This is a genomic window from uncultured Polaribacter sp. (assembly GCF_947495205.1).
In the GTDB taxonomy this organism is placed as follows: Bacteria; Bacteroidota; Bacteroidia; order Flavobacteriales; family Flavobacteriaceae; genus Polaribacter.
In genome coordinates, this window is sequence record NZ_CANLXV010000013.1 from 1 (window position 1) to 98801 (window position 98801).

Genomic DNA, 98801 nt, shown 5'->3' on the forward strand with positions numbered 1-98801 from the left:
TTTTGCCTAAAAAACCTTCTATAAAATACCAAACAGTTAATACTAATCAACTTGCGTTTTATTAATCGAACTCAGGTTACAAAATTAAAAAAAGTCAGAAGAATTAATCTCTCCTGACTTTTTTAAATTGGATAATTTTTTATTTATCTAATAACCAATTTAGAGTGATATACTTTATTATCACTAGTAATTGCTTTAACCATGTATAGTCCTGAAACAAACTGTTTGTTATTTGTAATTTTAAGATTTCCGTTTACACTTGAACCTTGATAAACGGTTTTTCCTAAGGTATTGTAAATAATAACCTCTGCTTGTTCAATATTGTTTAATGAAATTGTAAATACGTCTTTAGCTGGGTTAGGGTATACTTTTATTGATGAAGTATTAAATTCTGTATCAGAAATACTTAGTGCATTATCAACTAAAATAAGTTGCCAATTACTTCTATCGTCATTTGCTGTAGCAATAGCATGAGTTACTGTTCCGTCTTCATTATAATACAAAAATCTTCCAGAAGTTCTAGACTCAAATCTATACGTATCATCTGTTTCGTTGTAATAGATTGTCCAAGTTTTATCTGTATCTGCAGCTGGTGCAGCTTTATTGGTACTTACTATGAAGTAAGGTTTATTTCCACCATCAAAGCCTGAACCTGGAGCTCTAAGTATTCCAAAAGTTTCACTATCTATATTGTAATATTCCCCACTTTGTACAAAAGACCAATGGGTATTTGTTGCTTCTACTGAGTCACTCATTGTTACAGGAGTAGCAGCTGCTCCTGAATCTGTTAAAAACGTTCCTGTAGCAACATTTTTTATACTAAATACTTTGTCTTTTAAACCTAAATCATCTGATTGATTTGCATCATCTACTATTTCTTTTTTCTCATATGTAGTATTTGCCCATCTAATTTGTGCTCTTCCACCATGAACTCGATAAGCACCATATCTAATACCAGATTCTAAAGCTCTTTCTGGTTCTGGAATATTCCAATTAAAAACTTTTCCGCCAATAATAGCATCAGCATAATGAATCTTTTTTGTTGGATCATTTGGATCTGCTCTAAAACCTACCTCTAATTCAATATCTGTAGCTTCATTTTTTTTGATATTTGTTAAAAAAATAATTTGTCTTCCAGCTCCTGCACCTCCTCTAAAACTAATTTGCTCTCTAACAATGTTAAAAGATACCTGTACTCTATCTCCATTAGCATTTGTTCCAAAAACAGGTTCTGCTCTATACAAACAAATTGCTGGATCTGCAGAACCTCCACCTCCTGAATGTTTTCCTTTAGCTTGCATAATGTAACTACCATGCCTACCATTAGAAGGGCTGTAGGCAGCTTCTAATATTCTAACTGTACCTTTAAACCTGGCATAACTACCTACACCTCTAGTTTTAGATCTAGATAAGGAGCGTTCTATTCTAGGTTGTAAAGTATTTGTATCTTGGTTGTTAGAACCTGCTGTTATGTTGTAGATTCCCCAAACAGTATCGTCTATAGTTACCTCTTTGTAGTTTGCATAACAACTTCTATCGTCTATTGTACCAACATTAACTGCATTTGGTAAATCTGCTGATGTTCTTGTAGCATTTGCTCCTTCTGGGTTACATGTTGTATAAGACCCTGTATCTTCATCTATTGCAGTATCTTGTGCAGTAATAACTAGTGAAAAGAAGGTAAAAACAAGAGATAATAAAAATTTAAATGTTGTTTTATTCATAATTGAATTTTAATTTTAATAATCCTATTTTGTTTAAATGTTAAATTTTAAAGCTTGGTTATTTTATAATTAATTTAGAGTAATATGCTTTATTTTTATCTGAAAGTACTTTAACTAGATAAACACCCTTTTTAAATTGGTTACTTTTTACTTCTAAAAGATTAGTTGTTGTTGTGTTTTTATAAACACGTTTCCCTAAAACGTTATAGATTTCTATGTTTTTTGTATTTTCGATATTCTGAAATGACATAACAAATTTCTCTTTAGCTGGGTTTGGGCGAATGTTCATTTTTGGTACAGTAAGTTCTAATTCTAAAGTGCTTAATGTTTGGCTTGTAGATATGGCTTTCCACTTACTTCTTTCATCTGTTTCTTCTGCAGCAATATTAGTTACATTACCTTCTGCATTATAGTATAAGTACCTTTGATTATCTTTCGATTCGAATCTAAATGTATCTTCTGATTCATTATAATGAATTTTCCAAATTTTATCTGAATCATTTGCAGGTGATTCTTTAGCTGTACTTACTACAAAGAAAGGTTTATTTCCACCATCAAAACCAGAACCTGGAGCTCTTAGTATTCCAAAAGTTTCACTATCAATATTAAAGTATTCGCCTGTTTTAACAAACATCCAATGCGTATTTGTTTCTTCTCCAGAATCACTCATAGATACAGGAACTGCGCTTCCACCTGAATCTTTTAAAAACTTTCCTGTAGCAACATTTTGTAATCTGTAAGCACCAAATGTTAAATCTGATTTATCTATTGCTATAACTTCTACCGTGTTTTCTGAAGATGTAATACTTTCTCCATTTGTTTTATAAGCAACAGCTTTTATTGTAAAAGTACCTGTTGTAGTTGGTGTCCAATCTAATAAAAAGGGTTTTGTTGTATCCTCTTCCAACAAAGTATCATCAACCATAAAGGCTACTTTTGTAATTTCTCCTTCGTCTGCAGTTGCGTTTGCAAATAATTGAATGTTTTCTCCTTCTCTAAAGCTTTGATTGTTTGTTGGTGTAACTAAATTTACGGCAAAAGGTTGTGGCCCAGTAACTATATTTAAATCTATAATTTGTAAATAAATTGGCTGCGTATCATCTTTATCCGCAGGATTATTTTCTAATAAATAATAATACAATTTACCATCTGATATATACACTTGGCCTTTTCTAAAACGCTTGCCAGATGTTGCTTCATAAACTCTTGTAAAAAGATTTGTACCTCCAGGAGCTTGTTCTACAAAAGGTCTTCCAGAAGAATTTAAACCAATAATATATACATTACCTCCTGCTGAATATAAAGTTTCTGCACCAGAAAAATCTGTTGAAGTTATAAATTCTGTAGCACCTGCTGGCTTATAGGTATGCACTTGTTTTGTAACATTATTTTCATTGTCTTTAACTCTACCAATAAAATGTACATCTTCGTTATCTGTAACTGTCCAATCAAAACCTTGTACCATATACACTTGATTCAACGCAGTTGTTTCAACCAAATCTCCAGGTTCAGAAATTTTAATTAAATCTGATTTTGCCATTGGTCTTGTAAAGCCAGTTCCTTCGTGATCTTTCCATTGTGTTAATCCACTTGGATCATCAGAATACGCGTAGTAGAAACCGTTTTGGTATTGATATTTATCATTTCTAACATTAGCTCTTTGTTGAAAACCAATTCTTATTTTTCCATTTAAATATTTAATATCTCCATATAAACCCCAATTATATGGACTACCATGGCTAGATGCGCCTGTTCTATTAAAATCTGTGTAACCTTCCCAGTCATTACCATCATATTTAGCAAATAAAAACTTACCATTTTCTGAAAAACCAAACCTATTTTTCATGAACAAATCGCCTTCATCATTTGTAAAAAAAGCTGGATACGTAAGTAGTTTCGTAGTATTATCGTCTGTAATTCCTGGAAACCTTAAATGTTTATAATTATTATTAGGAGACTGTACAAATAAATCAATAGTAAACTGATCATCTGGAACTGTTGCTGCATTTGGTGTAGTGTAAGAATACCTTAAATAATCATTTGCAAATGCTGCAATTCTACCATTTCTGTGCATATCATACACCATATGTATGGTTCCGTTTTTTGGAGAAATACCAACAGCAATGGTATTATGAGTTTCACCAATCCACCATCTTCCATTATAACCTGTGTGCTGATGAGGAAATTCAATTGTTTTTTGCACTCCAGTTTTTTGGTTATATCGCGTCAACATTACATGACGATCTTCTTTTCCACCTCTATACCAAGTAAGAAAAACATAATCTCCAAAAACTTTTATACAATCTCCATGAGGCGTTAATGCCGCTCCATAAACATAATCAAACCCTGTTGCTGAGTTTGTAGTGGTATTTAAAGCAACTCTATCACCATCAAAGTACATCACTTTATCTGTAATAAATATTTCTTTTTCTAAAGTTACTTGAGCAACTGCTTTAAAGGTAATTAACAACATTAAAGCAAAAAATATAGTTTTAAAGGTAATTTTGTTCATAAATAAGTTCCTTATTATTAAAGTCCTCAAAATTACACTTTTGCGCATAAAATTGCATCCTGAGCTATCCTGACAAAATTACCCTAAATATATATTAAATTAACACTTTACAGATTAATTTTCAATTTTACAGGACCTATTAAACCGGCGTTTTCCAACTCAGTTTCATTCTTTTTTGGACCTGCTGTAGTCCAGGTTTTCTTAGCATTTTTAGGTCTTTTATTATCAAAAATTAATTGATTTCTCCAAGTGTTGGTTACTTTTATTTCTAATTTATTTTCTCCAACTTGAGTTTCATTACTAATATCAAACACAAAAGGTGGTGCCCATTTTACACCTACTTTTTTTCCATTACACCAAACCTCTGCAATATTTGCAACTTCACCCAAATCTAAAACTGTTTTTTTACCTATTTCTTTAACTTCAATAGTTTTGGTGTATGTTGTTGTTCCTGAATAATGTTTAACGGCATCATTTTCTAATGCTGTTAACGATTTTAATTGGTTTATTTTCATAGATTCTGGAGTATCCCATCCTTTATCAAAAGATAAATTCCAATTATTTTGAAGTGATTTTTCCTTAACATCAACAGTTATTTTGGTGTGTGGTACATTCTTATGAAAAACATAATCTCCAGAGATTGAAGCTGTAAAATCGTCGCCCTTCCAAGATAATTTAGGATAATCTTTTGTTTTATAAATTTGATACCACCCTGTCTTTGTATCTAAAACTGTATTATCTTTTAATGTGATTTTTGACACTATTGATTTTTTATCACTTTTAGAAAACACTATAATTTTACTTCCGCTTGCGGGTAAAGTAACGGCGACATTAGTTCTGTTATTTTCAGATTTCCAAACCTTGGCAGTCTGTTGGTTTCCTGTAAAAGCATCCCAAATCTGAGGCGATAAATTATCAATTCTAAAACTTAGAGAAACAGCTATAGGATTTTCTTCTTTTGAGGCTACAAAATAAATATGTGCCTCTTTGGTTTCTCTATGAATCCAATTGATATTTACATTTTCTGATGTAATTACATCTTTTGCTATTTTTTCGGCTGCTAAAACTTCTTTAAGTGTTTTACCCCAATATACTTTTCCTTTTCCTGTATTTTTCACTCCACTTTTAGTGTTGTCCCATAATTCATCAGCAATTAATTGCAATTCTTTTAAATCGTTTTCATCATCCATTAAACTTGGTGAGTCTTTAGGCTTATCACCCAAAATAACTGCGCCATTAACAACCAATTCTTTTATTTTTTTTAGCGTTGAAAGCAATATTTTCTCTGAATTTCTTAAAGTAATTACTTTATAATTTCCACCGTTTTCAACGTGAATTTGCCCATTTTTTACACTTAATTTTTCTTGTAAAATTTCTTCGTTTAAATAATCAAATCTATATCCTTTAGGAAACGCATCTAAATCAAACGGCGGTCTCTCAAACTCATCTCCATAATACCTCAAAACGTCTGCTACAAATTCTCCTTGTTGCAATATGTATTGATTTCTAGATAAATACGCTATCCAATCTGGCATGTATTTCCACCAAGTTTGTTTACGTACAAAAGGAAAACCAATACTACCACCAAAACTAGATCCTGGAAAAACATCTGTTTGTGGTGTATGCGAAAACGTGTGAAACACCAAATGATTTACGCCTTTTGCAAAATTATAATCAATTAAATATTTTACAGAAAACGGATGCTCGTTCCATTTTACGCCAACTTGCGTACAAGCTTCTGCGGCTAATTTAGGTTTGTTGTACAAATGCGCAGCAGAAGCAGCATTATAAATTGGTTTTGCATATTCATTCTGTGCAGACGGTGCTTTGGGATACCAAAACTCTGTCATTGGTATATCACTTACTCCATAATAACGCATAGGATCTATTGGTAAAACCTCACCACCTGCACCTTCTGTATACACTTCTGCACCCATTTTGTTTGCCACTGTTGCAAAATGTTTGAAAAAATTATCTATAAAAACATCGTCCATTGTTTGGCGTAAATCTCGCAAAAATTTGGTTGTTGTTTCCTTACTTTCTACAATATAACCTATTGTTGCTGGCAAGTATTTTTTCATACTATAGCCTCTTCTATTTTCAAATTCGTTAAATAAATCTTCAGAATTTATTGTCCAAGTTGGTACATGACTTTCCCAACTATCAATAAGTAAACCTTGCAATTTTCCATCTGCAATTGGCCCACCAGATTTTATCAAATCACCAATCATTCCGTTTTTTAAGTGATTTTCTATGGCAATTTTATCTAACTTACTAGATTCCCAACCCGTTGCTTCTGGTACTGCAGGTTTGTTGGTTAATCGCATATTGATATGCCCAAACCTTACAATTGTCCAATTTCCTTTTGGAGCATTCCAAGTGAGTGTTCCATCTTTAGATAATTGGCTTGTTAAGTTGATGATTTGTTTTGCGTTAATAATTGTATTTGGAGCGTAATTATATTGTACATCTTCTTTTAAACGCCTTAAAACCTTTCCTGCCTTAGCCTCATGATTGTGTAACTTTGGTTTGGCACTTAATCTTATAGATTCTGGTGCAATTGTGTGTGCTCCTAAAAAAGTAAATTTAAAAACAGTTGCTGTAGTTTCTGGTAGCACTAAAGTTAAATATTTACGCCTGTCATTCCAATTTGCGTCTGGTATTTTTATGGTTGTAATCTCTTTAAATTTATTCTCAATTTTGGCTTCAACTTTAATAGAAGCATTAATTTGAGGATAATTTGTACCCATAATAAAATGACGAATTTGAGGTAAAACGATAGAACGTAAAGTTACAGGTGTATCAAAGCTTGTTTTTACCCACGTGTGTTGATTTTTTACTTTTGCAATTCCTGATTTTCTATACTCCTTTAGTGGTTTGTCTAAACGTGTTGTTTTTCTGGTAACAATTAATTTTGAAGCTGGATTAAAAATAGCCGTCCAAGGAATTTTGTTATTGTTTGTTTCTATTTTTGATGGATTAAAGGGCTCTAAATCATCACCTTTTAAGGTAGGAAACGCCAAAACTTGAATATCTTTATAATCGTAGTCTGGTGTATGGTATAAAGAATCAATTTTTAAATTTTTAACCAATTCTTTTCCTCCAGAAATATGGTATGTAGTTTCTACAACTTCTCTTTGTGCTTCTGCTGCAGGCACCCAAGGACCACCCGTCATAGACCAACCTGGGCAATTTTGCATGGTAAATTTTAAACCTAGTCGTTTGCATTCATCTGCAGTAAAACGAATCATATCTTCCCATTCTGGAGATAAAATTTTAATAGGTTTTACGTTTGGAAACGCACGACCTGCTTTGTTAAACAAATGAATTCCTTGCAAACCAGCATCTTTTATGGCTTGCAAATCTAGTTTTAAACCTTCTTTACTTATATTATTACCATTTAAATGAAACCAAGTTTCTGGATGGTATTCTTTTGATGGAGCTATAAAGTTTTTGGATAATTCCTTTAAATCTAGACTATAAGTTTTATAGGCAGTATTTGTATCTTTAGTTTGACAAGAAAAAACAATTAATGTTAAAAAAAACAGGATAATTTTACACTTCATTTGGCATATTTTTAGAAATTAAATTAAGTTGTTTTCTTACAGACGAGCATCCTGTCGTATCAGGTAAAAAAATACAATAAAAATTAAATAAATGCGTTTAACAACTAATACATCCTCTTGCATTCTGCATAAAAATTTTAAGATTGATTGCGAATTAATAAATTGACTTATTAACTAAAGTTAAAAAGATTGATTGAATACGCGTGATCTCATAAAAAACTCTTAAAGTCAGCATTCATCAGGATAGTTTAGTAAAACAAATCATTTAATTTTAAAAATATTTTAAGAATTATGAAGAAAACAAAATTAAATTTTAAACTAGGAACAATTAAAGCTTTAGTTGTTTTTACCACCATTTTTGCTTGTACAAGTGAAGAAGATGGCGGACCAGAAGGTATATCTCTTGAAGACTTTGAAATCATAGAACAAGAACCAGTAGTTATAGCTGCTGATGAAGATACAGGATCTTATACCATTTGTAACGATGATGGCGCAAATGCGACCAGAACAGACGGCGATATAGCAAATCCTGTTAATGTAGGAACAATTGATGATAGAAGTTGTTATGCTAATTACAAAGAAAGCACCATTGATGGCGTTACTTGGGGCATATACAATATTACTGATGGTTCTAATAACCAAGATGCAGCAAACACATTGCAACCTAGAATTGAACGTGCATTACCTGTTGCTAAAAGCACTAATCCAGGTACTTATGTTAGATTTAAAGGAGATTTTAGAATCCTTGAAACTGCAGATGGAGGAACTTTTAGTAGAAATGGTTCTTACATAGCGCAAGCTAAAGGTCAACATACTGGTGGAGGTGGTTCTGCAGATCCTGCTATTTGTTTATATAGAGCACACCCTATTTACGGAACAGGTATTAATGCAGACAAACAAATTGCGTTTGATATTTATGCAGAACGTATTTTAGTGCGTGGTGGATCTGGAAGTGGTAGAGAAGTTGTGCTACTTAAACGTGTAAATAAGAACGAGATAACTTCTTTTGAACTAGAGGTAGGTTTTAAAGCAGATCCAAGTGATTCTTCTAAAAAAATACATTATTGTAATGCTATAATTGGAGGTGAAGCCTTTAATTGGAATATTCCTGAGCCTGAAAGAGGAACGCAATCTAAAATTAGATATGGTGCATATCGTGTTCCAGGTGGTAGAGCACAAATTAGATGGGCAAATACCTCCCATGTAAAAGTAGAGAAATAAAGACTCTAATTTTATAAGAAATTAACTTCAACTTTTTTAGGAAAGTTTATGATATTAAAAAGCTAGTAAATCTTATTTACTGGCTTTTTTTTATATAAATAATGTTTACAGATTAATATTATGCTGAATATTAGATGCTGATAAACTTTTTGAAAAACATACTTTATTAGCCATAAAAAAATTAAGCAATTAAGAACATTTAAGAGCGAAATTGATGCTTTATAATATCGTAGCAACAAAACAACACAACGTTTTTTAAAGGCAATACTATGAAAGGAAAATCGACGAGTTAATGTAGTGCTTCTGCGCAAACACCACCTAATCGATAAATAATAAACTACCCTTATTCTTTTATCTAAACAAAAGAGTTATGAACCGCAGAGAAAATAAAATTAAAAAAGATTTATTGGATAATATTCTTTGTTGTAAAGAGTAGATATCTCTAATGAATTACAAAAGCAACTATGTATAAAGGATTTTCAATCAATTAACAAAAAAAAGCCATAACTAAAATAATCAATCAAAAGTTGATGATATTTTAGGCACAGCTTTATGCAACTATTTTTAAAAATTCTTAATTTACATTTAATGTTTATTTTTTTTCTATAAAACTTTCTTGGTAATTTCTCCAATTACGTTAAATCAATCCAGTTTATAGGCTACTGAAATAAATTGTTTATCTATATAATTAAATACAGTTTAATTAATTGGTACTAAAGCTCCATATACTTCCTATTGTAACGCCTTCTTTACTATCTTTTACTACAATTTTAAAGTAATATGTTGTTCCTGCTGATAGACCTGAAGCCTGAAACGTAGTATTAGATTGATTTTCTGACACCTTTGTAGTTGGGTTTTCATTAGTATCTAAATAAACATCAAAGGTTAATGGATCTTCATCTGCATCACTAGCAGACCAACTTAAGGTGGTGCTTGTTCCAGAAATTGTACTATTTAAAACTGGTAAAACCAATTCAGGAATAAATGGTAAATGATTAGACTCACCTTCTCCTTCAGTTAAAAACTGACTTGTAATAGAAAAATCACTTTCCGCATTTTTACTATCTATTGCTTTTACTCTCCAGAAAAAAGACAATCCTTTATCTAAAGTAATTATTGTAGAAGTAACGTTTGTAACAGATTTATTTTCTATAATAGAAGAAAAGTTTGCATCTGACGCTATTTCTAGTCTATATCTTAAAGTTTCTCCTTCTGGGTCTGTAGATGCATTCCATTGAAAATTTATTGCATTGTCTATACAAAGCGTGTTGTTAAGCGGAAATATTTTTGATGGAACTGTGGGCGCTTTATTTTCTGTTTCTGGCTCAGGACCAGGTCCTTCCTCTTTACTACAAGATAAACTTAACAAAAGCGTAAATACTAAATATAAATAGATATGTTTCTTCATTTTAATTTTTTATAAGTTTTAAAAATACAGGTTTCTCAATGTTCATTTTAACAATATACACACCACTTGGCCTATTACTAATATCTACGCTTAGTTTACCGTTGATAACTGTATATGCTCTTTTTTCAATTAATTGTGATCTTATATTGTAAATTTCTACATCAACATTTTTTAAACTACTTGACACAAATATTTCGAAATTTCCTTTAGAAGGATTTGGGTATGCCGTAATATTTTCTAGTAAATCAATAGTTTTTGATAATACTCCTTGACAAGCGCTTTTAGTTTTAATTTCTATTTGATCTCCATCTGCAACATTTATAGAAAAATCTTTAAGTTGTGTTTCAAAAAGAACCACTCCATTTTTAATAACAGTAAATGGTGCAACACCCTCTGTAATAGAAATTTTTGCAGAGTTTTCTTTACCTACTGAAATTTTACCAGCTAAATTTGCGCCTGCTGCAATGGTAAATTCATATAGTTGTGGAGCATCTTGTCCTTGTGTTGTAATAGACAAGCTATAAGTTCCAGGTGATAAATTTTCAATAGTAGTGTTATTTTCAAAATTATATTCTTCACCATTAAGCATTGCTGTATAATTACCGCTAGTTGCTGCAGTAATATTAATAATACCATTACTTTTATCTACACAAGTTTCTCCTATTGATTCTACTGTAAAAATATTTGCTGGAACTGGTCCATTATATGCAAAGTCTAAAGTTGTCTCTTGAAAAGCTTTTCCATCAGCATCTCCATTTAAGGTTTCATCTAAAAAGGTTAACTGTGCCCCTTCTCCAATATACAAAGAAACATCTGTAGTTGTTGCTTTAGGTTGAGATCTTACTACTGCAAAGCGCCCAGTAAATGTAATATCATAAGCCTCTAAAGTTAACGTTTCTTGGTTGGTATCATTAGCAATAATAACATCTCTTATATCTTGGTTATTTACATTTGACAAAACCTCTAAACCTACAACTTTACCTGCATTGTATATTAATTTTGATGACACTATTGTACTTTGAGCATTGCCAGATGGTTCATAAAGTGTTACAAAAGGCTCATTCCATGCTTCTCCGTATTTTCTTGCTATAAATAGTTGGGTGTCTTTGTTAGCATACCCATTACTTACTTCTTTTGTTGGCGGAGCTAAAGCAGCTGTATATTCTCTACTAATACCACCAGGAACACTAACGTGTAAATAATCATCGGTAGCTTGTAAATCAAATCTTGCAGTAATATCGCTACTTACTGCAGTAGATGTTTTTGCATCAGAATACCATCTCCAACCTGGTTGTTTTCTATCATCTCCAACATCATTTTGAAAACGCTGTGGAGTATCTGTTAAATCTAATAGATTATTATTTGCTTTGATTTGCATTACATCTCCTAAACCATGAAATATATAATCATGAAAATTATTTGAAGTATTAGAAAAAGATCGAAAAACATCTACATAATAACCTGTTGTTGGGCTTGTACGTATAATACCGTTTGTTCTTTGTTGATCTACATTATTAATATTATCATCTAAAAACTGAGTAGCAAAACTAAAATTTTCTGCAATTGATGGTGCTTTTACTTTAGGCTCACTTGCTTCTAAAATAAGAGGGTCTGTAATATTTTGCCATGTACTATTACCATTTATTTTAGGACCTCTACCAGAAGAACCGTTAACAATTATAGTATTGTGTGCAGCATAAGAAACTGCATATTGTTCATGAATATCTGAACCAAAAGCATCTGCACCATAATCTGGCCCAATTACATAACCTGCTCCATAAATTTCCAAATCTATTCCTCCTGCATGGGTATGTACATAGGTTCCTCCATGAGTATAATACATTAAACCATTTTGCTCATCATCTACTCCAGAAAGGTTGCGTTGCATTACTACTCCTGCGTGTGTTGCTTGTACAGTTCTGTATTTTGGTTCTCCAGCATTACTTACAGAAGCATCTATATTAACACCCCATAATAGTTGTAAAGGGTTGTTCCACTCTAAACGTTGATTTTCTATTACTGGGTTGTAACCACCTTCTTCGCTATAAATTTTCTGGAGCGTTGTAGCTGCTCTCTCTTTTAACGCTGCATATTCTTTTCTGTCTGCAATTTCTAAAATACTTCTAAATATATGCGCATGGTCTGTAAAAGTTCTACCAATATCTCCATAAGCCATTGTTAAACCACTAGGATATAAAAAGTTTTCGTAAATAAAAATGCTTTCTATTATGTCTTGATTATCTTCTACTATGTTAAGTTCTGGTTTATACCTGTCTACTATATTCATAATTTGAATAAACAAAGCATGGGTAAATTTACCATAACCGGCAGATTCTGGCCACAAACGTTCTACTTCTGTAAATTCTCCTAACATCCAATTGATACCTGGTTGATTACTATTGGCAGCACCATTCATTAATAAATTAAAATACGCCTCTCTTTTCGCATCATCTTGCATACACATTACACTGTATAAAGCACCAGGCAATTCTAAAACAGGATGATTAGAACCATTACCTCCAACTTTTATTACATTCTCTGTCATTACTTCCAATGCTTTTTGGGCATCTTCAAAATTAAAAGAAACTTGACCATTAGATGCTAAATCATAAACTGTTGTACCTTCTTTAGAAAGAAAAGGTTCTACAAAATCATAGATCATAGCAACTCTTGTAAATAATTCTCTACATTGAATTAAGTGATTAAAGTTTGGCGAATAAAACTCAATAGTAAGTGGATTTTTATCTTTAAGTAATTTTACATATTGATGTAAAATATCTGAGGCAATTTGCGCATATTTTTCATCATCTGTTAAATAGTAGAGCATTGCAGATTCTGCACCAATGTTAAGCTTATTTCTATGTATAGTTCTGTTTCCTGGTATTGCAGGTATTCCAGAAATTTCTGAAGAAGGATTGTTCCTATGATTATTTGCAATAGTACTGTTACCATTTTGCAGTTGAGAAAACAAACTACTAGCCCAACTATGGTTAGCAATATTATCTAAAATATCTTGCTTGTCTGAAGGGGATACCCAAATATGTGGATGGGTTAAAGATTGTGTTCCTGCACCTCCCGTTTCTCCTGAAGTATTTAGCAAATCTTTAAATTCTATATTATCAAAAGAAAAAGTTCCTAAACCAGAACGAGATGTTGCCTGAATTTTGAAACCTGTAATATCTGCTTTAGGTGATTCTATATTTCTTAATGAAAAATTATCAATAGCTTTTGTTGTACCCACCCAAACTTGCATTCTTCCCGTTGGAATGGTTGTTGAATTTCCATCTGGAGCATCAAAATTTTGACTGCTGCCAGAGTTATTTATAATGAATGTAATGGTTTGTTTTCCTGTAAAAAAACCAGAACTTGGCGCGCCATTAATATTATCTACTGTGGTTACTCTAAATTCGTTAGAGCCGTCTTTACCAAGTATTCCAAAACGACTGGCAAATGAAGAGTTAGTACCAAATGAAGCATTTGAAAAAGAATTTCCAATAAAAACACTAAATAAAGGGTTTTGTGTACCTGATTGATAATTTTCCAACTCAAAATCAAACTGAAACTGCACCAAAGTTGGATTTTCAGAAAAATTGAAATTTCTGTACGCAAACATTGTAGCTGTATTGGTTCTTTCAAATTGTAAAGCCCCATTAGTTATGGTAGTAGTTAAACCAGTTTGCCCTTGAGTTAAACCGTTGAACTCTCCAATACTTGGAACAGTACTTACATAATCTGAAACAGCTGTAGAACCTTCAAAATCTTGAATAAATACTTGCGCTTGAAATAAGCTTGGAAGTGTTATTAGTAATATAATAATAATTTTTTTCATCGATCTTATTTTATGGACTTTAAAGATAAACCCTAAAGCGTGTGAGCACGTCATGCACTGTCCTGCTATAAACTGTTAAAATATAAGTTTAATTTTAGTCGATAAAAATAAAAAACCTTTCAATAAAATTTATTGAAAGGTTGTTAAATGGTATAATTATAGTTTGCTTATGTAAGTTTTAAAGCCGCTTTTTACAAATCACTTTCTTGTTATGATGTTTTCACAGCAATTGCAAACATTCTCTTTAAAATTTATGTTAATATACTGATTATCAATATTATTCTTAAATCTCTTACTAAATATTAATTTAAAAAATAGAATACCCCAACACAATAGATAAGGATTCAACATCTGTAAACCAAGTTGCTTCACTAACATTAGTCAAAGTGTTTCGTGTTGGTAAATACCTCAATTCTAAACTGAAACGTTCTTTATATTTACAGCCAATACCTAATGCCGTATTAAAGGTATTATCTACTTCTGTTGAAAACGGAATACGATTTTGTATATCTAATTTAGTACCAAAGTTTATGTCATAAATAATTAGAGCATTCACAAAAAACTTTAAGTCTTTTTTATTGAGATACATATAATGTCTTAAACCAAAATTGACTTCAAGTGACCTTTGGCTAATACTTGCAGTTTCTATATCTGCACTAAACTGATGATAGGTGGGTTCTAAAAGCAACGCCCATTTGTTATTATTAAACCCTAAAATAAATTCTGCTTCTAAACCTAGTCTAAATGACGTCAAATTTTTACCGAAATCAAATTGTCTGCTACCATTTGGATTATTCAAAACAAGTGATGACATTCTTACACCTGGTCTTATGTTTAAATTAAATGAATCTTCATTTTTTTTCTTTTTTTGATAATTAATAAATTCTGAATTGCTGCACTTATTATATTTAATAAAAAATTTAATTAAGTCTGATTTTTTATAATCTATTTTCTTAAAACTATTCATTGAAACACCATCGCACTTTAAAGCAATCCATAATTGTCTTCTAAATTCATTGTTATTCGCCACAGCACTTCCACCATCTGTTAAATAGCTTTTATATACCAGTTGCTTAACTTCAGCAGCTTTTTTATTAAAAAAATATCTTACAAAACCTTTTTCTTCATAATAATAAAGGGTTGCATTACCTTCTATTAATACTTTTAAAAATAAACTTTCGTTGTTAAAAATTGGGTTTACATTAAAATCCAATTCATCTACTTTTTTGCTAGATCTATCTATATCTACCTTACGTCTTACATATTTAAATGTGTTTACAACTCCAAATTCTTTAACAGAATTAATGGTTAACGTTTTCTTTTCTGAATTTTGTTCGATTTTATATTTAAATTCGGTGGGATTATTTAACCAATCTTCATTTTTTATAAAACAATTAATCTTTTCATTGGAGTTGTTTATAAAATATCCTTTAACAAATGATGTTTGAGCAAAGACATTTATGGTAAAAATAAATGCGAAAAATACTGTGAATTGTTTTGTCATTTTTTTAAAATTGAGGGTTAGTTCGTATTCTTTGACAATAGCAAACGTTCTAAGAAAGCAAAATACCTAGTTTTAATTGTAAAACTAGGTATTATAATTATAAATTACATTAATGCTTTATTTTACTATTAGCGTAGCTTTATGTAAATCTTTTTCTTGTGATGATGCTCCTACTGAGATTGTAAAAGTTCCTGGTTCCACTACTTTTTTCATTTCTTGATTTAAAATGTTTAATTCATCAAAACCTAAAGTAAATGTTACTGTTTTTGTTTCTCCTGGTTCAAGTGAAATACGCTCAAATCCTTTTAGCATTTTGTTGTAACGCCCAACAGAAGCATAATCATCTCTTACATACATTTGCACAATTTCATCACCAGCTCTATCTCCTGTATTAGTTACATCAACAGAAACTGTTGTACTTCCATCAAGAGAAATTGAAGCATTTTCAAATTTTGGTTTACTGTATTTAAATGTGGTATAACTTAATCCATATCCAAAAGGAAACAATGGAGATTTGTCCGCGTCTTTAAATTGTCCTTTTCCAGAACCAATAAAATCTGGGCGCTGCAAATAGGTTACTGGCACTTGCCCAACAGATCTTGGAAAAGAAACGGTTAATTTACCTCCAGGATTTACATCTCCAAAAATAGCATCTGCAATAGCATCTCCAGAACGCATTCCTAAATACCAAGTTTCTAAAATTGATGGAATATTTTCTGCAACATAATTAATAGACAAAGGTCTACCATTTATTAAAACGGCAACCACCGGTTTGCCTGTTTTATGAATTGCTTTTACCAATTCTTTTTGTACACCATATAAGTCTAAATCTGCTCTATCTACTCCTTCTCCACCAGTTCTTCTAGAACCTCCAATTACTAAAACAACGGCATCAGATTTTTTTGCTGCTGCAATTGCTTTTGGAAACCCTGCTTTAGAGTTGCTTAATAAATCGCAACCTTTTGCGTAATTAATTTTTACTTTATCTCCTACTTTTGCTTTTATACCGTCTAAAGCAGAAACATAATATGGAGGCAAACCAGAATAACCACCCAATAAAGAGTAAGTTCCTTTTTTAGGTTTGTTTTCGTGTGCGTTTGGCCCAATAACCGCTAAAGATTTTATTTTAGATAGGTCTAAAGGCAAAACATTATTCTCATTTTTTAATAGAATAATGGCTTTTTTAGCCATTTCATAAGAAAAATCTTGGTGTTCTTTTTTACCAACATTTACTGTTTTGGTATCAATTTCTTTTGGTTTTGTATCAAATAAACCTAGTTTATATTTTGCTGTTAAAATACGAGACGTTGCTTTATCAATATACTTCTCTAAATCAGGATTCTTTGTTATGGTATCTTTTAGCACTTTACTATTATATGCTGCTAGCTTTTCAATTTTCCCAATCACTAAATCCATATCAACACCTGCTTTTAATCCTAAAAGAGCTGATTTTGTTCTATTTTCAGCAATAAAATGCATGGTTCCTAACCTTGCAATATCATTATTATCAGAAACAATTAAACCATCAAAACCTAATTCATCTCTTAAAATATCTTTAAGCAACCAAGTATTCATATGGTTTGGAACCCCATTATAATCTTGGTGTCCTGGCATAAGAGAACCTATTTTTGCTTCTTTTATAGCTGCTTCAAAAGGTGGTAAATAAATTTCTCTTAATCTACGTTCAGACATATCACTAAAACCTCCATTAATTCCACGTCTATTTTCTGGATAACCAATAAAATGCTTCGCGGTTGCCATTACATGATTTTCATCAAATTGCTCATCACCCATTCCTTGTAAACCTTGTATAAATGCAACACCCATTCTAGATACCAAATAAGGGTCTTCTCCATAAGATTCTTCTACTCTACCATATCTTGGATCTCCAGAAATTACATCTAAATTAGGTGAATATGTATGTGTAACTCCCAAAGCTCTTGCTTCTATAGCTGTTTGTGAAGCCATTTTTTTAACCAATTCTGGCTGCCAAGTAGAGGCTGCTGCAATAGCTTGTGGGTAAACCGTTGTATTTCCATAGTAATCTAAAACAAGCCAAACACCATGTAATGCTTCTGCATACTTCATATAAGGGATACCTAACCTCTCATTTGCAGGAGCATCTTGAGTCATTTCTGCTATTTTTTCATCCAAAGTCATTTTACCAATTAAATCTTGGACTTTGCTGGCAATCTCTTTATCTTTTTTAGATATGTTATCTTTTTGCTGCTTACAACTAATCGAAATTGATAGTGTTAAAAAAGATAGGAATAGTAATTTTTTCATGAGTTTTATTTCTATTTTAAAAAAGTGTAAAAATATTTTTTTAGTTTCTAAAAAGCATCCTGTACCCTCTGTTTTTAAAAAATTTTTGATGTAAAACTCAGGATAGCACAGGGCACTCTAATGAAAAAAAACTTGTATTTTTATAAAACAAAAATTGTTGTTTTTAATAAAATCTAGTACAGAAAAAAATATTACTACTTTTATAATCTCTAGCTTTAGCTTAAATACTCAATATAAAAAAACCAATAAATCTTTAATAAGTAGCACTGTTTTTATCAAAAAAAACGGACTGACACCAGTAGAAATTAAATATTATTACAAATAAACTGCAACAAATATTAGGCAATTTTACAGAACTTCTAAAAACGAAAAAACAAATTCTAGGGGAGCTGAAGATGGTAAATATATTTACAGCGTGAGTAAAAACACTTATTCAGAATTGCTGCCAAACAAAAGAATTACGCATTCAGATAAATTTGTTCGTTGTGATAATTTTTACAATAAAGCAGTTGAGGCAACAGTTTTAAGCTACCTAATAAAATTTAGTACTGTTGATAGATGTTATGCTTGGGGTAGTGTTTTTTGTACTGATTCTGAAAACTATAGCTTACCTATTGGTTTAAATAAGGAATAACCAAAAGGCAAAAGAGGAATATATTATTATACAGGAAAAAGAATTCAACATACATTGTCATCTTAAACATAAAGAAAAAAATTATTAATTACCAAACCATACAAATGAAATTTAAAAAAAACATATTCACGATATTCCTATTTTTATGCTCAATTGTTTTTGTTGCACAAGAAAGTCCTTTAAAAGTTTTGGCTTTTACTAAAACAGGAGCTTTTAGGCATAAATCTATCCCAAAAGGAAAAGACTTTTTAGCTAAAATGGCTTTAACCAATAACTGGAAATTAGATTTTTCTGAAGATGCCGAAGATTTTACCATCAAAAATCTTGCTAATTATGATGTACTAGTATTTTTAAATACTACAGGAGATTTATTTTCTGATGCTCAAAAAAATGCTTTAAAAAACTATTTTGCTAAAGGAAAAGGTTTTGTAGGCATTCATGCAGCTTCTGATACAGAAAAAAAATGGGATTGGTTTACAGAGATGATTGGCGCTACCTTTAAAAATCACCCAAAAGTACAATCTGCAACAGTACATGTTAATAAAGAAACCAATCATCCAGCTGTGGCAGGTTTTAAAGAAACAGAAATCTTTAAAGATGAATGGTATAATTTTAAAAAACCAGTTGGAAAACATGTATCTGTTTTAGCTACTGTTGATGAAAAATCGTACAAAGGAAAACAAATGAATACCGATAATCATCCTATAAGTTGGAGTCATATTTATGATGGTGGACGCGTTTTTTATACTGTTTTAGGACACACTATTGCCATTTATGATGATGCTCGTTTTTACAAACATATTGAAGGTGGAATTCTTTGGGCAGCTCAACTAAAAAAGGAAAAAGTTGTTTCAAAAAAATGGACAAACCTATTTTCTAATGATCCATCTAAATATTGGGATACATTTATTGGTGCTCCTCACAAAACTGTAAAAGGATTAGAAAATGTTGATCCAAAAAGCAATGGAAAAAATTCAAAACCACTAGGTTTAAACAACGATCCTAAAAAAGTATTTGCTTTTAAAACTATAGGTGATGAAACTGTATTGCACATTTCTGGAGAAATTTATGGTGCTTTAACCACTAAGAAAGAATACGCAAATTACCATTTGAAACTTCAATTTAAATGGGGAGAACAAGTTTGGGAACCAAGATTAGACAGAAAACGTGATAACGGAATTTTATACCATTGTATTGGGCCTTACACCAAGTTTTGGAATGTTTGGATGCAGTCTCAAGAATTTCAAGTTCAAGAAACTGATATGGGCGATTATTACAGTTTAGCTGGAACTCAAATTGAGATTCCGTCTGTGAAAAAAAAGGGTGAAAAAGAGTTTGACTACGCTAAAAAAGCTGAATTGAATACATTTTCTAGTATTGATCGAAAAATTGCTTCGCATGCTAACAAAGGTTTTGATAATGAAAAACCACATGGAGAATGGAACACTTTAGAATTAATTTCTTTTGAAGGTACTAGTTTGCACATTGTTAATGGTAAAGTTGTTATGGCTTTATTCAACTCTAAATACAAAAATTTAGAGGGTAAAATTCTTCCACTTACAAAAGGTAGAATACAACTACAATCTGAGGCTGCAGAAGCTTTTTATAAAGATGTTAAAATAAAATCGATTCATAAAATCCCTAGAAAATATAAAAAACATATTTCTAAGTATTTAAAAAAATAAGGTTTTATCAATCAAAAAAAAACACCGTTTTAAACAAAAAAAATCGAGAACTTAGTTCTCGATTTTTTTGTTTTTCATTGTAATGAAAATATTATTTTAATTTTAACACCTCACTACCTGCTAGCAAAAATGCACCTGTTCCAAAATTTTGATAACTATCTTTAGAAGCTGGTTCTGGAAAAGCACCAATATTTTGTACCCATCCTACTCTACCATCTTCATGCTGGCAAGCGGCTAAGCCTTTCCAAGCTTTTTTTACTGCTGATGTATATTTTTTATCTAACAACCCGTTGTTAATACCCCATGCTAATGCAAATGTATGAAAACCACTACCACTTACCTCTCCATGATCATAAGATTCTGGGCTTAATAAACTGGTTCTCCACAAACCATCTTCAGATTGAATTGCTAATAATTTTGCAGCCATTTCTTTGTATAAATTTACATAGAAATTTCTGTGCTTGTAATCTTTTGGCATGTCATCTAACAATAAAGCTAAACCACCAATCACCCAGCCATTTCCTCTAGACCAAAAAATCTTTTTACCATTTGGTTCTTTATTATCTTTATCTGTTCCTTGCCAAACATAACGCATATCTCTAGCAAATAAATTTTCTTCTTTGTCATATAATCTATTATACGTTTGCGTATAAAATTTATGCATTGTGTCTAAATATTTAGACTGTTTTGTTTTTTTAGCATACAAATTAACTACAGGAGGCGCCATAAACAAAGCATCACACCACCACCATAAAATAGTTTCTCCTTTTATGTCTTTAGATTTTCCACTTGTCCATTTATTTGGTTCATATAAATGTGCATCTATAAACTTTTTTGTTGGTTCTAAATCTACAAAGTTTCTTCTTTTATCTGTTAATGCAATATATAAGTAACTGTAAGAAATTGCAACATCATCTGCATGATATAAACGCTTATAAGTCTGCCAATTATTCCTAACCGCTTGGTTTTTTAAAGCAGCCATATACATCATGTCTTTTGTTGTTTTATGCGCTCTGGCAACACCTGTGTAATATGCACCATTTGTCCAATCTGTTGGATGAATTGCAAAAATAGGATGTGTTTCTTGCCACTCTAAAGCTTTAATCATTGATTTTTGAATTGCTTCTTTATCTAAATCAATTGATTTTTGAGCAACTGTATTTTGTGATACTGAACAACTAAAAAGTGTTAGTACAACAGCTAATAATGTTAAGATTGATTTGTTCATTTTAAATCTATTTTTTTAATTTAAATTTTGCTTCTACGTATTCTTTAGATGATGTTCCAATTTTTACGGTATAATCACCAGCTTCTAATACTTTTTTCATTGAAATACCTGTAAACTCTAACATTTTAGGCGTAATTGTAAAAGAAATTGTTTTGCTTTCTCCGGCAGCAAACTCAATTTTTTGGAAACCTTTTAACTCTTTATCTGGTCTTGTTACAGAACCAATTTCATCTTTAAGATACATTTGTATTACTTCCTTTGCTTTAACTTTACCTTTATTAGTAACGGTTACACTCGCTGTAATTTCTGAATTTGGTGTAATTTCTGCACTTGATAATGTAATGTCTGAATATTCAAAATCACCATAACTTAATCCATGTCCAAAAGGATAAATTGGGCCTTTTTCTAAGAACAAGTATTCTTTTTTATAGTTGATTTCTTTCATACTATAATGATAAGGTAATTGCCCAATTGATCTTGGAATAGTAACAGGAGATTTTCCTGAAGGTGAAACATCGCCAAAAATAATTTTTGCTGTAGAATGATCTCCAAACTCACTTAAATCCCAAGTATCTAAAACAGCATCGGCATGTTTTGCTATTGCATTAATAGATAATGTTCTTCTGTGTTTTAAAACCACAATTACCTTTTTACCTAAAGCTGTAATTTTTTCTACCAACTCATCTTGAGGTCCAACAGGATCTATTGTAGCTCTATCTCCTAAAGTACTGTTACTAAAATAGGCTTCTTTAGCGGTAAATTTATCACCACCTAAAAACAATACTACCACATCTGCTTTTTTTGCAGTATTTACCAATTTTGCTATTGCTTTAGGATCTCTGTCTAATAATTCTGGTGCTCCACCTCTTTCGTTTGTTAAATTAAAACCTTTTTCAGCAATAAATTTAATACTACTATTTCCTAGTGCAGACTCAAACATAGCTTGAGTATTTTCTTTTAGTAAAGGACCTAACAAAGCCACTTTTGTAGCTTTATTTTTGTTTAAAGGCAATGCATTTTCTTTATTTTTTAATAAAATAATAGACTCTAAGTCTGATTCTTTAGCTAATTCTAAAGAGCTTGCTGCCCGAACACCTTTTTTAGTTTCTTCTAAATCTATATAAGGATTATCGAACAAACCTAAAATAAATTTTGTTCTTAACACACGTCTCACAGACCTGTCTATTAGTTTTTCTAATTCAGGATTTTTTTCTACCATTTTCGGCAAGTAAGAATACGAATCTTCTGCATATAAATCGATATCTATACCAGCCTCTAAGCCCATTTGAGCTGCCGCTTCTGGCGTTTCTGCAACACCCATAAAGTAATATAAACGGGCAATATCATTAGAATCTGAAACCACATAACCTTCAAAACCCCAATCGTCTCTTAAAACTCCTGTTAACAATTCTGGGTTTCCATGACTTGCAACTCCGTTTAAATCTCCATGAGAAGCCATAATTCCTAATGTTTTTGCTTCTTTTACAGCTGCTTCAAAAGGCGGATAAATTTCATCTATTAAAGTTCTTTCAGAAATTTCTATCGCAGCAAAATTAGAACCTCCTAAAACTTGGCCATAACCTGCAAAATGTTTGGCAACAGCACCAATATGTGTTCCTGCGCCTAAACCTTCGTAATTTCCTTGTACACCAATAATGGCATTTTTAACCATTTGAGTTGTTAAATAAGTATCTTCTCCAAAGGCTTCACTCATTCTACCAAAACGTGGATCTCTAACAATATCTGCTTCTGGTGAATGGCACATGTGCATACCTCTTAAACGTGCTTCTCTACCTACAATATCCCATTGTCTTTGTACTAATTCAGGATTAAATGATGCTGCAGATGTCATTGGACGTCCAAATAATGTACAACCTTCTGCATCTACTCCATTGTAAGATTCTGTAACAAAAAGTGCAGGAATGCCCCATCTGTTATTTTCTATGATGTATTTCTGCAATTCATTATTCATTTTTGCAGCAGCAACAGGATCTATGTGTTCTCCAGGATTTTTAATTCCTGCAATACCTAATTTTAATTTTTTAATTACTCTTTTTGATAATTTTAAATTTCCATTTTCATCTGGTTTTGTACCAATATTTGCATGAAAAATTCGCATTTGTGCAACTTTTTCTTCTAAAGACATTTTTGGTAAAAGCGCTTCTACTCTTTCATCTATAGACAAAGATGCATCTTTGTAATCTTTTTCTGTTGATGATGATTCGCCACAAGCTTGCAAAAGAGTTGCGCCTAAAAATAAGACTAGTAATTTTTTCATTGGTTTTTTATTATTTTGAAAATGAAAATGAATGGATTTTTAATTGATTGTTGTTTAGTTGTTCTATCAAAAAATAAAGGTTTTCTTTACCTTTTAACGGTTTCAAATTTATGTTAATTTCTTCCTTTCTTTCTGAATTTCTTGTTAATTCAAACGTTTTTTTGCCTAATACTTTTCCCTTTAAACTATCTCTAACTACTTTAAAAGAAAATTTTCCAGAATTTTTACCCGTCACATTAAGTGTAAGCCTAGATTTATTTGCTAAATTTTTGACATTGGTATAAACAGCATAACTTTTGTTGGCTTTAGTTTGAATACCAAAACCATTTTCAGTTTCAATTTTAGAAATTCCTTCTACTTTAAAATAATCTTCAGCTTCTATTTTTTTGTTTCCATTATAATTCGCAACACCTACACCATCTACTCTTATAGTAGCCATTTCTCCATTTTCTTTATAATGTACGTAACTTATAAAAGTATCTCTAAAGTATCTATTTCCTGTTTGACTAATATCACAATAGGTATAGTACCATTGGTTATTCCATTCAAAAAAAGAACCATGCCTGCCTTGTAAAAAACCATTTGGCCATGTAGGTGCATCGTAACCTTTAGCAAAACTTTCTTGTTTTATTACAGAATCTTTATAATCATAAGGTCCATACAAATTGTCTGCCATGGCATAAAAACAGCCCCAAGACAAATAATATTTATCTTTGTATTTATGAACAAAAGGTTTATCGTCTGTAGGTTTTTCTAAATTTTTTCCATCTTGATTATAAGGCCCTCTAGGATTATTTATGTTGATTTTTCTTGGCTTTTCTGCCAAACTAATCATGTCATAATTTAATTTTGCTATATAATAATCCCAAACACCAAAGATGATGTAATGCTCGCCATCTTCTTCAAAAATAGCCATATCATATTCATCTGTTGGTGTTAATTCTGAAGTTAACAGTGGTTTTCCTAAAGGATCTTTCCAAGGACCAACAGGAGTATTTCCAACAACTACGCCAGTTTGCTGATTTCCTTCAGAGAAATACCAATAATATTTGCCGTTTCTAAAAGCTACATCAGTTGCCCAACTTCTAGTAAAGTTTTTATCACCTATATAAGTGTCTTCTGGTTTTAGAACGCTTCTTTTTGTCCAATTGATTAGATCTGGAGAAGACCAAACCCACCAATCTTCCATAATAAATTTTTTATTATTTGCAGATTTATCATGCGAAGCGTAAACGTAAGCAGTATCTTTAAAAATATGAATATGAGGATCGTTTAAACCTTTATTAGGTACAATAGGATTTTGCGCTTTAACGGTTGCTGAAAGAAATAAAAATATGACTATCAATACTTTACAAACGTTAAATCCTTTCATATTTATAAAATTCTTTTTTTACTAATTTAATGAATAAAAATAGAGGCTAAGAATAGAAAAAGTATCCTGTACTATAATGGTTTAAAATAGATGGTTTATTTTTTAATAAGACAATAATTAACCTTGGTATTATGTTAGGTTTGTTCCATTTAAAATTTTAGAAATACTTTTTTGACGAAAAGATAAATTGAAACAAAAATATTTTGCGCTATTTATTTTTTATTAACGCTAAAAAATTCTTTTGCATCTCTTAAACTTAGTTTATCTGAGTTATAAAAAACCAAATAATCTACACTAAAATATTTTGATTTTCCTACTAAAGAAAGTGTATAAGTTTCTCCTTTTTTAAATTGGTAAATTAAATTGTAAGAAATATTTTTTCCTTTTCTAGCACTTTGTACCCAATACCATCTTCTTTCTGATGTTTTTTCACTAATTTCTAAAGAAAATTTTATGTAATTTTCCAAATCGTTTTTAGAAAGATTTGTTGCCGAATTAAAATTACCCGCCATTTTAACATAAGCATCATTGCAACAATCTGCGCTATCTTCTTCCAAAGGTTTGTTGCTCATCAATAACAATCTAAAGTTTCCTTCTTTTGGCGCTGTAAACGTATATTCTAAAGGCGAATTTGGTTTGCCTGAATCAATTTGATTTCCATTAAATTCTAAGTAAGAAAAACCAGAAGCTTTTGCTACATAATTGGAATCTCCATATTTAATTAAATTCCAATCTTGTAACTTAGAATGGGTATTTTCTGCTTCAATAAATATATAATCATTGGCAGTTAGTTTAATTTCTGGAGTTGGATTATTGTCTTCTATTGGTTGGTTTGTAAAAAGTGCTTTTACTTCTTTCCAACCTGCTTTGTCGTTACCTCCATTTGGTCCTCCTGTAATTAACCAAAACGTCATGCCTGCATCAGAAATATCAAAATGTTTTTCTGTGTTAGATTTCCAACGTTCTAGTTTATCAACTTGATACGTATCATCTATATTGTATAACCATTGCCAATTTGGGTTTTTACTTTCTTTAAGCCATTGCCAATTTTTTATATGCGATTGAAAATCATCTTCTCCATTGGATTTATTTTGATCTATAATATCATGATAAACCACCGTTGGAAAGTCTTTTTTCATAGCAGCCCAAGTCATTTTTGTTGCTCCATGACTGTGTTCTTCATTCCATTTGCTATGAGAAATGGCATGTATATATTTTCTTTTTTCTTTTGGGGTTGCTTTTATTAAATTGTAAGCTGTGTGCATTGGTCCTGCACAAATAAACCAAAGCGGATTCTTTTTACTACTTTTTTTAGCTTCTTTTACAAAATTTAAAATCGCAGCTTTTTGCGCTGTTTGATTGTTAAAAACTTTGGTAACATCTAACCCAAAACGTTTGGCGCCACCTTTTGCAGCATCGTCCATTATTTTCTCCCAACTTGCTCTAGATTTTCCTATGTGATTGTTATAATCATAATGCACAAAGCGTTTTTCTAAGCCTGCATAATGAATAAATGCTAGTGAGAAAGCCGTTGCTCCCCAATCATCAGAATCATGCAAATTACCATCAGAAGTAAAAGCAATGCGCCCTTTTGGCATTCTTATTTTAACAGTATTTTGAGCAAAGTATTCAGAAGAAAACAGCAACAATAATAAAAATAGCAACATTTTAGACATTTTATTATCAGCTATATTTTTAGTGGTGGAATACATTTTAAATTCTTAAGTTTAATTACTAAACTAACTTTTACAGTAAAAAAAAGCATCCTGTACTATAATGTTAATATAATACAGGATACCTTTATTTTTGTACTTCAAAAAAAGTAAAAAAAATATACTTTACTTTTTAATTTTCTTTCCTATAACAAAATACATTCTTGTATTTTCTGGCACATCACCATCACTATTACCTGCCATAATTATGCTTTCTCCTTTTTTGGCAATTCTTTTAAAGAGCGACATTTTTACACCGCCTAGATTTACATCATCTCCAGTATCTTTATAATCTTTGGTTAAAAACACAGGTCTTTCTACTCTATCATCATGCCCAACATAAATAATCATATTTGCTCCTGCTATAAATTGCAGTTGGTCTCTTGCCCAGTATTTACCATCAGAATTTGGTACTCTTACATATTCTGAACCTACCAAATATTTAGGAATTACAGTATAATTATGTTCCATATCTGTATAGGCTTTTTTACCCCAATGTACATTTTTTCTTAGCGCAGCTTTACCGTTTCCAGTATAACTAAACTTGGTAAATAAATCACTTTTATTTACTCTTGCAGGGTTGTAAGGCTCAGTTTTTGGAGTGTGAATTGGCAATGGCTCTTCATTATCAAAATTAACCTCATATACTTGTGGCATATCTTTTAACAAACCATTTTTAATAGCTACAGCTTGCGACGTAATTGTTATTGTAGCCGGTTTTAAACCTTTGGTTGTTGCTGTAATTGTAACATCTCCTGCTTGTAACATGGCACGAATTGCAACTCGATTGATACCTGCTTCTGCATCTAAAAATAAGTTGTTAGTGGTATTTGGTTTCCCTCCATTGTAACCACCTCTCCAAATTCCAGGACCTGTAATTGTAAAATCTACTTTATTTCTGCCTAGAGGATGTCTATTTCCTTCTTTATCAACAATTTCAAAATCTATTAAAGCAATATCAGAACCATCTGCCATCCAACCTTTTGGACCAACTTTAGAAGTTAATTTAATAGCTACAGGTTCTCCCACTGTTTTTTTAGTTTGAGAAACCAACAATTTATCATTTAAATAACCTTCTACTTTTAATTCTCCTTCTTCAAAATTAACTTTTGGAAATTTAAACAAATAACCATTGTCTGCTTTTTCATCTGTACCAATTAATTTATTATTAATGTAAAGTTTTACTTTGGTACAATTAGATACAACGTACATTGTTTTTTGAGTACCTTTTTCATAATTCCAATGCCCAATTGCATGAATTTGCGCTTCTGGTCTCCACATTGCTTTTGTAGCATAAAAAGCCTCTTTTTTTAATCTTACAGCATCAACCTCTCCACTTGCTCTAGTAACTTCTGTAGGATTTCTACCTCCATGAGTTCCATCTGAGAACACCCAATTGGCACCTCCACTATGGTAGGATTTTTTTCCCATCTTATCCCACCAATCTTCTACTTGACGCACCGCAAAAATTTCTGAACCAATTTTATACACATTTCTTGAAATGTTTGGATGTGTCCAAAAATTATCATCTGGTGTGTGTTTATCCCAAACACGTCTTGCACCTTCGTCTCTTAAATATTCACTTTCTATTAAAGGTAAATGTGCATATTCTCTTTGCCAACCTTCTGTACCAATTTCTATTGAAATGTATGCTTCAGAATCATTCTTTACATCTGCTCTTCTGTTACCCATTAACCTTTTTCCTTGCGGATCAAAAGTATTTATAATCTTTAAAATTTCTTCGTAATGTGCAGATGTTTCTGCCCAATTACCACCTTCCCAAATAAATATTGATGGGTGATTTCTATAATAAACAATCATATCTCTAAAGGCAGCAATTCTAATATCCCATGTTTCACCTTCATCTTGAGACTCTCCACTAACACCTGGCATTAAGGTTACAAAACCATATTTATCGCCCATTGCAATTTCTGCGGGTGAACCTGCACAATGGCCCCAACGTATAAAGTTACCTCCTGCTTCATCCATTAATTGGTAAGTATAATCTTTTAACCAATCTGGTTGTGCTGCTCCTAAACCTGCCCAACCTGCAGTTGGTTTTTGGCCCCAACCGTGTAATTTGGCATGCTCTCCATTGTTATGAAAACCTGAATCTTTATTAAATTCAAAAGTTCTAATTCCTAATGGCGTTGTATAACTGTCTAACTCTTTCTGCCCTTCTTTTAAAGTAGTAACTACTTTGTACATATAGGGTTTACGTGTATACCATAAATTGGGTTTAGATACCTTGTTTTTTGTAGAAAAGGTAATTGTTTCTCCAGCTTTTAAAATGGCTGTCTCTTTTTCGCAGCTAACTTCCTTACCATTCGCATCAATTATTTTGGCTTCAAAAGTTATTTTTTTGTTTTCTTTTGATTGATTTACTGTTTCTGCAGATATGTGAACGTCTGCTCTCTTTTTTGATATATTTTCTGCATGCACGTATGTACCTACTGTCTTTAAATTGTCATACAAAGGCAAGGTAATATGTACAGGATTCATAATGTGTAAAAATACATTTCTGTAAATTCCACCATGATTTGGATGCCAGTGTTCATGGTGCCAAACTAATGGGAAATTTTCTCTAAAATGTTCTCCTCTATCATTATTTACTTTTACGGCAATAATATTTTCTTCACCATTAAACTTTAAATGTTTAGAAATATCATATCCAAAAGGAATAAAACCTGTTTTATTTGTTCCTAAATACGCTCCATTAATGTACACATCTGCAATTTGACGAACTGATTCAAACTCTATGTAAATCTTTTTACCTGAATCTGATTTTGGCAATTTAAAATGTTTTCTGTACCAAACTGTTCCTCTAAATTGATTTTTCTCACCAATATGTTTTCCAATACTTAAATCGTCAAAAGTGTCTGTATCATTAAACGTATGAGGTGTACTTACTGTAGACCATTTCGAATCATCATAAGCTACCAATTGCGCATTTGTTGGGTTTGCTTTGGTAAATTTCCAATCTGGATTAAAGTTGTATTTTACTCTACTTTCTTGCGCATTTACTTGAAATACAGTACACAAAAAAAACAGGGTTAGTAGTGCTTTTTTTATCATTTTTAATATTACTTTATAACTTGTTATTTTTATATTTATTGGGTATACAAAAGTAAACTAAGCAAGCTTATGTTTATTTTATAATTTACAAACATAAGATTATTAATTGCAATAGATATCCTGTAGTCTCAGGTTTTATAATTAATAAAAAACACCAACTTGAATATTCTAATTGATGTTTTTTTAAAGGTGTATCAAATTATGTACTTACTCTATAATAATTTTTTGATTTAATTTTCCGTTTTCGGTTTCTAGTTGAATTAGATAAACACCTTTTGACAAAACAGGTAAAGCAATGTTTTGAAAACTGTTGATGACTTTAAAGTCAGCTGCAGTTATTTGTTTTCCCAAAATATTGTATAATGTAAAACGTACTTGCCCTTGTTGTAAACCTGTAATTTTTAGATTAGAATTAGTTGTTTTGTAAACATTAACACTATTTAAAAAATTAGCATTTACACTTAAAACAGCTTTATTTTTTGTGTGTAAGAAAAAACGACCCTCTGTAGATTGCTCTTTTATTGTTGTAGTATATGTAGCATTAGCCTTATCTAATCTATTAAAAGTATTATTTGCTCTATCTTCTAAAAACACTTTAAAACCTGTTGGCAAGTTTAAACTATTTGCAGCAAAAGTAATTTCTGAATTTGCATTAGCAGTAACACCTACAGGAATTACCATATTATCATAATCTTGATTTGGCAGTGATTGAATTGCTAGTTTTTTTTCAAAATTGCCAGCTACTAAACCTGTGTAAATTTCTAAGTTTGAAGTAGAGCCGCTAAATAAAGAACTATCATAACCATTATCAAAAGAAGTGGTTACACCGTTTATATATTTAATAGAAGATATTCTTTTTAAAGCATTACTTTCTATTGATAAATCGATTTGAAACCTATTATTAGATTTATAAAATTGCCCGGATTTTGTATGGGTTTGCATAGCTTCTGTAAAAAGAAAAGATTCCGTTTGTAAACCTCCAGATTTTGCTTTTACAAAGAACCCTTGTACTGGATGTATTCTATAATTTAAGGAACCTAAGTTATAAGTTTCCCAACCTGCGCCACCAGATTTTGCATTGTTCCAAACCCATATTGTTTGCTCTTCTAATACATTTTTATTAATTGCCAATAAATTATTAGTTGCATTTGCTGCTGTATTTACATGCAAATAATTTAAATATGGATTCCCTAGCAAGTTGTAACCGTCTCCTGCATCAGAAATATCTTCAGTAATATCTGTTGCATTTAGTTTTGGTCTTAAAACAATATCTGGTTCATTAGAATTTGCCTTATTATCAACCTTTATAGCGTAACCTGATTTCGCAAAAGAAACATTGTTGGCATATGCAACATTAGCTGACAAATATTCATATTTTAAACCTTTAGAATTGTTACCATTATAAGAAGCTATGGAATAAATGTTTTTTGTAGTATTTATTACAATATTACTGTTTGTAGGTTTTGCTATTTCATTTTGCCTAGAAGTATTTCCTGAACTTGATATTAAATGCCAATCGTTATTAGAAGGTAATCTCTTTTTAATATAAATACGTTTATTTTCTGTTTCTGAACCTGTAAAAATAAGTGTTCCTAAATCTTTTGTTGTCGGATTGTTTGAATAGCTAAAAAACAAACCGTCTTGAGATCTATTAAGCACAATGTCTCCAGAAACTGTTAAATTACTACCTTCTTGAATATTTAATCTCTTAGCACCACCACCACTATTAAGCGTAATGGATTTTGCAGAAGCAGACATATTGGGTGCAATAGTAACTCCATGATCTATAATTACATTATCTAAATTTGTAGGAATGGTATTACCAACCCAAGTTGTAGTAGTATTCCAATTACCAGATTTAGCAGAAGTAATTGTTTGGGCTATTGGGGTAAAAGGAACGTCCTCTCTTTCCTCTCTGCTATACGTGGTATTTGCCCATCTAATTTGTGCTCTACCACCTTTAACTCTATAGGCACCATATCTAATACCAGATTGTGTGCCTTTTTCTGGCTCTGGTATATTCCAATTAAAAACTGTACCTCCAATTATAGCATCTGCATAATGTATTTTCTTTGTAACGTCATTAGGATCTTGTCTAAAACCTACTTTAAGCTCTATACTTGTAGCTATATTTTTACCAATATTTTTTAAAAAAATTATAGATCTACCGCTAGCACCAGAACCTCCTCTAAAATTAATTTGTTCTCTATATATATTGAATGATATTTGATTGGTACCACTAGCATCATAAACAGGTTTTGCTAAATACAAGCATATTGCTGGATCTGGAGACCCTCCACCACCAGTATGCTTTCCTTTGGCTTGCATAATATAAGTTCCATCATCATTAATATTATTGGTTTTACCTACTTCTAAAATTCGAACAGTACCTTTAAATTCTGCATAACTTCCAACACCTGTTTTTTGAGATCTAGCTAAAGAACGCTCTATTCTTGGTTGTAAGGTATTTGCTGCGTCTTGGTTATTAGAACCATCTGTAATGTTATAAATACCCCAAGTTGTTCCGTTAATTGTGGTTTCTTTATAATTGGCATAACAACTTCTATCATCAATAGTACCAACGTTAGCTCGAGGTGATAAATCGTTTGAGGTTCTTGTTGCATTAGCACCATCTGAATTACAAGTTGTGTAGCCACCTGTATCTTCATCTTGCGCGGTAATTTGGGCACATATAAGCGAAGTAAAAAATAAAAAACTTAAGCTTAAAATCGATTTAATTTTCATAGTAATTAAAGTTGAATCTTTTTGTATTTCCTTTTTTTATCTAAAAAAACATCAACTTAAAATAAGTTGATGTTTTTTTGTATTGAAATCTTTTTAAAAGCTTAGAAACCTGATCCTAGTGATTCTGGACTTTGCGCTTGTGCTTTTTGCGGGTTTAAAATCATATAGGTACCTAATGCTGTTAATGCAGCATATTTACCGTAATTTCCAATTTTTTTTATAGCTTCTTTACGCGTAATATCCTTTTCTACTTTTTGCGTTTCTTTTATATTTTTATTCATAATATGTTCTGTTTTGTAAGGTTATTATTATTCTAAAACTATTTTCTTATTAAGATTACCAGTTTCTGTTTCTAACTGAACAACATATAATCCTTTTGCTAGTCTAGGTAATTTAATTTCATTAATGTTTTCACCAATAAAATTAGATCGCATTACCTCTTTCCCTAACACATTATATAGTTTTACACTAACCGCTCCTTTTTGTAAACCTACAATTCTTAAGGTAGAAGCGTTAGAAGTATAAATACCTACACTACTTAATAATTCTGAATCTAAACTTAATACCGCTTTATTAGAAACATGTAAAAAGAAACGACCGTCTGTAGTTTGTGATTTAACAGTTGTTGTGTATTTAGAATCAGTTTCATCTAATCTATTAAAAGTATTATTAGATCTATCTTCCAAAAAGACTTTGTAACCAGCTGCTACATTTAATGCGTTTGCTGTAAAAGTAATTTCTGCATCAGTAGTGGCAGTTACTCCTACAGGAATCACCATATTTTCTAACCCATCATTTGGTAATGCTTGTCTTAAAAAAGAAACCCCTTTATTATCTGATACTAATTGAGTGTAAATATTTAAACTAGATGCCTCTACTCCTGAAAATGTTCCCACATCAAAACTTGGATCTAAGCCTGTTGTTTTATTCTCTAAAAAGTTAATTGCTGTTGTTGCAATTTTTTCTCCTTCTGCTACAAATAATTCAATTGATGCCGTTGGATTTTTAAAAAATGTTACATTATTTCTATCGCTTAGCATGGCTTTAGTAATTGTAAAGTTGTCTGCTGTAGAGTTTGCGGCATTTACAAAAAATCCTTGTGCAGGATGAATATAATCTGTACCCGATAATGCTTCATAACCTGCACCACCAACTTTATCATTATTCCAAACGTATACTGCTTGATGACTCATTGTTAAATTAGCGGAATTTGCAGAAACCAAATCACTTGCTAAAATGTAAGCAGTATATGGATTACCTACTAAATTCCATCTATTTTCAGTTGCAGCTCCCATATTACCAACACTAATAGTACCTATAAAATCATCTGTTTTTAAAGTACCTGGAAACCTTACCTGACCTGTGGTTGGAGACTTTCTTTTGACAGCATAACCTTGACCTGTTGTAAAAGTTTTTGCAGTGTTATCTGTACTTTGCAAATAAGACCAATCTCCATCTGCATCTACAGTATTATCATAAGTACCAATACCCACATTAGTAGCAACTACTTGACCTGCATCATCTATATTATAAGTAGTAATCCAATCTGTTCCACTAGCAGAAATATACTCCAATCCCTCTGTTGGACTAGAAAGTAAATGCCAGTTTGTATCATTAATATTAAATCTAGGACTTACTTCTCCAAAAGATTTACCTGAAACAATTAAAGAACTACCAGAAGAAATGGTTAAAACTGCGTCTGGCTCTACTACTAAATTATTAGCAACACCACCTGTTAAGGTTCCTGGTAATTCAGGATCGTTTGGCTGATCATCTGGAATATATACATTATCTGTTACTGTTGGTACAGTACCTTTACTCCAATTACCAGCATCTGTCCATCTCTTAACATTTGTACCTCCTGTACCTAACCAATAATTTGTATTAGGATTTGCAGTTTGTAATTCGAAGAAAAACTCACCACGATTATCTCCATTTATACCTGCATTTTGATTAAAATTAGTACCACCACTATCTGTAATTAATGTACCTACATAAACAGTGCCTGCGGCTGTTAGCGCAGTAGAAATTAAACGATACGTATTATTTGCTTTTTTTTGAATTATAAATCCTCTTTCATTCTCATCTGAATTAGCTGCTGCTGTACCTCTTAATCTAGCTCTAGTACCACCAGTGGCTGTAGTATTACTAAATTCAATAAAATTAGTAGTATTAACTGTAGATTGAAAGTAATATTCAGCATACTGGTCACCATTAAATTCAAATGAATCACCAGATCTAATGACACGCCATTCTTGACTTAAAACATTTTGGGTTGTTCCAGGGACGGTTGTTGCGCCTAAAGGCGTTAAACGCATAACTTTTCCATTATCATTATTTTCATTTCCACTTACAACGTTGGAAAGATAGAGACTAGAACCACTTCGTTCATTTCTAATTCTATACGTTCCCTCTCCTAAAAACTGTTGAGCTGTAGCTTGTAAAACGGTTAAGCTAAAAAATAAAAAGGCGTACCTTTTCAAAGTAATTTTTTTCATAATTGTTCTGAGTTTTAACTAAAAATCATTAGAGGCTTGGGTTGATTATCAGTTTTGTTTAATTGAAAATTTAGACAATTTTAACCGTTATTTACAAAATCAGTATCCTGTACTGTTATGGCTTAATGGATAATAATATAAACTTTTTAGTTAATTTTGAATAGTTTTTCAAATTCATATATTCAAAATTAACCTTAAAATATACTAAATATACTTTAAAAGTTTAAGTGAGAAAAAACTCTTTTTACCAATAAACTCGGGCGTTTAAAAGTTTGTTTAATTATTTTAAACTAATAAAACTAATTTATCTTTTATAGAAGCTAGGATAAATAAATCCTCTTTTTTTTCAGTTGGAAGGTTCCCAAAAAAATTAGCACTTTTTTAATTATTTTAGTTTTAAACTGACTTGTGCATTCATCAATTTTGCTTTTGAAGTCTTTTTTAAAGGATGTAGAATAGCTCTGTTCACTAATTTTATTTGGTACTAAGTTTACTTACGAAATACTTATTTTTGTATTGTTCGTTTCTTTAGCAACTCCATCGGCACCAAAAAAAGCTGGTGTTAATTTTTTTTTTTGAACTTTTTGTAAAAGTTACCTCTAACCAACAATTGAGAAGTGGATTCTTCTTACTAATTTCATTAGCACCCTTCTCTTAAAAATTTGAAACAACACTATAACAATTTCTAAGTTTGCTTTAAATTTTTTACTTCTTTTTGTGATGTTTAGGCATAAAAAAACACCATGAATAAAATAAGACGTATTTGTCTTAAATTTTTATTCATGGTGTACTATTTTAAGTATACGTATTCTATTCTATAAAGATTCGTTTTATAAAAGTATTGTTATTTTCTGAATTTAAACGTAAGATATATATCCCTTTAGCCTTGTTCGAAAAATCTATACTATTTTTATCTACAACACCTTGCTGTAATACTCTACCTTGTAAACTTATTAATTGATAATTTACACTTTTTTCAGCTGTATTAATAGTAATAATTCCGTTGCTTGGGTTTGGATATACGTTAATTGCGTTTTTATTAAAACTAGCTGTACTTAACACGGCATTTGAAAAAATTTCTATTCTATCTGGCTCACTAGATAGAGACCTTTTTTGTGTAAGTCTAATTCTATTTTCTCCCTGATTTAAAGTTACATTTTCAATTCTATTTTCGCCATAAATATTCCAATCTCCTGTTTTAGCAATAGGAAAATTATTAAACAATTGGCCATTAATTAGCACATCCATCGCAGAGTCTTCTCTATTTCTAACGGCTACAAATAAGACAATATCATAATCTCCAGCTTCTGTAATATTAAATTGATATTCTAAAAACTGGTTACTCGCAAAAGCATCTATATATTTTCCATTTGAAGCTACATCATTTGTACCAATATTAATATCATTTGAACCTGTTGTAAACTCTTCTGCTTCTATAAGTAATAAAGGTGTTTCTTCTTCTGGTTTTATTTCTTGTCCTAAATTAAATTCTTGAAAATATAAAGGACGTGTGTCTCCACTACCAGGCACATTATTACGTGTATCTTCCATAAGATATACGTACAATTTATTATTTTCTACAAAAGCATCAAAATGCCCATATCTTCTAGACTCTTCTCCTGTATATATAATTGACCAATTATTTTGCCCCTCTAAAGTAGTTTTAATAGTTACACTACCATTTATAAGTTCTACCATAAACACATGGTTTTTATAACTATAAACCTCTCCTCTAACCTCAGGATTTGGAATTAAACCACCTACATTCATAGAAAAATTAGCATCTGTAGCATTCTTATAATAATGTACGTTTCTATTATCTACTCTTTGCACAAAATGAATTGCTCCATTTTCTGTAACTGTAAAAGCTGGATCGGATGATGATCTTGGAAGTGTAGCTGTACCAAAATCATTTCCTGGTTGCGCAATTTGAACAGGGTCTTGTGATTGATTTATATTATTTTTAATTGGTAGAGAAATAGGATTATCATTAACATCAAACCATTGTGTAGATTGATTTCTTGGAATACCATTTGTATAGGCATAATACAAACCGCTGTTTAATGAAAAACCGTTACTTGTAGTTGCATCATTGTTTGTTGAATAACGTATAGAAAATCCTGCATAAAATTTACCGTTTATAAAACGCTCTCCACCATAAAGACTATTTCTATTAGGAAGTGGCAAACTACCATCTTGAAACAACCAGTTATTAGACCAAGATGTACCATTATAATGCGCCATTAAAATATCTCCATTTCCAGAACCGCCTCTTCTATATCTTGCTATTAAACTACCATCTTTTGCCCTATGAATCATTGGATACGTCATGCGCTCATAATTCTGACCAGATTTAAGTTCGGTTTGTTTCGGTTTAAAAATATCTAATTTAAAATCTTCGTCTGGCACAAAAGCCTTTTCTTTTTCAGATACAGAGTAATTAAAAAATACCGTTGGTAAAGAACTTCTTCTATAGGCATGTAAATCGTAGATAATATGAATGGTATTGTCTATAGTACTAATGCCAATTGCTGCAGTATTATGAGAATCTCCTCTAATTCCTGTTCCTTTAAACAGTTCTCCTCCTTGACCTACATGTTGATGTGGAAATTCTATAGTTACCCAAGGTGAATTTTCTACATTTAAATTCTTTCTGGATAACATTAAGTTTCGGTTGTTCAAACCACCTTTATACCAGGTAACAAAAGCATAACCGTTAACTACGTCTACACAATCTCCATGTGGAGAAATTCTTTGGCTAAATCTATAATTTACATTTCTTTCTCCTGCAAAAAACAAAGCCCCTTCATTTTGATTTGTAACACTAGTAGCACTATTTAATGTTGCTGTTAATATTTGCTGCGCTGTAACTGTGTTTATAAAACTTACAACAAAAATGTAAAATATTATTTTTTTCATGATGATAAGAATAATTTGTTCGAATAAAATCTCTGATTTATGTTAATATATAAAACAAAAAAAAGGTAGTGATTACTACCTCTTTTTTGTCGATTATAATTTCATATGATTACAAAATTTAAAAAGAATTTATTTTTAATTGAATGGTATGTTTACCTGGTGTTAATCTTACAATTTTAAATGCAGATGGTACACTTTTTCCATTATGGATAAATTCTTTTCCTTCTGAACCATTTAAAGAAAATTCTGCAACCATATTTCCTGGAATTTCAATTTCATAAGTCTGTAATCTTTTTCCGTTATAGGTATATTTTGCTTTAATAGTTCCTCTTACTGTAGGTACTTCTATTTCGCTATTTTTTAAATTACTCATTTGAGGTTTAATCGTAGCAATACCAAAACCTGGTGTTTTAGGTTTTATACCCCATAAACCTCTAGGAATTACGTTTGCTGGCACTGCACCCCATGCATGATTCCAATCTAGGTTGTTTTTATATTTATTATCCCAAGCCTCTAAAGTAATCGTTGACCCAATTTTAATCATGTTGTACCAACTTCTGTCTGAAGTATCTGTTAATAAATCTAAAGCATAATCCTCTTCGCCTGCATTATACAAACCGTCCATTAAAAATTGGGCTCCATAAACGCTACAAGCCAAACCTCTAGACTTAACGTAATTTACTACAGATTCATAATGTTCTTCTGGAACTAAACCAAAAGCTAAAGGCATCATATTTGCGTGTAGAGAAGCGTGATCTGTACCAATACCATCAACATAAACACCTCTTTCTTTATCAAACATTTGTTCGTTTACGGCTTTTTTAGCTTTTACAGCTCTGTATTCAAAATCTAAAGCCTCTTGGGTTTTTCCTAAGATTTTTGCAAACTCTGCCATAATTTTCATGTTTTCATAGAAAAATGAATTGATTACGGTACTGTAAGGTTTAAATACAAAACCATCACGTTCGCCTTTTGTTTTACTTCTGTTAAAGTTTTTACCTGGCCAATCTACGATGTCTGTTAATGGCTTTTTGTATCCATCAGGAAAGCCTAATTTTCTCATAAATTCTTTATCTACCTTGGTTGAAGTAATTAATCCATCTTCGTTAGATAATTCAAATAAAGATTTGTGTTTTAACGGCTCGTAATAACGCTCTACTAATTCTGTATTACCAGTATACATGTAATCCGCATAAATTAATAATGGTACATGTTGTTGCCATTCTGTTGGCCATGTAGGGTTTTTCATAAAATACTCAATAGTTCTTCTTGCCATAGCAAATTCTCTATCTGTTGTATAATGACTTAACTGATTTAAATATGCGTCTGCTTCGTAAGGAATACGTTCTCTGTCTCCATCTACATACAAACCATTAAAGGTAGTGGCTTTGATTGAGTATTTACATAAATCCCAAACTTGGTCTAAAATGTTGTTATTACTTTTAAAGCTACTCGCTTCCTCATCCCAATAGGTATGAAAAGCCAATTGTGTAAAGTCCTCTGCTTTCAACTCTCCTTCAAAACCTTCTATTTCTGCATATCTGTAAGGAACTAATGGAGGAAAACCATCTGGTAAAGCAATCGCTTTGTTAGGTCTGGTATTTCGTTCGTCTGTTTGAACTTTAATCTGATACTGGGTTTTACCAGGTTTTACATCAACCTTAATTTCTTGATATCTTATGTTACTTACTTTTGGTGGTGTTCTGTTTACACTACCATCTTTGTTTACCATTTCTCCAACTCTTACAGTTACTGTGTGAGGAGTTGTTGCTTTGTAGTTGAAGTTTAGTGTTGCAAAAGCTGCTTTGCCAAAATCCATCACATATAAATCGCCTAACTTTTGGAATTTCTTTGGTTGAACATATGTGGTTACAAATTTATTTTCTGTTGAAATGATATAGCTATCACTTTTACCTGTTGTAAATTTTTGTGGTTCAGCATAATCTACCAATCTGTTAGCTTCGTCCCAAATTCTAACTTTCCAGAAATACGTTTTACCTACTTCTAACTCTTTTCCTCCATATTCCACATCTGTAGATTTTGAAGACGCTACTCTTTTGCTATCCCAAACATCACCATTATTTGCATCTATACTTGCTTTGTTTGATGCTACTAAAATTTGATATGCACCTTGGTATTTTGCACCTAAAGGAACTGTCCACCCAAACTCTGGTTTTAAGTCAAAAACTTTAACTTCTGTGCTTGGTTCTCTAATTAACTCAACTGTTAAATCTGTTGGAGCAGCTCTAAAATGGTTTCCGTTCTTTTTGATTAATTCTTCTGTTTTAGCTCTTAAGTTTGCTAGAACTTTTCTGTATTTTCTTTTACCAACTAAATTTTTAATTTCTTGTGGATCTTTTTCTAAATTGTAAAGCTCTTCTATAGTTTTGTCATTTACATATCTAAAATATTTCCATTTTTTTGTACGTACACCTTCACTTGGCGGAATGTTATCAAAATCCCAAATGTGTTCGATTAAAATGGTATCTCTTTCGATAGATTGTTTCTCTTTTCTAACAATTGGCATTAAACTTTTACCTTGCCAAGATTCTGGTGCTTTTACACCTGCTAAATCTGCAATGGTTTGCGTAACATCAATATTTAACACCATATCATCTATATCTTGATGCGTGTTTTCTCTTGGATCAAAAACAATTAAAGGTACTCTAACTGAGTTATCGTACATTAACCATTTTCCTGCAAATTGACGTTCACCTAAGAAATACCCATTATCTCCCATTACAATGATAACCGTATTTTTATCTTGTCCTTTTTCTTTTAGTTTTGCACGTATTTTTTTGATTTCTAAGTCAATTCCAGAAATCATTCTATAATATCCTTTTAAACTGTGTTGGTATTTTTCTGGAGTATCATATCTCCATGTCCAACGTAATCTGTTAAACCCATCTCTTACAATTTTTGGCTGTGCTAAAAAATATTTATCATCTGCCAATTCTGGCTCAGGCATTGTAGTACCTTCTAACATAGCATCTAAAGGTTCTTGCCAAAAATATTGTTTTGGAGCACCATCGTGTGCGTGTGGTGCACTAAAACTTAATGATAAACAAAAAGGCTCTTTATTATCTGCATTTTTATCAATAAAATCTAAAGCTTTTTGACCAGTATATCTTGTTAAGTGAACAATTTCGCCATTTAATTTTTTATAATAGTATCCTCTTCTATCCTTAAATCTATTATTTCTATCGTAAGATTCATACTCATCAAATTGCTTATCTAAATGGTTATATCTTGTCCCATATTTTCCATAAAAACCAGTGTAATATCCATTATCTTTTAATAATCTTGGATAAGATTCATCCATATATTCATCTCTAACATTACCAGTTTGAAAGTTGAAATTATGCGATCTTTCATACAATCCTGTTAAAATACTGGTTCTACTAGCTGCACAAATTGGTGTGGTAACAATTGCTGTTTTAAAATAAGTACCTTTTTTTGCTAAATCGTCCATTTCTGGCGTTTCCACAAATTTATTCCCTGCATAACCAATGGCATCAAAACGTTGATCATCTGTTAAAATAAAGATGATATTTGGTTTTTCTGAAGTTGCTTGACTCTGAGCATTTACCGCACAATAAGCACATATTAGTATAAATAAAAAACTGTTTTTAAACATAAGTGATTCCTTAATTGTTATCTAAATTTTATTTTGCGTTACACAAAAATTTCATAAGGTTAAAAATATAATTACAAGGTTGGATTAGCATCCTGTCCTGTCCTGAAAAAGTATTCCCAATTATCTGTTCTAAATGCAGAAATTGGCTAACATAAATTGATTTATAAATTACTTTTGAAACATGCTTTAAAACCATTGCTAACTAAAGTAAAATTAGTACCTCTTGTTATTCTAAAAAATACTCCAATATTTTTCATGCAACTCTTTTTAAATTAAAGAAAATATAACCCATAAAAAACCCATTACTATTTAAAATAGTAATGGGTTATAAACTTACCAAATATAAGTGTAGTTTTTATTTTTGTACTGCAATTAAATAGGTTTCTATTTCTTGTAATTACTCTTGTAACTCTAAAACAAATTCCTCAAACTTAACGTCTCTATTTCTAATTACTAAGGTATCTCTAACCGTATGTAATAAATCAACTGTGGTTTGAGAAACCAAAGATCCGAAAGATGTTACTGACACAACTTCAACATCTCTATATTGATATTCTAAGTAAATTGCATTTCGTCTTTCTCCACCCCATTCATCTCCATCTTCTACCCATCTTCCAGTACCTGTTACTACAAGTGGTTCTCCTTCTGCACTAGAAACTGTAATGTCTCCGTTATCGCTAAAATCTAATTCTAAAGCCACTTCTGAATTACTTGCAATTGCACCTCTTCTAACACGATTAAAAACAGTAGCACTATTTCTTCCACTAGTTACTACAGGTGCTAACTCATCTTGTACAACAAATTCTGCACGATAAACTGATGTAGTATCAATGCTACTAGTTACTGGTTGACCAGAGAAGTCATCAAAAGTAGATGTTCCTACTACATTATCTTCTCCACGGCGTAAATAAACTCCGCTATATTTGTTCATGAATTTAACACCAAAAAGTGTATAATCTTTAGGAGCAGGATTCCAATCTGCATCTTTAATTCTAATAGGGTTATCAACAATAGGAATTCCAGTTAAAAGAGAATCTAAATTTTGAATTTGTGTGATTTTTAATGGAATTACATAATGTACTTCTCCAAAAGGAGCAAAAGATAAAGGATCATCAAAAAAAGCATCATTCAATTGAATAGAAACTCTACCATCTATAGAACCCGCAGGAATAACTATTGGACTTTCTCCTATAGTATAATAAGATTCTGGTAATGCTTGTACGTTTACAGAATCAACTCCAATAGCCATTGCATCTATTAATTCTGGTGCAAGTTCAAAACTAACACGTCTGTCCTCTTTGTTTTCAATAACACCAGACATTACCACGCCAATTTCAAAACGACCTTCATTATCATTGTCATTAAATCCTAGATCAAAATCTCCTTGTAATATTGTTCTTACAGGTGTCTGAAAAGGAAAAAACACAGACTCTGAACCAAAATCATCAGAGACAAAAACTTGATTCTCGCAAGACATAAAACCAAGTACTATTGCAAATATTACTATTAATTTAATTTTCATTTCTTTGTTTTTTATTATAAATATTTCTTTGGTTCAATTACCAACCACTGTTTTGTTCGATTGCTGGAAATTTAAAAACCTCATCATTTGGTATTGGCAAATAATTAGCGTGTGCTGGGTAATTTCTTGCCTCAACTGAAGGAATTTCTATATAACTATTTCCATCGAAAAAATTTCCTCTTATCGTTTCATTTAATGGCGCTTGCCATCTTCTTAAATCCCAAAATCTATGACCTTCAAAACTTAATTCTAAACGTCTTTCATTTCTAATAAGTTGACGCATATCTTCTCGACTTGTAATTGAGTTTAAATATTCTGAAGGATTTGAAATCTCCGCTCTTACTCGTATTGCTTCAATAACTTGTTTTGCAGTTATACCATTTGCTGCTGGCGTATCTGGACCTAATAATTCATTCGCTGCTTCTGCAAAGATTAAAAACAATTCTGTGTATCTAAAATAAACATCAAAATGTCTTTGATCTACGGTTGTATTATCATTATTAATTCTAACATCTGGTCTTAATAACTTTTTTAAGTAATACCCAGTTGTTGTTGATCTTTCTGGGATAGAATCAAGTCTATCTATACCCCCACCAAAACCAGTGTTTATCGTTCCTCCTCCAAAAGAAGATGCATTAACTACCACAAACTTCTGTAATCTTGGATCTCTATTTGAGAAAGGATTTTGAGGATCATAAGCCATTGACTCCTCTATTGGAGTACCATCTGCCATTGGAAAAGCATCTACAAAATTTTGTGAAGGATTAATTTCTCCTCTACCATTTACAGAAGGTGGAAACATTCTTGCTTCAATAGAAGAATTAGGACCTTCAATATTTCCTCTAAAAATTGCTTCACTAACATTGCTTTCTGAAAGATAAAACTCCAAACCATTTGGGTTTAAACCTCCTAAACCACCGTTCAATTCTAAAACTTCAATTGCATTATCTAAAGCAGTTTGATACAAAGCTTGATCATTTAAATAAGCAGGACTTGCTGCAAATAAAGCAACTCTTGCTTTTAATGCTTTTACAATTCTACCTGTAATTCGTAAATTATAACGAGAACCGTTAGCTACATCATATTGTAAGAATCTATCTCCAGTAAAGTCTGCGTAGATAGGGTCTAAATTACTTTCACTTAAACCATAATCTGTTGGTAATAAAGTTAAAGCTTCATCAAAATCGTTTAAGATGGCATCTACAGTTTCTCTAAACGGTAATCTTGGTGTATTAAAGTCCCCATCAGATGCTATAAACTCTGTAAAATATGGAACACCCAATAACTCCCCAGAAGTACCTACACCTGCATGGGCTTGTAGCACATAAAAGTGATGTAAAGCTCTTAAAGCAAGTGCCTCTCCTTTTAATCTTTTGTTAAACAAATCACTAATTACTTCGTCTCTGTTCCAAACAATTTCACCAGCATTTACAATTTCTAAAAATCTGTTTAAAAAGAAAACGTTTTGGTAATTATTCCAACGTGAAGTAGGATTAAATTGTGCATTTAACTCTCCAAGTGCCATACGTTTAAAACCATTATTCAACTGATTATTAACAGCATCATCTGTTGCTGCCTCAGTAAAAGAATATTGATCTACTAAACGAGAGTAACCCTGTAAAAGTAAACCTTCTGCAGATTCTGGATCACCACTTACATACTCAAAATCTAGCCTATTTTCATCAATAGGTTCGAAGAAGTTTTCACAAGCCACTAAGCAAGTAAAAAACAACGTAGCTAACAAATATTTTGTATAATTTTTCATTCTATTTATCTATATTTTCTATTTGTATTAAAATGATATTCTCGCTCCAAATGTGTACGCTTTCGTCTGAGGAATTCCTCCAATATTTAATTGACGAATTTCTCTGTTTTTAGAGATTTCTAAAATATTGTTTCCTTGAAAGTTTAAACTAAAATCTTTTGCTCCTATAGATTTACAAACATTATCTGCAAATTCATAAGTTAATTGAATACGGTTAAGTCTAAAGAAACTATTGTCGTACAACCAAAACGTTGAATTTCTAAAGTTATTTTGGTTGGCTACAGAAGACAATCTTGGAAACGTAGCTGTATTAGCAGTTTCTGGTGTCCAACGCCCTAAAACAACCTCAGAATATTTATCGTTACCATCTACTCTAAAGTAGTTATTTGATCTATTTGCAACAGCTCCGTTTTGTGCAGTTCCTAATAAAAATAAATTGAAATTTTTATACTTCATATTTAAATTTAAACCGTAAGTCCAAGGACTACTTCCCTGCCCTATTGCTACTTGATCATCATTATCAATAATATTATCATCGTTCTGATCTCTATATTTTATATCACCTGGTTGTACAGCACCAAAATTAGGTACAGGAAGGTCACTATTTAAAATAAAATTACCTTCTACATCTTGTGTAAAGTCGGCTGCTGAATAGAACCCTTGATCTTCCAAACCAAATATTGTAGATAATTCTGTACCCACTCTATTTTGATAATCAAACTCATTAATCTCAGATCTCTTTAATGCCTCTGTTTGACTGTATAAAACATTTGCTCCAACTGCTATAGAAAAATCTTTAAAAGATTTATTGAAATTTGCACCCAATTCAAAACCTGTAAACAAATTACTATTAAAGTTATCTCTAGGTCTAAATGTATTGTAGAAAGAAGGATATTCAGCATTTAAGAATCCTAATTGCTTATCTAACTCAGATCTAAAGTAATTAAAATCTAAGAAAAGAGAATTCATAACTAGTGCTTCAAAACCAAAATTCAAATCAATTCTATCTTCGTAAGTTGTATTAGGATTTGCTCCTTGTGTAATATTTTGTCTTCTGTTAGAACTACGGTCATCATCCCATGTAAAAGTAGATCCTCTTGTAAAATTCTCTTGGTACAAAAAGTATCCATCAATACCAGCATCAGATTTTATAATACCACCTGTAGCTTTTACTTTTAAATAGTTGATGAATTTATTATCCTTTAAAAATGGCTCTTCACTTAAAATGTAAGCAAGACCTACAGTTGGTGAGAAACCACCTCTATTACCTTCTGGTAATTTAATAGAATGCACGTAAGCACCACTAAAATCTGCAAAAAATTTCTTCTTAAAGTCATAAGTTGCTTGAAAACCTATATGCGCATCTTTGTCTGTTTGTAAAACATTATTACTTTTTTGAGTGTTGTAATATGCTAATAATGTAGAATTAATAGAATGGTTTTGTGCGAATGTTTTTTTGTAATTTAATAAACCATAAAAAGCCAATCTCGAAACAAAATCATTTGTACTAACTCGTTCTATCTGATCTCTTTCATTTACACCAAACTCAGTTAATCCTACGATCTTATCGTTTTCCCATTCTGGTTCGTATACAATATAATCATTTTGTACAAATTCTCTGAAAGAATCGAAAAAGTCGAAACTTAGGTACGTCTTTGCAGTTAAACCTTCTGCAATCATTGATAAATCAAAGTTAATTGTATTATTAAACTGTGTTACACGGAATATATTTTCTTGAGTACCACCAGCAATTGCTTCAGCAACTGGAGTATTATTTTGAAATTGTTGTGTACCCCCTAATAAGAAACCATCAAAAGATTGTGCAGCACCTAGAATATCAATTAGATTAGAACCTGGTCTTGCATTAACATCAAGCAAGCTTATTGGTAATAAAGGAGCATAATCATTTGGTCTAAATGAAGTACCTGCATTTAATAAACTAGAAAATGCACTTTTATTTGAATCTAAAATAGCAATACCATCAAGGCTACTTGTAATCCAATCATTTACTCTAAAATCTATATTACCTCTAACATTAAAACGGTTTCTTCCTTTATTCGCATCTGGACTAATATTTTCCCAAGATTCTTCTCTGTTCCAACCGGCGTTAACATAATATTGAGATTTTTCATTACCTCCAGAAAATTCAGTAATAACGTTAAACGTATTAATTAAAGGTTTTACAAATTCTTTAGAATAGAAATCTACATCTGGATACTGGAAAGGGTTGTTACCACTTCTTGTGTTTGCAATAAGATCATCTGAAAATTGAGCTGGTTGACCATCATTATCTAAAGCCTCATTAAACAATTCCATATAATCTGCAGAACCTAAATAATTTGGAAGTTCTAAAGGTGTACGGAATCCAGTAATCACATTTACATTAAATTCTTTTTGATTTACTTTACCACGTTTGGTATTAATTACAATAACACCATTTCTTCCTTGGCTCCCATATAAAGCTACGGCATTTGCATCTCTTAAAACGGTAATTTGTTCTACCTCCTCCATATTTAAGAAGTTAGGATTACGTCCAAAAACACCATCAATAACAAAAATAGCATTACCTAAACCTCTAACATTTGAAGAACCTCTTACCCCTAACATTAATCCATTAATGTAATTTCTAACAAATTGTGTATTGTCAAAAGTAAGTCTGTCTGCTGGTCTGATACTAGAAACAGCTCCAATAATTTCACGTCTGTTTTTTGTAGTTACGCCCATCTTAATTTCATCATCTTCAGATGCTAAAAACACAGACTTTTTTAACGTAATCTTATCAGTAATATTCGCAAAAGATACTAATACTGAATCGAATCCCTTTTTTTGAATAACTAAAGAACCATTATCTGATAATGCAATCTTAAATTTACCATTTAAATTTGTAGAAGTTTGACTTCCCTTAGGACCAAAAACTGCTACGTTGTTTAAAGGCTTTCCTTGCTCATCTATCACAATAGAAGACACTTCCGTACCTTTTGATTGTGCTGTTAACATATTACTAGAACATAACATAGTAATACAAACTAAAGCAAATAACCTATATATTTTATTTATTTTCATTGTTTTCTCTTTAATATTTTTAGAAGAATTTTTTAAGCTTACCAACCCGGGTTTTGAGGGAAGCCTTCATAAAATTGAGTTTGATTTGCTTCAAATGGTAACCAATATTGTTTTGGGTATTCACAAACCCTAGTTGTTAATACACTTTCTCTAAAGAAAGTATAGCTTCTATCAAAATCTAAAGCTGTTTTAACCTTATACTTATCTAAATGCGCTACACCCCATCTTCTAATATCTACCCATCTATGTGCTTCTAAAGACAATTCAATTGCTCTTTGTCTTCTAATTTCATCCATAAACTTATTATTGTCGTTTACAATATCTTCATGAACATTTTGTACATTTACTCTTGCACGAATTTCATTAATAATTTGCTCTGCCGTCTTAGGATAAGATGCTGGAGCCGTTCTTGCACCTTGCGCCACATGCAAAGCCTCAGCATACATTAAATAAACATCTGTTACTCTCATGTGGTAACGTCTACCATTAAATTGGTTAAACAAACCATTTGAATTTGTACCAAGATCACCATTATCATCAATAGGTAAAAACTTTTTGTGTAAATAACCTGTAATTGATGAGTTATTTGACCTGTGACGACCTGGTCTACCAGCACCATTATCTGAAAAAAGTTGAAAATTACTAGAGGCATTAATTCTGTCTCCATCAACAATTATCCATTTGTAAAAACGTGGATCTCTATTGTCAAATGGTCTTAAAGGATTATAAGTAGGTTCTCCAAAAGCACCACTTAAATCTTCCTCTATAGATAAACCATTTGCCATACCAAAGTTATTCTGTATGTAGTTATGCGTGATATTGCTTACTGCACCACCACCTATACCATGTATAGATCTTGGTATACCCGTAACCATAAAACGTCTATTTTCTACAATATTACCTCCTGGTGAACCAAATACCATTTCTCTTGCTCCTGGAGAAATACCAGGCCACATGTTACCATTTGGCGTCTTCCAAAAAACAGCATCATAATTTTCTGCTGATGCAAAATCGTAAAATCCTTGATCTACCAGTTTTAAAAATTCAGCAAAAGCATCTGTTGCCATTTGTGCTAATTCAACATCGTATTGGTATGTGTTAATACCTGGTTGATTGTTAAAGAACATCAACGGACTTGCCGCCAATAACAAATTTTTACCTTGAAATGCATACGCTGTTCCCTTTGTAATTCTAGCTTGATTGTTTCCTACCGTTCTTTGACCGTAAGTTTCGTTATCCCAATTTAAAGGAAGTAACTCTATAGCTCTTTTGTAATCTTCGTTAACAGAAAGTGCTGCTTCTCTATATGTTTCTGGCCTTGGAATAGTAATTTCTCCAGAAAAAACTTCTTGAATATGAGGAAAACGTCCCCAGAATTTCATGATTTCATTGTGAAAAAACGCTCTAAAGAAATAAGCCTGACCTAAAATCACATCTCTTTCTGCTTGAGATAGGTTTACTAATAAATCTTCGTTTGCAATAACAAGATTTGCCTTACGAATACCATCCATACTTCCCCTCCAAACACGAGGTCTACCTCTAGCCGTTTGATGCGTTGTATTACCTAGGGTACCTCCAGTTCTTACATTTTTACCTAAATAACTTAAAGTGTTTCTAAACCAAAAATCTAAAGTACCATTGTCTATTTGACCACTTGCTTTCCATGCTTGAGGATGATAAGAATCATCACCAAACATATAATCTTGAAACGTATGACCTGCAGTACCATAATCTACTACTAAAGCGTACATTTCTTCTACGAAACCCTGTGTGTTCTCAAAATTTTCGAATACATCCTCCACAGAAACCTCTACTTCAGGTGCGATATCTAAATAATCCTCACAAGAGAATGTAAATAAGAACCCGAATGATATAACTACTATTTTTAAATATTTTTTCATTGTTCGTTATTTTTTAAAAATTTAAATTAAAACCTAAATTAAACCTTCTTAGTGTAGGATAATCTCCCCTAAAACTAGAATCCGCTGTTATATTTCCATTAAATTCTCTATCATCTGGTAAATCTGTCCATAATAACAAGTTTGTACCATTTGCAAAAAAGTTTAAAGAACTTACCCCAAGATTCTTACAGATTTTCTTTGGAATTTTGTAAGAAAGTGAAACGTTTCTTAATCTTACTAAAGAAGCGTCAAAGAAATTTTGTCTTCCATTAACAGATCCTTGTGGCAAATTAAAGTCTGGCTGCACATTTGTTGCAGTAGGATTGTCTTTAGTCCAATAATTTAAGTCTTGTGTAAAGAACACATCCGTTTGATTATTAAAAGTTCTACTTGCAAAGTTTCTATTTGTATTTTGCGTTCCAGTAACTTGTGCAGAAAGACTCAATCCTTTGTAACGCATACCTAAAGTTGCATTCCAAGATCTTTGTGGTCTATTTGGGAATCCAAACGGCACATTATCAAAATTACCATCGTAAGCACCACTTCCATCATAATCTATTAAATTGTAATAACCAATTCTAACTGATTCTTGTCCGTTTATTCTTGGCGTAGAACTGTACACATCATCCCAATTTGTAATTATTTCACCTGGAATACCAGATCTAGGTTGCCCAATTGTAAAACCTGCTGCTTTTTGATAATCTGGTCTCAAAGCAGGATCTTCTCTATTAATTACAACATCTTTTGCTTCCGTAAAAAAGAAATTACCAAATACATTTAAATCATTAGCAAAAGTATAATTTGCCTTTACTACAAGCTCGTAACCTCTTACTTCTGTTGCACCTAAATTAAAAGGTGGTGGCGCTGTACCAAACCATTCTGGTACTGCTCTTTGATTTTCTGGAATAAGTATGTTGTCTCTATTTTCTCCAAAATAATCAAATTCTAATGAAACTAAATTATTAAACAAACTAACTTCTGCAGCAATGTTATATTTTACGGCAGTCTCCCATTGAAGATTAGGATTACCTACTCTAGTTTCATTTAAAAACACATAAGAATCTCTACTACTATATTCATTTGGATTTAAGTAAGTTGTACCTCCTTGAGAAAAATTAGCTTGATATGCAAATCTACTTCCTCCTTGATCATCTCCAATTAAACCATAAGAACCTCTAAACTTTAACTTGTTTATCCATTCTACATCTTCCATGAAAGCTTCGTTAGAAACTGTCCACCCTGCACCAACTGCTGGAAAGAAATCAAATCTAAAACCTGGCCCGAATTTTTCAGAACCGTTATAAGCACCACTTACATCTAAGAAATATCTGCTATCATAATCATACGTTGCTCTTGCAACCCAATCTTCACGATGAATATCAAATTGCTGGTTACCTGTAGCAAACTCTCTACGTCTTACCAAAAATAAACCAGTAACATTATGAACATCTGCAAAGGTATTCACATAATTTAGAGAAAAATCATATAAAAAGTTACGATATCTACGCTGATTTCTTGAACCTTCATTACCATCTCGAATCTGAGCTGCACCTACAGTCCAAGGAAAAGGCACAAAAGCAAAATCGTTCACACCTTGTGGGCTTTCAAAAAATTCTACACCATTTGAATCAAAAATACGGTAGACCACATTTTCTTGTCCATCTCCTCCTGGATCATTTAAGCTCTGAAGACTTGTAGACCTGCTATCTACAGATACACGACTTTCAAATCTTAATCCTTTTGTTAGAAAATCTAAATTCTGCTTTAAAATAACATCTGTATTAATTTCAAACGTTGTGAATCTATTGTAACCTGTATTGGTTAAACTAACAATAGGATTTGTTAATCCAAAAAGATCTAATTCATCCCTTCCAAAAGTACCATCGTCATATACAGGTGTATATGCATTCGGAGCAATTTCATAAATACCATTGGTTACTACATTTAAGTTGGCTGGAGCCTCTCTTGTACCTAAATAACCACCCAAATTTACAGAAACCTCTGTAGTCTTAGAAATATTAAAATCTATATTAGTTCTATAATTAAATCTATCGTATTTAAATTCACTTGAATACCCCTTACCATTATCATATCTAGAACCATCAAATATATCGTCAACAGTTTGGTATGCTAAACTACCAAAATATTTCGCATTATCACCACCACCACGTACAGATAAATTTACTCTGTAATCTTGAGCAAAATCTTTTAAAGTTTCTTCTCTCCAATCAATATTAGGATACAAAGGATCATTTGGCACTAAATAACGTTCAGCAACACCTAAAGGGCGATAAGCATCCCAAGATCCTGGCACATATGGCAATTCTCTTAAAATTGCTGAATTTGCCTCTAAAATTGCATCATAAGAATCTAACTTTTGCGGTAACTTAGAAATTGTTTTTATAGCTGTATTAAAATTTAAAGATAACTGCGCTTTACCTTTTTTACCTCTTTTTGTAGTAATTAATATTACACCGTTTGCACCCTGAACACCAAAAACTGCTGTTGCAGAAGCATCTTTAAGAACTGAAACGTTTTCAATATCATTAAAATCTATATCTGTGATTGTTCTTGGCACACCATCTACAAGTATTAATGGTTGTCCACCACCATTCCAAGAAGCTTGACCACGAATAAAAATTTGCACATCTGATTGACCTGGTATACCACTACCCTGAATAGCAGTTACCCCTGGCAAGTTACCTTGTAAGGCTTCCTCTACATTAGTTATACCTCCTGCAGCGGTCTGTAAATCAGCACCTTTAATTTGGGTAATTGCACCAACCACACTTTCTTTCTTTTGTGTACCATAACCAACAATTACAATTTCCTCTAAACTTTCAGATTCTATCTTCATGCTAACGTTAATGGTAGTTTTACCATTAACAGGTACTTCAACAGTTTTATATCCTAAATAAGAGAATACTAAAATCTTTTGGCCAGCAGTTAAACTAATTGAGTATTTACCATCAAAATCTGTTGATGTTCCTCTAGTAGTTCCTTTTTGTATTACACTTACACCTGGTAAAGTTATACCATCAACATCTTTAACAATACCAGTAATTTTATCCTGGGCCTGTATATTAAAAGATATGAAACCCGAAAACAGGAGAAAAAGCCCTAGCTTTAAACCTAATAGTGGATTTCTTTTTTTTAAATTTTGTTTCATGTTTACAATAAATTATTTTTTGGATTAACTATTATGTTAAGAGTATCTTAAAAACATAACACAATATTACAAACAAGAGACTTTTCCTGTATCCTGTACTGTACTGAAAATATGTATTATTTTACCCTTTTTGTATATAAATTTAATTCATTTTGCTTTTGATTTGTTTTTTCAACTCAAAAACCTCCTCTAATTCAGTTCTTTAAGCGTTGAACACAATTATACAAATCGATTGAAAAAAAATTCTAATTTTCATACACCTGGAAAATAATGGCAATGAAAGATAAAAAGATATTTGTTAAAATATAAGAAATTTAACATTTTTTTCCACTTTGAAGTAATAATATTAGAAGAAAAATAAGGATTTACCAACATTAAAACAAAGAAAACAGTGAAGACTACGAATCTGACTTTCGTTTGATGTAGATATTATAAATTAATCCTGAAAGTATGAGCAAAATTCCAAAAAGCGTCCACCAATTGTATATATCTCCAAACCAAAAGGTGCCAATAATTATGGTAATTATAACTTCTAAATACTTTATAGGCGCCACTAAATTAGTTTCTGCCAACTGAAAAGCTTTCGTCATATACAACTGACCAAAATAACCAAAAACACCCGTACTTATAAATAAAACCCATTGCGTAAGGGTTGGTTGTTCCCAGTATTTTAGACACATTAAACCACCAAACACAAATGCCATTAACATAAAGTAATTAATAATTACCAAAGGATTTTCTGTATTGCCTATTTTACGAATAACTACAAAAATGATGCCCAGAAAAACGGCGGATAAAATCACGAAAACCAATCCTATTAATTCTACATCTGCACCAAAACCTTTAATAATTAAAACCCCCAAAAAGGCAATAAAAAACAAAAACCATTGAATGGGTTTTATTTTTTCTTTTAAAAAAAATAATGCAAAAATTGCGGCAAAAATTGGAGCTGTATATCTTAACGAAACGGCTGTACCAATACTTAAGTAATTCAACGATTGAAAAAAGCAGGTTAGTGATATTACACCTGTTATCCCTCTTATAATCAACCATTTTTTATTAGTACCCCAAAAAGGAACTTTTTGTTTTAACACCAAAGGTACTGTAAACAACAATGTTCCTACAGATCTAAAAAAAACAACTTGATACACATTAAATGTGCTTAAATATTTTACAACAGAACCCATTAGTGCGAACGCAATTGCACTAAAAATCATATATAAAATAGCCTTGTTCTGTGTCATTTATTTTGATACAAATATAACCTAAAACATTTCTTATCTTACTTAATAACAAAGCAAATTAATCTTATACTAAATCAAAAACTCTAGGCAACCAAAGCGTTAAATCTGGGAAATACGTAATTAAAAGGAGCACCCCAATCATCACTAAAAATAAAGGTAATAATGGTTTTATTACTTGTTGTATTTTTAAATCAGCTACACTACAACCTACAAAAAGTACGGAGCCAACTGGTGGCGTACATAATCCAATACATAAATTCATGATCATAATAATACCAAAGTGAATAGGATCCATACCTAATTCTGTTACAATTGGTAAAAAGATGGGTGTAAAGATTAAAACGGCTGGTGTCATGTCCATAAAAACACCAACAAATAATAAGATTAAATTGATAATAATTAAAATTACAATTGGGTTATCGCTAATTGACAATAACGTATTGCTAATTTCTTGAGGTATGTTTTCATAACTCATTACCCAAGACATGGCTATAGATGTAGATACTAATAATAAAACAATTGCTGATGTTTTAATGGTTTCTAACAAAATTGGGGAAATATCTTTAACAGTTATTTCTTTATACACAAAACCTAAAACTAAAGTATAAATTACTGCTATTGCTGAAGCTTCTGTAGCTGTAAAAATTCCGGCTACAATACCACCAATTACCACTACTAACAACATTAAACTAGGAAAAGCATCTATAAATCTTTTAAAGAATTCTTTAAAGCCTACCATTTTATCTGTTGGATATTTTTTAATAATTGAATAAATTAAAGCTACAATCATTAATGCCAAACCAATTAACAATCCAGGTACATAACCTGCAATAAATAATGCCGCTATAGAAACACCACCACTGGCTAAAGAATATACAATTAACACGTTACTTGGTGGTATAATTAAACCTGTGGTTGCACTTGTAATGTTAACGGCAGCACTAAAAGATTTGTCATAACCATCTTTTTCCATCATTGGATTCATAAAACCACCAATAGCAGATGCTGCTGCTACCGCCGATCCTGAAATAGCGCCAAACAACATACACGAAATAATGTTTACAAAAGCCAAACCACCAGGAAGTGGCCCAACTATAGCTTTGGCAAAGTTTATGAGGCGCACGGCGATTCCTCCTCTATTCATAATTTGACCTGCCAATATAAAAAATGGAATGGCAGACAAGGTAAAACTGTCTAAACTGGTTGCCATTCTTTGTGCTAAAGTTGTAACACTTGGTAAAAAAGGCATTGCACTTAATAAGGTAAATAAAGCTGCTAAACCAATTGCAAAAGCAATAGGAACTCTTAAAGATAAAAAAACTAAAAAGCTAACAACTAAAATAAGGACTTCTACTAGATTCATAATTTATGCTTTGTTTAATTTTCTTAAGTTTAAAAGTGTATCAATACTATAATAGCAAATTAATATTCCTGAAATTGGCACCACCAAGTAAATAAATCCTAATGGAATTTCTAAGGTTGCAGATGTTTGCCCAAATTGAAAACTCAATTGACATAATCTTGCTCCTCCAATAATCATAACCGTTAATGCAAATACCGCAATTGATATAAATACAATGCCGTTGAATAAATTTTGTCTTTTTTGAACTGTTTGTTCTGGTATTAAATCAATTGCCAAATGTAAATTTTTTCCTGCAGCGTATGCAGCACCTAATAAACCAACCCAAATTAATGAGAAACTAGAAACTTCATCTGTGATGGTACTTGGTGCTCTCAATACAAACCTAGAAAAAACTTGCCAAACTACGCTTACCAACATTATTACTAATATTAAAAGCACTAACTTTTCTAAAACACTATCTATTTTTGCTCTCATTATTGTTTATTTTTTATAGAAGAAATTAGCGTTTTCATTTCTTTATTTCCATTAAACATTTCTAAAATTCCTTTGGTTTGTTCTTCAAATGGTTTTTTCTCTGGATAAACAACCTGCACACCAGCAGCCTTTACTGCAGCAATTGATTCTTTTTCTGAAGCTGCCCATAATTTACGTTGTGCATTAGTACTTACTTTTACTGCACTTTTTAACCATTGTTTTTCCTTATCGTTTAAACGACTCCAAGTATCTGTACCAATCAATAAAACATCGGGTACTGCCGTGTGTTCGTCTAAACTGTAAAATTTACAAACTTCGTAGTGTTTAGAAGTGTAAAAACTTGGCGGGTTATTCTCTGCACCGTCTACAACTCCTTGTTGTAAAGCAGTATATAATTCTCCCCAAGAAATTGGAGTTGGTGAGCCTCCTAAATCATTTACCATAGCTACTGCCATGTTACTTTTTTGTACTCTAATTTTTTTTCCTTTTAAATCTGCTGGAGATTTTATTGGCGCTTCTTTCATGTAAAAACTTCTACTTCCTGCATCATAAAAGGTTAAGCCTCTTAGCCTAAATTTTTCTCCTTTTAGTAATAAACTTTCGCCTATTTCACTATCAAAAACACTAAACGTATGTGCTTTATCTCTAAACATATAAGGCACACTAAACACCTTATATTCTGGAATAAAATTTTCTAAAACGGCTGCAGATACTTTGGTAATATCTAAACTACCAATTTGCAACAATTCTAAACATTCTCTTTCTCCTCCTAACTGTCCACTAGGATAAATGTTTAATTGCAGTTTACCTTGAGATTGTTTTTTTAATTCTTCACCTAAGATTACCATTGCTTTGTGCACTGGATGTTGTGTATCTAAAGCATGCCCCAAACGTATGGTTTTTATAGTAGATTTAGATTGACAACCTAGAAAAAATAGGGTGGTAATTGCTATAATTAAATATTGAAAAAAATGTGATTTTCTCATTTTTATGGTGCGATTAAAGTTTGGTAACAATTAATGGGTTATTGATCTTTTCTGAGAAATCTGTTAAGTAATTTTCCCATTCTTTTTGCGTGCTGAATTGTTTGCTTTTTTTCCATCCAAAGCCACTATAAAAAACAACTTTATTATCGATTACGTTTAAATGTAAAAAATGATTACTCTCATCTTTTCTAGAAGTTACGTATTTCTCTGATCCTGCAAAATAAGGTTTTGTAGTTACTATTCCTGTGCCTACTTCAGAATCATCTAAAGTTTCCCAATGACTTACCCAGAAACTGGCATCATTTTGATTGGTTAACCCTGTTTTTTTGTGCAACGTAATTCCTGATGAAATTGTATCTGTACCTGTAACATCAATTTCAAAACGCGTTAAGTTTTGGCCGTAATCTAAAGAAATGTGTTTGGTTTCGTTAATTGGTTTTCCATTTGCATTCCAGGTAGCATAGGTTAATACAAAACTGGTTCTTAATGGGCCTGTTGTAATGGTTTTATAAGAAGTAAAGTTTCTAGAAAAATAGTAAGAAGTATCTACTTTTACAGCAGTACCACCAATTCCTCTACTTACACCTACATGAAAATTATCTAAGCCTTCACCATGGTCTTTATGGTAAGCACCTTTTTTGGCATCGTTTCTTTTGTACCATTTGTTGATAATTGGATATTCTACACGTTTTAACCAAGCATCAATTCCGCTAGATAAAGTACCTCCTTTAACACCATCTTCTATCATTTTTTGTGCTACTGGTCCAAAAGTTCTAAAAGCAACTCTATTGTTTTCCCATGTATAATCGTCTGTTCTTTCTGGTACAAAACGTGAATAACAATATGCGGTATCTACCTTTTTCTCAACTTTTGATGTTGCTAAAGTGTATGTATTGGTTGTATTTGCTTTAATATGGGGTTGAAAAAGGATAACATCCTCTTTTCCATCCAAATCTTTATCTACAAGTTGAACTATTAATTGTTTATTTTCCTCATCTAAAATTACAAGATTCGCTACTTTTTCAACATTCACATCAGAAATATCAACAGAAACGGTTTCAAATTGTCTACTTGAATTTAAGGTATTTTTTACCGTAATTGTTGTTATTACTTCAGGGCTTTCTTTACAGGATGTAAAAAATGAAAAACCCATTAATAAAAGTGCTATTTTCTTCATAATTAAAGTGCTAAAAACTCCACAAAACAATTATTTTATGGAGCTGAAATTTATTTATTCTTCGTTTGATGGTTTTCCTATAGTTGCTAAAATTCCTCCATCAACATATAAAATATGTCCGTTTACAAAATCACTCGCTTTAGAAGATAAGAATACTGCTGCTCCTGCTAAATCGTCTGGATCTCCCCATTTTTTTGCTGGGGTTCTGTTCACAATAAAATCGTTAAAAGGATGTCCTTCTACTCTTATTGGTGCTGTTTGCGAAGTTGCAAAATAGCCTGGTCCTATTCCGTTAACTTGTACACCAAAACGAGCCCATTCTGTTGCCATATTTTTAGTTAACATCACTAAACCACCTTTTGCAGCTGCATAAGCTCCTACGGTATTTCTACCCAATTCGCTCATCATAGAACAAATATTAATTATTTTTCCTGCCTTTCTTTCCATCATGCCTTTAATTACATGTTTAGAAACAATAAAAGGACTTACCAAATCAATATCTATTACTTGCTTAAAGTCTTCAACTTCCATTTCTGCTAATGGAGTTCTTTTAATGATTCCTGCGTTGTTTACCAAAATATCAATAGCACCAACTTCGCTTTCTATTTTGTTAATGGCTGCAATTACTTGTGCTTCATCTGCTACATTAAATTTGTAGCCCACAGCATTAATTCCTGCTTCTTTGTATAAAGCTACAGCTTTGTCTATTTTTTCTTGTGATGAATTTCCGTTCACCACAATAGTTGCACCTGCTTTTCCTAAACCCATGGCCATAGACATTCCTAAACCATGTGTAGAACCAGTTACCAAGGCTACTTTACCTGTAATATCAAATAATGTTTGAGACATATTTTTATCTTATCTTAAATCTGTAATTTTCGCAACATCCATATCATTATAATCTAGGTTTTCTCCTGCCATACCCCAAATAAAAGTATAATTAGAAGTACCAGAACCAGAGTGAATAGACCATGGTGGTGAAATTACAGCTTCATGATTTTGCATCCAAATATGACGCGTTTCTTGTGGTTCGCCCATAAAATGACATACAGATTGCTCTTCCATAATGTCCATATAATAATAAATTTCCATTCTTCTATCATGCACATGAGCTGGCATGGTATTCCAAACAGAACCTGTTTTCAACTCAGTCATTCCCATTTGTAATTGACAAGTAGTTACAATACCACCAATAATCATCTGGTTTACTGTTCTATGATTAGCTGTCTCTAAACTTCCTAATTCAATTTTATTTGCTTCCTCTTTAGTAACTTGCTTCGTTGGGTAAGCGCTGTGTGCTGGTGCAGAGTTCATGTAAAACTTTGCAGGGTTATTGGCATCTTCACTAGTAAAAGTTACTTCTTTTACACCTTTTCCTAAGTATAAAGCATCTTTATGCAACATTTTGTAGCTTTCTCCATCTGCAGTAATGGTTCCTGTACCACCAACATTAATAACACCAACCTCTCTTCTGTCCAAAAAGTTTTCTGATTTTAAAGAATCTATGGTTTCTAATGTTAATGCATCAGTTGTAGGAACAGCACCTCCTGCCATATATCTATCATAATGTGTATATACCCATTTAATATGACCTGCATTCATTAAATCTGGTATTAAAAACTCATTTCTTAATTCTTGTGTGTCGTATTTTTTAACTGCTTGCGGACTTGAAGCGTATCTTGTTTCAAAAGTTGTTGCCATAGTTTTTCTTTTAATATTTTATTTTAATTGTAACGTTTAAGGTATCATGCTGAATTTAGTTCAGTATGATACCCAAACAGTTTATAATGAACGTCTAATTCCTAGTTCTAGACCTCTTAATTCTGCTAAACCTCGTAAACGACCAATTCCAGAATATCCTGGATTCGTCTTCTTTTTTAAATCGTCTAACATTTTATGTCCATGATCTGGTCTAAAAGGCATTCTAACATCTTGTCTACCTGCTGCAATTCGTTTTTGTTGTTCTAAAACCAATTCTTTCATAACTGCGTACATGTCTACATCACCTTCTAAATGATCTGCTTCATGGAAATTTCCTTCTGCATCTCGTTTTGTAGCACGTAAATGAATAAAATGAATTCTATCTCCTAAACGTTTTACCATTCCTGCCAAATCATTATCTGCTCTTACACCAAAAGAACCTGTACAAAAGGTTAATCCGTTATTTGGAGATTTTACAGCATCGTATAAATCTACAATATCTTGCTCTGTAGATACAACTCTTGGTAAACCTAAAATAGGAAAAGGTGGATCATCTGGATGAATACACATTAACACACCTGCTTGCTCTGCTGCAGGTATAATTTCTGATAAGAAAGAGAATAAATTTGCTTTTAATTCTTTTGGACCAATATTATTATAAGTGGCTAAAATTGCATTAAATTCTTCTAAAGAATAACCTTCTTCTGCGCCTGGTAAACCAGCAATAATATTTCTTATAAGTTTGGTTTGCTCTTCTTCTGAAGTGTTTTTAATAAAGTCTGCAGCTTCTTGTTTTTGCGCATCAGAATAATCATTTTCTGCTCCTGGTCTTTTTAACAAATACAGTTCAAAAGCTGCAAAAGCTGCTGCTTCAAAACGTAAAGCAGTAGATTGATCTGAAACTTCATAATCTAAATTGGTACGTGTCCAATCTAAAACCGGCATAAAATTATAACATACAATATCAATACCACAAGCACCTAAATTTAAAAGCGTTTGTTTGTAATTTTGATAATATTTTTTATAGTCGCCTGTTTTGGTTTTTATATTTTCATGAATTGGCACAGATTCTACCACAGACCAAGTTAAGCCTACTTCTTCTATTTGTGCAATTCTTTTCTGAATTTCTGCTACCGTCCAAACTTCTCCATTTGGAATGTGATGTAATGCAGATACAATACCTGTTGCACCTGACTGTTTGATATCAGCTAAAGAAACCGGGTCATTTGGACCATACCAACGCCATGTTTGTTCTAAATTCATACTCATAATTCCATCTTAACCTTCCTAAAGTGAAGGGATTTTATTTATTATTAATACTAATTATTTTTTTTGAATAGATTGATTCTAAATCATCAAAATACTACTGAAATTTTAAACACCACTATATGCTGAAAAACCACCATCAATTGGAATTACAATTCCAGTAACAAATGCTGATGCATCATCACATAAAAATAGTGTAGAACTTACCAAATCATCTGCAGTACCATAACGTCCCATAGGTGTTTGATCTATAATTTGTTGCCCTCTTTGCGTTAAGCTTCCATCTTCATTAGTTAATAAAGCACGGTTTTGATCTGTTAAGAAAAAACCTGGCGCCAATGCATTTACACGAATACCAACTTTAGAAAAATGTACTGCCAACCATTGTGTAAAGTTTGATATAGCTGCCTTTGCACCACTATATGCAGGTATTTTAGTTAATGGTGTATAAGCATTCATTGATGAAATATTTAAAACCGAACAACCTTCACGACCAACCATATCTTTAGCAAAAACTTGAGTAGGAATTAACGTTCCTAAAAAGTTTAAATTAAAGGTAAATTCTATTCCTTTAGGATCTAAATCAAAAAAAGTTTTAAAACCTTCTACTGTACTTTGTAAATCTTCCATTGCAAAAAACGGATTAGATGTAGTTCCTAAAGGATGATTACCTCCTGCTCCATTTACCAAAATATCTACCTTACCAAAGGCAGCATTAATTGTTTCTTTGGCTTTTTCTAAAGAATCTTTTTCTAAAACATTCGCAGCAACTCCTATAGCCTCTCCTCCTGCTTCTTTAATTGCTGTAGCAACATTATTTGCTGCTTCTTCTCTTAAGTCTAAAACTGCTATTTTATTACCTTGCTTTGCAAGAGCCATAGCCATTGTGCTACATAAAACGCCTCCTGCACCTGTTAATACGATTGTTTTACTCATTGATAGTTTTCTTATTTGTAATTATAATATTAATATATTTATTTTATGTAATGATTCAAAAAAGGGTAAATAACATCCAACCATCTTATTTAAAGCTAGTTATATTCCTGTAAATAATCTTAAACTGTATTTTTATTAAAATCAAAAATACGTAAATTAAATTATTTTTACTTGAAATAATAGCATCGTTTATAATTTTTTATGACCGTTTAAATTTATCTTTATCAAAAAGATAATACATGAGATTCAACTTAAAATTTTTCTTGTTATAAAAGATTTATTTCAAGATGAATCAAAAAAACTATTTAAAAAAATAAACGATATTATGCCGATATTTTATAAATGAAGAAAATTATATTGTTTTATAAATTGAATATTCAAACTTACAAAACAATATAATTCTTAAAGCACGTTGTATTTCTTATGCAACTTCTTAAAATAAGTGGTAATGTTACAAAGTCTTATTCTTCTTTCAGCCAAAAAGGCGTAGCAATAAACCATAAAACCGTACCAATTAGCATAAACATTTTCAATTTAGATGCATCTATTGTTCCTAAGAATAAAAGTATACTTGCTAGCAATATTAAAACACCTATAGCTAATGCACTTATTAATTTTAGTATTTTCATAATTTAAGATTTTTGAAGTTTCATAATAATAACATATAATATACTTGAGGCAACCCAACAAGGAATTACGGCATACGCTGGAAATAAGTTTTGCATAAAAATAAAATATAATCCTAATGCTACTGGAAGTACCCAAGCTAACAAAACTGCAGGATTAAATACAGAACCTTTTTGATCTGCATAATCTTGGGTGAAATTCATTTTCTTTGCAAGGTAATGGTTTACAAAAATAACCCCTCCCATTGGCCCTAAAATAGTACCATATAAACCTACAAAATCAAGTAATTTTCCTGAAAGTGCAGGAAAAATACCGGCAGCTGTAGCCACTAAACCAGCTAAAATTACACCTGAATATGACTTTGCTTTTGCAGGAAATAGACTTTGAAAAGCAAGACCTGCTCTATATATAGTTGGGTTTGCAGTTGTCCAACCTGCTACAATTACACAAATAATACCTGTCCAACCAACTGCACTCCAAGCTAGTGCACCTGGATTTGCAGAAATATCTCCTGTTAATTTTATTTGGGCAGCTAACATAAATGATGCACAAATCCAAGCCATATAATGCCCTAAAAACATACCTACAGAAGGTCCCCATCCTGCACGACTATCTTTAGCAAAACGCATAATACTTAAATCTGCCATACCAAAATGCATTGCCGCGTTACATAACCAAGAGAATATTACAATTTTCCAAAATCCGAAATCTACTTTCCCGTTAGCAGCTTGTACTACACTTACTCCTTTATCCCATTCTGTTAACAAACTATCCCAAGAATCTACATTCATTTGCGCTAAAGCAGATAATCCGCAGGCTGCAAATACAACAATCATCCATGGAGCTGCAATATTTGCAAACTTAGAAACAGTATTATAACCAGCAGCAGCAACAATTGCCATTACTACACCTACAATAACTACAATTAATGAAAAAGCAGGACTACTTAAACCAAAAATATTTTCTGGTACAGAAAAGCTTATCCCAAAAGGAATACCCACTGCACTTGCAGAGACCGTAATCATTGCGCCAGCCAAAAAGCAAAAAAGAACGCCGTTTACCACGTTATAAACTTTTACCAAGTGTTTTCCAGCAATTTTTTCTAATTGATAATATAACGTGAGTTTACTAGAAACTGCTATTGGAGCTACTATATATCTCCAAGTAAGAATTGCTAAAATATTACCAATTAATAAACCAAATATCAAATCTTTTAAACTTGCACCGGCCGCTAAAAATAAAGGACCAATCATAAACTCTGTACCTGCAGCATGTTCCCCAGCATACATTCCTAGAAAAGATTTCCAACCTTTTAATTTTGAAGATGGTACTGGAGTTCTTGCAAACTCTCCTCCACCAACTTCTTGTACTTCTACTGATGTTTCACTCATATTAAGTATATTTTTATTAATTGTATTTGGTTAATTTACCTTCAAATAAAGGCGCAAAAACTAAAGTAATCTTCTTGTAATGTTTTTGCATCCTGCACTATACTGTTTCTTATTGATAATAGGCTCTTTAAAGATGAACTATTCTTAAAATAGTAGATAAGCTGTATTTCTAAAACCCAAAATACAAAGAGCTATTAAAAAAATTACTAGAAACAATTGAGTTTATAAAAGCTATTTATGTAATTGAATTTTTTTATACTAGACAAAAAAAGCCCTATTAAAATTTAATTTTAATAGGGCTTGAAAATCATATTATATTGCAATATTATTTCACCAAATGCTCTGGAAAATCTGAAGTTTTCTCACAACACAACTGCTCCATAACTTGTTGCAATTCTGTTTTTAGTAAAGAAATAGTATGGTTACCACCTTTTTTACCTAATGCAGATACACCATACATAAATGAACGACCCATGAATGTAAATTTAGCGCCACTTGCCATAGCTCTTGCTACATCTGGCCCTGAACGTACACCACTATCCATCATTACTTCTATTTGATCACCATATTTTTCTGCAATTGTTGCTAAAGGTTTAATTGTAGATTGCCCTGCATCTAATTGACGCCCACCATGATTGGATACAATAATACCGTCTAAACCTAAACGAATTGCTTGTTCTGCGTCATATTCTGAAGCCACACCTTTTAAAACAATCTTACCTTTCCACATATCGCGAATTGGCTTTATTTTTTCTTCATTTAACCTACCAGAAAACGTTTGATCCATAAATTTACCCAACTGCTTTAAGTCTAAGTTTTTAGGCATATATGGTAGTAAGTTTGCAAAGTTAGGAATACCATGTTTTAAAGTTTGTAAACTCCAATGTGGTCTACCAAATGCTTGTAAAATGTTAGCAATATTCATTTTTGGTGGCATTGCCAAACCGTTTCTAATATCTCTAGGTCTAAAACCAAAACTAGGTACATCACATAAAATAACTAAAACAGGACATTCTGCTGCGGCTGCTCTGTTAATAATATCGTCTCTTAATTTATCTTCTGTTGGATGATATAATTGAAACCAAGCTTTACCCTCTGTTAATTCTGCTGCACGCTCTATACTAGTAGTTGTAACGGTACTTAATATAAAGGGAACATTGTGTTCAAAAGCGGCTTTTGCCAAAATTTCTGGAGAATTTGGCCACATTAAACCTTGTAAACCTACTGGTGCAATACCAAAGGGCGCATCATATTCTATACCAAACAAGTTGGTTTTTAAAGAAGAACCATGATGTTTTCTAAGATAATTTGGTTTTAATTGTACTTCTCTTAATTCTGATGTATTTCTAATTAAATTTACATCTTCATTACAACCTCCATCTAAATATTCAAATGCAAATTTTGGTATTTTTTTCTGAGCTTTTGCTCTTAAATCGTCTATAGACGGATAACGTGTATCGATACTTATTGCCATATTTTTTTTATGCTAAAAACTTTTCTCTTAATTCTTCTACTTGATCATCATTTATAGGCACCATTTTCCCTAAAGAATGGCCTAATACAATAGATTTAGCGCTAAATTCTGCTACTTCTAAATAATCGAATGTTTGTAATAATTTATCTCCTGTAATAATTACAGAATCATTTTCAATAATTAATGCGGTATCACAATTTTCTACAATTTCAGAATTGTTATTTTTTCTAAAATGATTTCCATATTTCACAGTATGAATATCTTGTAGAAAAATCCAACTTTCTGGAATGGTACGCACATCTAAATATTCTTGTGTTACACCAAATGCCATTAAATATGGAGATTGAGTCATTATAATAGAATTTACTTTTGGATTGCGTTTATAAATTTCCTGATGTATCCAAGTTGCACGACTTGGCACTTTTCCTTTTTCTCTTTTACCGTCTTTAATTTGAACGATATCTTCAATTTCTAAATCCCAACGATCTACACCAGTTGGCGTAATAATAAAATCATTATCTTTCCATCGCATAGAAACCGTTCCGTAAGAACCTATCATTAAACCTTGTTGGCAAGAGCGTTGTACAATTTTACAAATTTCTAACCTTTTTTCTAATTCATCAGAAGGATGTTCTGTTTCTTCCATTTCTGGTAAAACTCCTTTAGCCTGTGTTTCAAAGTTTTCTATTTGTTCATCAGACAAATATTTTGGAGTTCCTATTTGAGAGCCATATAAAATAGTTTTTGCACAAAATTCTAGTGCCTCAAAACGCTCATAAGCATCTGTTAAATCACTACCTCCTAAAACTGTACCATGGTTTTCCATGATAATTGCTTTAAAGCCTTTTTTAAATTCTTCTGCAATTACTTCTCCAAGCTCATTACTACCAGGTACTTTGTATTTTGCATAACCTATGGGACCACAGATGTGTTTTGCCTGCGAAATAATATTGGTGTTTGGTATTTGTCTAACAATACTAAAAGAAACCAAAGCTGGCGGATGCGCATGAATAACGGATCTAATATCTGGTCTTGCTTCATAAATTGCTTTATGAAATGGAAATTCAGATGAGGGTTTATGTTTCCCTATAATTTCTCCATTACTTTTTACACAGATAATATCTGAAGCTCTTAAAGAACCTTTGTCTACGGCAGATGGAGTTACCCATATGTCTCCTTGATCATCAATTATAGAAATGTTACCACCAGAAGTGGTAGTCATTCCTCTTTTGTAAATTCGATCAATTATTGTTACAATTTGATCTCTTGGATGCTGAAAATTGATTTTTATAGCCATAACTAACGTTTTTTACTAACCCACTATAAAGGGAACATGCTTTTTTAACGCATAATTCTTCCTTAAAAACTTAGAATTTAACTTGGTATCTGAAATAGCAATTGCAGCTCCTAGGGCAGAACCTAAAGCAGCTTTTGTTGTTCTTAATTTCATACCTCTTAAATAATGTGACAATAATTTTATGTAAACATCATTATCTGTAAAACCACCATCTACATAAAGTCTGTGTATATTTTGTGTATCAGAAATTCTTTTGATATTTTCTACCTGTAGCATCACCAATTCAATCATTAAGTGATGGTAGGCATGCTCAAAACTATCATACAAGTATTTGGTAACTTTTGGCATGTCTTTATGTTCAAAAGATTCCCATTTAAATGTGTGTACAAAGTCTTGCAAAATTTCTGAATATGCATCATAATTAAATACAACTGTTTTGTGATAATCTTTATCTTTACCAAAATGTTGAGATAATTTTTCTACTTGTATTTGATATTCTTTACCTAAAAAAAGTCTAGAAGATTTAACGGGTTTTCCGTTAATTCTCATGTAATTAATACAATCTGCTTTAACATCATCATTCGTTAAAGGTGTATCTACAAAAGGGTTTAAAGCAATACTCCAAGTACCTGTAGAAACTAATACAAATGGTTTTTTTACACTTCTTACGTAAGGTAATAATGCTGAAGAACTATCGTGAATACCTACACCAATTTTAATTCTTTTACCATTATAATTCATATTTACACTAGTTTCTGTAGAAACAATAGGAGGTAAAATGGTATTAATTTTTTCTTTGTAAACCCAATCTTGGTAATCTCTAGTTTCGTAATTCCACAAAGTGGTATGGCAACCAATACTGGTATATTCACTTAATGGCACTCCAGAGAAAATATAACTTAAATATTGTGGTAAATGCAACGAATATTTAATTTTTTTAAAAACCTCTGGTTTTGAGTGTTTAATCCAATACAATTGCAAACCAGAATTTAATAAACCAGGAGATCTTGTAGAACCACTTGTTCTGGTGAGTTCTAAATCATCTCCATAAGTTGCATAAAACTGGTCTGCAATTTTTGAATCTATTTCTTTAGTGTAGTTGTATAGAGGTGTTAAAACCTCTCCATCTTCATCTAAATGCACAAAACTTGCGCCATAGGTAGAGAAGTTTATTGCTTTTACACTAAATTCATCTGACTTTAAAATTTTATGAAAAACGTCTTTCAACCAATTTTGTAACGCACGCAAATCTTCCGTTGGATGCCCATCTTCATCTTCTATTTCATCAAAAGAAGCGTATTCTTTGTGCACTTCTTTAAACTCTTTGTCAAAAAGAAAAAATTTCTTGTTTGTTTTACCAATATCAAAAACTGCGGTTACCTTTTTTTTCATAACTAATAATATTATAAACCAGTTGCTACTGTATGTTTACCTCTTTCTTTGATTAATTGTTCTCTAACTCCTAAAGATCTGTATGCATCTATTGGGCTTATAACTCCGCCAGCGTTTACCCTTGCTTTTTCTAACAATGGTCTTACATCTGTTCTATAAGCACCTTGTAAGATTTCTTGACATTTTACAACATCATTTTCTAATTGCGCAGTTCTTAATGCTTTTTGATCTATTAATAAAGCCTTTGCATATGCTTCTTGTATCGCTTCTAAAGATTGTATTAAATCTTCTAAAGGATCTTTTACGTTATGACTTGCATCAATCATCCACGCTAAATCTGGATTTTGCGGATTATTTTCCATTCCGTAAACCAATTCATTAAAGATTAAGAATAATGCATATGGCTTAATACTACCTACAGTTACATCATCATCTCCATATTTACTATCATTAAAATGGAAACCACCTAATTTACCTTTTAATTGTAAAATAGATACAATTTGTTCTATATTAGAGTTTGGTAAATGGTGTCCTAAATCTACTAAAGTATACGCTTTATCTCCACAACCGTTAGCTAACATTAAAGATGCTCCCCAATCTTGAATAACTGTGCTGTAAAAATTAGGCTCGTATGGTTTATATTCTACTAATAATTTCCAATCGTCTGGTAAACCTTTATAGATATCTATTAAACTATCTTGAGTATTTTGAAAAGCTGTTTGAAAATTGTTTTGACCAGGAAAACAAGAACCATCTGCCAACCAAACCGTTAATGCTTTAGAACCTAATTTGTCTCCAATTTTAATTACATCTAAATTATGTTGTATCGCTTGTTCTCTAACTGCTTTACTTGTATTACTTAAAGAACCGTATTTGTAGCTTTCTGCTGCGCCTTGTTGGTCTTGAAAAGTATTTGAATTTACGGCATCAAATTTAATATTTAAAGCTGTTGCTTTTTCTTTAATTGCAGCGTAATCAGATGGAATATCCCAAGGAATATGTAAAGATACAGCACCTGCAGTTTGTGTTAAACTATGTAAGATACCAATATCTTCTATTTTTTGCTCTAAATTGGTTGGTTCTCCATAAAAAGAAAAACGCCCAAAACGAGTACCTCCAGCACCTAAAGCCCAACTAGGAATAGCTATTTGAAATGCAGCCAACTTGTCTACAATACTATTTACATCTTTACCTTTATTGGTTAATTTATTAGCTAAAAAATCGAAGTTTTCTTTATGATCTTTTACGACTTTTTGATTAAAATCGGAAATTTCTGATTGATTAATTTTCATACTTGTATTATGTTCTTAATTAAGGAAGACTTCTATAAACTGTAATTCAATTTATAGAAGTCTTAAACTTAATTCAAATTAAATTATTTTTGTTATCTGACAAATGCATTTGCCATTCCACCATCTACATTTATTATGTTACCTGTAGATTTGTCTAGAATTCCTACTAAAGAGAAAACTCCGTTTGCAATATCATTTGGTGTAATAATTTCATGTAGCAAGTTTCTTTTTGCATAAAAGGCTGGTAACTCTTCTACAGTAATACCGTTTGCTTTTGCACGTCCTTCTGCCCAAGCGCCTTCCCAAATTTTACTTCCTACAATAACGCCATCAGGATTTACTGTATTTACTCTTACTTTATCTTTAGCTAATTCTGCTGCCAATAAACGCACCATATGTTGTTGTGCTGCTTTCGCAGTACCATATGCCACATTGTTAGGTCCAGCAACTAATCCGTTTTTACTAGCAATAGCAATGTAATCTCCTCCTAAATTTTGCTTACGCACAATTGCAGAGAATTGCTTCGCTAAATCAAACTGACCTTTTACTAAAATATTCTGTAAAATATTCCAATCTTTATCTGTTGTATCTTCAATTGGCTTAGAAATTGCTAAACCTGCACTGTGTACAATTATATCTACACCACCAAACTCAACAATAGCTTTTTTGTATGCACTTTCAATAGATTCTGTACTTGTAACATCACAAACTGCATAAGAAGATACGTCTCTTTTATAAGTTCCGTTTGCCTCAATTAAAGCTTCTTCATTAATATCTGTTAAAACTACATTAGCACCTTCTGCTGCTAATTTATCTGCGATAGCTTTACCAATACCTCCACCAGCACCTGTTACCAAAGCAACTTTTCTAGATAATGGCTGTTCTTTTGGCATACGTTGTAATTTTGCTTCTTCTAACAACCAGTACTCAATATCAAAAGCCTCTTGTCTTGGTAAAGAAGTATAAGCTGTAATAGCCTCTGCACCACGCATTACATTTATTGCGTTAATGTAAAACTCACTTGCAACACGTGTAGTTTGTTTGTTCTTAGCAAAACTAAACATACCAACTCCAGGGTAAATAATAATTACTGGATTTGCATCACGTATAGCAGGACTATTATCTTTTTTACAAGTATTATAGTAATCTGCATATTCTTGGCGGTATGCTTCAAAAGCTGGCTCTAATTTTGCTGCAATAGCAGTAGCATCAGATAAGTCTTCATTCTTATCTAATTCTAATACTAAAGGCTGAATTTTAGTTCTTAAGAAGTGATCTGGACAAGAAGTTCCCATTGGAGCTAATCTTTCTAAATCGTTACTGTTGATGTATTGCATTACAACTTCAGTATCTGAGAAATGACCGATCATTCTATTTTCTGAAGAACATAAACCTCTTAATAAAGGCATAATTTGAGCTGCTTTCTCTAAACGCTCTTCTTTAGGTAAACTTTCAACTTTTTGACCACCAAAAACTTCACCTTGTTCTTTTAATTTTTGTTCTATATATTCAGAAGCCATTTCAATAACCTCTAAACTGTTCATGTAACACTCGTAAGAAGTATCTCCCCAAGTAAATAAACCATGACTACCTAACACAATACCTCTAATACCAGGGTTATCTGCTAAACATTTTTCTAATTGTAAACCTAAATCGAAACCTGGCTTTTGCCAAGGCACCCATCCCATTGTATCTCCCCAAATTTCTTTGGTTACTTTTTCACTATCTTTAGCTGCAGCAACTGCAATTAAAGCATCTGGATGTAAATGATCTATGTGCGCGAAAGGTAATAAACCATGCAATGGCGTATCAATAGAAGGTGCTTTACTATCTAAATCATAGATACAATGATTAAATAAACCAACCATTCTATCTTCATCATGTAAACCTTGGTATACGTTTTTAAGATCACGTAGTCTATTGGTATACAAACCAGCAATACCAGAACGTGTTAAAGTACCTATGTCTCCACCAGAACCTTTAACCCACATTACCTCAACCTCTTCATTAGTTAAAGGATCTTTTTCTATGGTTTTACAACTTGTATTTCCTCCACCGTAATTTGTAATTCTTAAATCTGCTCCTAAAATATTAGAACGATATAAGAACAATTCAACTTGATTATCTCCTAAAGCTGCAGCTTTTTGGTCATCCCACAGGTAATCAACGTATTTAAAAGTTTTAGTCATTTTCGCTTTTTTTATAAGTAAGTTTTATGAAATCAAAAATACTCCTGAATTCAAACTTTTGTATCCTGTACTATGCCGTAAAATGCAAAACTGAGTTAAAATTTTAACTTTTGATTCCCTTTAGTGTAAGAAATTAAGAAAATACTTGACAATAAAGAGTGTATTTTACTTGGTTATTACACAAGTTTTAATAATATTTGACTGTCGTTAACAATAACACTATGAATTTAATAAAATTAATAAGCATAGATGAAAATTCTAGAATTCCTAAATACCAACAAATAATAGATTCTATTATTCATAATATTTCTGAGGGAAATCTAAAAATGGATGAAAAAATACCTTCCATAAATGTGTTTAGCGAAGAGTTTTATTTATCTAGAGACACTGTTGAAAAAGCTTACAGCATTTTAAAAGAACGTAAAATAATAGTTTCTATTAGGGGTAAAGGGTTTTATATTTCTAGAACTAAATTAATTTCTAAAATTAACATCTTATTTTTAATAAACAAACTAAGCTCTTACAAACTAAGGACTTACAATTATTTCATAAACAGCATAGGAGCTAATGCTCATACGGACTTGCATATTTACCATTGTAATGAGGCACTATTTTTAAACTTAATTGAAAAAAACAAAGGCGCTTATGACTATTTTGTAATAATGCCGCATTTTAAAACGAATGATTTTAAACATATTAGTTTAACAGAAAAAGTTATAGATGCATTAAAACTAATACCAAAAGAGAAATTGGTAATTTTAGACAACGCAAAATCTGTACCTAATGCAAAAATAACTCAAATTTACCAAGATTTTGAAAATGATATTTATGATGCATTAAATAAAGGGATTGCTAAAATTAAGAAATACAAAAAAATAATGCTAGTTTACCCTAAAAAAGCAATTTACCCTTACCCTAAAAGAATTTTACACGGTTTTAGAAAGTTTTGCGTAGAACATGATTTAGATTTTGAAGTTATAGAAAAGATTTATCAAGATATGGTTATTAAAAAGGGCGATTTATTTGTTACCATAGAAGAAGAAGATCTTGTAAACTTAGTAAAACAAGTAAGAGAAGATGAGTTTAAATTAGGTACTGATGTGGGTATAATTTCATATAATGATACTCCTTTAAAAGAACTTTTAGGAATTACTGTAATTTCTACAGATTTTAAGGTAATGGGAGAAACAGCTGCAAAAATGATACTAGATAAAACGAATAAGAAAATAAAAGTACCTTTTAATTTTATTGATAGGGAGTCTTTGTAAAGTAAAAAAGAATTTTCAAATAAAAAGCTCAAAATCTTAAAGATTTTGAGCTTTTTTAGTTGGCCTACAAGGACTCGAACCTTGAATGTCGGTACCAAAAACCGGTGTGTTACCAATTACACCATAGGCCAATGCTTTTATGCGGGTGCAAATTTAATCTATTCTTTTAAACTTGCAAGTATTTTTTTAAAAATTTTGAATTTAACAAAGTTTTGTGAGCAATTTAAAACCTATAAAAACTTAAATCATCCTTTTCTTCAGATTTATTATTAAATTCGCCCCACATTATTTGTTTATTTATGACACCAAACAACTTTAAAAAGTGGAACATCATTTTAGGATGGTTAACTTTTGTTATTGCATTAATTACTTATGGCTTAACCATAGAACCAACGGTAAGCTCATGGGATGTTGGAGAATATATTGCAACTGCCATTAAACTACAAGTTGGTCACCCACCAGGTGCACCTCTTTTTCAGATGTTAGGTGCGTTTTTTGCAATGTTTACCTCAGATGTTTCAGAAATTGCAAAAATGGTAAATTTCATGTCTGCCCTGGCCAGTGCATTTACCATATTGTTCATGTTTTGGACAATTACAAACTTAGCTGAAAAACTTGCAAATAAAACAAGTGAAATTAACATTGGTAGCCAAATAGCTATTTTAGGAAGTAGTGTTGTAGGTGCTCTAGCCTATACTTTTTCAGACAGTTTTTGGTTTAGTGCTGTAGAAGGTGAAGTATATGCAATGTCGTCTTTTTTAATGGCATTATTATTTTGGTTAGGCTTAAAATGGGAGAGCGAAATTTATACTGCAAGAGGTAACAAATGGTTAATCTTAATAAGTTTTGTAGTAGGTTTATCTTTTGGAGTACACATTCTTTCTTTATTGGTTATACCTGCAATTGTAATGTTGTATTTCTTTAAAACCTATAAAAACATCAACATTAAAACTACAGCAATAGCAACTATTATTTCTGTATTGGTATTAGCTTTTGTGTTTAAATTTCTGTTTCCATTTACGTTAAAATTCTTTAGTGCTTCTGAGTTGTTCTTTATAAATACAATTGGTTTACCGTACAATTCAGGTTCTATAATAGCAGGAATTATATTAGTAGCTCTTTTTTACTTCGGATTAAAGCAAACGCGCAAAAAAAACAAAGTACATGCAAATACACTAATTTTATCTGTATTGTTTATAATGATAGGTTTTTCTTCTTGGATGATGCTTCCTATTAGAGCAAATGCAAATACTACAATTAACGAGAACAATCCTTCTAGTGCAAGAGAATTACTTGCCTATTATGAAAGAGAACAATATGGCGATGCTAATGTTTTTTATGACACCTATTATTCTAACACTTACAATAATAATGTAGATCCAGAACAACCTTTTACAGATGACAAACCAAAATATGAAAAACAAAATGGCAAATATGTAATTGTAAATCAATATAAAAATGTAAACCGTAATTGGTCTAGTAAGCATAAAGGTTTTATTCCTAGAATGGTGAATCCTGCATCAGAAAAAATGTACAAAGCCATTGCTGGCATCCCTGCAAAATCTAAAAGAAGACCAACCTTTGCAGAAAACATCAAGTTTATGATGAGTTTCCAATTTGGTTACATGTATGGCCGTTATTTTATGTGGAATTTTGTTGGAAGACAAAATGATATACAAGGTAGATTAGACATTTTTAATGGAAATTGGCTTAGTGGTATAGATGCTATTGACGAGTTACGTTTAGGATCTCAAAAACAATTACCAAGTCAGGTTTTAGAAAATAAAGGACGCAACAAATACTACTTTTTACCACTAATTTTAGGACTAATTGGTTTACTATTTCAAATACAATGGGATAAAGAAAATTTCTTTGTTCTTTTATTATTTTTCCTTTTTACTGGAGCAGCAATTATCTTTTACACCAACCCTAAACCTTTTGAACCTAGAGAAAGAGATTATGCAGTAGTGGGTAGTTTCTACATTTTTGCAATATGGATAGGCTTTGGAGTTTTAGCTTTATTTGAATATTTAAAAAAATATGCCAACCCAAAAACCATCGCAATTGCTGTAAGCATTGTTTCACTTTTAGCGGTGCCTACTTTAATGGCTTCCCAAAATTGGGACGACCATGATAGAGGCAATAGATACACAACCCGATTAAACGCGCAAGCTTATATAGAAAGTACAGATAAAAATGCCATAATGTTTACCATAGGAGATAATGATACTTTTCCGCTTTGGTATATGCAAGAAGTAGAAGGCATTAGAACCGATGTAAAATTGGTAAACACAAGTCTTTTTGCAACAGATTGGTATATAGATCAAATGAAACGCGCTACTTATGATGCACCTCCAATACCATCACAATTAACACATGAAAAATACAAATATGGTAGTTTAGATGTAGCTTATTATTTTGACGAATTAAAAGCAGTACCTAAAGATTCTGTTATTTCTATTAGTGATTTTATGCGTTGGATAGAAAGTGATAACAAACGTACTTTCTATGATTTAGATGATAATGGAATCCCAGAAAAAATATTACCTGCTAATAAAATTAGAATCCCAGTTAATAAAGAAAATGTTTTAAAAAACGGAGTTGTAAAACCAGAAGATGCAGACAAAATTGTACCTTATATAGACATTACAATAGACAGAGGTTTAACAAAAAACCGAATTTTAATGCTAGATATTTTAGCAAATAACGATTGGGTTAGGCCTATTTATTTTACAGGTGGTGCAAATGCCGACGAAGAATACATTTGGTTAAAAGATTATCTACAATTAGACGGTTTAGCTTTTAAATTGGTACCTATTAGAACACCAGCAAAATATTTAGATGCCAATGGAAGACCAAGAGAAGTTAGTTTATTTGATATTGGTAGAATAGATACCAAAAAAATGTATACTAACATTCAGAAATTAGAATGGAGAAACATAAATAGCGGAGAAATTTATTTAGATGAACAAACCAAAAGAAATGCAATTTCGTTAAGAAATAGCTTAATGCGTTTGTCTGAAGCCTTTTCTAAAGAAGGAGATACCATAAAAGCAATAGAAGTTTTAGATTTATCTTTAAACAAAATGCCTATAGAAGATTTTGATCATTATAGTTTGTCTTTAGGATATCCAGAAATGTATTATAATTTGGGTGAAGTAGAAAAAGCAGAGCAAACCACAAATACTTTAATGCGCTTAATTAAAGAAAAATTAGTTTGGCTAAGTACTTTTGATGACATTCAAAATGAAGCAATTTTTGATGAAATAGACACCTCTTTATACATGTTTAAAAATCTAATAGATCAAACAGAAAGAGGCAGTAAAAACAAAGCTTTTGTATCTAACATTCAGCAAGAATTTATGGCAACACTAAATCTATTTAGTGATTTAATGCCAGATACCGAAGAAGAAAAACCTACAGATGTTGAATATATAAAAGAATAAATTGAAATTCTATTTACCAAAAACGCCACTTATAGTTATGAGATTTTTCTCTAGCTACATTTGGCGTTTTTCAACCAAAAAAAAAGAAATTTTTTTAACTTTTGATGATGGCCCAACACCAAAAGTAACAACATTTGTCCTAGAAGAACTTAAAAAATACGAAGCAAAAGCTACTTTTTTTTGTATCGGGAAAAACATACAGCATCATCCATCTTTATTTAGAAAAATAATTACAGAAGGCCATACAATAGGCAATCACACACAAAATCATGCAAATGGTTGGCAAAGCAATACTGCAAATTATATTGATAATGTTTTAAGGTGTGAAGAAACAATTCAACAATTTAACCAGAAACCAACCAAGGAAAAATTATTTAGACCACCTTATGGTAAAATTAAAAACAAACAAGCAAAACAACTCATTAAAAAAGGTTATAAAATTATAATGTGGTCTGTGCTTTCCGCAGATTTTGATACTACTATTACTAAAGAAAATTGTTTAAAAAATGTAGTACAAAATACAGAAAACGGTAGCATACTAGTATTTCATGACAGCGATAAAGCTTTCAAAAAGCTTTGTTTTGTATTACCTAAAATATTAAAAGAATTTGCTGAAAAAGGTTTTACTTTTAAAGCAATTGAATAAAACAAATACTAAAAAGAGTACAAAGGTTTATATAAATTGTTGCACCATATTTAATAAGGTGCTTTCATCTAAATAACCGGTTTCTCTCCATTTCATTTCTCCTTGTTTATAGATCATAAACGTAGGGTTTACCTTAATACCTAACGCATCTGCAAGTAGTTCATTTTTAGAAATATCAATCTTAATAACTTTAGCTTTATTTCCTAAAACTTTTACAATATTTCGCAAAACACTTACATTACGCTCTGCATCTTCCCAATTTTTATAAAAGTCTAATAAAACTGGTTTTTCTACGGAAATTAGCTCTCCAAATTTTGTCATTTCGTATAAATTTAAAGGGGGAAATGTTAAAAAATAAAGTTGTAATTACAACAAATATAATAAATCTTATGTAAAAACCTTATAATCAAGCTTTTTTAAGTTCTATAACCGTAATTTCTGGCCAAATACCTACTCTACCAGGAAATGCATGATAACCAAAACCACGGTTTACATTTATATACCTGCCCGCTTCTTCATACAAACCTGCCCATTGTTTGTAAACAAATTGCGACGGACTAAATTTAAACCAACCCGGAATTTCTATACCCATTTGTAAACCATGTGTATGGCCACTTAATGTAAGTTGATAATTTAAAGCATCTTTTTTTACTTTTTCCTGCCAGTGGCTTGGGTCATGAGACATTAATATTTTAAAATCTTCTTTTTTAATATTTTTTGATGCTTTTTGCAAATCTCCAGCCTTGTTAAAACCTTTTCCCCAATTTTCTACTCCTAAAAGTGCTATTTTTTGTCCATCTTTTTCTAAATATCTGTGTTCATCTAGCAATAAATCAAAACCAATTTTTTGATGAATTTCTTTTACCTTTTTAAAATTAGCTATTTTATCTTGTGGGCTTTCCCAATCCATATAATCTCCATAATCGTGGTTTCCTAACACAGAATATTTACCATCTTTTGCTTTTAACTTGTCAAAAACATTCAACCAATTATCCATTTCATCTGCTTTATTATTTACAATATCTCCTGTAAATAAAATCACATCAGATTTTTGTTGATTAATTAAATCTACACCATATTGTATTTTTTCTTTATTCGTAAAACTTCCAGAATGTATGTCTGATATTTGTGTAATGGTAAAACCATTAAAAGCCTCTGGCAAATCTTTAAAACTCAACTGGTATTTTAAAACTTTGTAATTGTATTTACCCTGTATAATGCCATAAATAAAACTTGCAAAAGGTATGGCTGCTAAACCTAATGCAATTTGTGAAACAAATTTTCTTCTACCTACTAATGGTTTTGTTTCTCCTGTCATTGTAGTTATCAACTTTAAAACACCTCTATAGATATCTTCTCCAAAAAGCACTAAAATAACCACCAATTTTGGTATAGAAATGGTAAGCAATAAACCCATTGCCATTTGAAATTGTGGTGTTTGCCCATTGCTTCTATCATAAGTAATTAACGTAAAAAAAAAGTTGAGATACACTGCAATACTTATTGCCACAAAAGAAAAACGAATAATTTTATTCTTAGAAATGGTTTTAAAAGCTTGAAATGTGTAGAATTCTACTGCAACAATAAGTACAATTAAGAGCAATACAGGAATTAACCAACGTGGCATAAAATTTATTTTTTACAAATTTAGTTCTAATAAATAGGTAAAGATTTTATTTTTGGAAGACTTTAACAAAAAACAATGAAAACTAGGTCATTAATATTTGATATCTCTCTTAAAAATCTTGCTAAAATTTTCTTCACTTTAAAACTTTTACCAATTCTGCACTCATCTTATGTATAACCAAACTAGAAGAATTATCAAGAATTACCATGCAGTTTTTTAGTTGTTCATTTCTAATAATTAGCGTTCTTGCGCCCAACCAAGAGCCGTCGTGAGAATGTGCAACAGGGTTTAAAACTACCCATCCAAAACCATAATTAGATGCTGTTCCATTATTAAGAATTGGTTTTTTAAAGGCTTCATTCATGGTTTGTTGAGACAATAAACTATTTGAGCTCCAAAATTTATTCCAAATCACAAAATCATCAATTGCACTAAAAACTCCGCCATCTCCAGCAACACCATCTAAAACTCCAGGTTTTAATTCTGAAATATTACCTGAAAAATTAAAAAAAGAACCAGTTTTATTGGTAAAATCTAAATCTTTAGACGCTAAGTTCCAAACCCGAGTGTTTTTCATGTTTAATTTATCAAACAACTCTTTTTGCATAAAGGTTTCAAACGTTTGTTGCGAAATTACCTCAATAATGCCTGCCAATAGCACATAACCTGTATTGTTGTATTTATAAACTTCATTGGGTGCATTTTCTAAGGGGAAATTATCTTCACCTAGAAATGAAATCATTTTTTTAATTGTTAAAAAATCTCCTGTTTTTTCTTTTTTAGTCTCAGAAAAATTCATGTAAACATCTGGTATTCCAGAAGTATTATTTAATAAATTTCTTATGGTTACCTTATTATACGGCAAATTTGGCAAATATTTGGTAATGGCATCATCAAAAGCTAACTTTCCTTGTTCTTTTAACAACATTATTCCTACTGCTGTAAACTGTTTAGAAAGTGAAGCTAACCTAAAAGAAGATTGATGGCTTAATTTTTTATCTCTTTTAAAATCTGTAAAACCAAATGTTTCTTTTAATAAAATAGAATCATTCTTAATCAACAAAACTGCGCCATTAAATTTATTTTCTTTTTGAAGTTTTGCTAACCATTTTTGTGCTTTATCAATTTTTTGTTGCTCAGAGTCCGTCTCCACAACTTCTAAAACATCAACCTTTAACATTTTATTGTAAAACCAAAAACCAACAACTCCAACCCCAATTAAAAGTGCTAATGTTAAAGCAATTGTTATTTTCCAAAAAAGCTTCATAGAAATATTTTTTGTTTTTAAAGTGTCAAATATTGGTTTGAATCCCTTGTTTCAAATTTCTTCATTTTTTTTTATATGGACGTTATATTTCGTAATTTTATCGATCTCAATATAAAATACAATGTCAGATCAAAAAAGAGTTTTTTTAGTAGATGCTTACGCACTAATTTTTAGAGGATATTATGCCTTTATAAAAAACCCAAGAATAAACTCTAAAGGTTTAGACACCTCTGCAATTATGGGTTTTATGAACTCGCTTTTAGACGTAATTAAACGCGAAAGACCAGATAAGTTAGCCGTTTGTTTTGACAAAGGTGGAAGCACAGATAGAGTAGAAATGTTTGAAGCTTACAAAGCCAATAGAGATGAAACCCCAGAAGCCATAAAATTAGCAATACCTTATATTTATGAGATTTTAAATGCCATGCATATTCCCATAATGGTTAAAGAAGGTTTTGAGGCAGATGATGTTATTGGAACACTTTCTAAACAAGCAGAAAAAGAAGGTTATAAAACCTATATGGTTACACCAGATAAAGATTTTGCACAATTGGTTTCTGAAAATATTTTTATGTATAAACCACGTTTTGGCGGTGGTTATGACATTTGGGGTGTGCCAGAAGTACAAGAAAAATTTGGTGTAGAAAAGCCAGAGCAAGTAATTGACTTTTTAGGAATGATGGGAGATTCTGCAGATAACATTCCTGGTTTGCCTGGTGTTGGAGAAAAAACTGCAAAAAAGTTTTTAGCCGCTTATGGTTCTATGGAAAACCTTTTAGCAAACACGCATGAGTTAAAAGGTAAAATGAAGGAAAAATTAGAAGCCAATGGCGAATTAGGGTTACTTTCTAAAAAACTAGCTACTATAATGTTAGATGTTCCTGTAACTTTTAATGCCGAAGATTTTGAGTTAGAACAACCCGATACAGAAAAGGTAACCGAACTTTTTAACGAATTAGAATTCAGGAATTTATTAACCAATTTCCTAAAAACATTTGCAGTAAAAAATGTAGCAAGAGTAAATTCTGTTGAAGACAGTGCTAATGTTATTGCTAGCGAAGTTGAAAAATCTAAACCCAAAACTACAGAAGGACAATTTGATTTATTTGCAACGCCTGGTGCTGGTAATGTTTCAGAAACAGAATTAGCAAGTGGCTTTAAAACCATTGCAAATACAGATCATTTTTATCAACATATAGATTCTCCATTTTCTAGAAAACTATTAATTCAGAAATTAATGCAACAAACTTCGGTTTGTTTTGATACGGAAACTACTGGTTTAAAAGCTTTAGAAGTTGAGTTAATTGGTATTGCATTTTCTTTTGAAATTGGCAAAGGTTACTACGTCTCTTTTCCAGAAAATCAAGAAGAAACACAAGCAATTTTAGAAGAATTTAGACCATTTTTTACCTCAGCAATTGAAAAAGTAGGACATAATTTAAAATACGATATCAAAGTATTATCCAATTATAATATTCCTGTAAAAGGAAAATTATTTGACACCATGATTGCGCATTATCTTATTAATCCTGATATGCGCCATAATATGGATGTTTTAGCGGAAACCTATTTAAATTATCAACCCGTTTCTATAACAGATTTAATTGGTAAAAAAGGAAAAAACCAGCTTTCTATGCGTGTTGTTCCTTTAAAAGAACAAACAGAATACGCTGTAGAAGATGCAGATATTACCTTTCAATTGAAACAAATTTTTTCGGGAGAATTAGAAAGTGGTAACGTTACAAAATTATTTAATGAGATTGAGTTGCCATTGGTATCTGTTTTAACAGCAATGGAAATTGAAGGAATTAACCTAAATACAGACTTTCTAAAAACACTTTCAACTGCTCTAACAGAAGACATTAACAGGTTAGAAAAAGCAATTTACCAAGAAGCTGGTGAGGAATTTAATATTGCATCGCCAAAACAATTAGGTATTGTACTTTTTGAAAAACTAGCGTTGGTAAAAAAACCAAAAAAAACAAAAACTGGGCAATACAAAACCGGAGAAGATATTTTATCCGCTTTAGCGAAAGAACACGAAATTATAAGAAATATACAAGAATACCGTCAGTATAAAAAACTACAAAGCACCTATGTAGATGCTTTACCAAATGAGATTAATCCAAAAACTGGCAGAGTGCATACACAATACATGCAAGCTGTTGCTGCCACTGGCCGTTTAAGTTCTAACAATCCTAATTTACAAAACATTCCTATTAGAACTGCACGTGGTAGAGAAGTTAGAAAAGCGTTTGTGCCAAGAGACGAAAATTATGTTTTATTAGCTGCAGATTATTCTCAAATAGAATTAAGAATTATTGCTGCTGTAAGTGAAGAAGAAAATATGATTAATGCTTTTAAAAACGGAGAAGACATTCATGCTTCTACTGCTGCAAAAGTATTTAATGTTCCTTTACAGGAAGTTACTAGAGAACAACGTAGCAATGCAAAAACGGTTAATTTTGGTATTGTTTATGGTGTTTCTGCATTTGGTTTAAGCAACCAAACCAACTTATCTAGAGGAGAAGCAAAAGAATTAATAGACACGTATTATGAAACCTATCCAAAATTAAAAGCATACATGACAAAACAGGTAGCCTTTGCCAGAAAACATGGTTATGTAGAAACTGTTTTAAACAGACGTAGGTATTTAAAAGATATTAATTCTAGAAATGCAATGGTTAGATCTGGCGCAGAAAGAAACGCTGTAAATGCACCTATACAAGGTTCTGCAGCAGATATTATTAAATTGGCAATGATACATATTCACAAGCGTTTTGAAACAGAAAATTTTAAATCGAAAATGTTATTGCAAGTGCATGATGAATTGGTTTTTGACGCGCATAAAGACGAATTAGAAATTATAAAACCAATTATTAAACAAGAAATGGAAAACGCCTTTAAAATGAGTGTGCCATTAGATGTTGAAATGGGAATTGGACAAAATTGGTTGGAAGCGCATTAATTTTTTTGATTTTTTAGTTATCAGTTTTTCTGAAAAAATCAACTAAAAAAACAGCAAAGAAAGTAGAATTATAAGATACTAAACAAGTTCAGTACAAAAAATGGAACTAGATTATATAGACAATTATAACGGATTAAATGAAAACATTGTTCGTTTGTTTGATTTTGATAAAGCACAAGCCATACAATTTAGAGATTTAATTCAAAATGTAGTTATTGAGCAAAAACAAAAATTAGATTTATCTCAAATTGATTTTATAAATACAGAAGATTACAATTTAATTTTTGGTTTATTTAAAACCGATGAAGGCATTTTAACCAAAGACAACCAAACCTTTTTTTGTATTTTAACTTTAAACGGTTTTAAAGAAATGTTACGTCTTTTAGCGCCTTTTTGTGCTAAAGAAACCAAAGCACACCAATATTTATATGATTTAGATACACCAACAGATTTATTATTTGCACCTTATGCAACTGCTATTTAAAAGAATTTATACTTAAAATTGAACAAGAATTAATCTGTTTAAAATTCTTTAAATTAATTGTAATTTTGCGATTGAATTATGAGCATTATTTCTAAAGACATACAAAAAGCGGTACAATTATTAAACGAAGAACATTTGGTTGCCATACCAACAGAAACCGTTTATGGTTTAGCAGGAAATATTTTTAGCGAAAAAGCCATTAAAAGTATTTTTGCAACCAAAAAGCGTCCGTTTTTTAACCCGTTAATTGTGCATGTGCCTTCTGTGGCAAGTTTAAACGGAATTGTAACGCATATTCCTGAAAAAGCAAAATTATTAGCAAATGCTTTCTGGCCAGGTGCTATGACTTTAGTTTTAAAAAAACACAAAAACATTCCAGATTTAATAACCGCTGGTAAAGATACTGTTGCTGTTCGTGTGCCAAATCATCCTGTAACTTTAGAATTATTAAAACAATTGCCTTTTCCTTTGGCTGCGCCCAGTGCAAATCCTTTTGGGAGCATTAGCCCCACAAAAGCAAAACACGTAGCAAATTATTTTAAAAACCAACTTCCAATGGTTTTAGATGGTGGTGCTTGCCAAAACGGAATAGAATCTACCATAATTGGTTTTGAAAATGAAGTCCCTGTAATTTATAGATTGGGTGCTTTGGCTTTAGAAGATATTGAGGCTGTTATTGGTAAAATTGAAGTAAAAAACAAAAAAGAAGACAAACCAGATGCTCCTGGAATGTTGGCAAGACATTATGCACCACAAACTACTACTTTTTTAGTTGATGATGTAAATTATGAAATTGCAAAACATCGTCATAAAAAAATAGGTGTTATTGTATTTGAAAAATCCGTAAACAATGCAAATGTTACAGAATTTATTTTGTCTGAAAAAGGTTCTAAAAAAGAAGCCGCCGCAAAATTATACGACACCATGCATACTTTAGATCATTTAAATTTAGATGTAATTATTGCAGAACGTTTTACAGAAGATGGTTTGGGAAAATCAATAAACGACCGTTTGCAAAGAGCTACTTTTAGTAGTTAGTTTTATTTACTTAATATCTTTTTATTGAAACAACTGCATTCCTTTTCAACTGATATTTCTGGAATAAAACCTCCAGAAAAATTTACGTTTCCTTTTTATTATCAACCACATGCATTAGCAAAACTTGCAACAAAACAATTGCAAGACTATTTAGAACATCAAAAAGATTTTACACACAATTTTGGTTTTGCTAAAGATAAAGCAAATGCTATTGGTAAAATGTTTGGTGTTTTAGTAGTTAAAGATTTAAATAACAATTTTGGCTTTTTAGCTGCCTTTTCCGGAAAATTAGAAGATGAATCTTGTCCGGATTATTTTGTTCCGCATGTTTTTAATTTAAGAAGTAAAAATAGTTTCTACAGAAAAGGAGAAATTGAAATAGAAAAATTAAGTGAACAATTAGTTGCTTTAGAAAATAATATTGATTTTTTAAAACTTAAAAAAAGAGTTTATAAACGAACTAAAACTATTGAAGAAGATTTAGCATTTCAGCGAAAAAAAATGAAAGCTGCTAAAAAAAACAGAAAAGCTCGTAAAAAAGAAGGCGCAATAACGCTTTCTGAAAAAGATTTTAAAGCCTTACTTCAAACATTAGCGCAAGAAAGTTTTAATGATCAGTTTTTTTATAAAGAGTTGGTAATTTATTATGATGATAAAATTGCCAAAGACAAAACAAAACTCAATAACTTAGAAGAAAAAATTGCTTTCTTAAAAAGTGAACGCAAAAGAATTTCTGCAAATTTACAACACACATTATTTGAGAAGTTTCAATTTCTAAATCAACAAAAAGAAAGCAAAGCGTTAATTGCTATTTTTAATAATCCTGAAATAAAACCACCTGCAGGTGCTGGAGAATGTGCAGCTCCTAAACTTTTACAATTTGCTTTTTTAAACAATTTAAAACCTGTTTGCATGGCAGAGTTTTGGTGGGGAATTTCACCAAACTCGGCAATTAGAAAGCATAAAAATTATTATCCTGCTTGCCAAAGCAGATGTAAACCCATTTTAAATCACATGCTAAAAGGCATTAAAATGGATGAGAATTTACTGCTAAAACAAGCTGCTGACAATTTAAATTTAGAAATTATTTTTGAAGATGATGCCATTCTTGTTGTTAACAAACCTGCTGAATTTTTATCGGTTCCTGGCAAAGAATTAACAGATTCTGTTTACACTAGAATTAAAGAAAAATATCCCAATGCAACTGGTCCTTTAATTGTGCATCGTTTAGACATGTCTACTTCTGGTATTTTAGTTTTAACCAAAACCAAAGAAGCTAACAAAATACTACAAAGTCAGTTTATAAATAGAACGATTAAAAAACGCTATGTTGCTTTATTAGATGGCACAATTAACAAAGAAAAAGGCACTATAAATTTACCTTTGCGCGTAGATTTAGAAGATAGACCTAAACAATTGGTGTGTTTTGAACATGGTAAACCTGCAGAAACATATTATGAAGTTATTGAAAGAAAAAACAACAAAACCCGAATTTATTTTTATCCAATAACAGGAAGAACGCATCAATTAAGAGTGCATGCAGCGCATAAAAACGGATTAAACACTCCCATAATTGGAGACGATTTGTATGGTAAAAAACAAAACAGATTGCATTTACATGCAGAATTTATTAGTTTTTTACATCCATCAACAAGAGAAAAAATGAGTTTTAGTATTGAACCCAACTTCTAAAATTATCTTACAAATCTGTACGTAGCCTTTATTAAAAAAGTATCTTCTGCTGGTGTATTAAACACCTGTTCTCTAATTCCGTCAGATAAAGAATCTCTTGTATTTGTGTTACCAACAGAACCTCTAGCCCAAACAAAAAACAACTCAGAACCTGGTATATATTCCCAACGAACAACTAAATTGGTTTGCAATTGTGCAAAAGAAAAATTAGGATTATTAAAACTATAATCTTCTATTTGATCTCTATTTTCATCAACACTAAAAATGGAACTACCTGAAGTATTTGTAACTTCTTGAATTTGGTTTTCATCATAAAAATTTACACGATCTGTAAACTTTTCTGCTGTAGCTTCATTTACAAAATTAAAGTTAGAAAACCTTCCTCTAGAAATAAAAGGTTGGCCATAAAACTGAATGGAAAAATCTGGATTGATGCTATAAGTAAACCTTAATGTAGAAGTAAATTGGTCGTTTTTAATATTCCCTAAAATATACCTTCTTCCTTCTTGAGTATCTAAAGCAGTTACGTACTGAGATCTATCTTTAGTAATTTCAAATTCGTTTTCAAAAGAAATATTTAAAGCATCTGTAGGTTGATATGCCAAACCAATACTGTACCTATTTCTACCCAATACATTTTCATCTGAATGTACATTTAAATAGTTTAAAGAATATCTAAAAATTTTACTATTATCAGAACCAAAAGAAGCAAAAACATACCTACTATTAGCACGTCTCCATCTTGGGCCACCTCTTAGAAAAAAGTTAGAAAATCTTTTAAAATTTGCTCCAAAACCAATTCTTGTTCTTGCATTATTAATCCAATTGATATCTCCAGAACCTTCAAAACGCAACCTGTTTAAATTTCCTTGAAAATCATACTCTGTTAACTGTTCTAAATTTACACCTGCATTTCTATAGGTTTCCGTAGGAATTTGCCACAAATAAGAGGCATTTGCAAACTGTATTACTTCGTCTGTATTTCTTAAAAAACCAACATCATTTAGTTCTAACTCTGGAGAACGCCAAATTACACCACCATTATAACGCCAATTTCCACCACCTGCTTTCCCCAACTCTACTCTACCACCAGAACCCGATAAAGACGTTCTGGTAGGATCTACAGCAACATGTGTTGCACCAGGTCTTTGAAACAAACGCGTTATAGATCTTTGTGTTCTTTCTATAGCTTCTGCGCTACCTAAAACATGACTAAAAATTACGTTTCCGTCTAAAAAGTAATCTCTGTTTTTCCAGTTGTGTTGAAAATCAATTCCGCCAGAATAAGCCGCTTTATGCAATTCATTAAAATTACCACCTAAACTTCTGTTTGTTGCCGTAAAAATTGCGCCTAAAAAAGAATTTCTCTCATTAAAATCTTTCTGCGCTCTTGCAACAAAAAAGTTAGTTAACGGTTCTACAATTTCTTCTCTTGTATCTCCATCTACCTCTCTAATTTCTGCAAATTCATTAGCAGTTACTGTTTCTAAAACTCCTAAAGACCAACCGTCTTGTGTTTTTCCAGAGAATTTTGCAGCACCTAAAATTCTAGAATTTAAAGGCTCGTTCGCAAATTCGCCTTCTTGTAAGTTTGCACTTCTGTGAGGATTTCTACCTATTCTTCTGCTGTAAAATAAATTGTCTTGTCCGTTTGCAAACTGAAAATCAAAAATGTTTCTATTTTCTACAAAGAAAGGGCGTTGTTCTCTAAAGAAAATCTGAAAACCATCTAAAGCAATGGCTCCTGGATCTGCTTCTACTTGACCAAAATCTGGATTTACGGTTAAATCTAAAGTTAAATCATTAGTAACACCAATTTTAGCATCTAAACCAAGATTTACTTTAAAATCTGAACCCGTTCTAAAAGGATTTCCAGCTTCTGCTGGATAATTATCATATTGTAAAACAGTATAAGGTTGAATTTCTAATTGCTTTTGTGATGGCAAATCTACCAAACCGTGCAATTCTCCTGCTTCACTAATAAAACCTGCTTGATTGTTAGGTATTCTTTGCCAAAGCGAACGTTCTTGTACTCTAAAAATAGTTCTATTAATATTAAAACCCCAAATTTGTTCTTTTGCTTTACCAAATCTTAATTGACTAAAAGGAATTTTCATTTCTATGGTATAACCCTTTTCATCTACATTAGCATCTGTGTACCAAACAGGATTCCAACTATCATCCCAATTGTTACCGTTTTCAGACACAAACTCTTCGCCTTTTACCCCAGCTGCCGTGGTTGTAAAAACAAATGCAGTTCTTTTATCATGGTAACTATCTATAATTACATTTACGCGGTCTCCTGCAAAACCATCTCTTCTACTTAATCTTTTTTCTATTAAATCTGGTTCGCCATCATAAGCACGAATAGCAATGTACAAATATTTGTCATCATACATTACCTTAAACTTTGTTTGGTATAAAGGCGGTGTACCTTCATCTGGTACTCTTTCTACAAAGTCTGAAGACCATGGTACAGCATCCCAAGCATCTTCATTAACTAGGCCATCTATTACAGGAACTTTTTCTAATTTGTTGGTAGTATAAATTCGTTTTTCTATGAAGATATCTTCTGCAACCGTTAACTCTTGAGTTACACTATTTAATGCAAAGAAAATACTTAAAAACAGAGAAAAATGTATAAATTTCATTGTAATAGCTTAATTTTTTATGAATTTTTCAAAGAAAATAAAGCACAAAAGTAGTTTACTTTTTTATTAAGTTTATGTTAATTCGTGCCTTCCTATTTTAACGGATTTTTTCAACAAAAAAATTATTGTAAAACACTATTTGTCAATCAAATAAAAAACTATACATTTGCACTCCTTTTTTAAGGAAAATTTAATTATTAATAAACAAAAACTAAAAGTGTAATTATGAACACATTAAGTTACAAAACTGTATCAGCAAACAGCGCTACTGTAAACAAGGAGTGGGTTTTAGTTGATGCAGACGGTCAAACGTTGGGTCGTCTAGCTTCTAAAGTTGCAAAACTAATTAGAGGTAAATACAAGCCAAATTACACTCCTCATGTAGATTGTGGAGACAACGTGGTTATTATCAACGCAGAAAAAATTAACCTAACTGGAAACAAGTGGAGAGACAAATCTTACATTCGTCACACAGGTTACCCAGGAGGACAAAGATCATTAACTGCAACAGAAATGTTTGAGAAAGATCCTACAAGATTAATCGAAAAAGCAGTAAAAGGTATGTTACCAAAGAATACTTTAGGTAGCGCTTTGTACAGAAACTTGTATGTATATGCAGGTACTGAGCACAAACAAGATGGGCAAACGCCTAAAGCTATTAACCTTAACGATCTTATATAATAATGGATACAGTTCACAAAATAGGTAGAAGAAAAACAGCAGTTGCTCGTATTTACTTAAATGAAGGTAAAGGTAACATTACTGTAAACAAGAAAGATTACAAAGATTATTTTTCAACAGGAACTTTACAATATAAAGTACAACAGCCATTAATGTTAACAGAAAACTTAGAATCTTATGATATCAAAGTTAATGTTTACGGTGGTGGTATTACTGGTCAAGCAGAAGCTATTCGTTTAGCAATTACTAGAGCATTAGTTGCTATAGATGCAGATCACAGAGCAGTCTTAAAACCAGAAGGATTATTAACGAGAGACCCAAGAATGGTTGAACGTAAGAAATTTGGTCAGAAGAAAGCACGTAAGAAATTTCAATTCTCTAAACGTTAATATTTTTTTGAAAGTTACACATAGCTTGTCTAAGTGTATTTCAAAATTTATTAAACCATACAGAGAACTGTTATTATTACACAATTATAATATTAAACAGTTTAGTATCTAAATAGTTAAGACTCGCAAGACTACTTAATTATTGATTTCAAAAAACAGAAAGTAAACACATTTTAAAAAATGGCAAACGTAAACATTCAAGAATTATTAGACAATGGTGTACATTTTGGTCACTTAACAAGAAAGTGGAATCCAAACATGGCTCCTTATATTTATACAGAACGTAATGGTGTACACATCATTGATTTGTATAAAACTGCTGCAAAAATAGAAGAGACTTCAGAAGCTTTAAAAAAGATTGCAAACTCTGGTCGTAAAATTTTATTTGTTGCAACAAAAAAGCAAGCAAAAGATATTGTATCAGAAAAAGCAAAAGCTGTAAACATGCCTTTCATTACAGAAAGATGGCCAGGTGGTATGTTAACAAACTTTGTTACTATTAGAAAAGCTGTTAAAAAAATGGCTCAAATTGATAGAATGAAGACTGATGGATCTTTTGACGCATTGTCTAAAAGAGAAAAATTACAAATTAACCGTCAGAGAGAAAAATTAGAGAAGAATTTAGGTTCTATTTCTGATATGACTCGTTTACCTGGTGCTTTATTTGTAATTGACATTAAGAAAGAGCATATTGCAGTTGCAGAAGCGCAAAAATTAAACATTCCAATTTTTGCAATGGTAGATACAAACTCTGACCCAAGACAGGTAGATTTTGTTATACCAGCAAATGATGATGCTTCTAAGTCTATAGACAAAGTATTATCTTTTGTTACTGATGCTATCGCAGAAGGTTTATCTGACAGAAAAGCAGATAAAGAAAAAACAAAAGAAGCTAAAGCTGCTCCTGTAAAAGAAGAAGCTAAAGCAGAAGTTGCTGAAAAAGCTACTGAAGAAAAAAAATAATTGAATAACAATTTAGAAACATTACGTTTCTTTAAAAATATAAGTAACATGGTAAAAGTAAGTGCTGCTGATGTTAAAAAATTAAGAGAAGCTACTGGAGCTGGAATGATGGACTGTAAAAAGGCATTAGTTGAAGCAGAAGGTAACTTTGATCAAGCAATAGACGTTTTACGTAAAAAAGGACAGAAAATTGCTGCAAAAAGAGCTGATAGAGAATCTACAGAAGGTGTTGCAGTAACTAGAATTAACGACGCAAAAACAGAAGGTGTTGCAATTGTATTAGCTTGTGAAACAGACTTTGTTGGTAAAAACGAAAAGTTTGTTGCTTTAGGTGGTGAGTTTGCAGATATCGCTTTAAATTACAACAGTAAAGAAGATTTCTTAGCTGCAGATTTTGGAGGTATGACAGTTGCTGATAAATTAGTTGAACAAACTGGTGTTATTGGAGAAAAATTAGAAATTACTGCTTTTGAAAAAGTAAGTGCTGCCTATGTTGGTGCTTATACACACATTGGTAAAATTGCTGCATTAGTAGGTTTATCTAATGCTGTAGATAAAGCAGATGAATTATCTAAAGATATTGCAATGCAAGTTGCCTCTATGGGTGCTAGCATTTTATCTTACAAAGATTTTGATCCTGCTTATGTAGCTGCAGAAACTGAAGCTAGAATTGCAGTGATTGAAAAAGATAACATCGAGTTAGGTAGATTGGGTAAAACATTAAAAAATGTACCTCAGTTTATTTCTATGTCTCAATTAACTCCAGAAGTTTTAGCTAACGCTGAAGAAGCTGCAAAAGCTGAGTTGAAAGCAGAAGGAAAACCAGAGCAAATCTGGGATAGAATCTTACCAGGTAAAATGGAAAGATTTATTTCTGATAACACAACGTTAGATACAGAGCAGTGTCTTTTAGACCAAGCTTTTATTAAAGATGAAAAGAAAAATGTTGCACAATATGTTGCTACATTTGGTGATGTTGCTGTTTCTTCTTTTAAAAGAGTAACTTTAGGATAAGACAAACTTATAATTCCTTTATTCACTGAAACCAATTCAGTGTAAGCTTAAGAATTTAAATATTTTAAACCTCATAATTCTACAAATAGAATTGTGAGGTTTTTTTGTGTTTCAAAAAAGAAACTGTAATTTTGCACAACCTTATTCTCACCAAAGTGAGAATTTCAAAAAATAAAAAGCTACATGCAATACAAAAGAATTCTTTTAAAACTCAGTGGAGAAGCTTTAATGGGCGATAGACAATACGGTATAGACCCCAAAAGACTCTCAGAATATGCTAAAGAAATTAAACAAGTAGTTGCAAAAGGCATAGAAGTTGCTATTGTAATTGGCGGTGGAAACATTTTTAGAGGTGTTGCAGGTGCAGCCAATGGTATGGATCGCGTGCAAGGAGATCATATGGGAATGCTAGCCACTTGTATAAATGGTTTAGCCTTACAAAGCGCCTTAGAAGAAGAAGGCGTTTATACACGTTTGCAAACGGCTCTAGAAATTAAAGAAGTTGCAGAACCTTATATTAAAAGAAAAGCGATTCGTCATTTAGAAAAAGGACGTGTAGTAATTTTTGGTGCAGGAACAGGTAACCCGTACTTTACAACAGATACAGCTGCTGTATTAAGAGCTATAGAAATAGATGCAGATGCAATTTTAAAAGGTACACGAGTAAACGGCATTTACAATGTAGATCCAGAAAAAGATAAAAATGCCATAAAATTTGAAAGTATTTCTTTTAAAGACGTTATTTCTAAAGGCTTAAAAGTTATGGATATGACTGCTTTTACATTAAGTGAAGAAAATAAATTACCAATTATTGTTTTTGATATGAATACGAATGGAAATTTATTAAAGTTGGTTTCTGGAGAAAAAATTGGTACTATTGTTGATAATATTTAAGTAAATACAGCTTTATAATTTCCAAAATTAGGATTTTTAGAAGCAGTAAAACATTTTTAAAATGAACGAAGAAATAGAATTTATATTAGACACTGCTAAAGAAGCAATGAATAAAGCCATTGCTCACTTAGAAAAAGAATTAGTTTCTATTAGAGCAGGTAGGGCAACTCCTGCTATGTTAAGTACAGTTATGGTAGATTATTATGGTGCACAAACTCCTTTAGGGCAAGTTGCTAACGTAAATACGCCAGATGCTAGAACCTTAAGCATTCAGCCTTGGGAAAAGAATATGCTACAAGAAATTGAAAAAGCAATTCAGCTTGCCAACTTAGGTTTTAATCCTATGAATAATGGAGATATTATAATGATTAATGTACCGCCTTTAACAGAAGAACGCAGAAAAGGTTTAGCTAAGCAAGCTAAAGCAGAAGCAGAAGACGCTAAAGTTGGTATTAGAAATGCCCGTAAAGAAGCGAATAACGACATCAAAAAAACAGATATATCTGACGATATGAAAAAAATTTCGGAAGATGATGTGCAAAAATTAACAGATACATTTGTAAAGGTTATCGAAGAAAAATTAGCCGTTAAAGAAAAAGAAATTATGACAATATAATTTCATATAACCATATCTTTTAAAGAAAGAGTGTTTTTTAAAACACTCTTTTTTTTTGTGCCTTACCCTAGTAATTTAACTACCTTTGCAAAAATTTTTCTACATGAATTTTTGGACAAAAGCTGCCGGTTTAATACTTAGAAACCGCTTTTTAGTTTTATTTTTAATTGCTATTGCAACAGGTCTGTTATCTACACAGATGAAGTATATGCAATTTTCTTATTCTGAGGCCAACCTACTTCCAGAAGACCATGAAGCCAATTTAGAGTATAACAAATTCCTAGAAATTTTTGGAGAAGAAGGTAATTTAGTAATTCTTGGAGTAAAAGATACTACTGTTTTTACACCACAAAAATTTAATGCGTGGAATAATTTAGTAGCGCAATTTAACGATAGACAAGAAGTTGATTTTACCATTTCTATTGCTGATGTAAAAAAATTAAAAGCCGATAGAAAACAAAGAAAATTTGTTTTAGAACCACTTTACGAAGAGAATCCTACAACAGCAGAAGAAGTAAATGCCATAAAAAAAGAGCTTTTTGAGAAATTGCCTTTCTATGAGAATTTACTATTCAATAAAGAAACTGGTACATTACAAACGGCCATCTACATTAAAAAAGAAATTATAAACACGCCCAAACGTAGAGATTTTATTTTTGATGTGCTTATTCCTAAAATTGAAAAATTTGAAAAAGAAAATGGATTAGATGTTCGTGTTTCTGGTATGCCATATATTAGAACATTAAATGCGCAAAATATACAAGATGAAATTTTAATTTTTGTGGTGGGCGCATTATTAATTACTGCCGTAATTTTCTTTTTCTTTTTCAGATCTTTTAGAGCCACATTTATTACACTTTTAGTAGTTATGATTGGTGTTACTTGGGCCTTTGGTTTTATTGGTTTATTCCGTTATGAAATCACTGTTTTATCTGCTTTAATTCCGCCTTTAATTATTGTAATTGGGGTACCCAATGCTGTTTTTTTAATTAATAAATATCAACAAGAAGTAAAAAAACATGGCATGCAAGCCAAAGCTTTACAAAGGGTAATTGCTAAAATTGGTAATGCTACATTAATGACTAATATTACTACAGCCTCTGGTTTTGCAACCTTTGTATTTGTAAAAAGTAGTTTGTTAAGAGAATTCGGTATTTTAGCTTCTGTTAACATCATTAGTATCTTTGTTTTAGCACTGTTAATTATACCAATTATTTACAGTTTTATGCCACTTCCAAAGAAAAAACATTTAAATCACTTAGAAAAAAAGTGGATTGAAAATGTAGTAGATTGGATGGAACGAATGGTAAAAAACCAAAGAATTACAGTTTATATTACTACAGTAATCGTTATTATTTTAGGCATTATAGGCGTTTATCAAATTAACGTTTCTGGTAGTTTAATTGAAGATATTCCTAAAAAAACTTCATTTTATAAAGATATTAAATTCTTTGAGAAAGAATTTGGTGGCATTATGCCTTTAGAAATTTTAATAGATACCAAAAAAGAAAAAGGCGTAATGAAACTTTCTGTCTTAAAGAAGATGGAAAAACTAAATGATATTATAGAAAGTTTCCCAGAATTATCTAAACCAATCTCTGTAACTAACATTGTAAAATACTCCAAACAAGCTTATTACAAAGGAAATCCTAAATACTACCAATTACCAACAAGACAAGAACAAGGCTATATCTTTTCTTATAATAAAAACTCTAATAGTGATGCTAGTATGCTAAAAACCTTTGTAGATGCTACAGGACGTTATGCTCGTATTACTACGTTTATGAAAGATATTGGTACAGATAAGATGGATATAATTCAACAACGTTTAAAAACAGTAATTGATAAAGAATTTCCATCAGAAAAATATACGGTTTCTTTAACAGGAAAAGCATTGGTTTTTATAAAAGGAACCAATTACTTAATTAAAAACTTAGTCATTTCATTATCATTAGCTATCTTTTTAATTGCCATTTTTATGGCATGGATGTTTAGATCTCCACAAATGATTTTAATCTCTTTGGTGCCTAACATGTTGCCACTTTTAATTACTGCAGGTTTAATGGGCTTTTTTAACATTCCAATAAAACCTTCTACCATTTTAGTATTTAGCATTGCTTTTGGTATTTCTGTAGATGATACCATTCACTTTTTAGCAAAATACAGGCAAGAGTTAATTGCCAACAAATGGAAAATTAAACCATCTGTTTATGCCGCTTTAAGAGAAACAGGTGTAAGTATGTTTTATACTTCTATAGTATTGTTTTTTGGCTTCTTAACCTTTACGTTATCTAGCTTTGGTGGTACAATTGCACTAGGTGGTTTGGTTTCTGTTACACTACTTTTAGCAATGATATCTAACTTGTTATTGTTGCCTTCTCTTTTATTAACATTCGAGAAAAAAATTGCGAATAAAAAAGTATTTAAGGAACCCAAAATAGAGATTTTTCCTGAGAATAAGGGTAAACAAGATATAAAATAAATAGTTTATTTAGTTTAAAAAAATTAATAATCATAAAAAAAATCGGATGTTTTTTAAACATCCGATTTTTACATTTAACAAAAACTCTTTTTACTTTTTCATGATTCTTTTAGTTACTTTCCCTTTTTCTGTAATAATATTTAAGAGATAAATACCAGGTACCAATTCAGATACATCTATTCTTTGATTTGGATTTCTAATTGATTTTATTTTCTTACCAATAGTATTGTAAACTTCAATGCTTTTAATATCTATATTTTCTGAATTTCTAATTTGCAATAAATTAACTACTGGATTAGGATATAGTTGAAATGTTCGCGCTAATACATTATCTTCTGTAGATAATGTAGCATCATAATTTAATGTAATTCTTTCTGTTTCTATATTAAAATCATTTACAACACTATTAGAAACTACACAGTAATAAAAAGCTGCATCTTGCTGGGTTGCATCAGCTAGAGTATAAGTTTTATCTGTTGCCCCTTCTATCTTAGACCAGTTCCTATACCATTGATACTCATTATTAGCTCCACGAACTTCGGCTGTAAAAACAGTATCAAAACCATCTCCAAAATCTATGGTTTTTTCCTCTCCTACTTTTGCTTGACCTGTATACGAAAATGAAGAAACATTGTCTTTATAATATTGGAATTCATCTTCAAAATCGCCAAAATGTAATTGATTATCATTAAAATTAAGTTGAGATAAATTTGCAGCTTTCGTAAAATTTGGAATTTTACTAGACAACTGGTTACTCTGTAAATAAACAATTTCTAAATTTACCAAAGCATTCATTTCTGTTGGCAAACCTGTAAATTGGTTGTTGTTTAACGAAAGTCTTTTTAAGGCTGTTAAGTTTCCAAAATTTGTAGGTAACACTCCAGTAATTTCATTAGAACTTAATTGCAAGTTTTCTAATTTAGTAAGATTACCAATAGATTCTGAAAGCGCTCCTTTTAATTGATTTGAAGATAGAGAAATATCAGTAATATGTTTACCACCATCTACAATTTTTGTGGTAACTCCTTGCCACTTTGTAGCATTGTATGGATTATTTATTAGTGCCTTAGCTAAATTACCATTCCAATTACTATTATTTCGCCAATTTGCTCCATCTAAATTATTATATAGATCTACCAGAGCTTGTATCTCATTTTGTGGCACATTATTGTAAGCAGTACAATCTTGACCCCAAACAATATTCGGTCTGTTTTGAGCAAAAGAACTTGTTTCCCAATCTGAAATGGTATTTTGTGGCACTGCAATACAATTTAAATATGGATTACTTGAAAAACTAAAACTTCTACTATACAATCTTTCAGAATCATAACCATTATCAAAAATTGAAGGTGAAACACCTATTTTTAAACCTGTAATTTGATTAGATGAAACCGATAAATTATCTAAATTAATTAAGTTTGAAAAATCTAAATTTCCTTCTAATTGATTAGAACTTATATCTAATCTTCGTAAAGAGGTGATATTATTAATTTCTGCAGGAATTGTTTTTAAAACATATTCAGCCTTATCAGAATCATATTGCCTTGTAAAGGTCAATTGTTCTAAATTTTCCAACTCACCAATTTCTAGAGCAATTTCTGAAACTGTATTACTATTAAATTCTAATTCTTTTAATTGTGTTAAATTTTTAATTACTGATGGAATTGTACCATCTAATTGATTAGAATTCAATTCAACTTTAGTTACATGTTTTTGACCATTAATAATTGCAGTAGTTACACCATACCATGATCCTACATTTCTTTTTAGTGTGTTGTCTGTTTCCCAAAGAACACCATTGTATGAACTAGACAAATCATTTTTCCAATCTGTACCTTTTGTCTTATTATAGATTGCTATTAAAGCATCTCTTTCTTTATCTGGAATGGAATTATTAGTTACTGCACTACAATTGTCTGAATAGATTACGCCATTGTCAATAAAATTTTGCGTCCCATTTGCATCAGATAATTGCCACGAAACTAACTCATCTTGTGGCACTTCTATACAACCTAATGCATTTCTTTTTGTACTAAAATAAGAGCTACCAGAAAAAGTATTATCACTTCTAATATTAAAAGCTGTTGGTGCTAAATTTAATTTTAAACCTGTAATTGTATTATATTCTAATTTTAACCTATCTAAAACGTCTAAATTGCTTAAATCTAAAACACCATCAATAAAATTATTATTTGCAATTAATTCATCTAACATAGTTAGATTATTAATTGTTGTTGGTAAACTTGTTAGAGCATTATACTCTATATTTAGATTTTCTAAATTTACCAAATTACCTATTGTAGTTGGTATATTCTCTAACTTGTTTTGATTTAAATATAACTTTTTTAAACTCCCAATATTCCCAATTTCATCTGGTAAAGTCGTTAAGGTTTTTGTATTATCTGTTCTATCTATTTGATTAGATACATTAAGTTCTTCTAATACTGCAAAATTCCCTATTCCTGTTGGTAAATTGGTTAACCCATTCCTACTTAAATTTAAATACGTTAAACTTGATAAATTACCAATCTCTGGGGGTAAACTTGTTAAGTTATTACCGGTTAAATCTAATTTGGTTAATTTGCTTAACTCGCCAATCTCTGGCTTTAACTC

60 protein-coding genes and 1 tRNA gene are annotated in these 98801 nt (G+C 31.4%); 17 read left to right on the top strand and 44 right to left on the bottom strand.

The annotated features are described in order from the left end of the window. Positions 1-143: 143 nt before the first annotated feature. The 3 genes from Q0762_RS12120 to Q0762_RS12130 form a co-directional block, all read right to left on the bottom strand. Positions 144-1724 carry a T9SS type A sorting domain-containing protein gene (locus tag Q0762_RS12120; protein ID WP_298767167.1) on the bottom strand — a complete coding sequence of 527 codons (1581 nt, stop codon included), beginning with the start codon at positions 1722-1724 and terminating at the stop codon, positions 144-146. Between the two features lie 58 nt (positions 1725-1782). Then, on the bottom strand, positions 1783-4236 hold the full coding sequence (locus Q0762_RS12125; RefSeq protein ID WP_298767168.1) for a BNR-4 repeat-containing protein: 2454 nt from the start codon (positions 4234-4236) through the stop codon (positions 1783-1785). A 107-nt stretch (positions 4237-4343) separates the two neighbouring features. Beyond that, positions 4344-7802: a glycosyl hydrolase gene (locus Q0762_RS12130; protein WP_298767169.1), complete on the bottom strand. Its 3459-nt coding sequence runs from the start codon at positions 7800-7802 to the stop codon at positions 4344-4346. 291 nt (positions 7803-8093) lie between these two features. Here Q0762_RS12130 and Q0762_RS12135 point away from each other — a divergent pair, with 291 nt between their 5' ends. Beyond that, on the top strand, positions 8094-9023 hold the full coding sequence (locus Q0762_RS12135; RefSeq protein WP_298767170.1) for a hypothetical protein: 930 nt from the start codon (positions 8094-8096) through the stop codon (positions 9021-9023). Positions 9024-9726: 703 nt separating this feature from the next. Here the strand turns inward: Q0762_RS12135 and Q0762_RS12140 are convergent. The 4 genes from Q0762_RS12140 to Q0762_RS12155 all read right to left on the bottom strand — a co-directional run bounded on the left by Q0762_RS12140 (position 9727) and on the right by Q0762_RS12155 (position 18050). Beyond that, on the bottom strand, positions 9727-10431 hold the full coding sequence (locus tag Q0762_RS12140; protein WP_298767171.1) for a fibronectin type III domain-containing protein: 705 nt from the start codon (positions 10429-10431) through the stop codon (positions 9727-9729). 1 nt (position 10432) lies between these two features. Then, positions 10433-14260: a T9SS type A sorting domain-containing protein gene (locus tag Q0762_RS12145; RefSeq protein WP_298767172.1), complete on the bottom strand. Its 3828-nt coding sequence runs from the start codon at positions 14258-14260 to the stop codon at positions 10433-10435. 307 nt (positions 14261-14567) lie between these two features. Then, positions 14568-15764, bottom strand: coding sequence for a tRNA modification GTPase (locus Q0762_RS12150; RefSeq protein ID WP_298767173.1), 1197 nt, complete (start codon positions 15762-15764; stop codon positions 14568-14570). Positions 15765-15881: 117 nt separating this feature from the next. Then, positions 15882-18050, bottom strand: a complete 2169-nt coding sequence (locus Q0762_RS12155) for a beta-xylosidase (protein ID WP_298767174.1) — start codon at positions 18048-18050, stop codon at positions 15882-15884. A gap of 415 nt (positions 18051-18465) precedes the next feature. On the opposite strand from Q0762_RS12155, the gene Q0762_RS12160 reads away from it, so the two are divergent. Together Q0762_RS12160 and Q0762_RS12165 are read left to right on the top strand one after the other, a co-directional pair. Further along, positions 18466-18684, top strand: coding sequence for a hypothetical protein (locus tag Q0762_RS12160; RefSeq protein ID WP_298767175.1), 219 nt, complete (start codon positions 18466-18468; stop codon positions 18682-18684). Between the two features lie 104 nt (positions 18685-18788). Further along, positions 18789-20369: a ThuA domain-containing protein gene (locus tag Q0762_RS12165; protein WP_298767176.1), complete on the top strand. Its 1581-nt coding sequence runs from the start codon at positions 18789-18791 to the stop codon at positions 20367-20369. A 91-nt stretch (positions 20370-20460) separates the two neighbouring features. On the opposite strand, the gene Q0762_RS12170 is transcribed toward Q0762_RS12165, so the two are convergent. The 31 genes from Q0762_RS12170 to Q0762_RS12320 all read right to left on the bottom strand — a co-directional run bounded on the left by Q0762_RS12170 (position 20461) and on the right by Q0762_RS12320 (position 72062). Next, positions 20461-21597, bottom strand: coding sequence for a glycoside hydrolase family 88 protein (locus tag Q0762_RS12170; RefSeq protein WP_298767178.1), 1137 nt, complete (start codon positions 21595-21597; stop codon positions 20461-20463). A gap of 7 nt (positions 21598-21604) precedes the next feature. Next, positions 21605-23875: a glycoside hydrolase family 3 N-terminal domain-containing protein gene (locus Q0762_RS12175; RefSeq protein WP_298767179.1), complete on the bottom strand. Its 2271-nt coding sequence runs from the start codon at positions 23873-23875 to the stop codon at positions 21605-21607. A 10-nt stretch (positions 23876-23885) separates the two neighbouring features. Continuing rightward, on the bottom strand, positions 23886-25247 hold the full coding sequence (locus tag Q0762_RS12180) for a family 43 glycosylhydrolase (protein WP_298767180.1): 1362 nt from the start codon (positions 25245-25247) through the stop codon (positions 23886-23888). Positions 25248-25459: 212 nt separating this feature from the next. Beyond that, positions 25460-26959: a hypothetical protein gene (locus Q0762_RS12185; RefSeq protein ID WP_298767181.1), complete on the bottom strand. Its 1500-nt coding sequence runs from the start codon at positions 26957-26959 to the stop codon at positions 25460-25462. Positions 26960-27085: 126 nt separating this feature from the next. Then, positions 27086-30034, bottom strand: coding sequence for a glycoside hydrolase family 2 protein (locus Q0762_RS12190; RefSeq protein ID WP_298767182.1), 2949 nt, complete (start codon positions 30032-30034; stop codon positions 27086-27088). Between the two features lie 207 nt (positions 30035-30241). After that, the gene (locus Q0762_RS12195; protein ID WP_298767183.1) at positions 30242-32779 is read right to left on the bottom strand and encodes a T9SS type A sorting domain-containing protein; all 2538 of its coding nucleotides are present in this window, start codon (positions 32777-32779) and stop codon (positions 30242-30244) included. 101 nt (positions 32780-32880) lie between these two features. Next, positions 32881-33060, bottom strand: coding sequence for a hypothetical protein (locus tag Q0762_RS12200; RefSeq protein WP_298767184.1), 180 nt, complete (start codon positions 33058-33060; stop codon positions 32881-32883). Positions 33061-33087: 27 nt separating this feature from the next. Then, positions 33088-35277 carry a T9SS type A sorting domain-containing protein gene (locus Q0762_RS12205; RefSeq protein WP_298767185.1) on the bottom strand — a complete coding sequence of 730 codons (2190 nt, stop codon included), beginning with the start codon at positions 35275-35277 and terminating at the stop codon, positions 33088-33090. Positions 35278-36087: 810 nt separating this feature from the next. Continuing rightward, positions 36088-38196 (bottom strand): BNR-4 repeat-containing protein, encoded by a 2109-nt coding sequence (locus Q0762_RS12210; protein ID WP_298767186.1) that lies wholly within the window; start codon positions 38194-38196, stop codon positions 36088-36090. 118 nt (positions 38197-38314) lie between these two features. Beyond that, positions 38315-41833, bottom strand: a complete 3519-nt coding sequence (locus Q0762_RS12215; RefSeq protein WP_298767187.1) for a family 78 glycoside hydrolase catalytic domain — start codon at positions 41831-41833, stop codon at positions 38315-38317. Positions 41834-42230: 397 nt separating this feature from the next. Then, entirely contained in the window at positions 42231-43355 is a 1125-nt protein-coding gene (locus Q0762_RS12220; protein WP_298767188.1) for a DUF5627 domain-containing protein, read from the bottom strand. Positions 43356-43392: 37 nt separating this feature from the next. Further along, a complete protein-coding gene (locus Q0762_RS12225; RefSeq protein WP_298767189.1) occupies positions 43393-45120 on the bottom strand; it encodes a RagB/SusD family nutrient uptake outer membrane protein in 1728 nt (575 codons plus the stop codon). A 27-nt stretch (positions 45121-45147) separates the two neighbouring features. Beyond that, entirely contained in the window at positions 45148-48183 is a 3036-nt protein-coding gene (locus Q0762_RS12230; protein WP_298767190.1) for a SusC/RagA family TonB-linked outer membrane protein, read from the bottom strand. A gap of 38 nt (positions 48184-48221) precedes the next feature. Next, positions 48222-50084: a RagB/SusD family nutrient uptake outer membrane protein gene (locus Q0762_RS12235; protein WP_298767191.1), complete on the bottom strand. Its 1863-nt coding sequence runs from the start codon at positions 50082-50084 to the stop codon at positions 48222-48224. 13 nt (positions 50085-50097) lie between these two features. Continuing rightward, positions 50098-53253: a TonB-dependent receptor gene (locus tag Q0762_RS12240; RefSeq protein WP_298767192.1), complete on the bottom strand. Its 3156-nt coding sequence runs from the start codon at positions 53251-53253 to the stop codon at positions 50098-50100. Between the two features lie 398 nt (positions 53254-53651). Then, positions 53652-54497: a DMT family transporter gene (locus tag Q0762_RS12245; RefSeq protein WP_298767193.1), complete on the bottom strand. Its 846-nt coding sequence runs from the start codon at positions 54495-54497 to the stop codon at positions 53652-53654. 64 nt (positions 54498-54561) lie between these two features. Next, the gene (locus Q0762_RS12250) at positions 54562-55860 is read right to left on the bottom strand and encodes a TRAP transporter large permease (RefSeq protein WP_298767194.1); all 1299 of its coding nucleotides are present in this window, start codon (positions 55858-55860) and stop codon (positions 54562-54564) included. Positions 55861-55863: 3 nt separating this feature from the next. Beyond that, positions 55864-56334 (bottom strand): TRAP transporter small permease, encoded by a 471-nt coding sequence (locus tag Q0762_RS12255; protein ID WP_298767195.1) that lies wholly within the window; start codon positions 56332-56334, stop codon positions 55864-55866. Next, positions 56334-57320, bottom strand: a complete 987-nt coding sequence (locus Q0762_RS12260; protein ID WP_298767196.1) for a TRAP transporter substrate-binding protein — start codon at positions 57318-57320, stop codon at positions 56334-56336. The genes Q0762_RS12255 and Q0762_RS12260 overlap by 1 nt, the downstream gene beginning before the upstream one ends. A gap of 13 nt (positions 57321-57333) precedes the next feature. After that, positions 57334-58497 carry a DUF4861 family protein gene (locus Q0762_RS12265; protein ID WP_298767197.1) on the bottom strand — a complete coding sequence of 388 codons (1164 nt, stop codon included), beginning with the start codon at positions 58495-58497 and terminating at the stop codon, positions 57334-57336. 54 nt (positions 58498-58551) lie between these two features. Next, the gene (locus tag Q0762_RS12270) at positions 58552-59346 is read right to left on the bottom strand and encodes a gluconate 5-dehydrogenase (protein WP_298767198.1); all 795 of its coding nucleotides are present in this window, start codon (positions 59344-59346) and stop codon (positions 58552-58554) included. Positions 59347-59355: 9 nt separating this feature from the next. Continuing rightward, entirely contained in the window at positions 59356-60198 is an 843-nt protein-coding gene (kduI, locus tag Q0762_RS12275; RefSeq protein WP_298767199.1) for a 5-dehydro-4-deoxy-D-glucuronate isomerase, read from the bottom strand. Between the two features lie 81 nt (positions 60199-60279). After that, a complete protein-coding gene (gene uxuA, locus Q0762_RS12280; protein ID WP_298767200.1) occupies positions 60280-61461 on the bottom strand; it encodes a mannonate dehydratase in 1182 nt (393 codons plus the stop codon). A 111-nt stretch (positions 61462-61572) separates the two neighbouring features. Further along, positions 61573-62400 carry an SDR family oxidoreductase gene (locus tag Q0762_RS12285; RefSeq protein WP_298767201.1) on the bottom strand — a complete coding sequence of 276 codons (828 nt, stop codon included), beginning with the start codon at positions 62398-62400 and terminating at the stop codon, positions 61573-61575. A gap of 461 nt (positions 62401-62861) precedes the next feature. After that, positions 62862-63029 carry a hypothetical protein gene (locus Q0762_RS12290; protein ID WP_298767202.1) on the bottom strand — a complete coding sequence of 56 codons (168 nt, stop codon included), beginning with the start codon at positions 63027-63029 and terminating at the stop codon, positions 62862-62864. Positions 63030-63032: 3 nt separating this feature from the next. After that, positions 63033-64418 (bottom strand): hypothetical protein, encoded by a 1386-nt coding sequence (locus tag Q0762_RS12295; RefSeq protein WP_298767203.1) that lies wholly within the window; start codon positions 64416-64418, stop codon positions 63033-63035. Between the two features lie 325 nt (positions 64419-64743). After that, the gene (locus Q0762_RS12300) at positions 64744-65892 is read right to left on the bottom strand and encodes an alpha-hydroxy acid oxidase (RefSeq protein ID WP_298767204.1); all 1149 of its coding nucleotides are present in this window, start codon (positions 65890-65892) and stop codon (positions 64744-64746) included. A 7-nt stretch (positions 65893-65899) separates the two neighbouring features. Next, positions 65900-67189: a class II aldolase/adducin family protein gene (locus tag Q0762_RS12305; protein WP_298767205.1), complete on the bottom strand. Its 1290-nt coding sequence runs from the start codon at positions 67187-67189 to the stop codon at positions 65900-65902. A 15-nt stretch (positions 67190-67204) separates the two neighbouring features. Further along, positions 67205-68581, bottom strand: coding sequence for an FGGY family carbohydrate kinase (locus Q0762_RS12310; RefSeq protein ID WP_298767206.1), 1377 nt, complete (start codon positions 68579-68581; stop codon positions 67205-67207). 11 nt (positions 68582-68592) lie between these two features. Beyond that, positions 68593-69873, bottom strand: a complete 1281-nt coding sequence (locus tag Q0762_RS12315) for a sugar isomerase (protein ID WP_298767207.1) — start codon at positions 69871-69873, stop codon at positions 68593-68595. A 92-nt stretch (positions 69874-69965) separates the two neighbouring features. After that, positions 69966-72062 (bottom strand): bifunctional aldolase/short-chain dehydrogenase, encoded by a 2097-nt coding sequence (locus tag Q0762_RS12320; protein ID WP_298767208.1) that lies wholly within the window; start codon positions 72060-72062, stop codon positions 69966-69968. 221 nt (positions 72063-72283) lie between these two features. Between Q0762_RS12320 and Q0762_RS12325 the strand changes: the two genes are divergently transcribed. After that, positions 72284-73330, top strand: a complete 1047-nt coding sequence (locus tag Q0762_RS12325) for a GntR family transcriptional regulator (protein ID WP_298767209.1) — start codon at positions 72284-72286, stop codon at positions 73328-73330. Positions 73331-73389: 59 nt separating this feature from the next. On the opposite strand, the gene Q0762_RS12330 is transcribed toward Q0762_RS12325, so the two are convergent. Then, positions 73390-73461: transfer RNA gene (locus Q0762_RS12330), tRNA-Gln, on the bottom strand. 168 nt (positions 73462-73629) lie between these two features. Here Q0762_RS12330 and Q0762_RS12335 point away from each other — a divergent pair. Then, positions 73630-76776 carry a DUF2723 domain-containing protein gene (locus tag Q0762_RS12335; protein ID WP_298767210.1) on the top strand — a complete coding sequence of 1049 codons (3147 nt, stop codon included), beginning with the start codon at positions 73630-73632 and terminating at the stop codon, positions 76774-76776. Positions 76777-76813: 37 nt separating this feature from the next. Then, positions 76814-77422, top strand: coding sequence for a polysaccharide deacetylase family protein (locus tag Q0762_RS12340; protein WP_298767211.1), 609 nt, complete (start codon positions 76814-76816; stop codon positions 77420-77422). 27 nt (positions 77423-77449) lie between these two features. On the opposite strand, the gene Q0762_RS12345 is transcribed toward Q0762_RS12340, so the two are convergent. The 3 genes from Q0762_RS12345 to Q0762_RS12355 form a co-directional block, all read right to left on the bottom strand. Continuing rightward, entirely contained in the window at positions 77450-77743 is a 294-nt protein-coding gene (locus tag Q0762_RS12345; protein WP_298767212.1) for a thioredoxin domain-containing protein, read from the bottom strand. 85 nt (positions 77744-77828) lie between these two features. Next, positions 77829-79049, bottom strand: coding sequence for a metallophosphoesterase (locus tag Q0762_RS12350; RefSeq protein WP_298767213.1), 1221 nt, complete (start codon positions 79047-79049; stop codon positions 77829-77831). A gap of 133 nt (positions 79050-79182) precedes the next feature. Beyond that, a complete protein-coding gene (locus tag Q0762_RS12355) occupies positions 79183-80316 on the bottom strand; it encodes a serine hydrolase (protein ID WP_298767214.1) in 1134 nt (377 codons plus the stop codon). A 121-nt stretch (positions 80317-80437) separates the two neighbouring features. Between Q0762_RS12355 and polA the strand changes: the two genes are divergently transcribed. The 4 genes from polA (at position 80438) to Q0762_RS12375 (ending at position 86498) form a co-directional block, all read left to right on the top strand. Then, on the top strand, positions 80438-83284 hold the full coding sequence (gene polA / locus Q0762_RS12360) for a DNA polymerase I (protein ID WP_298767215.1): 2847 nt from the start codon (positions 80438-80440) through the stop codon (positions 83282-83284). 100 nt (positions 83285-83384) lie between these two features. Continuing rightward, positions 83385-83768, top strand: coding sequence for a hypothetical protein (locus Q0762_RS12365; protein WP_298767216.1), 384 nt, complete (start codon positions 83385-83387; stop codon positions 83766-83768). A 78-nt stretch (positions 83769-83846) separates the two neighbouring features. Continuing rightward, entirely contained in the window at positions 83847-84806 is a 960-nt protein-coding gene (locus tag Q0762_RS12370; RefSeq protein WP_298767217.1) for an L-threonylcarbamoyladenylate synthase, read from the top strand. Positions 84807-84830: 24 nt separating this feature from the next. Beyond that, on the top strand, positions 84831-86498 hold the full coding sequence (locus tag Q0762_RS12375) for an RluA family pseudouridine synthase (protein WP_298767218.1): 1668 nt from the start codon (positions 84831-84833) through the stop codon (positions 86496-86498). A 2-nt stretch (positions 86499-86500) separates the two neighbouring features. On the opposite strand, the gene Q0762_RS12380 is transcribed toward Q0762_RS12375, so the two are convergent. Continuing rightward, the gene (locus Q0762_RS12380; protein ID WP_298767219.1) at positions 86501-89149 is read right to left on the bottom strand and encodes a DUF5916 domain-containing protein; all 2649 of its coding nucleotides are present in this window, start codon (positions 89147-89149) and stop codon (positions 86501-86503) included. A 225-nt stretch (positions 89150-89374) separates the two neighbouring features. Between Q0762_RS12380 and rplM the strand changes: the two genes are divergently transcribed. The 7 genes from rplM (at position 89375) to Q0762_RS12415 (ending at position 96188) form a co-directional block, all read left to right on the top strand. Further along, complete coding sequence (gene rplM, locus Q0762_RS12385; RefSeq protein ID WP_298767221.1) at positions 89375-89830, top strand: 50S ribosomal protein L13; 456 nt, start codon at positions 89375-89377, stop codon at positions 89828-89830. A 2-nt stretch (positions 89831-89832) separates the two neighbouring features. After that, on the top strand, positions 89833-90219 hold the full coding sequence (gene rpsI / locus Q0762_RS12390; RefSeq protein WP_298767222.1) for a 30S ribosomal protein S9: 387 nt from the start codon (positions 89833-89835) through the stop codon (positions 90217-90219). Positions 90220-90399: 180 nt separating this feature from the next. Then, positions 90400-91182, top strand: coding sequence for a 30S ribosomal protein S2 (rpsB, locus tag Q0762_RS12395; protein ID WP_298767223.1), 783 nt, complete (start codon positions 90400-90402; stop codon positions 91180-91182). Between the two features lie 48 nt (positions 91183-91230). Next, the gene (tsf, locus tag Q0762_RS12400; protein WP_298767224.1) at positions 91231-92196 is read left to right on the top strand and encodes a translation elongation factor Ts; all 966 of its coding nucleotides are present in this window, start codon (positions 91231-91233) and stop codon (positions 92194-92196) included. 183 nt (positions 92197-92379) lie between these two features. Continuing rightward, complete coding sequence (gene pyrH / locus Q0762_RS12405) at positions 92380-93090, top strand: UMP kinase (protein ID WP_298767225.1); 711 nt, start codon at positions 92380-92382, stop codon at positions 93088-93090. 61 nt (positions 93091-93151) lie between these two features. Next, positions 93152-93706 (top strand): ribosome recycling factor, encoded by a 555-nt coding sequence (gene frr / locus Q0762_RS12410; RefSeq protein ID WP_298767226.1) that lies wholly within the window; start codon positions 93152-93154, stop codon positions 93704-93706. 103 nt (positions 93707-93809) lie between these two features. Beyond that, positions 93810-96188, top strand: coding sequence for an MMPL family transporter (locus Q0762_RS12415; protein ID WP_298767227.1), 2379 nt, complete (start codon positions 93810-93812; stop codon positions 96186-96188). A gap of 90 nt (positions 96189-96278) precedes the next feature. On the opposite strand, the gene Q0762_RS12420 is transcribed toward Q0762_RS12415, so the two are convergent. Continuing rightward, positions 96279-98801 (bottom strand): T9SS type A sorting domain-containing protein (locus tag Q0762_RS12420; RefSeq protein WP_298767228.1); only part of this gene is annotated, 2523 nt, incomplete at its 5' end.

What these genes read in the sequence shown, in the direction of transcription:
- rplM (WP_298767221.1), top strand. Translation starts at nt 89,375, where the DNA reads ATGAACACATTAAGTTACAAAACTGTATCAGCAAACAGCGCTACTGTA.
- Q0762_RS12285 (WP_298767201.1), bottom strand. Translation starts at nt 62,400, where the DNA reads ATGAGTAAAACAATCGTATTAACAGGTGCAGGAGGCGTTTTATGTAGC.
- Q0762_RS12185 (WP_298767181.1), bottom strand. Translation starts at nt 26,959, where the DNA reads ATGTATTCCACCACTAAAAATATAGCTGATAATAAAATGTCTAAAATG.
- rpsB (WP_298767223.1), top strand. Translation starts at nt 90,400, where the DNA reads ATGGCAAACGTAAACATTCAAGAATTATTAGACAATGGTGTACATTTT.
- tsf (WP_298767224.1), top strand. Translation starts at nt 91,231, where the DNA reads ATGGTAAAAGTAAGTGCTGCTGATGTTAAAAAATTAAGAGAAGCTACT.
- Q0762_RS12130 (WP_298767169.1), bottom strand. Translation starts at nt 7,802, where the DNA reads ATGAAGTGTAAAATTATCCTGTTTTTTTTAACATTAATTGTTTTTTCT.
- Q0762_RS12325 (WP_298767209.1), top strand. Translation starts at nt 72,284, where the DNA reads ATGAATTTAATAAAATTAATAAGCATAGATGAAAATTCTAGAATTCCT.
- Q0762_RS12170 (WP_298767178.1), bottom strand. Translation starts at nt 21,597, where the DNA reads ATGAACAAATCAATCTTAACATTATTAGCTGTTGTACTAACACTTTTT.
- Q0762_RS12365 (WP_298767216.1), top strand. Translation starts at nt 83,385, where the DNA reads ATGGAACTAGATTATATAGACAATTATAACGGATTAAATGAAAACATT.
- Q0762_RS12215 (WP_298767187.1), bottom strand. Translation starts at nt 41,833, where the DNA reads ATGTTTAAAAACAGTTTTTTATTTATACTAATATGTGCTTATTGTGCG.
- Q0762_RS12350 (WP_298767213.1), bottom strand. Translation starts at nt 79,049, where the DNA reads ATGCCACGTTGGTTAATTCCTGTATTGCTCTTAATTGTACTTATTGTT.
- Q0762_RS12200 (WP_298767184.1), bottom strand. Translation starts at nt 33,060, where the DNA reads ATGAATAAAAATATAAAAGAAACGCAAAAAGTAGAAAAGGATATTACG.
- Q0762_RS12220 (WP_298767188.1), bottom strand. Translation starts at nt 43,355, where the DNA reads ATGAAAATTAAATTAATAGTAATATTTGCAATAGTACTTGGTTTTATG.
- Q0762_RS12205 (WP_298767185.1), bottom strand. Translation starts at nt 35,277, where the DNA reads ATGAAAAAAATTACTTTGAAAAGGTACGCCTTTTTATTTTTTAGCTTA.
- Q0762_RS12310 (WP_298767206.1), bottom strand. Translation starts at nt 68,581, where the DNA reads ATGAAAAAAAAGGTAACCGCAGTTTTTGATATTGGTAAAACAAACAAG.
- pyrH (WP_298767225.1), top strand. Translation starts at nt 92,380, where the DNA reads ATGCAATACAAAAGAATTCTTTTAAAACTCAGTGGAGAAGCTTTAATG.
- Q0762_RS12210 (WP_298767186.1), bottom strand. Translation starts at nt 38,196, where the DNA reads ATGAAAAAAATAATATTTTACATTTTTGTTGTAAGTTTTATAAACACA.
- Q0762_RS12195 (WP_298767183.1), bottom strand. Translation starts at nt 32,779, where the DNA reads ATGAAAATTAAATCGATTTTAAGCTTAAGTTTTTTATTTTTTACTTCG.
- Q0762_RS12180 (WP_298767180.1), bottom strand. Translation starts at nt 25,247, where the DNA reads ATGAAAGGATTTAACGTTTGTAAAGTATTGATAGTCATATTTTTATTT.
- Q0762_RS12260 (WP_298767196.1), bottom strand. Translation starts at nt 57,320, where the DNA reads ATGAGAAAATCACATTTTTTTCAATATTTAATTATAGCAATTACCACC.
- frr (WP_298767226.1), top strand. Translation starts at nt 93,152, where the DNA reads ATGAACGAAGAAATAGAATTTATATTAGACACTGCTAAAGAAGCAATG.
- Q0762_RS12150 (WP_298767173.1), bottom strand. Translation starts at nt 15,764, where the DNA reads ATGACAAAACAATTCACAGTATTTTTCGCATTTATTTTTACCATAAAT.
- Q0762_RS12340 (WP_298767211.1), top strand. Translation starts at nt 76,814, where the DNA reads ATGAGATTTTTCTCTAGCTACATTTGGCGTTTTTCAACCAAAAAAAAA.
- Q0762_RS12190 (WP_298767182.1), bottom strand. Translation starts at nt 30,034, where the DNA reads ATGATAAAAAAAGCACTACTAACCCTGTTTTTTTTGTGTACTGTATTT.
- Q0762_RS12305 (WP_298767205.1), bottom strand. Translation starts at nt 67,189, where the DNA reads ATGGCTATAAAAATCAATTTTCAGCATCCAAGAGATCAAATTGTAACA.
- Q0762_RS12240 (WP_298767192.1), bottom strand. Translation starts at nt 53,253, where the DNA reads ATGAAACAAAATTTAAAAAAAAGAAATCCACTATTAGGTTTAAAGCTA.
- Q0762_RS12345 (WP_298767212.1), bottom strand. Translation starts at nt 77,743, where the DNA reads ATGACAAAATTTGGAGAGCTAATTTCCGTAGAAAAACCAGTTTTATTA.
- Q0762_RS12235 (WP_298767191.1), bottom strand. Translation starts at nt 50,084, where the DNA reads ATGAAAAAATATTTAAAAATAGTAGTTATATCATTCGGGTTCTTATTT.
- Q0762_RS12125 (WP_298767168.1), bottom strand. Translation starts at nt 4,236, where the DNA reads ATGAACAAAATTACCTTTAAAACTATATTTTTTGCTTTAATGTTGTTA.
- rpsI (WP_298767222.1), top strand. Translation starts at nt 89,833, where the DNA reads ATGGATACAGTTCACAAAATAGGTAGAAGAAAAACAGCAGTTGCTCGT.
- Q0762_RS12295 (WP_298767203.1), bottom strand. Translation starts at nt 64,418, where the DNA reads ATGAGTGAAACATCAGTAGAAGTACAAGAAGTTGGTGGAGGAGAGTTT.
- Q0762_RS12165 (WP_298767176.1), top strand. Translation starts at nt 18,789, where the DNA reads ATGAAATTTAAAAAAAACATATTCACGATATTCCTATTTTTATGCTCA.
- Q0762_RS12300 (WP_298767204.1), bottom strand. Translation starts at nt 65,892, where the DNA reads ATGGCAATAAGTATCGATACACGTTATCCGTCTATAGACGATTTAAGA.
- Q0762_RS12140 (WP_298767171.1), bottom strand. Translation starts at nt 10,431, where the DNA reads ATGAAGAAACATATCTATTTATATTTAGTATTTACGCTTTTGTTAAGT.
- Q0762_RS12250 (WP_298767194.1), bottom strand. Translation starts at nt 55,860, where the DNA reads ATGAATCTAGTAGAAGTCCTTATTTTAGTTGTTAGCTTTTTAGTTTTT.
- Q0762_RS12265 (WP_298767197.1), bottom strand. Translation starts at nt 58,497, where the DNA reads ATGAAGAAAATAGCACTTTTATTAATGGGTTTTTCATTTTTTACATCC.
- Q0762_RS12370 (WP_298767217.1), top strand. Translation starts at nt 83,847, where the DNA reads ATGAGCATTATTTCTAAAGACATACAAAAAGCGGTACAATTATTAAAC.
- Q0762_RS12270 (WP_298767198.1), bottom strand. Translation starts at nt 59,346, where the DNA reads ATGTCTCAAACATTATTTGATATTACAGGTAAAGTAGCCTTGGTAACT.
- Q0762_RS12230 (WP_298767190.1), bottom strand. Translation starts at nt 48,183, where the DNA reads ATGAAAATAAATAAAATATATAGGTTATTTGCTTTAGTTTGTATTACT.
- Q0762_RS12145 (WP_298767172.1), bottom strand. Translation starts at nt 14,260, where the DNA reads ATGAAAAAAATTATTATTATATTACTAATAACACTTCCAAGCTTATTT.
- Q0762_RS12415 (WP_298767227.1), top strand. Translation starts at nt 93,810, where the DNA reads ATGAATTTTTGGACAAAAGCTGCCGGTTTAATACTTAGAAACCGCTTT.
- Q0762_RS12120 (WP_298767167.1), bottom strand. Translation starts at nt 1,724, where the DNA reads ATGAATAAAACAACATTTAAATTTTTATTATCTCTTGTTTTTACCTTC.
- Q0762_RS12155 (WP_298767174.1), bottom strand. Translation starts at nt 18,050, where the DNA reads ATGAAAAAATTACTATTCCTATCTTTTTTAACACTATCAATTTCGATT.
- Q0762_RS12175 (WP_298767179.1), bottom strand. Translation starts at nt 23,875, where the DNA reads ATGAAAAAATTACTAGTCTTATTTTTAGGCGCAACTCTTTTGCAAGCT.
- Q0762_RS12245 (WP_298767193.1), bottom strand. Translation starts at nt 54,497, where the DNA reads ATGACACAGAACAAGGCTATTTTATATATGATTTTTAGTGCAATTGCG.
- Q0762_RS12225 (WP_298767189.1), bottom strand. Translation starts at nt 45,120, where the DNA reads ATGAAAAATTATACAAAATATTTGTTAGCTACGTTGTTTTTTACTTGC.
- Q0762_RS12335 (WP_298767210.1), top strand. Translation starts at nt 73,630, where the DNA reads ATGACACCAAACAACTTTAAAAAGTGGAACATCATTTTAGGATGGTTA.
- Q0762_RS12355 (WP_298767214.1), bottom strand. Translation starts at nt 80,316, where the DNA reads ATGAAGCTTTTTTGGAAAATAACAATTGCTTTAACATTAGCACTTTTA.
- Q0762_RS12135 (WP_298767170.1), top strand. Translation starts at nt 8,094, where the DNA reads ATGAAGAAAACAAAATTAAATTTTAAACTAGGAACAATTAAAGCTTTA.
- kduI (WP_298767199.1), bottom strand. Translation starts at nt 60,198, where the DNA reads ATGGCAACAACTTTTGAAACAAGATACGCTTCAAGTCCGCAAGCAGTT.
- Q0762_RS12255 (WP_298767195.1), bottom strand. Translation starts at nt 56,334, where the DNA reads ATGAGAGCAAAAATAGATAGTGTTTTAGAAAAGTTAGTGCTTTTAATA.
- Q0762_RS12290 (WP_298767202.1), bottom strand. Translation starts at nt 63,029, where the DNA reads ATGAAAATACTAAAATTAATAAGTGCATTAGCTATAGGTGTTTTAATA.
- uxuA (WP_298767200.1), bottom strand. Translation starts at nt 61,461, where the DNA reads ATGAATTTAGAACAAACATGGCGTTGGTATGGTCCAAATGACCCGGTT.
- Q0762_RS12315 (WP_298767207.1), bottom strand. Translation starts at nt 69,873, where the DNA reads ATGAAAATTAATCAATCAGAAATTTCCGATTTTAATCAAAAAGTCGTA.
- polA (WP_298767215.1), top strand. Translation starts at nt 80,438, where the DNA reads ATGTCAGATCAAAAAAGAGTTTTTTTAGTAGATGCTTACGCACTAATT.
- Q0762_RS12320 (WP_298767208.1), bottom strand. Translation starts at nt 72,062, where the DNA reads ATGACTAAAACTTTTAAATACGTTGATTACCTGTGGGATGACCAAAAA.
- Q0762_RS12380 (WP_298767219.1), bottom strand. Translation starts at nt 89,149, where the DNA reads ATGAAATTTATACATTTTTCTCTGTTTTTAAGTATTTTCTTTGCATTA.